Raw genomic sequence first — 115343 nt, 5'->3', positions numbered from 1 at the left:
CTGGATCATGGCCTCTTGCGCTTGTGCGACGAACTCCGGCGTCGAGCGCTGGCGGACCTCGACGCCGCGGAACTTGTACTCGTCCTCGTGATCGGGTGGATCGGCACGCTTTCCGAAGTACTTCGTCAGCGCGCCGGCGTCGCTGCTCCGCATCGGGACGAACGCGATCCACTCGAATGCGGACTCGTACTCGAGCTCGATATCGACGTCGGCGGAGATCTCGGCGGCGAGCTCGTGGAGATCCGCCTGTTCTTCGCCCTCGCGTGGCGTGACCCACAGACTGTCGACGATGCCGTGGACGAGCCGCCAGCCGCCGGCCTCGAGGCATTCCTTGGCGTCGAGGAGTATCTTGCGGGCGTAGGCGTTGATCGCCTCGTGGCACTCGATGCGACCAAACTTCGCGTTCGAGAACCCCTGGTAGCCGAAACAGGAGACGAGGATCCACTTGATCGCGGAGGATTTTCCCTCGAGGGCGGCACGTCGTTCTGGGTCGTCGCACTCGCGGATCTCCGCTTTGATGTCGGCGCGGTCGTCGATCAGCGGGTGGAGGACGTCCGCGAGATAGCCGTCCTCCTCGCAGATGGAGTAGCCGAGGCCGGGCACGTCGTCGCTGTCGTGGCAGTTACACCGGATGACGTCGGGCGAGACGTTGTACTGGCAGATGATGTTGGGGTAGAGCGACGCGAAGTCGAGCTCGTGGACAGCCTCGTGCACGCCAACGTCTGGTGCGAAGGTGTGGCCGCCGCGATCGGCCTCGTGGAGCTGGTCCATTCGCTTGCAGAACTCGTGGCGCCAGGAGTTCCAGGGCACGAGCACGTCGTGGCGCATCGCCTCCCGGATCTGCATGGCGGTGAGGACGTTGCCCATCGACGCCCAGGCGAGCTCCTGGATGGGTTTCCAGGACCGACCGACGAGATCGACACAGCCCGCCAGCCCGGCCTCGTGGTGGAAGAAGCTGTTCGACCGATCGACGATCGCCCGGCCGGGGACGGAGTAGCGCGCCGGTGAGTGGCCGACGCGGCCGTAGCTCTCGAACGTCGACTCGCCGGCGAGTTGCGTGAACCCCGGGCGCCGGCCGAGGTGGAACTCCTCGCCGGCGGCCTCGGCCGTCGCGTCGAGCTCCGGGACGAGCTCGGCCGTCGAGAGTACGAGCAGGTCCGGATCGATTCGCCGAAGCGCCGCGCGAACGCCACGGACGACGGCCGTCGCCGAGTCGTCGATCGTCTCCTCGACGTCCGCACCGTCGGGGCGATCGCCCTCGAGAGCGACGGTCGTGATCGGGCCGTCGACGAGTTCGGTCTCGGGCACGTCGATCGCGAGCCTCGACAGATCCACAGTTGGCGCCGGATCGATGCCCCGTTCCAGGCAGTACCGGAACTGCGGCGAGAGGTCGACGTTGAAACACCGGTAGGCACCGGGTGGCCCTTCGGCGCGGACGCGGTGGGCGACGTCGGTCACGGCGTCGACGCGATCGACGTCGACGGCGAGCAACTCCTCGTGATCGTGGCGGAAGCCCGGTCGCCAGGACTCGATCCGGCGATCGACGACGCGGGGGTCCGGTGCGAGGAGTTCGTCCACCTCGTCCAGTGTGACGTCGTCGCCGTGGGCCTGTACGTAGAACGTCGGCGACCAGTGGTCGATCCGCTGGACGGTCGCGCCGCCCTCGGTGGCGGTCCACTCCAAAACGTGATCGTCCCGGAAGTCGAAGGTGTAGGGCATCTAGTTTCCGTGCTCGTCGAGGCGGGCTTCGAGTTCGTCGACGCGCTCGGCCAGTGTGGCCCGCTCGCGCTCCTGGGCGAGGAGCATCGACAGCAGGATGGCCGGCATCGGGTCGGTCGGGTTCTGGTTGCCCGCGGCGTCGGCGTACCGGCGCGCGTGCTCGAAGAGCCGCTGGAAGTGTTCGCGGTCGTTCCGTCGGAGCGCCCGCTCGAAGTCGTCCCACTCACCCTCGATCGACCGGAGCGTGTCGCGATACGTGGCGTTCGTTCGTCCCACGAGTTACCCCTCCATCGAGATGGTTGGCTCGACTGGTTCGAGGGCACCCTCCGGAGCGCGGGCGTCGAGGATGCGCCGCCAGTACGCGAGCGTGGTTTGGAGCAGGCCGTCGCCGACGGGGTAGACCAGCGTCTCGAAGTCTTCGGCCTCGAACCGCGGCCCCTGCTCGGTGTGCTCACACCGGATGGTGTCCGCGGCGGCGTTCGCGATCGGGGCCGACAGCGCGTCGTCGCGACGCCGTGTGACCAGTACTGGGCACGCTGCTTCCCGAGCGATACCGGCCAGACGGGCGATCGCACGAACGAGCATCGTCGCTCCTTCGTCACCGCGGAGGCCGTCCTCGCGATACGGCGCGTCCAACGCCGGCGCGACCACCAGCGCGAGCCGGTCCTCGGTGGCGAGCTGCCGGGCGCGGTCGACCAGGCGCTCGACGATCGCGTAGTGCTGGAACGCGGTGAAGCCACGTGCCACGTCGATCCGTTCGAGGATGCGCGGGCTGGGTGCGACGTCTGCCAACCGACGAGTGCGGGCCTGGCGGCCGGCGTCCGCCCAGAGCGCACGCTTCCCGTCGGTGAGCACCTGGTCGGCGACCAGTGCCGGGAGAGCGCCGCCGGGCTCGGCGTCGAGTAGCTGGATGCCCGCCGAGAGATCGGGGAGTTCCGGGATCGAAGAGTGGGCTACCATTTGCATCCCACTGGAACAGTTCTGCGGGGGATATAGCGAGTCCTGAAGCCCGGTGGAAGTGAAGGTGGGGATCGTTTATTCGAACCTTTGCCCTAGTTTAGACGCTCGAATTCGTGCGCTTGAGCCACTAATCCCGTTTTACGCTTCTGATGGGAACTCCAGGAAATGTTTTCGAAACTACCCAATCAGGGTTCGACCGCACCCCGTCCCGAGTGGTCGTATCTTTCCCCGCACTGAGTATTGAGTCGGTTGATCGAACCGGCGGGTACTAACTACCGATTGCGAGTTCTGGGCAAACGACGTAGCTGCTGCAATTCGAAGCAGTACGTTGTGGCCGCGCTCGTAGATGAGTTCAAGGTGAACTCTTCGATAACCCTCCTCGTATCTGAGTGCTGAATCAGCTACTCAGTATGAGTGTGGAGCTAGTGCCCCGCCCAGAGGATGTAGACGTGAAACGAGATCCCGATCACTGTTACTAACAGCGACAGGAGAAAGAGCCAGCCAAGTGGTTCTGACAAGTGGTTCGGCGAAAACAGATACGCGATCGTATTTCTATTCGAGTAGGCCCAGGCCGAGTCAAAAATAGTCGCGCTCGTATACAGGACGAACCAAAGTACTCCCAGGGCTGTAGGCCATTCGAGTCGTTCTTGCCACCGCCTCACTGTAGCTCCGTCAGGCATATTCCGCTTTACGGACGTCAGAAGGTAATACCTGGGCCTCCTGGGCGGCGGGATATCGACCCTCGTCGGCGGACATCATTTCGACTTGGTCGAGATTCCGCTTGAGTCGCTGTTCGTCGATTCGCTTTTCGCGCGGTCATTTCATCGAGCAGTGTATATCTAGGTTCGAAGTTGTTTCACAATCACTGTGGAGCGTCGTTTGTGACGGATCTGAGCACGGTATTCGTCCGTTTCGCGTAGCGCTGGCGTGCTGTGATCCATCCATGTCGGTTGCATCGATCGCCTGGATCTCGCCGGCATCGTGCAGCTCTGCCAACAACTGCAGCTGTCGACACCAGATCAGCATTTTCGGCCCCGAATTCGCGAACAAATCGTGGTGAAATCGGACAGTAGGATTGGTTCTATACCGTGAATTCGAAATGATCCGTGTCATTTCCTGGAGCGCGTCTGGGAGCCGCCAGAACGAAAGATCGAAATACATTTTGAGGCCGTAAATCGCGAGAATCACCTACGCAGCGTAGCCTTTTCGCCACGCTATACCGCGGATTGAGAAAGTAGGACGACCTCCTGTTGGGCGAGGGAACGGGCGCGATTTGCGAAGCGGGCTAGCTCCGATTTCACCGACTGAATCACCCACTCCATATCCTAGTAAATTGGATATTTATCGTATACTACTAGGAAAATGATACTACATCATTAGTCGCTGAACCGCCGTTTTCGAGCGTCTGGACGAGATCCGAGATGAGTAAACTCTTTGTAATTGCACTGTTAATGGCCACCAGTGACAGCCGCTGGTCTAACAAGCCATAGCACTGAGGTGCCTGCTATCGTTTTCGGTAGCGCTAGCGGCGCGTGGGAGGCAGTCTCGATATTGACTGTGGCGGCCATATTCGGTGCACTTGCGCTTGAGACGGATGGTTCACTCGATGCGGTTCGTCGTGCCCCGGCCGAGGTTGATGCCGAACGGGATCGGTTACTCGCGGAGTATAAAGCGTTCGTGGATTTTGCGGACCGTGTCGAACAAATTTCTATCGCTCCCCGATCCGATGGCGGCCATACAAGCGAGGGATTCCTCCTCGTAAACAAGCAGCCTGAGGAGCAGCTCCAGTCGGTTCGCGATGCATACCGTGACACCGTGATGGCAGTCGATCATTTCGATACTGATTACGACGAGTCACTAGAGGAACATCTGACCGCCGAATTAAGTCCCGAGCTCGCGTCCTCCATTATCGACGGCACTCACTTTACGCCCGCGTTGCGACGTTCGATTGTCGCAAGCACACGGAATGCAGCTCGTGACAGGCAGGTGGTGATCGACACGCTTGGAGGTGAACGCACTGACCTCCAAGCGGCGGCTGACCAACTCTCTGCGATCGTCAAGCGGTTTGAAGTTACTGATGGAGAGGGGCTCACCGAGCGCACATTCCCCGACCTTCAGACACGCTGGCGGCGATTGAACGAACTCCAGGAAGAGTGTGAAACGTTGCTGGCTCGGCGTCAACAGCAGGTCAGCGAGCTGTCGTCATTGGGTCTCTCCAACGGTCGGTCACCGGTCGCGGTGAGCACCTACCTATTCGACGACCTCGACGTTGATTTTCCTGTGCTGGACACCGGCACGAAACTACTGGAACAGATCGAAGCGGAACAACGCCATACCGTCGCCGCCTTGACCCAACGTCGTCGCTGAGCTGTCAGAGTCCGGTTGCCGTGTTGGCCTGCTATTCAATTCCGGTGAAATCATCGGTCCATCCGGCCGGTTTGTACCTGCGAGGCGGGGCCTGAGTGTGGGAACTCCACGTGCGTATCGCACCATGAACACCAATCAACTGTACGCATCCCATCGATGGTTCTCCTGTCGGCCGCACCTTCTGTGATCAGGAAGCCCTCGCCTGCGACGCGAGTGCAGCCCGTCAAGTACTCCCCACGACGGTGTGTTCGTCCCTGGCTCTGCAGGGAGCAGAGATCAAGCTCGACCCCGACACCTGTGTCCTCGACGAGGCCAATCTGGAACGAACGATCGACCGACATCCTGGACTGAGGGGTATTGCGACACCATGCATCATCAGCCACTCGTTTGCAACCCCAGCGAGAACTATTCGAATCCAATGGACTGCCCAGGTGAACTGCGGGTGTCGAAGATCACGGTCAGTACGCAGCTCGGGAGTTACTTGGAAGTCGCATTGAGGGGAATCTATGGGCGTCACTGAACAGCCAGTAGCGCCGACACAAGCCCGAAACTACAAAGCCCCGAGATACACAGTGACGCTACCCAGGCAACTGATGTATTTCGGATCTTCGATACACTCACGGGGGAGTTCTCGGCTGCGTATCCGCTACCGATGATCGCGCTGACGATAATCTCGTTGAACGATACCGGCGCTCCCAGAAATACCGCTGTTTGAGCGATGAGGAACGATGGAACGAGCGCTGCGATCGAGCGTTTCGGCCCGAGCGCCGAGTAGTCCTGTGAAATCGCCTTTATCATCCGCGGAGCGCCCGTCCACGAACCAGCCAATAGGCCAAACCCCCCGATTGCGAGGACCGCGGTCATTGGGATCGACCAGTCCTCGAGGAGCGGAAGAAGCGGACCAACAGCGAGGCCAACCTGGGTTGCGCCCGCCGAGAAAGCAACGAGGGAGCCGAGTGCGAGTAGGAAATGACGCTCTGTCCTCACGGACGAACGCAGGTGTCGTCGACACAGCAGCGCTCCGGCGACTCCGGCGATGAGAAGCGTGATCGCCACGCGAGAACTTCCCACGAAGGCAGGGAGAAGTGAGTTGAACGTCACCGAGATCGAGCGGCTCTGCCCTGCTGGTCCAAGTATTGTAAGGGGCATATTGACGACGACTGCGGATATGAGCACCCCGAGGACGCCGATCGTGTACCCGGTCGGCACTCGCTCATCTGCCAGAATACGAGCCATCCCGTACGCGACGCCGCTCCCCACGAAGGGGATGACGAGCCAGAGCGCGACTGTCTGTTGATAGGTGCCCCATGCGGGGATACCGCCTAAAGCGATCCCGACGCCGGTCACGGCTCCCGTAACGGTAAACGCCGTCGCGATCGGGTAGCCGGTGAAGATCCCGACTGCAACGAGGAGCGCTGCAGTAAATAGCCCGATGATGACTGTCATCGGTGAGAGCGTCGCCCCCTGAATGAGTCCGCTCCCGACAGTCTCGGAGACGTTTGCTCCCTGCAGTATCGCTCCGGAGAGTCCTAACAGCCCCACGACAAATCCCGCACGCATGATGGAAATGGCGTTCGCACCAACTGCTGGCGCAAACGGTGTCGACCCAGACGATCCGGCGCCGATCGTCCACGCCATGAAGAGGCTCCCGACAAATGCGACCAGTAGCATTGCTACTGCCGACAACGCGACCATATGGACGTGCCAATGACGGAGTTACAAAAAGGAATTTCGCTTCACGAAACGCGGTGCCGTGGAGGTTGGGAACGCAGAACTTTCGCCCGCGTGAGCTCCCTACTCGGTGGCGGCGTCCACGACACACCGGAAGCCAATATTTCCCGTCGAGCTGTCCGGAGTGTTCTTCGATCGAGCGGCAACCCGATACCGGTTACACCAGGATCGATGACAGAGATACGATCCGCCGCGCATTACACGCTGATTGCCCCCTGACGGGCCAACCGGATTATCCGGATCGAACGCATCGGTCGTTTGATGGTCGGCACTGAACCAATCGCCGCACCATTCCCAGACGTTTCCGGAGGCGTTGTACAGTCCGTGGCCGTTCGGGCGGAAGGCGTTGACAGGTGCAGTCGAGCGATAACCGTCGTCACCGGAATTGTGTTCGGGGAACTCGCCTTGCCAGATGTTACAGCGGTGCTCACCATCGGGTTTCAGATCGTCGCCCCATGGGTAGCGTCGCTGTTCGAGGCCACCGCGAGCGGCATACTCCCATTCAGCCTCTGTGGGGAGGCGCTTGCCCGCCCATTCGGCATACGCTGCAGCGTCTCGCCACGAAACGTGGGTGACGGGATGTTTCAACAGCTCTTCCTCGAGAACGTTCGTCCCGGGACCGTACGGTCGGAACCAGGTCGCACCCTCGATAGCAAACCACCAGGGGGCAGCATCGACGTTTTGCAAGACATGGTCTTGGGCTTGGTCGGTGAGGAAATCCTGAAAAACGAACGACCATCCGTACTGCTCGGCATCGGTCGTATATCCGGTCTCGCGGATGAACTCCAAGAATTGGCCGTTCGTCACGGCGTACTTGTCGACGTAGAATGGATCGACAGTGACCTCACGGGCTGGCCCCTCACCGTCCTCCGGGAATCCAACGTCTGAATCCGTTCCCATCGTAAAGCTACCGCCGTCGACGTGAACCATTCCAGCAGTTCGATCGTCATCAGGCGTCGCAGGTGCACGAGTGGTCTGGTCGTCGACCTGGCCTGTATTCTGCGGATCGGAGGACTCCGAGCCCTGGGTCCGGGAAGCAGCACAGCAAGCTGGATCGTCTTCGGCCATATCCTGCCCCAAAGGGAGCCCGCAACAAAACATTTCGGTGGTATTCCCCATCCACGATCACGAGCTGCCGCTGCTGGTCACCCCGGACCGGAACCCCTAGACGAGGCACGGGCGTTTCGACGTCTGTTCGGCGCAACGCCAATGCATCATCGAAACGACTCACCGACGAAGGAAGGTCTGGTCCGATCAGTGTCTCTACTCACCGATGAAGAACAGGATGGGGATGGAGGGGAGAAGGGCGAGAATACCGGCGAGGGCAAACATCTGTTCGTACCCGATGGCCGCGAGTACCACCCCGAAGAGCGCAGGTGACGTTACGATCGCTCCAGTCTTCAACGTCTCCATGATGCTTGTGATTCGCCCACGATGGCCGGCTTCGGCCATTCCAGTTACCGTGTTGTTCAGGATCGGATTGTAAAGGGCATCTCCGACACCGTATACGGTTAACACCGCAAATAAGGCAACGACGTTCTCTACGACCCCAATGAGGAGGATTCCGACGCCGAGCATACCGATCGTTGCGACGAACGCAGTCCGCTGATCGACCTTGTCGTCGAACGATCCTGCGAATGGAGACACGATGAGGCGCGGAATCCCGGTTACGGAGAGCGCAACACCCGCGACGAAGTAACTTGCGTTCATCGTGGTGACGGCGTACAGCGGCACGAACGTTGTGATGGTGAACCGGGCCGAGAAGATCAGGAACACTCCGCCGAGTAACACTGCAAGCGGCGGATGCCGAAGCTCGTTGATGAGCCCCCTCACAGCAGCTCGCACACGTGACGGATATGATTCTGTTGTCGACTCGCCCGGCCCCGATTCGCGACTATTCATCGTTTCAGGGAGGTAAAAATATGCAATAACGAAGACGAGCAGTGCTACCCCATGGAGGAGAAATGGGACGAACCAGGCGATACTCACCAGGAATCCTGCCACAGCAGGAACGACGATCCTCGCGACTCCGGATGCACCGATGTTGAGTCCTTGAGCACTCGAACCCGTGGGCCCCGAATACAGGTCCCCGACGAGGGTGACTGACAACGGGATGGTTCCCGCGAACCCGATTCCCTGGAGGAATCGTAGGAGAAGAATTAGTTCGAAACTCCGTACGAAGGCGATTGCAGTTCCTGCCGCCCCGAAGAGAAAGACGAGTGAGAGAACAACCGGCCTGCGGCCGTAGTTGTCCATGAGCAGTCCGGACAACGGTAATGCAAGTACGGTGCCGAGAAAAAAGACGGACAAGATGTACCCGATCTGTCCCTCGGAGATACCGAGTGCTGACACCATTTCCGGCATCGCCGGCGAAGGAACGCCGGTCCCCAGCCCCCCGATAAATGAAAGCGAGAGGATCACCAGAAGCGGTTTGTCGGAGAGCAATCGCTTCAACGGAGATGTACGAATAGTTTCCACTACGTCTTCCGTTGACGCATCCATCGAGCAACAATCATCCTTCCACAGTAATTACGATTTGCATTTCACAGAAGCCGAGTAGTTGCTGGGGCCCAGCAACTTCGATAGCTAGACGCGCGTTGCCCACGGTCTTCAGCCCCCGCTCGTTTTGAACCGGCCATCGTATCAATCGCTGATGAACAGAGCAACCAACACAGTACGGAGTCTTCGGGGCAACCCCCGTACGTTCCACAACAAGCTATTTGTGCACCAGTAACCATCACTGCCCTATGGAGCGCCCGCTTGTAGTTACTGATCCGAGCGACCGTGCGCCTGAACTGATCCGCGAAGCTGGTGAGCTTGCAGCCGCCCAGGACGCACCGCTTCGTGTGTTAACCGTCGTGAGCGATTCGGAGTTCGAAAACGATTCCGCGGTGATGGATTCGATCGCGGCGGTCGAGGGCGAAACCTACGAGATGAGTGCAGCCGAGTACGCGAAAACCGTGGCACAGAACGCCATCAGCGACCTGCTGTCCGATATCGACGTCGAGGCGGAGCCCCTGGGGCGTGCCGTCAAGAACGACGAGAAACGGGCGTCAACGATCCTCGACGTCGCGAACGATAGTTCCTGTGACTACATCTTCCTCATCGGACAACGTCGCCGCCCGACCGGGAAGGCGGTATTCGGTGATACCGCTCAACAGGTTATCCTCAACTTCGACGACTACGTCGTCACCGCGACAGAGTAATCGGACTCCTGTGCAGGCGGGGAATCCGTTCCAGCCCGCCGACCGTACGAACCAATCGTTCGAGCAGGCACGTGGTTCGGATCTTCCCTGACGTCCAGTTCACGAGTCCCTTCAGTGCCTCTTGCGTTCTCCACCCGCCTTCGAGGTGGGAGGAGGGCCGTCTGCGGAGAGCGTCAGCGAAGATACTCCGCAGGGTCCTGTTCGACGATGCCTTCGGTCTTCTCTAGATGCTCTGCATGCTCCTCCCGACCGGTTTCTCGAAGCCGGGTTGCATACGTATCCAGGTTCCCCTCCAGGTAGACGGATCCCCCTTCTTGGATGACCTCGAACAGTGGGTCGACGAGGGCCCGTGGTCCCTCGGGGTTCCCACCGTCCTGGCCCAGCGCGGCGTTCAGGCCTCGCTGGCCGATCCATCGATTGAGCAGTGCCATGCCCTGCTCCGCGACCTCGACGTTAGATTGGGCGACGTTCTCCGTCTCGTGTGGATCCGCTGAGAGGTCGTAGAGTTCGACTGGGTCGAACTCCCTCCAGCCGTCGTGATACGTTCGAAGCAAGAACCAGTCATCCCAGCGAACACCGCGTTGACACGCCCAAGCACCCTGTCCCGTGACGAGGAACTCGCGGCCATCGGATTCGCCTTCCGAGAGGGAATCCAGGAACGATTGGCCGTCCCAGCCGTCCGGGATCTCGCCGTCGACGAACTCGGCGAGCGTGGCCGAGAAGTCGACGTGATAGTGGAGATCGTCGTCGACGCCGGGTTCGACGCCTGGGCCTTTCACGATCAGCGGAACGTTGCACGTGATGTCGTCTGCAGTCTGATGATCGCCGTACACGTTGAGCTCGCCCAGGTTTTCACCGTGGTCGGCAGAGACGACGATCATCGTTTCCTCGTAGATCCCCTCGTCCTGCAGGAGCTCGATGAGCTGGCCGATGTAGTCGTCCATGTACTTGATCCCGACGTCGTACCCGTCCACCCATCGGTCGAAGTCATCGAGATCCGCGATCTCGTCCGGGGTACGTTCGAGGTCGTCCGGACCCTCCCCCGTCAAATTGCCGTGAAACGGGTCGTGTGCGCTGTGAGGGCCATAGCTCTCGTAATGTTCTTGGAGTGTTTCCTCGGTTAGCCAGTCTGGTGCTGGGTCGTCTGCGAACGGATTGCCGTAGGACTGGGGAGTGTCATACGGTGTGTGTGGATCCCAGAAATTCACGTGTAGATACCAATCCTCCTCACTGGCATTCTCCTGCAGCCACTCCTCAGCGTGGGGGTACACGACTTCAGCACGTTCGATGCCGAAGCCGCCCGTGTCGATCCACTCCTGGAATCCGTCGATGACGTGCCAGGCACCGTGTCGCTGCGGAAACGGGCTGATGAATGCAGTGTCGTGATCGCTCTGTTGCAGGACGGTCGGGAGCGTTCGATACTCCCCGTGGTTTGCATGTCCTCGGGCGCCACCTCGCGGACGAATATCCGCATTGGTTCTTGCGTGGCCAACCGCTCCCGTGTGGATCCCGAACCGCCCCGACAAGTACGCGGTTCGTGACGGGAGACATGGAGCGTCCGAGACGTAATAGTTCGTGAAACGGCGTCCCTCCTCTGCTATTCGATCGATATTGGGAGACGTATCTCGATCGTACCCATAGCAACCCAAGTGATCCGGCCGTAACGAGTCGACGTCAATGTAAACTATTCGCATGGCGAATGAACTTCGATAACCTACCTCAAAAAATCTTCCGGGAGTCGATCCTGTGGGATATCACGATGGTTGCTACTGTCTGGCTCGGTGTGCACGATAGACCGACGTTGTCTACCGATTGCTCGAATCCACGTCCGAGGCAGATCCTATCCGTGGCCTCTACAACGCACCCCGGTCGAAGCGACCGGTACGGGGTTGGGGCCGCAGGTGACCTTCCGCTAAATCGATTCAATCACCGATAGTCGCCTCCGCTTCTGTGATCTCCTCGCTCTCCCAATACTCGTGATCATCGTACTCACGGAAGCACGCAGAGCGATATTCGCCCAGTTCCTGATCGATGGACACCTCGGGATGTTCCTCGGTACACACTTCACGTGCCTCGGGGCACCGCGTGTGGAAGCGACAGCCACTAGGCGGATTGACCGCGTCCGGAATGTCGATACTTCTGATGGGCATCTCTTCGCCAGTCTCAGCGAACGATTGGAGCTCGGGTGTGGCCCACTTTAGCGCCTTCGTGTACGGATGGCTCGGGTTTCCGATCACTTCCGACGGCGGACCGTACTCGACGATCTCCCCCAGGTACATGATGCCAATATAGCCGTCCGTCTTCTCGGCCATGTACCTGGCATTCGAGAGGTCGTGCGAGATCATCAGATACGACGTCCCGATGTTCTCCTGCAGATCGATCATCAAGTTCATCATCTCGATTCGCAGCGAGACGTCGAGCGCACTAATCGCCTCATCGGCCAAGATGAGGTCGGGGTTCATCATGAGCGCTCGAATGAGCGCAACGCGTTGTTTCTCTCCACCGCTCAGTTGGTGTGGATACCTGGCAGCATAGTCGTCCGGGGGCGACATCCCCACACGGTCGATCATGGAGAGGATTCGTGACCGTCTCTCTCCGGAGGAAAGATGCGAGTACCACTTTCGCATCGGTTCCAACAGCGTTGCCATGACCGTCCGGTTCGGGTTGAGGGAGCTGCCTGGGTCCTGATGGATGATCTGCAGTGAACGACGCATTTCCTCGTACGACATGTCGCCACCCCCCCGTTTCGCTTCCCAGAGATCATGCCCACGGTACTCGATGCTTCCCGACGTCGGCTCCTGGAGCCCAATGGCGGTCTTCCCGAGCGTAGTCTTCCCGCAACCGCTCTCACCCACGAGCACCACGACCTGGTTCTCGGGGATCTCGATTGAGACGTTATCGACGGCTTTCACTACCTCATCGTCGTCAAAGAGATTAAATATCGACGAGTTCTCCCCGAATTCGACGCTGACATTGTTGAGCGTGATGACTGGCTCATCGCTCGTTTTACTCATGCATCTCACCTCCTTCACTCGCCGTTGGAATCTCTTCTCTGGCTTGCTCCCAGTAGAAGCACGCCGAGTCGTGATCGTCATCCACCGAGTGGAATGGGGGATCTGATGATTTACACTTCTCGTCGGCGAGTGGGCATCGAGGATGGTACGAACATCCGTCGGGGGTGTTCACGGGATCGGGCGCAGACCCATTGACGGGTTTCATCTGTTCGATCGGGGCGCTAATGTCGGGAGTCGCATTCAGCAGTTCACGCGTGTATGGATGCGATGGCGTATTCAGGATCTTCTCGGTTGGCCCAGTTTCGACGAACTCGAAGGCATACAGCACGGCCAGTCGGTCCGCAAGCCGGGCCACGAGGGGAAGATCGTGCGTAATGAACACCATCGTGAGATTGTACTTGTCCCGAATTTCCCGAAGAAGCTTGATGATGGACCGCTGCATTAGGAGGTCCAACGCGGCGGTGGGTTCGTCCATCACGAGCACGTCAGGATCTAGGACGAGGCTCAGCGCGACCAGGGCCCGCTGCTTCATGCCGCCACTCAGTTCGTGGGGATACGAATCCAAGACACGCTCCGGATCTAAATATAGATCCTCTAGGAGCTGCCTTGCTCGCTCCATCCCCTCCTCCTTGTCAGCATCGTGGGCCTCCAGGGTTTCGACGAAGTGGTCGCGGATCTCGCTGGTGGGGTTGAACGCGTTCAGTGCACCCTGGAAGACCATCGCCACTTCGTTCCACCTGAACTTCCGGAGATTCTCCCCATCCAGGTCGAGAATGTTCTCCGATTCGCCGTCCTCCCTGGTGTAGGAGATCTCTCCAGACGGCACGCCCGGGTCAACGACGGCGTTCAGTAGGGCATCCGCAAACATGGACTTCCCACTGCCACTTTCTCCGACAATTCCGATGATTTCGCCATCGTAGATGTCCATGCTGACATTATCGAGCACCCGGGACTCCCCCCGAGACATATCAAATGTCACACTGACATCGCGTGCGCTGATCACCTTCCGAGCTTCCTGCGTTCTTTCGGCGGATTGTGAATTGACACTCATTGTCTTAGTTGACGTTTGCTGTGGCCGTCTCGCCGTCCGTCTCTGCCGAGGTACCTGTGTCTTTGTGCTTTGCTCTGATCTGTGGGTTCAGCAGCCGATCCGTCCCCTGAGCGAACAGCACCAAGCCGAAGTTCAGGATGACGACCGCCATCATCGGGATGAACAACCAATAGGCCAGCTCGGTCGACAGGAGCGCGCCGCCGTTGTAGGCCTGTTGCATCGTTACCCCCCAGTGGGTGAGCCTATACGGGAGCACCCCCAGGAAGTAGAGACCGACCGATGCGAAGACGACCCGTCTGGCGCTTCCGACGAACTTGATCAGGATGAACGACAGGATGTTGGGGAGGATATCCTTGAGCAAGATACGGAACGAGGAGACCCCCAGCACCTGGGACGCCTCGACGTAGTACTGACTACGGATCGAGAGCGTCTCCGAGCGGATCTGTCGGGCAGTTCCGCCCCACGCATTGATCGTCAGGATCAGCCCGATGAACCAGGGCTCTTCGGGCTGGAGCAGCAGTGCGAGCACGATAACCAGCGGAATCCCTGGGATCGCGATAGTGACGTCGGAGATGGTCATCAGGACGCGATCGATGATACCACCCGCATAGCCTGAGATGATCCCCACAACCGTGGCCGCAACAGTTGCGAAGAGCGCGCCTGCCAGGATCATCTCGAGCATTGGCCTGGTCGAATAGACCACGAGCGAAAGCAGATCCCGTCCAGCCGCGTCGGACCCAAACGGATGCTCCAGCGTCTGGAACGCACTCATCTGTCGGGGAGCCTGACCGGATGTCGGTGCCGGGAGCAGCTCGGGGCCGATTATCCCCACTGCAACGTAAAATAGAACGATAGATAACCCAACCCGCGTCCGCCAGTCCTCCCAGATGATTTTCAACGGAACCAGTACATACTGGACGGGATTGCGATCATAGCTGCTATGACTGAACTTGTCGTCGTTTCCGAACTGGAAATCGTTGAGGTCTCGTCTACTCGCCGCGAGCGGCGTGCTCTCGGAGCCGCGTGACGCGACGGAGGATATCTTTTTTCGGAGCCCGGCGAGCAGCGACTTCAGATTGTACACGGAACTCCGAACTGTGATGTTTGCAGTTTCCTCCCTCGTATCCGTCCGTGGATCGATCAGCCGATACGTGAGGTCTGCAACGTACACTCCCAGGGTAACGAGGACAGTGATGACGATGAAACAACCCATCATCAGGGGATAGTCCCTTGCCTGGATAGCCTGGAACATGTAGTATCCGAGCCCCCTGTACCGGAAGATTTCCTCGATAATGACGGTCGCGCCGATCAGTCGGCCGAAGGAGATCAACAGTCCAGTGTACAACGGCAGTACTGCGTTTTTCCCCACGTATTTGAGTGCAATACTCCTCGAAGTGAGTCCGCGGAGCCGGGCGACTCGCACGTATTCTTCCCCGAGAATGCTGATACTGTTCCCGCGCATGACGAGTGCCCGGAACCCGAATCCGGTCAGCACGAAGGATGCAACGGGCAACACCAGATGGCTCAGCACGCTGTAGATGTATGCCACGTTGAGCCCCGCACTGACGTCCGTCCCGGCCGTCCCCCCAGTGGGGAAGATACTCCATTGGAACGCCAGGAGATACAGGAATACGACTCCCGCAACGTAGGATGGCACCGAATTGCAAACGATCGAGATCATCGACATGGCGTTGTCGAAGCGAGTGCCCTCACTGTAGGCCATCAGCGCGCCCCCGACGACCCCGATCAGATACATCAGAGCGAGGGAGACTCCCACCAGGAGCAGGCTCCACGGGAGTGCCTCGGTGATGATCGAGGCAACGGGTTCGTCGTACCACATGGATTGGCCCATATCCCCCTGGAACAAATTAACCATATAATTGATATATTGTTCGTACAGGGGTTGGTTGGGGTTGATGTTCGTATACGTCTCCATTTGGGCGGCGAGCGCGCTGGACGATAGATCCTGTTCGGCAAACTGCGCTTTCAGATAGTCCATCGGTCCACCAGGGAGTAGCCGGATCAGGCCAAACGTGAACGTGATCACGAACCAGATCGTGAACAGTACCTGTGCGAACCGGAGGATATGTCGTTTGAGGGAACTTGAGGCCATTATTGTATTCCTGTAGTATGGGCTGTATCAGCTCTGAGAGTTATTGCTCCTGAATATCCCCGTTGTGCAGGAGCATTTCGAGGGGGTAGTATGTGTTCGTCACTGGGGATTCCATATTGGCTTCCCAGTTGTTCGTGTCGAGGTACATGTATCCGCGTGCCGAGAAGATCGGATACGTCGGCATTGTTTGATTGAACACCCATGCAGCTCGGGTGATGGCGCTGTTGGCGTCCTCGCCAGATGACGTCCGGATTTGGTCCAGCACCTCATTCACGTTGACTGTTTCAGTAGAGCCCTCAGCATCACCAACCGGCATGGGAACTGAGTACTCTTCCGAAGGGTTGAATCCGGGATCGTACTGCGGGAATCCGAAGAATCCAGAATTCAGATGGGGAAGTGGGTGGAAAATGCCGGCCATCCCAAGGAAGGACGGGGCAATGTCGAAATCACCATTCGGTAGCGTGTTCGACAGGTACGTGCTATTTTGCTCGGCAATGAACTCAGTCTCGATTCCAAACTCACCCAGTTGCCGCGATGCCTCGTTCGTCGCATCCCGCCACGAGGCGAACCCGCTCGTCGACACGAGGTCGATCTGGAATCGATCGCCGCTGGGCTCGTACCAGTTGCCACCGTCTCTCGAGAATCCCGCTTCCTCGAGCAGCGTCACTGCTTGCTCGGTATCGTCATAGGAATTGAACGAATCCAGCGCATCGCCCAGGTAACTCCGCTGTGTCTCTTCCGTCCCGTGGAACCCCGTGAAATGGTCGAGGGGATCCTTCCCGATCGCCGTCATATTGGCAGTCATCGGCTCGTTATCCATGACGTGGCAGAGTGCCTGTCGGACGCGTACGTCCTGGAAAACCTCCCTGCTTTGGTTGAAGTGGAACGCTCCACCGAGTCCACGCAGGAAATCCCAGCGGTGGTATCGATCCGACAGGTCCTCACTCGTCTGCTTCGTCGGAATCATCCCGCCGCCGGACACATTATTCGACAAATAGCCCTGCATCTTCTGCTGTTTACTTTCGACCGATTCGATGCTGACCGTGTCGAAGTTGATGTCGTCTGCAAACGGATGGTCACTGAACTTCGTGAATTCGACGCCGAGCTCGGTCCGTCGATCGAACTCGAAGGGCCCCCAACCGATCGGTTCGTCCCACGAGAACTGAACGAGCTCCTGCGTGTACTCGGCTTTGTCCGCATCGGAGCCGAATTCAGCACCCTCGACGTATTCCCCATAGACGCTTTCCGGTGTGTCGATCATGATGGGGAGAAGATTCTGATACATTACTTCAGAGTTGATCTCAGTGCTGAGACCGAGGGTAACCGTCGTGCTGTCTTCGACGGTGAGAGACTCAAACGGGGAAACGGACTGTGCGCCCATAACGTCCTCAACACGGAGCTTCGTGGCCACGTCTTCTGCGGTCAAATCATCGCCGTTGTGCCAGACGTACTGGTCACTGATTTCGAGCGTGACCGTGTCACCGGAGTGCTCCCAGTTCTCGGCAAGATGGGAGACCCACTCATTATTGGTCTGATCCCAGTTTGCGAGCCACCCGAACAGGAACGGAGCGGGATCTGCCCCGTAATTTGTCGGGTTGTACTGGTTGTACTGGTGGTTCATCGGCGTCGCCCACATGTAATCCGTGAACGTCCCCTCTTCCGTACCACCACCAGCTCCGGCGCACCCAGCAAGGAGAGCTGTCGAGCCCGCTCCGAGCATTCCAAGCATCTCTCTACGATCCACATTCATGCCAGTGTCATCTGATGGCATACCAAATGCGCTATACCCACTATCATAAATAACTTCTGCTACCACGAGGAGTTTGTGGCTTTTATGGGGGGATATATACAATAATAATATCGTATTATCTCGCGAAACGGCGTACCGAAGGTTGCCCTGGTGGATTACCCCGAAACCGTAAACGTAGCCGCTCGAACTTCACTTTCGATGTAGCCGTACCGGATCGCTTTGGTACGTAACGTCAGCTCCCCCTCAGGGAGCCGGATCGGCCCCGTGTACAGTTCCCAGTGGGGGTCATCAGTCGTGTCGGTGGTGTATACGATCGACGCCCCCTGGGTGTCACAGTGGATGGCCACCGTTGCGGGGCCCGTGAACTCGCCCCCTTCCGGCGTAGCCTCGATAGTCCGGTTTTCCGGAGCGTTCGGGACGAACGTCGGCGTCGACGTTGTGGGTTGCTCCCCATCGGGGTACATTTGCTCGACCATCTGGGACTCATCAACCTGACCCATGTCGTCGATCCCATCGAGCCACTCGTCCATCTCGGCACGTAGTTCGTCGAGGACATCCGAATGATCGGTGTCAGTGGCCAGATTCTCGGTTTCGTGGGGATCCTCTTTCAGGTCGTAGAGTTCCTCAGCTGGTCGACCGCCGGATAGTAGCTCGGCGGCGGGCCCCTCGAGCTCCCCCTCGGCATGCAGTCTGATGAGATCCTCCATCGCCGCTCCCTGGGCTCGAAACGGCACCCAGACGAGGGGAGGGTTGGACTGATCGTAGTTCCGGATGTACTTGTACCGGTCGTTGCGTATCGACCGGACCATATCGTAACTCTCGTCGATACGATCGCGAGCAGCCATGGTATAGTCGCGAGAATCGGTCTCCTCCGGGCCGAGGAAGGGCTCTCCCTCCATCCACTGCGGAATGTCGACATCAGCCAGAGACAGCATTGTTGGACCGAGATCGACGAGACTGACCAGCCGATCGCTCTGCTCACCACCTTCGATTTCACCCGGCCATCGGACGACCAAGGGGACGTTAACGCCCGATTCGTAGAGCGTCCGTTTCGCGCGTGGGAGGCCCTCTCCGTGGTCGCTCCAGATGACGACGATTGTATTCTCCGCAACACCGTCTTCTTCCAGTTGGTGTAGCAGCTTCCCCACTTCCTCGTCAGACCGGGCGATGTTATCGTACTGCCGTGCGATTGCCTTCCGAACTCCATCCGTGTCGGGAAGGTACGGCGGGACGTCCACGACGGAGGGATCAGTGTCCGGCTCCCCCTGAACCCCTGCCAGTCCCTCCTCCCACATCCCACTCTCGTGGGTTCGAATGGGATTGAACACGGCGAAGAACGGCTGGTCATCGTCGGGTCGGTTCCGCCAGTGAGCGTCACCGTGGCACTCGTCCCACATCGACTCCGGTGGGATGAAGTCGTGCAGACCCTCCCCGAGGTTGTCGAACTGATAGTCTGTTTTCTCGTTGTTCGTACAGTAGTACCCCGCCGTACGCAGTAACTCCGGAAATGCAGTTACAAAGTGAGGGGGCACTGCCGAATAGGGTGTTGGCAGATCAGGGGTGTCCTCGTTCGTGTGTTTCGTCCGCATGTGGTGTGTCCCAATCGAATTTTGATAGCACCCTGTGATCACCGAAGCGCGAGAAGGAGCACACACGCCCGCGGTCGCACTTGCCTCGGTGTAGACGCGACCGTCGGAGGCGAGACCGTCGATGTTGGGCGTTTCGGCGACGTCGTCGCCGTAGCAGCCAAATCGTGGGCTCGTGTCTTCCAGCGATATCCAGAGGATGTTCGGTGGCTGGTCGGAAGCCATACGCCGCTCATTGACGGACTGGCTGTTAGTACTAACGGTAGGCCACATTCCCTCGGCCGGGAGACGAATCACGGAGTATCACCCTGACCGACCCAATACATGGACTCACGGAAGCTCGCTGTTTCGTGACAGCGGTCGACTATCTCGGAATTTCCGCTACAGTATCGACCGAGAAAGCCGAACCCCGCCAGACTGTCGCTTCGAAACTCCACACATCGGCGACACGAAAAAGGGGCCCGTCGGCCCTTCGACGATACTCGGCGTGCTGAACAGGGTCAGCTCGCCGTTACAGTGACGTGGTCAGACGGATATCCTGCGCTGACCGGCCGACTTCGAGCTCGAACTGGCCGTCGACGTCGACCCAGCCCTCGGAGTCATCGTACCGCGAGAATGCGAGATCGGCCAGGTCGACGGTCGTGGTCACCGTTTCCCCAGCTGGAACCCGCACGGAGTCGAATCCGGCGAATTCTCGGACCGGGCGGTCATCGTCGGTGCCTGGCGGCCGAACGTACGCTTGTACGACTTCGCGGCCATCGCGTTGTGAGGTGTTCTCGACGGTGATTTCAACGGTGCGCTCGTCGACGACCGCTACCGACTCGTACGTGTAGTCGGCGTACGAGAGGCCGTGTCCGAACGAGTAGATCGGGTCGTCGTCAGCGACGTCGAAATGTTTGTAGCCGACGAAGAGATCCTCCTCGTAGTGTACCTCGCCGTCTTCGCCCGGGAACGTCGCTGCGGACCCCGATGTCGGATACGCCTCTTCCTGCGCGAACGAAACGGGAAGCCGCCCGCTGGCATCCACGTCCCCGAACAGCACCGCTGCGACGGCGTCTCCATCGGATTGCCCTGGGTACCATGTTTCGACGATGGCTGCCACGTCGTCCCGCCAGGGAAGCTCCACAGGGCCACTCGATTGGACGACCACGACGGTATCGTCGCTCACCGATGCAACCTCGCGTACGAGTTCGTCCTGACGGCCTGGCAGTTGGAGGGTGTCGCGGTCCGCGCCCTCGGTGGCAGCGTCTTCAACGACGACAACAGCGACCTCCGCGGTCTCGGCCGCGTCGAGCGCCTCATCGAGACTTGGCTCGGGCTGCGACTCGGTCGTCTCGGACTCACCGTCTCCGAAGAAGGAGACCTGTTCGACCTGTTCGATCCCATCTGCAACCGTAGCTTCGCCGGTCGTACGGTCACGAATCCCGTCGGCCGTCGGGATTTCGTGCGGTGGTTCCACTTCAGAGGAGCCCCCGCCACCAATCCTCGCCTCCTGGGCGGCAGGCCCGATGATCGCGACATCCGTGTCGTCCTCGAGCGGCAGGGCATCGTGGTTCTTCAACAACACGGCACCGCGCGCAGCGACCGTCTTTGCGAGCGTCTGATGGGTCGACTCCTCACTCCGGGAGTCATCGGAGGTGTCGCCAAATTCCCCACTCCGTTCCATCTGTCGGAGGATTCGACGAACCATGTCATCGAGTCGGCTCTCCGGGACCTCACCCGACCGGACAGCGTCGACCAGTGGGTCTGCGAACTGACCCGTATTCGTCGGATCCGGCATCCCGTCCCCCATCTCCTCGGATTCGGCGAGAACCTGGTCCTCGTCGTCATCACCAGTCTCCATTCCGAACATCTCCCTCATTTCCTCGAGGGAGATTCCCGGCATCTCGAGGTCGAGCCCGCCGTTGGCTGCCCCCACAGTACTGGTGGCCCCGAACCAGTCGGAGACGACGTAGCCATCGAAGCCCCACTCTTCTTTCAGAACATCGGTAACCAGCGGGCGATTGTCGCTCATAAACTCGCCATTGACGCTGTTGTAGGCGGTCATCATCGATCCCGCGCCAGCGTCGACAGCTGCCTTGAATCCAGGGAGGTAACACTCCCTGAGCGCCCGCTCGCTGACGTCGACGTTGACCGAGGCCCGCGAGGACTCCTGATTATTGGCAACGAAATGCTTCGGTGTCGCGACGACATCTTCCGACTCCAGGCCGCCCACGATCTCCCGTGCGAAGGCCGCAGTCAACACGGGATCCTCCGAGTAGTATTCGAAGTTCCGCCCGCAATGTGGAACCCGGATCAGATTGACCCCGGGGCCAAGGACTGCATCTTGGTTCCGGGCCGTGGCTTCTCGGCCCATCGCGACACCCTGCTCACGGGCCAGTTCCGGATCGAACGTCGCCGAAAGAGCGATCGATGCTGGGAAGGCAGTCGACTCCGCGTCGCCTGCTCGCACACCCATGGGGCCATCTGCAAGCCGAAACTCAGGGATATCGAGCCGTTCGATCCCAGGGAGATACCCAGTCGCGGTCCCCGTAGGATCCACTGCACCGTGGACGAGCTGTGATTTCTCTTCGAGGGTGAGCTCCTGGAGGAGCTCTGGAACCTCAGTATCTGCTGTTGACATCCGTAAACCGATTCTGAGCAATTGGATATAAATGTGGTTGTTGCGGAGCCAGTATTACTGAAGATCGCGGAAACGGTCACTTTAGGTCGTGCCGCTACCCCCTCGGTGTTGGGAGGAACCTCGCTGAAATCGGTACTCTCTCCGCTTCACCCGCACGATCGGCGCGGAGGACTCAGGGCCTGACCAGGGGGAGTGGCAGTACTGTCATTACCAACAATACTAGAACTACTATCATTACCAGTATTACTTTACTGAACTAGTACTGTAAAGGAGATTGTCCGCGGAGGTTGCCAAGTAATATAATTAACAATCGTCATATATTGTAGTGTCACTTGTGGAAATTTCAATTGAACTGCTTGCAAAGGAACCAGCTTGACCTCCGGTTCGGGCGTGTGTGGGAGATCTGGGATCGTATCTCCTCGAGAATGGTCCGAATGTAGACCGACGGGACGGTTTATCGCGTGCGGCGCTCGCACACACAATTGGACGTCTGAAGAGGGTGCCTGTAAAGTGATGGTTCGCACAACCTCTATGATTATCTACCAACGGATACAACAAATTGCTCCGGAGGCCTGGAGATCTGATTGGATATACTGGTATTACTTGATCTCGAGTCGCTGGGAACGGACACCTGCGTACAGTTCGTACTCGCCCGACTCCAGGGACGCCGATCCATCCGATCCAATCACCGTGAAATCCTCCGGCGAAAGGGAAAATTCGACGGTTCCGGACTCACCCGGCGAAAGTTGGATCTGAGTGAAGTCCATGAGCTCCCGAACCGGCGTCACCATGGAACTCTCCAAGTGCTGTCCGTACAGTTGGACCGTCTCTGTGCCAGAACTATCTCCGATGTTTGTTAGCGAAACACGAGCTGTTACTCCTGAATCACCGGTCACTGCCCCGCCAGCGACATCGATCGACTGGTACTCGAACTCGGTGTAACTCAAACCGTATCCGAACTCGAATAGCGGATCGTACGAGGATGGATGCGCTGGGTTCCCGATCGGACTCGGGTGAGGGAGCCAATCGTGTCTGACTGGGAGATCACCCATGCTACGTGGGAACGAAATCGGCAATCGGCCCACGGGGGCACATTCGCCCAGAAGGAGGTCGGCGATCGCGTTCCCTCCTTCGATCCCCGGGAAGAACGCCGCGATGATCCCGTCAACCTGATCGACGATGTCCGTCAGGATCAACGGGCGGCCAGTGACAGTCACGACGATGGTTGGCGTGCCCGTCTCGCCAATGAGCTCGACGAGTCGCTGTTGTTCGTCCGGGAGGCGAAGCTGATTCCGCTTGGGGAACTCGGACTTCGATCCGGTCTCGCTTAGCGGGCCGAACTCATGAACGTACCAGGACTCTCCGAGAACAACCACTGCCGCATCAGCACTCGAGGCTTGCTCTTGAAGCGTATCAGGAGATTGCACGGAGTTGTCCTCGATTCCAGGTTCGTACCCCACCGATGCCGATGGAGCGACGGCGTTTTCTAATCCACTTCGGACGGTTTCGCCCTCTGATTCGTCGAAACCCAACACCGTCCAGCCCCCCAGCAGGGCATCGAGCGAGTCTGCATTCGGTCCAGTGACGAACAGCTCGTCGATATCAGTCAGCGGCAGCACGTCGTCTTGGTTCTGAAGGAGTGTGAGGGACTTTCGTGCGGCTTCCAGCGCGACCTGCCGGTGGGCTCTGGTTCCGACGGTCTCATCGGACGCGTTGGATGGCACATACGGGTCTTCGAACAGTCCGAGATCGAACTTTAAGGACAGTATTCGACGGACGGTTTCGTCAATGTGGCTCTCCGGGATACGACCCGCCTCGACGAGGTTGAGAAGTGCCGTCGCGTGTTCGGGACCTCCAATCGATGCGATATCGAGTCCAGCCGTCGTCACTTGCGCAACAGCGTCGGTATGCGAGGTAGCGACGCGATGGCGTTCGGCCAACATCCAGATACCCAACCAGTCCGAGCATGACACTCCTTCGAACCCGAGTTCATCTCTGAGCATATCAGTCAGGTAGTACTCGGAGGCGTGGGCCGGCTCGTTTCCGATCGCATTGTACATCGGCATGACACCAGCAACGTCCTCGTCGATCGCCCGTTCGAAGGGCGGAAGATAGACGCGCCGAAGTGTCGCTTTGGAAATATCCACGGGCGAGGTGTCCTCGCCTCTGACAGGTGCGCTGCTCGCCGGAAAGTGTTTCACCGTTGCTGCGACGGAGGTCGAATCGCTCAGGTCGCTGCCCTGCAGGCCGCGAACTTCCGCTGCGACGAACTCTCCTACCATCGATGTGGACTCACCGTAGGTCTCGTACACTCGGCCCCATCTGGGTTCTCGTGCGACGTCGGCGGTGGGTGAGTAGTTTTGATTCGCGCCCGTCGCTGCCATCTCGGTTGCCGTGATCCGAGCGGCGTGTTCGACGAGCTCGGGATCCCACGTTGCTGCCATCCCAAGGTTTTGGGGGAAGACCGTACTCCCCTCCATGTTAGCATGTCCGTGGATAGCGTCGACTGGAACGAGGAGCGGGATGCCGAGCCTGGTCTCGGTGACCGCCTTCCGCTGGAGTCGATTCGCAATGCGACCGGCAACAGCGACGTTGTTGTATTCCGTGACCCCGGTCCCGAATGGGGTGACCGATCCGATGTAGTACTCCTCGATAGCAGATTCGATATCGTCCAGCGTCCACGTCTCCGTGCTCCCCCGGTGAGAGTCGATGAAGGATCCGACGAACATCCCGACGAGTTGGCCCACCTTCTCCTGAAGCGTCATCCGGTCGAGGAGGTCCTCCACGCGGGCCTCCGTTTCCAAGCCCGGGTCCGCATACGGTGCCTCGGAAGTCATACTAGTAACTATCGTGAGTCCCATAAGAAAGTATGCGTTGGACCAGGAGCAATGCATTTAACTCTGGAGTGATGGGTAATACACGTAATGCTCCCTGGCACACCATCGCATCGTTGCGGTTCTCAAACCCAGCACGCACAGATCGAGGTTCACCCTGGAGATCTATGAGTGAGGACCCTCACGAAAGCGACAATTCGAGCGCGCTGGAGAGCGGAGACCCCGATCCCGACTATGCGAAACACTGGACCAACAAGGCCAATCAAGACGCGGTGCTTCCGGAAGACGATATCGACGTCAAGGATGAGTGGGTCGGCGTAACGGTATATCTCCCCCAAGAGCTCCGCGACGAGCTAGAGCTCGTGTTTCGCGAGCACAATATTGCGTGCAAGCGTGCCGATGATATGGAACTGAAGAAGCTTCGCCACTTCTATCCCTTAATCGTCGCGTTCGGGTTGGAGCATCTGGAAAATACGGATCCCGAGGATATTGCACCACTGCTGTCGTATCTCTCGAGTGAATACGAATAGTCCCTCCGACCTGAACCACTGAATTCCCGGTCCGAACTCCTTCGTCTAACCCGGTGGTGTCCCACCTGATCGTCGACTACTCCTCTACCAGGCTCTCGGGGTCGGGCATCTCGAAGTCTAACTCCGGCTCGGTCGTCCACGCCTCTGTATCGCCGTCGGTCTCAGACCACCATTCCCTGAGGTCCGCCTGGAGGTCAGCGAGGATCGCTTCGTGCTCGGAACTCGGATAGAGGTTCGACATCTCGTGAGGGTCAGACTCGAGATGGTACAGTTCAGCAGTGTCGTCGCCGAGATACTCGACGTACTTCCACTCTGGCGTCCTCACGCCGCGGTACGGATGGTGGCCCCAGTACGCGAAGTTGTGCTCGAAAAAGACGCGCTGTTGCGACGGCGGTTCAGAGCGACGCATCGCGGGGAGAAGGCTGCCCCCTTCGAATTCGTCCGGGACCGAATCACACGCAATATCGACGATCGTCCCCGGAATTTGGGCGGTGGACACGAGATCGGGAATTCGATCACGGACACTGTCCATCCCCGGGTGGCGGACGATGAGCGGGACACGCAGCAGTTCCTCGTACGCAACGACGCCTTTCTTGTTCAGTCCGTGAGCGCCTTGCATGTCCCCGTGATCGGACGTGAAAATGATGGCCGTGTCGTCGTACAGCCCCTCATCTCGGAGCGTCGTGAGTATCTCGCCCACAAAGGAATCGACCAGCGAGACCATCGTTCGATACTGGTACCGGAGCTCGCGAATGTCGTCCTCGGTGAGCTGGCACTCGGGGTGCTTCGCGCGGTCTGCGTGGAACGATGGTTTGTCGGAGAGATCGTCAGCAACGCTCGCAGGGAGCGATACGTCCTCTCGATCGTAGTACTCGGCGAACGATTCGGCTTCAAAGAATGGCGGATGAGGCATGTTGAACGACGCCGTGGCGAAAAACGGCTCCTCCCCCTCGTATCCTTCGAGGTACCGACTCACCTCGGTCGCCGTCGTTCGATCGCGCGATACGCCGCTCTCCTCGTTGGTCCCCGTGATGTCGACGTTCCGTGTGAACTCCCAGCCGAGGTCAGTGATATTCTCGGCACCGAGGTCCCAGCGACCGGCCCACATGGTCTCGTACCCCGCGTTAGCGACCGACCGGCCTACGCTGTGTGACTCGGGATCAAGTTCGTGTGGGCCCCAGTTCGACAGCGTCCGAACGTTGGTCTGGTGGGGATACTGCCCCGTCACGAGCGATGATCGGGACGGAGAACACTGTGGCGTCGTACAGTACGCGTTCGAGAACAGCGTCCCGTCCTCGGCCAACTCATCAAGCGCGGGGGTGTGGAACGAGTCGTCGACGGCGCCAAGCGCCCGCGCCTGGTGCTGGTCAGTAATGATGAATAGGACGTTCTGGCTGGATTCGGGCATCGTGCAAGGAACGAGAACCAAGTGCATTAATGATTTCGTTACCGGCGCTGAGCGATCGGAGAGACGCTCATCGCTGCCCCGATCTGTGGGTCGGGGATTAGCACGCGGAGCAGTGCACCCGGCGTCTCGGTTGCACGCACCGGTAGCTATAAATCGAACTGTCAGAAGGGGTCTGTATGGCATCCAGTCACATAGGTCCGATAGGATTTGGTACAGACGGGCCCGACGGCGGGGCAGACACCGAGACGATCGCGACGGCGATCGACAGTGGCTATCGCCACATCGATACCGCACTCCAGTACGAAAGCCAGCCGAAAGTCGGAGCGGCCATCAGCCGGTCGTCCGTGGACAGAGACGAGCTGTTCGTCGTCTCGAAGGTGGCACACGCCTACGACGCGGAAATCACCCCCGAGTACGTCGAAGCCAGTGTGCACTCGTCGTTTGAGGAACTCGGGGTGGACACCATCGACCTCATGTACCATCATTGGCCCGGCGATACCGACGACGTCGAGACGGCGCTCCCGGTTATCGAGGAGTTCGTCGACGATGGTCGGATCCGACATCTCGGCGTGAGCAACTACTCGATCGAGTTCCTGCAGCACGCACAGGCAGTCGTCGACGTACCGATCTACGCGAATCAGGTCGAGTGTCACCCGTTCCTCCAACAGGGTGCGCTGCTAGACTACCAGAGAGCGAACGATATCTATCTCGTCTCGTATGCACCACTGGGCCGCGGGAAGGTGTTCGATCATCCCACAATCCGCAGTATCGCGGAGAAGTACGACGAGAACCCGGCAACGATCGCGATCGCCTGGCACGTTGCCCGCGATCTCGACGTTCCGATTCCCCGGTCGACGGACGAAGGCCACGTTCGCGCGAACCTTGACGCGGCCACTGTCGAGCTCGACAGGGAAGACGTGAAGCGAATCAACGATATCGACGAGACGTTCCGGATATTCGATCCCGACGATGCTGAATTATGAGCGAAGAGTGGTCTTACCGGAGTGGCCGTGCACATGCTGTAGGATTCAGGCCGTGGCGAGGGGGAACAGAGGGTCCACAGACGCCCCCTCGTGTGGCAACGGCCGGATTTCAGACGAGATTCCGGGGGTATCCAGCCGTGAGGTGAGTCACGTCGGGTCCTTAGGGTTCGTTCTCCGGCCAGTCATCGTACGCCTCTGCTGGATTGTCGAAGATGACGTCGGGTTTGTAGATGGAGATACCAGCATCAATGATCCGCCCGTCGGGTAGATGATACATGTTTCCATCGGTGGCGTCGTTGTGGTGAATCATTGCGAGATGCCCGGACATCGGGGACTCGTCGGGGTTCGGCGGGAACAGGAGATGGTCATTCTCGGCCCACTCCTCATCCTCGAGGCGTTGGGCTTCGACCTCCTCGAAGTCAACAGTCTCATCGACGTACGCTCGTAACCTCTCCAGTGCCGACCGATCGTCGCCATCGGGATCGAGCGCCAGATTATTTCTCTCCAGGGGGTCAGACTCGATGTCGAACAGAAGCTCCTGGTAGTCGCCACGGAATCCCACGTACTTGTATCGTCCATCTCGGACCATCCGGAACTCCGATCCCTCGCCCCATCGAGGAGCCAACACGTCGCACACGACTGGCCCTCGATCGGGCTCTTCGCCCGTCCGAATCGCCGAGGAAAGATCCTGTCCGTCAATATCCGTTGGTTCGGATACGTCGCAGAGATTGGCGAGTGTTGGGAAGAGGTCGACCAATCCGACCGGGGTATCAATCCGGTCGGCCTCCTGCTCCCCGGCCCGCTGTTCGGGTGTCTGAACCATAAGTGGAACCCGGGATGAGGCCTCGTGCCAGGTTCCTTTCCACCAGAGACCATGCTCACCGGCCAATTCGCCGTGATCCGATGCGTACACGACGATCGTATTATCGAGGTACCCGGATTCATCCATCAGAGTCAGCATATCTCCGATCAACTCGTCGATGAAGTCGATACAGGCGAAATATGCAGCCCTGGCTTTCGTGGCGTCTGCTGCATCGACTTCATCCAGCCCAAACAACTCGACGGCCGACTCGGTGAGCGGATGATCCGCGTGATCCGTATCGCGACCCACTTTGGGTGCCGGGACGTTATCCGGCCAGTAGCGCTCGAGGAACCGTTCAGGTGCTGTCAGCGGGAAGTGAGGCCGGGAGATCGACGCACACAGGAACCAAGGTTGATCCGGATTCGAATGTTCCTGTTCCCGGACCCAGGAGAGCGATTCGGTGAGGACGTTCCGCTCCTGGAGTTGACTTTCAGGGAGCTCGGTGACGCCCGCATCATCGATTCTGGATTCAAGCGCAAGGCCACGATTATCTTCGAGCGGTCTGATTGGATCCGGTTGGTGGCCAGTTTCACCGGTTAGATCTCCGTAGGGCCGATGATCGAACCCGCAAAACTGTCTATCCCCGCCGAAATGCATCTTCCCGACCAGACACGTCTCGTACCCCTCATCGCTGAACGCTTCGGGCATCGTACGCCGATCAGGCAAGAGCGGGCTCCAGTTGTGCCAGGCCCCAGCTCCCGGCACCCGCTGCCCTGTGAGCATGGATAAGCGAGACGGCGTGCACAGTGGCATTTGGCAGTACGCCTGATCGAACACAGTGCTGGATGCTGCGAGATCATCCAGGTTGGGGGTGTCTACAGGTTCCCCTCGGCCATCAGGATCGAGATGGCTGAACCCACGATGACTATGCTCGTCACTCATTATGAACAGGACGTTCGGTTGATCTGTCATGGTATGGCTATGTATACTCGTACCTAACCGCTCTGTCGGATTAGCCAATGGAGAGTCTATATATAAAAGCGACGGGTGGATCATAATTATTCACATGTCTAACGACAGCAAATATCCTATTCATCGGTAGCAGCCCGATACAATGGTTGCTCCTCGACGTCGGAAGCCTCTGCCGTATGCTTCGATATGCGCCGGGTGACAACGAAGTTGCCTTGTTCAAAAGTATCGAGAAGGCAAACATCGATGCATACGCTATTGCACGAAAAACCGTTCTCACAGGAAAGAAGACCAATTCAGAACTGGGAACAGAGAACCGGTGTGTTCGCCAATGGATTTCGGAGCGACGAAGCTTATGGCCCTACGTACACGTGTCGAGTGATGGGGGAGATCTAGTGCTGTTCGTCCATCACGGAGTAACCCCATTCGAGCGGTACGAACTGAGGCGTCCTACTTCAGCACTATTGTACAGCCGGGCATTCTGCCGCGACGTCGTGGAGATCCTGAATGTGGCCAAATCAGACTGGCTATACGAGTCTGTTTTCTGTAACTATTAGACTAGTATATATTATCGAATTTGTACTGTTCTCCAAATCTATAGGAATATTGTTATAACTGGGTCGGGAAATGTCGGTTCGATATCGAACGGTACCCGAAGCTCTCTAACGACCGTCTACACTCAGCGCGCCAGCTGGGGAGTGAACGGAAGGAGCGGCACGATTCGCGCAAGTGCAAGATCTTCATGCAACTCCGCCAATTCAGCTCGGATACTTCGGTACGGATTCTATACGGGGAGTTACCGTAGGAGAGGGGTTCCATCCTTCCAAATTAGCCACTAAGAATAATCCAAAGATTGGATATATATCCTAAATACTGATGAGTATCGGAGAATAAATCTAAAACACAATCAAACAGTCAATATTTGCACGTCTATTTCAACATCCTCGCATAGCACATAATTATAAAATATTCATGTATATTTGATTTTTGAATATATCTATATAACTTAGGACTGTTGTATTTTTCTCGAGTCAGATAACCGATGACGAGAGTAACCCGCTGGTTGCGAGATACCATGCGATCCCTAGGCACGTTCCCTACTTTCGCGAGGATATCCTCGTGGGACTCCGGAGAGGGTGCACACCAGTACCCATTTTACTGCGTCGGGCTGACGTAGCCGTCATGAGCGAGGACGAATCACGCCCGGACAACAAGGTCGCGAGGGTCATCGAAGAGTACGAGCTCGAAGGATGGGGGCAACGGCTCGAAGATCGATGGACCGGGGTCGACGGCGAACGGGAGAGCCTGCGTGACCTTGCTACGGCGCTGAATCGAACTGTCTTCAAGGCAGCAGTGGAGCGTTCGGAAATTTCGATGACTGACCTGGATATCGAGAGCACCTACGATGCCCTCACGGACGACGCGGTGTCGCGCGCCGACCGACTGCGAAAGGAACGTGAGTTGGAGCGCGCAGGGATGGACGTTGACGCGGTGCGATCGGATTTCGTCACCCACCAGACGGTCCACACCTACCTCACGTCCTACCGCGATGCCTCACTTCCCGATGAACCGCCCCGACTCGACCGGGCGGCCGAAAGCATCCAGCGTCTGATGGGTCGCTCCACAGCTGTCGTCGAGTCCACACTCGAGCGATTGATCGACCGTAATGCCGTGACCGACCACGAGTACACCGTCTTTGCCGACATTCAGATCGTCTGTGAAGATTGTGGCTCGAGCTACGACGCAGATCGGTTTCTCTCCGATGGCGGCTGTCAATGTTCCTCGTAAGCGACGAGTATCGTTCCAAAATGTAAGCAGCCATATTTATAACACAGTGGGTTGCCAATTTAGCCATGTCACTGACAGACGGCGACCAGCGGTCGTTGACGATAACCGCCGACAATATTGGTGGCATCGATCATTCTGAGGTCTCGATCGGCCCGGGGGTAACGATCCTCACCGGTCGGAACGCCACGAATCGGACGTCGTTCCTTCAGGCGCTGATGGCAGGTATGGGGAGTACGAAGCCATCGTTGAAGGGTGATGCCGAGGAGGGCGAGGTGCTCGTCGAACTCGGAGACGAGACGTATCGCCGCCGACTCGAACGGACGAGTAACGGCGTCACGTTCCAGGGGGATGCGTACCTCGAAGACGCGGATTTAGCGGATACGTTCGCATTTCTGCTCGGGGATAACGAGGCACGCCTCGCCGTCGAGCGTGGCGAGGATCTCCACGACGTGATCATGGATCCCGTCGACACTGCCTCCATCGAAGCAGAGATCGACCGACTTGAGACTGAAAAGCGGGACCTGGAGGACGAACTCGAGCACCTCTCGTCGCTCAAAGACGACCTCCCCGGACTCGAGGCCGAAAAGCGATCGCTCGAGGAAGAACTCGAGGAGAAGCGCGCCAGCCTCGAAGATCGGAGAGCCGAGGTCGATGCCCAAGACGTCGACCCGGAGGAACACAAAGAGGAGCAAGCGGAACTCGAGGAGCTGTTCGACGAACTCCGGACCAAGCGGTCTGACCTCGACTCCATCGAGTTTGACCTCGAGACCGAACGGGAGTCCCTCGAGGAACTTGAATCCGAACGGGAGGACCTGGAAACCGAGCTCGAGAATCTGGACGACGATATCGAAGATCCAGATGCGCTCCAGAGTCGCATCCAGACCCTCCGGGATCGAAAGCAGAATCTCGATAGCACGCTCAACGAGCTCCAGCGCGTGATCGGCTTCAACGAAGACGCCCTCGAAGGCGGTGGCCCCGAGCTCGGCGGTGCCGTCGAATCGACCGACGATCGCGACGTAACTGATGCACTCGTATCCGATCCCGATGACATCGTCTGCTGGACGTGCGGATCGGAAGTCACGACTGACCGAGTCGAGGAGACGATCGAGGAGCTTCGATCGATCCGCTCGGATCTCGTGACCGACCGGGACGAGCTGCAGGAGGAGATCGAAACGCTCACCGACGAACGCGACCAGCGCCGGGAGCGCAAACGATCGCATGAACGGAAGCGGAATCGCCTCGCGTCCCTCGAGGACGACCTCGATCGAACGAGGGAGCGCATCGCGTCCCTCGAGCAGGACCGGGAGGAGATGCAGGCAGCAGTCGAGCAACTCGAAACAGACGTTGAGGAGTTCGAGACGACTGATCACGACGGCCTGCTCGAGGCTCACCGGAAGGTCAACGAACTCGAGATCGAGATCGATCGCCTGGAGTCCGAACGGGAGTCGGTGACGGATCGGATCGAGGAGATCGAACAGGAACTCGGTCGCCAGGACGACATCCAATCCGAGCGCGAGGAACTCCAGGAAGAGTTGACGGACCTCCGTACTCGGGTCGATCAGATCGAAGCCGACGCCGTGGAATCGTTCAACGACCACATGGCGTCGATCCTCGGGACGCTCGAGTACGAAAACATCGAGCGGATCTGGATCGAGCAACGCCAAGAAGAGGTCCGGGAGGGACGACGGACGGTTTCACAGACGGTGTTCGATCTTCACGTCGTCCGAACAACCGAGGACGGCACTACGTATCGTGACGAAGTGCAACATCTCTCTGAAAGTGAGCGGGAAGTCACGGGGTTGGTCTTTGCGCTCGCAGGGTTCTTGGTCCACGACCTTGCCGAAGAGTTGCCTGTAATGCTGCTCGACTCACTCGAGGCGATCGACACCGATCGCATCGCTAGTCTGATCGAGTACTTCGAAACATACGTTGACTATCTCGTGGTCGTGTTGCTCCCCGAGGACGCGTCTGGCATTTCGGATCGCTATGACTACGTCCGGGAAATCTGAGGGGAACGACAAGTTCGACTATTCCCAGTTCGGCTCAGAGTCCGGAAGTCCAGCGGGAACGAGGGTACGTATTCGAACCCACCTGTTTCACGAGGCGGGCGGTTTCAGTTGCTAAAACGCCGTCGTGCGTGAACCTGGATCAACCTTCGACCCAGACGAAACCGGCTACGTAGACCTGTTAATCGCCACGTTGCAAGATCTCTGGGAGACTCTCGGCCGTTCCTATGGCTAGCTGTAGGACGTGCTCCACGAAATGCCGCGGGTAGTTTCGAAATTCGATCTAGCGGTGTCCGAACTCTGAAACGCCCTTGCGCCGTCGAGAGTGCCATCGTGCGTTCGGTTTGGTCGACTGCTCGACCACGCCGGTGTCACGCTACTCGCTACGATCCGGCAACCGATTCTACCTGATGGGTTTCGCTCCGATTGCGGAGCAACCGGTCTTCCAACTCGATCTCGCTACAGGTTTTTGTACGAGAGGGCGGCGAACCGGCCCCGCCGAAGGTGCTCGATCCAGACCAACTCCGCCGTCGACGGCCAACCGACGCCGAGTCACGCCGCCGACGAACGAGACTCGAACGCGGATCGAGCGACGGCACGCGGGCGTCTCCAGTCCGTTTCACGATCCATGCTCGACACTATCTCGACGAACGACAGCGACGCGAACAGATCCGACAACGTGGCAGCGACTGCGTCCAGCCTGCTCCGACGCGGGCTGCCGCTGCTGATGGTGCTGTTGCTCCTCACGGTTCCAGTGGGCGGGGCGTCGGCGCAGCAGGTCGGCGACACGTACTGTGATACCGGTGTGGAACAGCTCGTCCCGATCATCTACGGGATGATCGTCGCCCTCGCCTTCCCGATCTTCGGCTACTCACTGGCGAAAGCCGGCATCCAGTACATGAACGCGGGAGCGAATCCCGAACGGAAGAACAAGGCCAAGGAGAGCCTGACCTCCTCGGGGACGGGCTTCCTGATCGTCCTGGCAGCGCTGATCGCACCAACCTTGCTCCAGGACATCGCGAGCGAACTCGGGTTCACGATCTCGGGTTGCGTGATGCCGTTCTGACCCCGGTGGCTGAAATGAGATCAGTCGACCACAGCCTCCTCGCGATCGTTCTCCTCCTCGGGCTCGCACTGGCGACAGCGACTGCTGGGGCAGCTGCCGACGAGTCGTCGACTCCCGGCGGCAACGTCTCTAACGAGACCATCGAGGCACTGGACGTTCCGTCGCTCGACGGGCCGGACACCTACGCTGGAAATCACACCTGGCTCCGCCTCTGGTCGGGTGACGTCGATCAGAGCCCGTCGAAACCGTTCGGTGACGGCCGGTTCGGATTCGAGGCATCGCTCGCGGCGTCGACGGACGTTCCCTTCGACCGGCCGCTTCAGGCACCCGCAGCGTGGAACGCCAAGAACGTCGGCGAGCATCAGGACCACAGCCTGCAAACGTCGCGCTATCCTCAGGGGACGACCGTCACCGACGGTGAGTTCCTCCGCGACGCGTACGTCGAGATCTACGCGATCGATCCGTCGACGATACTGCACACCGATGGCGCACTGCGACGGTACGTCGACGAGTCCGGGACCGTCTCCGCCGTCAGCGACTTCCGGATCCCGACGAGCCTCGAGGCCCAGTCGGGGGCTGTCGAGCACACGGTCGAGGCCGTGAGTAAGACGGCGACGACGGTGTCGCTCTCCTACGACGGCCAGCAACTCGATACCGGCCAGGGAGCCCAGACGGCGCTCGCGTTCGAGGGCGTCTCCGACGCTGGCACGTTACGCGTAGCGGCCGAGATCCGAGCACGACTGGAGGTCGAGACCCGACAGTGTGACGACTGGAACGTCAGTTCCGGAACCTGCGAGGGCAGCTGGTCGGTCTCGACGTCGACGCAGGTCGATTCCGTGACCGTCGACGCCGAGCGGTCGGTCGAGCGGAACGATCTCGGCGTGTCGAACCGCAAGCGTGTCGACCTCCACCAAGGGTCGAACACGGCTACACCGGACGGTCCCGTTCCGTTCCCGGGCGAGTCACAGGCGGCGGTCGCCGGCGGTGTGGCGATCGAACCGACCGGTCACTGGTCGTCGGTCGACGTCGGGCCGAACGCTTCCGTTGGCTCCCAACTCCGCTTCTACAGTCGGAGTCCGGACGGTTGGGAACAGTTCGTCGTCGCCGGCCCGAACGGAACGTCCACGACCGAATCCACGGTCCGTCCCCTCCAGTTGCACGCGTATCCTGCCCCCGACGGACTGGACCCCTCACAGGCAGTCGACGTCGAGGCGGTGACTGGTGACGCTCACGACGGTCCTACCCTCGGTCCACAGATCGACCTCGCCGTTCCCGCACAGTACCAGCATCCCGACGAGTTGGCAGTCTCCGCGACCGTGGGAAGCCCTCAGGCGCTCTCGACGATCACGGTTCGGGGAATCGTCCCGGGACGGCAGCGAACGATCTCGCTGCCACCACCGACGCAGGAGCGTGCCGTCGCCCTCGATCTGAGCGTCGAAGCAGCGAACGCGACGCACGATCACGTAACTGCGACGGTCCGGGAGGCAGCAACCGACGATCCGATCTCGGTCGGCCACCTCGCGATCGACGGCGAGCGCTACTCCATCGAGAACGGATCGGTTTCGACGACGCTCGAATCTCCTCCGCGGACCATCGAGGCGACCTACCACCCTCCGTCCTGGCTCGACGCAAGTCGACTCTACGAGCCGGCCACCGAGTCGGCGAAACGATCGACGCCGGGTCTCGGTGTCGTCGACGTGGTCGATTTCGTGCTGTGGACGGCACTCGCCTTGCTTCCTCTCGCGCTCGCGGTACTCGGTGTCGACTACATGACCGACGGCCGGCTGCTCGGTTTCGTCTCCAACGACAGATGACCTCGACTCACATCCGACTCGACCGATCGAACGGAACAGTCCGCCTCGGCACTGCGGAGACGTCCACACCGCAGTCGAGCCGACCCACTCTCCGCGAGGTGGCTCGGTAATGGTCTGGATCAAAGACCAGGTGAAGGACGCGATCATCGCGGTCCTCGCGGATGTCAGGGACGGCATTCTCGCGTTCTCCTCGGACCTCTTCGTGACGTTGATTGGGCCGATCGTCGGCGTCCCGGCGCCCGAAGCCGGGGAGGGATACGTGGTCGCCAGCGAGCCGGTGAACCACCCATGGGGCGATCTCTACGGGGAGTTCTATCTCCCGTACGTCCTCGGGCTAACCTTCGCCCTCGCCTTCCTGGGGTTCGCGTTCGTCGGACTGCGGTCGAACGCACTCAGCCCCTACGAACGGAAACGTCTCCTCAGGCGACTCCTGCTCGTCACCGTCGGCGCCCTGGTCTGGTTTCCGTTCGTCTCCGTGCTCCTCCAGTTCGTCGACAGCATCGGCCTCGCGATCGCACCCGTCGACGAGATGACGGCGGACTTCCAGCAAATGACGAAATCGGCGATCGGGGGCGTGTTCGCCGGCCTCCTGATGGCCACCGTCAGCAACGTAATGCTACTGGTCGCGGCGCTCGGGTTCGCCCTCCGATATCTGGCCGTCGTGGTCCTCACCCTCCTCATGCCGCTCCTCGGCGTGTTCTGGGCGCTGGATACGTGGCCGCTCTCGACGACAGCAGAGATCGCTCGGAAGGCCGCGGCAGTGTACCCCGGGCTCGTCCTCGCGGGGCTGCCCGCGGCGATCCTGTTGCGCATCGGCTACCTCTGGGATCTCTTCGGCGACGAGGCCGGCCTCTGGGACCTGCTGTTGGCGTTGATGTTCATCCCGACGGCCTGTATCGCGTCGCTCATGACCGTCTACTGGTCGACGCCGGCGATCAAGACGATCTCCCAGGGCGGAGCCCGGGCCGGCGTTCGCGCGCCGAGCTCGGTGCGGGACTCGGCGAGCAGTGCCCGGGAGTCCACGCGGTCGGCCATCCAGGGCGGCCGCAACGTCCACCGTGGGTTCAGCGACGGCTCGGTTGGCGCGGTCCGGCAGGACGGCCAGACGACGCTCGGCAGTGGCGACTCCACGGCGTACCGACTCGGCGACACGGCATCGACGGCGACCGATCGAACCCGGTCCGGTCTCGGACGGGTCACTCCGTCCGGGCCGGCGATCGACACTTCGCTGCGCGACCGTGCGACGACCGACGCGCAGCGACTCGGATCCGGCGTGAAGCGCGTCTCCAAACACCGGCTGCAGCGAGCGAGACGACAGCTCTCGTGGAAGTGATCTCCATGCACTCGAATCAGGACCGACACGACTCCGAGGCGCGTCGCATCCATCAGACACTCGGCGGGACGACTGCGTTCCTCCGTGGCTACTCCGTTGGCGAGCTACTCCTGTTCATCGGCACCGGCGTCGTATCACTCCTCGCCGCGGCGATTGCACCCCCGGTCGCGACGGTACCGATCATGGCCGGCGGCGTCATGCTCCTCGCCTTTCTCCTCGTTCTCCACCGGGTCAAACCGTCCTATCTCTGGCTGACGGAGTGGCTCCTCGCCCGACTCGCGTGGGCGTTCAAAGACGAGACGTACGCCGACGGCGGGGAGGTGTCCGACGTTCGGCACCTCTCCCGCGTCGAGCGAATCTACCCCCACGCGATCGAACGGACCGACGGCGCACTCGTGGGGGCGCTCGCGGTCGAGCCCGCGAACCTCGCCCTCGAAGACCAGGAGGCCTGGTCGAACGCCGTCTCGTCGCTCGCAGAGTTCGTCAACGCCGGGATCGAGTTTCCCGTCCAGATCTACATCACGAACCGGGAGCTAGAGCAAGACGAGTTCGTCCGTGCCCACCGCCGGCGGCTCCGCGATGCCGACGTCCGCTCGCGACCGATTCTCAAACGTCTCGTCGAGCACTTCGTCGCCGAGAACGTCAACGACGCCGGTGACATCGACGCGGCGCCGATCGACGTACGAGAGTACTATCTCGTCACGGCAGTCACCGATGCCGACGTCGAGGGGCACGGACAGGCCTCCGACTCGGTGCTCGCGTACCTCGCCGAACTTCCCGTGGTGGGTCGTGCCTTCGACCGGTTCCAGGGATCGGACATCTCGTCCGCAGAGCGACGCCGGCTGAAGGAGGACGAACTCGAGTCGCGACTCCAACAGCTCCGACGCGAGGGCTCCTCCCTCTACAGGTGTTCGATCGACCCCGTCGAATCCGTCGAGCTCGCCGAGCTTACCAGGGAGTACTGGACCGGTCGCCAGCAGTCATTCGAGGATCCCGACGACGCGTTGTGTGATTTCCCCCTCGTGCACCGGAACGCGACGGCCTCGACCAGTCCGATGGGCGGTGACCACTCGACGGTTCGAGAAGACAGTACGCCGGCCGACGAGTCGCCGCGGTCGGAATCTACTCCGGAACCGTCCGAAGATCGAACCGAGGCCGACGAGCCCTCTCCCACTCTCGACGACGTCTCGGCCCAGCAGCAGTCCTGGCTGGTGCCCTCGACCGTGGACTGGGAGTCTTCCTACGCCGTTCTCGACGACGAGACGTACGTCCGAACGTTCTGGATCCAGCAGTTTCCACAGCAGCCGGCCGACGGGATGTTCGAACGACTCCTCCTGGAGACCGAACTGTCCGTCGACGTCAGCATCCACCTCGATCCCTTCGACAACGATTCGGCGGAGGACATGATCGGCGATTGGATCTCGGACATGCAGGTCGCCCAGCACGACGCGAACAGTCTGCGTGCGGAGGATCTCCAGGCCGACATCGACCAGGGGAAACGCATCCGATCGCTCGTCCGGTCGAACGAGGCATCGTTCCTCCGGACTGGAGTGTTCCTCCGACTGTCGGCTGACTCGAAGGAGGCCCTGGATACGCAGACGACCAGATTGCGGTCGATCGTCAAGGACGCACCGGCCAATTCGACGCTGAAGGTCGCGAGTCGGTGGCAGGAACGTGGCCTCGTCACCGTCTCGCCGGTCGGCGGGAACGAACTCGGCACGGACAGAATGTCGACGGCGACGAACCACGCCGCCGGAGCGATGTTCCCCTTCTCGTCGAACTATCTGCTGATGGACGGTGGCGTCGAGTACGGTCTCCACGGCCACAACGGGTCGCCAGTTCGGATCGATCCGTGGCGCCTCGAGACCGGCTACAGCGAACTCGTGGTGGGCATGCCCGGTGCCGGGAAGACGTTCGGCGCGATCCTCCGGCACCTCCGCACGATGAAACGGCGCGGCGATACGATGCTGGTGATGATCGACCCCGTCGGTGGCTACCGCGGGCTGGCCGAAGCGTTGGACGCCCGCACGATCACCGTCGGCGGCGAGACGCGGCTGAACCCACTCGAGTTGCGACGCAGTTCGGAGTCGTTCCTCGAGTCGGCGACGGACGCGTCGCCACTGTCGGCCAAGAAGGAGGAGGTCTACGGCCACGTCCAGCAGTTCCTCGAACTCCGGGGGATCGACGTCGGTGCCGAGACCGGCGTGCTCTCCTACGCGATCGACGAGACGTACCGCCGGAGCGACGTCGTCGAGGGCGAGATCGAGACCCACACGCCGACCAACTCGCCGACGATGACCGACCTCCTCGAGGTCTTCTCCGCGATCTCTGAGTCACCGGACGACCACCTCCAGCACGACTCCGCGTCGGCCCGGGAGCTCGCCGCGGAGTACGCCGATCAGATCGCGATCGCACTCCAACCGTTCCGGCCGGGCGGCGCCTACGAGAACCTGAGCCAGCCCTCCGAGGTGGAGATCCTCGAGGGCGACTCCGACGTCGTCTACGTCGACCTCGGCGAGGTCGAGGGGTCGGTGTCGGGGATCGACCAGCAGACGTTCCTAATGCAGCTGCTGTTGAGTACGATCTACCAGCAGACGAAGGCCGCCGACCGCAACGTCGAGCTCGCGATCGACGAGGCCCACTACCTCTTCGAAGACGGTGCGAATCTGGACTTCCTCGAGACGGCGTTCCGCCACCAGCGCCACGCCGGGCTCCGGTTCGTCCTGCTCTCACAGACCGCCAAGGAGTTCTACGACTCCGAGCAGGCCGAGCGGATTCTGGGTATGTGCCCGATCAAGGTGTTGCATCGTCTCCCCGACCTCGACGAGGCAACTGCCGAGAAGATGGGGCTCACGAGGGAGCAGCGGCGGTACGTCCGGCGGGCCGACGCCGGCAAACAGGATCTCGGTTACTCGCAGGCGCTCGTCGACGTCGAGGAACACGGGAGCTACCCGATCCAGATCGTCGGCGGCGTGTTCGAGCGACGCGTCGCCGACTACGACCCGGCGGAGGGAGAACCGAGCGATCGGCAGACCGACACAGCCGCCTCCGCCTCCCGTGCGTTCGGACGGTTCGTCGAGAACCAGGCGGGACGTCGCGACGCCGCCACTGGAATTCCACCGGATCGAGCCGACAGCATCCTGGCGGACCACCGCGGCGGCGAGCTCCTCGAGAGCGCCGGAGATTTGCCGGACGATCTGTCGACCGACGGCGGTCCGACGGACGACGAGACCACTGCCGGTGATGGCCGATGATCCGGCATCTCTGGGGCCGTCTGGGAAAGACAGTTCGGGGATCGACGGATCGAGCGATCCGACTTCCGATCGACGACCCCATCCACACCCGGCCGGCCGACGTCCCGGGGCAGTTGCTCAGAGTCTATCCTTACGCCGACAACGACGGACTCTCCGCGGGGGCGGCCTTCCTCCGATCGATCTCCGCCCCGACGACGAGCAGACTGGGACGCAACGTCAGCGACCACCACGCGTTCGAGCTCTGGTTCCACGAGGGGACGCTCTCGTTCTACCTCCACGCGGCAGACGAGACGGCTGGTTCGGACTTCCGCCGGCGACTCGCGAACGCCTATCCCGAATCGGAGGTACACGCTGTCACGGGCGGAGACGCCTTCCCGACGGTCCGGCCCTCCTCCTACGTCGCCGGCGCCAGGATCGACACGCGTCGGCATTACTTCTTCCCGATCCGGAACCTCGACGCCGACGAGTTCGACTCGGATCCTTTCGAGCAGCTGACGAACGAGATGCGGTCGACGGACGACACGAGCGTCGTCTTTCAGGTGGTGTTTCGCCCGGCGAAGCGATCGTGGGCGACCGGCAGTCGGTTCCGTCGAAACGGGGTACGGGACATCGCTCGCAGCAAGCGCAGGGCGCAGTCAGTCGGCTTCCTCGACCCCCACACCGAGGAACCGACCGAGGAGGACGAGCGGCTCGCTGCTCGGCTCGAGCGCCAGGCCGATCGCGTCGCCTTCCACGCCAACCTCCGGGTGCTCGTGATATCGGCGGACCAGACGGAGGCCAACCGGCGACTCGTGGGGATCGAGGAGGCATTCGAGACCCAGTACGAGTCTACGGCTCGCCAGGGACTCACCGCCTCGCCGATCACTCACTGGCGCCAGCGCACCCAGGCGAAGCGGCTCCGGTCGTTCCTCGAGCGGAGCATCGACCGTCGGTGGGTGAACCGGGAGTGTTGTCTGACCGTCCACGAGCTCGCCGGACTCGCACACTTCCCCAACGAAGAGATCGGGACACCGGACGTCGACTGGCGTCACACGGCTCGTGGCGAGTGGATTCCGAACGATCTAGAGCAGCACGAACGATCTCGTGGGACGTCCGACGATCCGGCTCCGCAGACGGCTGCCCCTTCGGGTGGTGAGTGACGTGTTCGAGAAGCTCCCCTGGGTGGGCGGAGCGGACGACTCGTCCGACGATCACCCGGTGACCGATTGCAGTGAGGTCCAGTCCCGAACCGATGGCGACCCGGGCGACACTTGCACCGACGTTCCGGGCGCAACGCCGTCCTACGACATCACGGAGCGATCGGTCCAGCACGTCGGTGACACTGCTGTCCTCGCCGAGACGGCCGAGGAAGGCCCCGTCGCTGGGCAGTACGTCCGCACCATGTTCGAAGACGCGTCGGACAGCGACGACGCTCCACTGTGGGTCGGCTATACGGACGATCCGTACCGAGGATTCCGAGAGGCCCCGCTACGGTTCGACGCACAGTTTCGCCACTGCTGGGTCGCGGGCACCACCGGCTACGGGAAGACGACCACGCTTCTCAACATGATGGTCCAGTGGGCCTACGGTGGCCACGGTTTCTGCTACGTCGATCCGAAGGGCGAGGACTCCCGGCGGCTCCTGCGGATGCTTCCAGAGGATCGACTGGAGGACGTCGTTTGGATCGAACCGGGCGGCGAGGGGACCGACCGGACCGTCGGTATCAACTTCCTCGAGTTGCCCGCCTACGAGTCCCCGGCCCGCCGCGAGAACGAGATCGAGAGTCGAGTCGAGACGCTGACGGCGGTGTTCGACACCGAGGAGTACTGGGGGATCAACATGTCCTCGATCACCGAGTCGATGGGGCGGGCGATGCTCCAGTCCGACACCGACTTCTCGGTGATCGACATGTACTTCGTCCTCGCCAACGCCGACCGCCGGGCGTCCTTCGCCGACGAGGTCGAGGACCCCTACGTCCGCGAGTTCTGTCGCGAGATCGCCCGGATGGACGACGAGACCGTCCGGCCGTTGCTCAAGCGGATGAAGGCCTGGGTCGAGAACGCGGTGGTCCGGCGGATCATCGCCCACCGCGAGAGTACGATCGACTTCGGCGACGTCGTCGAGAACGACCGCATCGTCGTCGTCCGGACGCCCGTCGAGAATCCGGACATCAAGCAGATGATCGCCCTCGGCGTGCTGCGGAACCTCTGGAGTGCGATCCAGCGGCGAGCCCACCGAACGGTCGGAACACCGGACCCCTACTTCGTCCTCTGTGACGAGTTCGACGAGATCGCGAGCAAGAACCTCGACGTCGCGGGGATGCTCGCCCGGGCCCGGTCGATGCGACTCGGCGTGACCATCGCGACGCAGTACCCCTCCCAGCTCGAAGACGAGACACTACAGGCGGTCCAGAACAACTGCGACAATCTCCTCGCATTCTCCGTCAACAAGTTCGAGGACGCCCGCATCCTGATGGATCGCTTCGAGGGGTACGACCCGACGGATCTGACCTCGGCGGATATGTACCGCGCGTGGACGAAACTGCCCCTCGACGACGGGCGCTACTCGCGGCCCGTGCTCCTCGACACGTTTCCACCCTATCCGCCGTTGCGGCCCGAGGCGGCAGTCGACGACGTCGTCGAGGCGAGTCTCCAACGATACGGGACGACGAAACCGACCGACGAAGCGATCGTCGACGATCTCGTCTACGGGAGCGACATCGACATTGGCGACACGAGATCACCAGTGGCCGAGGCGATGGCGAGTGCCGTCCGGTCGGTCCAGTTCCGGAACGAGGTGCGGGCGGACAACGGCTGGGTCCCCGTGGAGGCTGTCGATCCGGTCTGTGCCCAGCGCCTCGACGCCTTCCACCCCGGTATCGAGTACAGCAGGGAGGAGTTCCCCGAGACGCGGAAGCGGTCGGAGCTGATCGATGCACAGATAGAACCCGGCGGCGACGGGGTCGTCGTTCGACTGACTGGCAGCGGCGAGAGCGCGACGGACACGGAGTTCGGTGCCGTGAAGTCCGCCGGCGGACCGACCCACAAGGCGTTGCTCCTCGACGCCGAGCGAGCACTCAGTCGGCACGGTTTCCTCGTCGAGATCACCGAACAGGACAACCGAGAGCTACCCGACGGGCTGGCCGTCCACCCCGAGACCGACCTCGAGTACGCCATCGAGGCCGAGACGACGACGCCTCGACGGCCGGTCAAGGTACTGCAGAATCTCAAGCGCGCCCAGAAGAAAGACCGCGTCCCCATCTTCCTGGTCCGGGAGAGTGACCCGACCGACAAGTGGGCCAAACGAATGGAGACGATCCTCGCCGCGCCACACCAGGAACCCGCCGAGGACGGTGGGGTTCGGCTCTACAATCGCGGAAGTGTGCTCTCCTTCGGCGGCGGTGCGGACGTACGGGGTGGCGTCACGGCGGTCCGGCCACGAACCTCCGACACGAATCGGACGGTGTGGACGAAGGCTGACGGAGAACTCGTACTCTCGGATGGCTCCGAGGAGATCACGCGGCTATCGGCGACGGGTGAGATTTCGAAGGACGCACTGCCGGCGACCTACAGCTACGACGGTGGCGAGGATCGCTACACGGTGTACGGCCGGGGAGAGACGAGTGTCTACCCGTCGACGGAGGCGTTCGAAGCCGAGTGGGTCCCGATCAAGCGGCCCTTCCGTCCACGGAGAGCACTTCCCGACCCGGAGATCCCGGAGGATAGCTATCTACTCCTGTTGTTCACGGCCGAAGGCGAGCTGCGGTGCTATCGTGACGGCGAGTCGTATCCCCCGAACGAGTACCCCTACCCGGAAGAACCGTGGCCAGTGGAGCCCGACACGGCCGAAGTCCACGAGGAGAAGGAGGAAGCCGAGTCGACGGACCAAACGACGACCTCGGACGACTCCGGCACGAACGACTCGGCGACCGACGATGGGGGATCCGAGAACGCTGAAGCGCCCGAAGGCGATTCGGCGGAAGCGAAGGAGACTGGCCCAGAGATCACCTTCGAGCAGGGGAGCTACGAGGACGGTGGGGTCGCGGCGTTCGTGGACGAGTTCGTTCGAGAGGCACCGGACGAGCAGGTCCGCAAGGACGACCTGTTCGAGCGGTACCAGGTGTGGGCCGACGACAACGACGTCGACGCGACGAACGATGTCTGGTTCGGACGGCGGCTGCTGGACGCCGTCGACTGTGAGAGCACGCGAGTCCGCGGAGAAGAGAGCCAGATCGTTCACGTCTACGATGGAATCGAACTGTGTGCGGAATCGGACTCACGGGAGGACGACAATCCGGATACCGACGGTGATCACACGTGACGGGCGAGATCGAGGTATCCTCGCTGCCGGATCGACTGGTCACGCACGATCAGTGGGTGTGTTGGCGGACGAAGGACCGCGATGGGAAGGCGACGAAAGTGCCGATCGATCCAGAAGCGGGCGGCTTCGCATCGTCGACGGATCCCGACACGTGGACGGACGTGGAGGCGGCACTCGATCACCTGGTGTCCGGCGGTGGGAACGGCCTCGGATTCGTGTTCACCGAGGACGACCCACTCGTCGGTGTGGACCTGGACGACTGCAGGAACCCCGAAACCGGAGCTATCGACGCGGAGGCCCGAGACGTGATTCGCCGGCTGGACTCCTACACGGAAGTGTCGCCGTCGGGGACTGGATTTCACGTATTGCTCGAAGGCGAACTCCCCGACGGCCGCAATCGGCGAGGGTCGATCGAGTGTTACGACCGAGCGCGATACTTCACGGTGACCGGCGACGTGGTGGCCGACTGTCCAGAGCGGATCGGGTACCGCCAGGATGCACTGGAGGCTCTCCACCGTGAGTACCTGGCCGAGGACTCCCCAGACGCGCCCGGCGACGACGGGTCGTCCGCGAGAGAGGAACCCAAGAACCGTGCCTCGGCGGTCGGGATCGCGACCGGCCTCGGCGACGACGAACTGCTGGAGCGGGCGCGTTCGGCCGCGAACGGTGCGAGTTCGAGCGACTGTGGAACGGGCGGACCACCGGCTACGACAGCCACTCGGAGGCGGACATGGCGCTGTGTTGCCTGCTGGCGTTCTGGACCGGTGGCGATCGTATGCAGATGGACCGCCTGTTTCGTCGTTCCGGACTGTTGCGTGACAAGTGGGACGAGGTGCACTACGCCGACGGCGCGACGTACGGCGAGCGGACGATCGAGCGGGCAGTAGCCACGACGTCGGAGTTCTACGATCCGGAGACGGAGGCCGAGTCCGAGAGTGACGACGGGACGCGAGGGATCGACGTATCGGTACGTTCGAGCGCCCCACTGGAGGAGCGCGTTCGGCTCTTGGTCGACCGCGTCGAGACACTGGAGACCGCGTTGGCTCGTCGGGAGGACACGATCGACTCGCTGGAGACGGCGCTCGCCGAGCGAGGTGGGGCCGACACACCGAGTGCGTCGGTGGCGGACGGCGTCGAGTCGCCGAACGAATCCGAAGAGGGGATGGACGACGCTGGGACTCCCTCGTTACGGGCCAGGATGCAGTCCTGGATCGAGAGCACGTAGTGACGGTCGACTAGGAATGATTGACGAGTTCGAATGATGCTTCCAACGTCGTTGGGACGGAGAGTACCTCGAGAGGATCCCGCTTCAGTTTCGAGCCCGGTGCCCCCGATTGAATCGTGGCACGCTGGGGCCAGGTCGTCGATCTCTCGATGTGGTAGATCTCACGACAACACCTTTTTCCGACAAAGCGAGGCCAATCCTGCCCATGCCCCGGACCCCATCGGAGTGGACGGCTCAGGACTGGGCACTCGTCGCCCACGCACTCCTGCGAACGCGCTGGCAGAACGATCTCGACGACGATCACGCGTTTCAGTTGTGTGTCGAACTCGCGGAGACCGAGGATGTGCCCCTTGGGGATCTCCTCGAGGCGCTTCCCGAGCCGACCCAGGATCCGTTGGACGTACGTGGGTAAGGGAACACAATCCCTTGGCGAGCATGTCCCTTAGACACCGCGCTCACGGGGGTAATCGAGCATCCGATTGCACTGACAGGTTGCGTGATGGCAAAGCGTGTTCGGCGGATGGGAGGTGATCGTATCGAATTATTGGCCTCTATGTCGTCGATCTATCTGATCCTCGAATGGTTCGTAAGGAAAGCGCCGCAAACCGACCGGATCGACGGGCTCCTCCAGCAAGGAAGGATATATGAAGTGGGTGAGAGCGAACTTCGTCGGACTGAGTGACCGTCATTCAGCCTCAATATCGGTTGGGCCCCAACCCATTCGAGGTCCGAACGGTGAGTAACCGATCGGTATCTTGCTTCTTAGTCCCTCTAGGCTGTGAAATCCCGGATTCGGTGTCTTCGGATTACCGACCGGATCCGGTGTAACCCATTCACCCTGTAAGCGCGGGCCGACGCCGTCTGGGACTCGCCATATTCGAAATCCCGGATTGGCATAAAGGCACCGTCGGTTGATTGGATGAATGGAATCTACGTCATTCGATGTAGTGAGGATGATTTTGGACGCTAGAAGTCCATATTACCAAACGAACATCATTTCGAATTCCGAGGGAGCTGCTCCTCAGCGCGCATCGGCTCGTTCCGCGAGATCCGATCGAGAATATCGACGAGATAGGGGCTGCCAGCAGGTACGCTTTTCAATCCTGCGGGAAAATACGTCAGTCATCACTATCCATGGAAGATGACTATTCACTTGAGGATGTCAAGGACAAGCTCGACATCCTTCATGCAGTCCCGGAGCAGGTCGTCAAGGCCGTCGAGAATGCTGCCGACAGAGAGGTGCTCGAGTTTCTCGTTCGAGATCAGAAGCTGGACATCCATCACGAAGGGGAGCGAGGGGTCGGTCCGATCCGGCGGGCAGTGCTCGAGTCCGAGAAAGCAACTCCCTCGCTGAAACGCGACGTGATCACCCGCGGAGACGATACTCCCCCAGAAGTACTGGTCCCGGACGACGTCCTGCGCAACGCAAAGACTGCCCTTCGAACCGGGAAGCCTGTCGTTCTCTACGGTCCGACGGGGACTGGGAAGACTACGTTCGCCAAGCAGCTTGCCCTCAATCACTGCACCGGCTACTCCCTCCACACTGCGACCCCGTCATGGACTGCAAAGGACATCATCGGTGGAATCGGTCCGCAACTCACGGGCTCTTCAGGCCGACGTTCACTGAACTATCACACTGAACTCGGCGCAGTTTCGGACGGTGTCAAGCGCGCTCGAGATTTCGATATCTCTTATGCCGTCATCCTCGACGAGATCACCCGAGCCGACATCTCCCAGATCTTCGGTCCGCTCTATACTGCCATCGAAAATCGGAATCAGACGTTGATCGAGACTGATGACGGCGAACCGATCGAACTCGACGAGGACGTCTCCATCATCTGCACGATGAACATGTCGGACCGGACCGTCAACGAACTCGACAACGCAATCACTCGTCGGTTCGCGATGGTCGAACTCGACGAGTATGAGGACGACGACCGAGAGTCACTCTTCACGGGATGGATCGAGGAAGAGCTCGGAGACATCCCACTTGTCGATTCGGGGGATTTGCTCGATCTGTTCGAGGCCGATTACCAAGGTATCAATCACGGGAGCGAACAAGCGTCTCGGGGCAGAATCATGCGATTCGGGCCGATGCATTACCGAGACGTGACGGTGTTCCTTCGCGAGGCGCTCCAAGACGAGGAGCTCTACATGGACGAACCTGAGGAAGCAGTCGGCCAGGCCTTCCAGACGTTTATCGTTCCACGCCTGCTCAACTCCGCCGCATTCCCTCAGATCGAGCAGATCGAGCAACACTACCGATACCTCGACAAGGAGTTCGATGACTTCGACCTCTCACCGGCCGTTGAGTTGGCGGGTCGAGAGCTCGAAGCCGAGCAGCGCCAGATGGGCTCGTACGAGTGATGAGCGCCTCCGATCCGGACGTAACGTATCAATACGAACCGGGGACGTTTAGCGTGCCTGAGCGCGGGTCCGCACGCATCGAGGGCTGTCCCCCGTCTATTGGCGAGCAACTTCGGCGGGCTTCCTTCGAAAAGGAAGCTGCGAACGTCTTCGTCAAGTCCCAGGCTTCTCTCGACGATAGCGACGAGGAGTATCGCGTGGTGCGCGTACGGATCGACGGCCCCACTGCCCGAGTTGATGTCCGGGACAACGTCGGGATCATCAGCTTTACACCCCGATCGAAGCTTCGCATCGAACCCAAGATCGATTGGGACCATATCTTCGACATGCTTCTCGCGGTTCACGGCCGCAAACGCTCCGTCGAATATCACGGGATTCCGCTTTCGGACGTTCAATCGGAGGACGTCGACCTCGAAGACGTGTTCCTGATCCTGGCGATCAACTACCTCGACGCGCTCGAGGCAGTCCACCGAAACGGGTTCGTTCGAGAGTTAGTGACTCGGCGGGCCGATCTCGATCAACCGAGGGGTGTTATCGACATCAAACAGTCACTCGTCAATCAAGCGGAGGGGCGAGCTCAGCAGAACTGTCTGCTGAAAGAGGTCGAGTACGATAATGCGGTCAACTCGCTTCTTCTGTACGCTGGCAAGCACCTCCTTCGCCTGTTCAGAGAGTACGAGGAGAAGTACTCGCAGGGCATGTACTACACCATCTTCTCGAAGGTACATCAGGAGGTCAGGAACCTCGAGAGCCTTGACGTAACGTGTGACCGTCGCCGCATTCCGGAGTACAGGAACTTCTCACTTCACGACCTCCCGAAACAGCGCCACTACTACGAGCAAGCAGTGGACGTGTCGAAAGCCATCACTGCATCCTCTCTTGGGACTCCTTCGATGGAAGGTGGCTGGGAGCTGACCGTCGATTACGTGCTCAACATGGAGTCGCTCTTCGAGCAGTACTCTCAAGTCGCGATTGAGGAGGAGCTGGAAGCAGTTAGAGAGTCCGATCGGTTGGGCCACACCAAGAACGTAAGTGCGGTACGGTCTCCGACGCTCAAACCTTTCGAGGACGAAGGGCAGATCTACCACCAGCCGGATCACGCCGTCGAGGAAGGAGAGGACACACTCGCGGTTCTCGACTCGAAATACTACAGCGAGGACAAGGACCCAGTGAAGAGCGGCGGATCGAGGTCGCGATTATTCAGCTACGCATATCTCCTCGAAACCCGGCATATGGGATTTCTGACGCCACTCAACGAGTCGATGGTACGAACGGTCAAACAAACGGGGGCTGAGCTGCAGGTGATTTCACCCAGCGGATCCGGATTTTCGCTCGAAGCGTATCACAAGAGCGTACGAGAGTACCTTCAGCACGTCCTCGAAGGGACCTATCCGGCGCTAACCGTCTTTCGCGCTGTTGAAGACCACGCCCTGTGCCTCGAGCAGCACGACGCTGAGGATCTCGATCGCGTCGTCGAAGCCGGTGGACCGTTTGACTTCAGCAATGTCCCCGAATTCTCTCTTCGAGTCGTGAACGCAGCCGCAGATACGCTCTCTAATCGACACAGATCGCGTTCGGATCTCGAACAGCAAGGCAAATGGACCCGACGGCGGATAGAAACGCAATGCAACGCCAGGGAAGCCGAATCGACCACCTGTGTCCCGGTGTTCCGTCGCGAAGATGGGGAGGAGCACATCTACCTCTACTTCATCGAACGTGACGAAAACGACGTGCCAACAGCGGTGACGGTCGAAGGCGGATTCCGGCTCCTCTAGAAGGGCGCAGTCAACCAATCGCTGCTCTCCCGATCGATCTGGGGTCCGAAAATCCGACTCAGACGATACAGTTCATCGCCGACTTGCAGCTCGTAGTCTCTCTGCCTGCGTTGGAATGACCCCTCAACGGCGAACTGGATTGTCGGGAGGTTCGATCGGTTTTCAAGACTGTTCGCTCGCCGATCCATACTCGAACGGAGGTCGCTTACGGCCTCATCGTCCCCGAATACGTCGCTCAGACCGACCACGCAGAGTTCATCGGGGATATCATTCTCCTCAAGGCGTTCCTCGAACTCTTCGACGGGGACACGATGATCGAACAGATCGATAGCATCCTCGAGGACGATGTTGTACTTGCCGGGGAGTTTTCCTTTCTCGACCATGGTCATTCGAAGTTGATCTCCACCGAGATATTCGACGCATCGGACGGCATCTCCTCGAAGAGTTCCCGGACCTTCGTAAAGTCCTCACCCGACGAAATCGTCAATTTAGTCATCGTCTCTTGGATCCTCGCGGTCCCCTGGAGTGGGCCTGGAATTCCTCGTTTGTCCGTCAGCGTGAATCTGACTTCGCCGAAGGTCACTTCACCCGAATCTTCCTCTTGTCGCCACTTGCGTCGGAGTTCCGCTGGATCGTCCCCATCGAACTGGAAACGCCATCCTCCACTCGGAATGCGGAACTGATAGCCCTTCGACCACCGGGTCGGATCACCTGAGCCGTCGGTTCCGATCACGTACTCCGGATCCTTGCCTCGACCAAGGTTCCGGAGGAGGAACGTCTGGACAGCGTCATCCGACACAGTCGAATCGAACCGGTCGGCCACGCTTCCGACAGTGAATTCTTCCCCGCCATCAAGGTCGTCGAGGTAGTCCAGAATCTCGTCGCCTACGTCGTCGGATACGTCCGGAACGAGGACGAGGTCAGTCGGATCCCGATCGCCCAGCGAATCGTAGTACCGCCTCTCGACGTCGATGACGTAATCGTCGACGAGGAAATCAGTCACGGCCTCGCGGAACGCTTGCTCCGTCTGACTACCAGGGAGGTAGATGGTCCCGTCGGATCGGATTTCTTCGAGAATGCGGTAGGTGTTCGCTCTACCCTGGTCTTCAAGCTGGGCTCGAATCCGATCTCGCACCTCGGCGACTCCGATCCGCTCTGTTTCAGAGATATCCCGGATCGTCGCGTCGGACTGGGCTTTGCTCACGATATCCGTTCCGCTGTAGAGGACATACTGATCATCCTTGCCGACGCGGCCGACCGCCGTCATGACGGTGTCGTGGCCATCTCCCTCCAGCCAGATCTCAGTATCCTCGAGCAGCTCGAGTTCGAAGTTCCCTACGTCGATGGAGTCGGAACCGCTGCCGAATCGCCTCCGGAGTTCCTGCTCGACGTCTTCGACAGTCCACTGCTCGACGTCGCGTTCGTGGAGAATCGTCGTATCCAACGAACTGCCTTTGAGAGACTCCGAAAAGCCATTGGACCCATGAGTGACGACCGGCTTGTCATCGAGAGCCTCTACGGTCGCCTCCAGGACGTCACTCGGACCGCCCGGAATTGGATAGGTCGGCTGGCGGAGGAACTGCTCGTAGATGTCCTCGATGCTGGCCTCGCCGCGACGATCCAACAGGTCATCGACGATTTCCCAAACGTGCTGCTGGAGATCGATCCCTTCCGCTGCGACGTTCTCCGTGAGATCTGCGGCGTTGAGTGGGTCTCCTTCGGAGACGAACACGTCGAGATCCATTTCGGCCGCCAGATCGAACTCATTCAGCAGGTCGTCCCCGTCAATGATCTCACCGTACGCGAGCTCGACGCGATCCTGTAGTTCCCGTCGCTCGTCCTCGCGCTGGCGCCTGACTGACGACCGGATCTCGTCGTCGAGCGATTCGTCCTTGAGAACGCGTTCGGCGCCCTCGATGTAGCGCGCCTTCTCGATAAACCCGGTCCCGGATTCGATCTCCTTGTCCCCACTCGGCTGGACGAAAACGAGGGTATTGCGCCACTCGCGGCCGGGGCTCCCGTCGGCGTTCTTGATTACAGTCTCGACGTCATCCCGAGTCCAGTCACTGGTGCTGACGACGACCTTGACGTCCCGGTTATCGGGGACGTCTTTGAGATCGCTTCCAGTGAATCCGACTGGATACGCGTTGTCACCGAAGACCGTCTGGACAGTCTGAGCGATCTGTTCGAGTGCAAGCTGCTCGTCGACGTCACTGGCCTTGTTCTGGATGAGCGCGTTGGGGTTCTGTCGATCACGGATCGCGTACTTTCCGTTCAACTTGTGGAGATACCACGCCACGCCGTAGAGCTGCTCCAAATTGAGGACGATGTCGGAGACGAGGTCGTTCGTTTCGTAAGTCCCCATCACGATCTCGGCCTTGCTCGCCCCCTCTCCCTCGTCGGGCTTCAGGCTGTAGAGGAGAATCGTGTTGAGGATCCGGCGGCCGTAGGGAATCTCGTCGGGATCAACCCGGTTCCTGATGTCGTCAACGCAGACGCCTGGGCGGTCGATGTTGATCCGCGTCAGTTCGTCGTCGAACAGAACCGCGTCGATGTCGCCGTGGGTGACGAGATCCGTCTCTTCGATGAGCTTCGCTGCATCGGGGTCGTCCGGGTCAGCCTCGGGATCGGCTGCGGTGGTCAGAATTTTTGAGAAGAGGTAGATCATCCCGCGAGTGTTCTGGTTCCCCTCGTCCGCGTAGTATCGCGTCTCCAAGGCCTGGAGGAGGACGGGGTGGAACGGATAGGAGTCCCGCATATGGTCCGCAAGGTCGGTCGGGAGCTCCGAGTCCGGGACGTGATCATTGCCCGCATAGGCATCGACGTACCCGTCGACGATGTCGGCGACGGCGTTTTCGTCGACCTCGTCGATGAGTCGGTGGCGAATGACCTCCTGCTTGCTCACCTTGCTGCTCATGTTGACCTCGGAGGCGTTCTCGCGGTCGAGGATCCGGTGAACGTCCGAGCCTTTGCGGAGAACCGAGACGATCGCGAACACGCCGCTATCGTCGAGATCAGCGGTCTCCAGGAGGGCCTGCAGGAATCCACGGTTTTGCTTCTTCCGGTCACCGCTCAGCGGCTCGAACCAGTCCTCGAGCTCGTCCATCAGGTACGCGACCGTCCGGCCATCGACGGCCTCCTGGATGACGTCCATCTCGGGGTACGGTTCGAGATCGCTCTCGCTCGGTTCGTAATCGAGAACGTCGAAGAAGGGCTCCCAGAGAAACTCGGGTTGGCTCTGTTGAAGGGAGACGGTGATGGCTTCGGACTCCTCGGAATCGGGCAGCGCATCGCTGAATCCATCGATGTGCCGGTCGCCGAATGCTCCGGCTCCTTCGGGATCGGCAAAGCAGTGGTACATCGCGACCATCTGGTGGGACTTCCCACTCCCGTACGGCCCGTAGAGAATGTGCGTTCCGTAGTTCGCGTCTCCGCGAAGAGTGTCTCGAAGATCAACGAAGCCCTCCCGGAGTCCCTGCGTCATCAGCGTCCGGTCGAAGAACGTCGTCGCGTCAGATTCGAACTCCTCGTCGTCCTCGACGTTGTAGAGTTTGACCTGCCCGTCGATCTCCCCCTCCTCGCGGAGTTCACGGCTGATGGTCACCGTGTCCGCGATCGTTCGTGACAGCGGTTCCGTGCTGGCCATTGCGTATGCCGATGACGGTGGGTAACTCGCTTAAGTACTGTGGTGGTTTTCTGTGCTCCGTTAGGATTCTACAATCCAACACCGGGGCATCTGTCGTCAGATACTCACAGCTGACGTCGCATCGTCCGTTGCGTGCCACGTCCGAATATTCCTGCCTCAAGACCGACCCTTGCCGGGATTGGTCCGATCTCACCTGTTGTTTGCCCTAGTGAACTTCCGAGCTGCATCTCATAGACATAAAATCGATTGATTTCATATGTAAAGAAGATGTTACTACACTGCGAATCTCTGCTGACTCCCATCGCCTGATTCAGATCGACCCTTAGTTTCAATTTCCTCTTCGAGGATTTAAATCCTCGGCAAATTAGGAAAATATTAGACTATAAATTGCTTGGGGTACAGGTATATTAGACATCCAATTTAGCAGTTCTAGGGCTCCCTAGACAGAAATCAATAACTCACACTAGTCATTTTTATACCATCGGCACCATGATCCAACCGTTCCCGCCCTTAAGCACACCTGGGAACCTGTGATCCAATGAGTACGCCCACTTCCACTCCAAGTCGGAGGAGCGGCCAACAGACGTTACACTCTGTTATCGCGTCGTGCCTGATACGTCAATTCCCGAGAGGTATTATTCTCAGGACGGAGGAGGACAACGAGGCGCTGCGGACGTTCATCCGTGGAAACCCTCTGATTCGGTACGTGATGATCAACTTCAACCACGCCTACGAAGAACTGACGGAGCGTGGCTCGCTGGATCGGCTCTTGGCCGATCACCGTGCCGATCATCTCTGCAGCCGAGTACGACTCCTATCTCCACGATCGCCAGCGACGAGACATTCAATTTCTCCTCAAGCGCGTACAGCCTGCCATCTATGTCCCCGACGCGGGGAAAGTTTATCTCGACAAGTCAGAGGCCAGACAGCGAGCTGGACTCAAGGAGTACGAGACCCGAGTCGACTGGTTGGCCGAAGAGATCGGCCAGACTGGATTGGCCATTCGGCTCCTTCCTCTCACAAAAGGAATGCTGCCCTGGCACCTAGAGGAGCTTCGCCCGTGTTTTGAGCGACACGGATTCTCTGAGTTCGCCGTGTACACGCGCCAGTACTGTGGCGGCGACCGTGGCAACCGGATTAGAGAACTACTCGATCACATCGAGACGTTCCTCGACACTTTCGAGCCGAACAACCTTTTCGCCATCGCCAGACACGGCAGGACGCACCTTCGCCGGTTTCCACCGCAGGTCACCGGTGCGAGCGGATTGAAACAGTTCCTCAAAGACTGCGACTACAACTTGGCTGCCTTTGAGACATGGCGGGCGGATCTCGAGCGGACAGCACTCAACAACCAGACGCAACTCACGGAGTTCTAACAATGGGTAATTCACCGACGTCCGGCGGATCAAGCGGATCGGATAGCGACCGAGAGGATGACGAGAACAACCCCGAGCAGTCCACGCTTGACGAGCACGACTCGGATGACGAGAGCCGTACCGTACCAGTCGCACCACCTAGCGGACCTGGTGCGGTCGGAGGGGCAGCCGGAGTCACAGGTGTGACGCCGATTTCTGACGACCCCTCTCAAGAGCCTCCTGAAGAGGAGGATTCTGACGATGGAGCCGACGGGGATGTTCAGAGCGAGGACGAAGTCGATCCGGAAGAGACCCACGAACAACCGGATTGTAGCGAGGAAGATGGTGAGTCAAGTGACGAAAGCGAGAGTGACGACGAGGATGATCCAGACGAGCCAGAACTGAACGAGGCCGATCTGATAATTCGAACTGATCCGTGGGATACGACTGGCTGGGGCAATGAGCCGGAAATAAAGCGTCTCAAACGGACGTTCGGAGACAATTTGACGGTCGAGTACGACGTACTTCCCCCTCGTACCGTCGAGACGTGGGACGAATCGCATGAGATGCCGCAGCGTACCAATCCAGAACTTCCGGCGGACACACGTGCATCTCATAGAGCACTCGTCGCAGCGAGGGAACAGGGAGATCTTCGGGACTTCATGCGCCAGCTCCGCATGGCTGCTCTCGTGGAGGGCAGAGACGTCGAGCGGAACGCCGTTCTCGTAGACGTAGCCGACGCGGTCGGACTCGACGTGGACCAACTCGAGGAGGATATCGCAGCGATCGACCAAGACGAACCGATCGTCGTCGAGTCTGCACCTCGGATGCAGGCCATGATCGGGAATGTTCCACACGACTGGTCTGGGAGATTGGAGTTCGAGAGAGTACATGCACGAATGCACGGCGAGTTGGTCCCGGAGGATCCGGTCCGGGATTCACCCCGTGTATTTGTCGCGGAGCACGAGCCCGTGACAACAGCTGAGGTCGCGGAGGCGTTCGATCAAGACACCGCATCCGTAACGTCCGACCTGGCGTCTACATCAGAGGTCAAACGCCAGAACGTCGCAGGTGCTGCGTTCTGGGTCAGCGGATAAGCCTCGCTAGGCGCAGGCTGAAGGTTTATCTCTCGCTGGTTCGCCAGACATCGTATGGCCCCACCGGATGAAGTTCTCGAAGAATTCGCCGAGAGCGAAGAGGCCCAGCGGTACTACGCGGACCACAACCGGAAGCGCGACAAGGTCCTAGGCGAGGACCTTCAACCGTTGATTTCGGAGTTTCACACCGGAGAAGTGGACGTCGCCGAGTTCAAGAGCCGCGTCGACGGCCTGAACAAGCGGAATCAGCTGTGGGGGTTCAAGGGATTCATCGGGCAGATGCACTTCAACAAGCTCCTCAACGCAGCCCCAGAGGAGTCCGAATTCGGGGATCGTCTACGAGCGGCGATCGAACCACCGCAGGATGTGGAACATGCCCGAGAGCAAATCCACTCGTACGCAGAGTATACCCAGCGGCTCAAGGACAACGACATTGACTCCGATCCGTTCCCGAAGTCCACTATCTTCTTCTTGAGCTACTTCTGGCACATCCAGCAGCCGACGGAATGGCCGATCTTCTATCCGACGTCTGAGCAGTACCTGGATGAAGTCGGTTTGCTGGATACCGACCTGCCATACGGCCAGCGATACGCGGAGTTCGTCGAGACCATGGACGAGTTACGAACTGTTGGCTCAAACCATCTCGAGGCGCCCGTTCACTATCGCGACGTGGCGAACGCGATCTACTGGCACGAAGAGAAGGTTGATAGTGAGAATGAGGAAGATCCGATCGACGAACCGACGGAACAGCCTGCGTACGTAGACGGCAATCGGCCGTATCTCCCTGCGGTCGTTGCCGATCTGGACCACGTGGCAGCCGGGACCGACGTGGCAGTCGAGCGTTACGCCCACGTGGATTCCGACCTCGCGGTAGTTTTCGAGCAGAAGTGCGCCCAGATGTTCGAGATGCTGGGCTTCGACACGGAGGCGCTGGGACAGGGTTCGGGCCGGAATCCCGACGGCATTGCAAAAGCTGTTCGGAACGATTATGCAATTATCTACGACGCCAAGAAGCGAGAGTCCGGGTATCGGATCGGACGTGACGATCGGACAATTCGGGAGTACATCGATAGGCACACGCGACGACTCCGGGATCAAGGCAAGCGACACATCTACTTTGCTATCATTTCGAGCTCCTTCCGTGATGTCGATCAATCCACACTTCGGGACATGCGGACGAGTACTGACATAAACAACGTCGTCCTCTTACAAGCCGATGTCCTTCAGGAGCTGCTGAAGCTCCGGCTGCGGGAGCCGTACCTGAATCTCGACGACGTGGAGTGGGTGTTCGGGAACCGGCCGGGTGAGATTCAATCCGAGGAGCTGGAGAACATCGTCCCCGAGTGGCGTCAGAGCGATAGCGAGTTCTCCATCTCTTAATCGGAGCCGCGGCAGCAGAAAGCTATACAACGCTCCCGCCGACAGGGGTGAGCATACGTCTATGTCTCGGGAAATCGGCGAGTCGGAAGCGGATGAGCGCCCGACACTTCCAATCGAGAAGGGGTTCCCCATTGAACGGGTCAACGAGATAGCCGCGAAAGAGGGTCGCGCCAAGCAGTGGTATCGGCCGATATACACGATGCACAAGTGGTGGGCTAGGCGCCTCGGATGTGTTTTCCGTGCCGTTTCACTCTATACACTCATTGATAACCCGGATGACGTAGATATTACCGAGCCGGGCGAGAACGGAAATCTATCCGATTTTACTTCTTCCAATGAAGATATTGGAGATCTCATTGATCAAGTCAATTTAGAGGATCCAGAAGCATTGTGGAAACTGTACTCAAAAGATGTTCGAGTTGCAGATAAGAGGGTTCTTGATCCCTTTGCGGGGGGAGGGACATCGCTAGTTGAAACATCGAGGTTTGGTGCGAAATCTACGGGATATGATTTGAATCCTGTTGCGTGGTTTGTAACAAAGAAAGAATTGGATGCCCATAAAACAGAAGTAGATGATCTAAAGGAGGCTTTTGAACGGGTGAAACAAGAAGTATCAGAATCTATACTTGAATATTACCGCACCTCATGTCCTAACGGGGATCATGAGGCAGATGTAATGTACGCCTTTTGGGTGAAAGAAATTGATTGCGTTTCTTGTGGACATACTGTTCCCCTGTTCAACGACTACCGAGTCGGGAAAGGTCGATATGAAAACGACGATAAATACCACGTATTCTGCCCAAAATGTGAATCTGTGGTCCTAGTAGACGACTGGCAAAGTGAATGTAAATGTGAGGAATGTCGCTATCGGTTCGTCCCGAAGAACGGTAACGCCCCAGGTAGCAAATATACCTGTGGAGAGTGTGGTCAGAAATATGGTATTATAGATGCCGTTCAAGAGCAGGGCGGCTTCAATCTGCGTTTGTTTGCCTTAGAATATTATTGCCCCACATGTGAGGACAGGGGTGAAGCCAAGAAGGATATCAAGAATTATAAGCCGGCTGAAGAGGAGGATGTGGCCCTTTTTGAGAAGGCAAAGAGGGAATTTGAGATTCGAGACGATTTAGAAAAATATGTTCCAAAAGAGGAAATTCCCCTTGGGATTAAAACAGATAGCACAAAATTCGAGGGGAGCATTACTGGAGGACATAATGTACTTCGACATGGATTCGATAAGTGGACAGACATGTATAACGGCCGGCAGCTCCTGTGTCTTTCTCTACTCTTACAGTCTATTGATGGTATTGAGGACCAAAATGTGAAGGAGTACTTATTGCTTGGAGTAAGTGAAATGCTGCGGTTCAATACGATGATGGTTGGGTACCAAGCTTCTAATAACCATATAAATGATATTTTTCAATCAAATTCGTTTGACCCGCCAAAATCCCCTGCGGAAAACAACCTATGGGGCACTAAATACGGGATGGGTACATTCGAGTCTGTTTGGGAGATGATCATTCGAGGTGTAGAGTATGCACATGCACCAACCGAAAGATACGTGGATGATGGTGAAACTGTAGAGTCTAAAGAGTTTGCCACGCCGATTGGAGAGGAATCTAGTATTCATTGTAACGATATGCGGACGATTGATCAAAGCATGGAGTTCGATGCTGTAATTACTGATCCTCCATACTACGATAATGTAATATATTCTGAACTATCTGATTATTTTTATGTCTGGCAACGAGTTTTACTGAAAGACGAGTACGAGTGCTTCAACAGTGCCAAAACACCGCGAGATGAGAGCATCGTTGCTAATCCGGCTGTACAAAAAGGTTCCACTGAGTTCGAGGACGAACTTAGGCAATCATTCGATACTATCGCGGGATCACTCGCAGAGGATGGTGTATTAGCATTCACATATCACCATAGCGACGTCGAATCATGGGGGGAACTCCTTTCGGCACTTTGTGATGTTGGATTTGAAGTTACAGCAACCTATCCCATTTCAGCAGATACATACAAATTCTTCGAAGGTGAGGCTGTAGAATTTGATATAATAATAATCGCCCGGCCCGCGAATGATCGGCAGCCAATTTCATGGAATAGTCTCCGACGCAGTATTTACCGAACTGCGAAAAAGACTCGTAAACGTCTGGAGGAGAACCGTGATCTTTCTCGCGGCGACATAGGTGTCGTAGAGATGGGCCGTTGTTTCCATGAATATTCGAAACATCACGGTAAGGTTGAACGTGCGGGGGAGACGATGACCGCCAAGGAGGTCGTTGACGAGATATACGGCGTCATCCAACAGGGAAGCAATATTGGTGAGATCGAAGTCTTCCTAGATCTGTTGGAGACCCCAAACGCGTCTTATGACGATCTCAACAAACTCACACGGGGGACTGACGCCACGCCCGAGCAGATGAATGATATGCGTCTCTACCGAATGGCCGACGGCTTCACTCTCGGCACCTGGGACGACGAGAAGCGCATCGCCTACATCCAATCACGCGTCGACAGCGGCGACGAGCTCACCGATCTTGACAGAGCGCAGTTCCTCCGCTGGCGGTGGGAGCAGGGCAAGTCCGTTACCGAATACCTCGAGCAGTGGGAGATCACCGACGATCTCAGAGAACTGTGTGAAGGACTGGCCGACGCGACCGGGGACGACACCTACCGGAATATCCTGGAATCACGGCTTAGCGACTACTGAACCGTTTATTCAACGGTGACTGACGGAAGGATCTCGTCCCATCCAAAGTCCAGATCTCCTTCGAGCGGCTCTGTGTCAGCAGATGTAATCTGGACAGTTTTCTGAGTCCACTCGATGTCCCGGAAGTCATCGGCCGTAATCCGTGGATCCGTATCGACTAGCGGATGGGTGAAATCCCCTTGCTTAGAGGTTTCGATCCGGATCGGTTTGGTTTCCCAAATATCCTCTCCGTCTTCTATTTTCTCGGTCTCTTTCTGCTCACCAAATCGGATTGTAGTGTGGGTCCCTTCTGGAGGGGAGGCTTCGGAGTGTATATAAAATAGCTCAAACTGTGCCGACTCATCTCGGTTGAGATCGATCCTTGTAGGGGACTCAGTTTCGTCCCAGTCGGGCACGATCTCAATGACATATTTCTTATGTATATCAATATCATAAAATTTGAAACCACCCTCAGGGGCGACACCCGGTCGTTCCTCAGTTGTTTCTCTGAATCCAATGAGCTGGATTCTCGGTTTGCAGTTAGAGGCCACAGATCTGCCATTGTTAGATACTTCAACCCAGTACTTACCCCAAGCCATCGGCTCTTCATGATGCGATTCACCCTCTTTGATAACACCCGAATCAAAGGTGAGTTTCGGCCGTTTATAATAGCTCCAGAGCCATTTTGACCCAAATGCTGCAAAAAGGCCACCCACTGCCCCAGAGAGTAACGCTGTAACAAGGCTCATCATCCATCAATCGAAGCTACTCTTGTGTCATAAACATATGCAAGTGTTTTGCAGCTGTGGGTCAATTACAGATCAAACGAATGGAGTCGTCTGGAGAAATTGAAGTATTCGAGAGCGTGCTGAAGCAACTCCACAGCGATTTCCAGCAGTTCCCGTTCCACTACGGGAATGAAAACCCCGTCATGCCAGAGCTGTACCGGCGTCTTCGCGGGCAGTTGACCCCAGGAACGGTCCCTCTCACCTACCGTAGCGATCACAGCGACATGGAACAATGGCGCAACCGTGAGATGTTCAACCGGATCGAGCGAGACCCGCTCGAGATTCCTCGCGTACGGCCCGAAGTGACGTTCTATCATGAAGGGATCTGGAGTGGAGCGAAAAGCGATTTCGACCTCGTCGTATTCCCACCTGACGAACACGTCGTAATGCAAGGAAAGAAGCAGGGAGTTGGGAATTTCGTAGACGCTGATACGCGGCTCTCGATTCTCTGTGAGATCAAACACTCGATGAATATGAGCGGACAATTTCGGAACGGCGGTGAAAAAGATATCCAGGCTCTCGATGAGTATCCTGGGGAAGTCGACAGGTGCTACTTCCTGTTTTTAGATTGGTGGCCTCGCGATGGGTACGGCAATCGCACCTTCGAAAAGGACCTTCGGCAGTTGGAGAATCGGCTTGGTACAGTGGAGACCCGGGTTGATATCGCGTATCTGCCGAGAGAGGGAGAACTCCAATTCGTTCGCGGAGTCGCGTAAGTGCCCATCAACTCGGCCCCTTCCCCGATAGCAGAATCAGACCGCTACCAATCGCGATAGTGAGAGAAAGGAAGATGACGAAGTCCGCCAACGATCGCGTGGCAACCGCTGTGATCGAGGCAGCAGATCCCACCGTCGCAGATAGGACCGTTGCCAGCTCGAGAGGTGACCAACGTTGGATAGTGTGGCCACTATCGTCCGAGGGGTTACCTGACATCGTGGATGTTCGCTCATTCCCCTAATATGGGGCGGTGAGCGCCTCCTACGTAGGAAATTGTGTGAAGGGATAATAAATGAAACCCCATGCAAGAACTATATCGCCCGAGAAATTACGCAGCTGGATCGTCCACAGTTTCGTCTTCCGCACTGAGAACTGAATGGATGTAGTGCCCCATTCTGATCTGCTTCCAGAAGCGATGATGGCCTTCACCGGTATCTGCTCGCCGACAGAATTCACAGTGATCGCCGTCCCAATCCGGATCGGTCGTTAGTGCGGCTTGGGCAGCATCGTAGTCCTCTCCCTCGTATTCCTGGACCTCCCTGTAGGTCGGGAAGAAGTGGCGAATGCGACTGGGGCCATCGTTCCCGATCGGGATATCTCGTTGTACACGTCGATTGATCACGTAATCACCGAATCCGGCCGCATCAATCTCCGCTGCAACGTCAGGCCCGTGGTTGACGGGTTGCTCCTGATACGGTTCGAACGCGTTCAGAACGAACGTGAGGTTCGACTCGAAGATTCTCTGAAGCGTCTCGAGTTGGTCCGTTACACCGCCTTCCGATTCGAACCCTCCTTCGTCGACGAGATCGAAGAGGACGAGCGTCCGATCGGGAACCATCTCCGAGAGGTTCCCCAAAGCAGTCCGCTGGTCGTCGGTGAGCTCCCGGTTCGTGACGAAGAGTCTGAGTGCGGCTTGGTCGTACTCCTCTGAGAGCTGGCTGTAGAGGGAGAGGTAGTTTCCGTAGTTGACCGGCCTCGTGTCTCTGTCGGAGAGAACAGGAACGCCGACTCCATCGACGTCGTTGAAGAATTCCGCTACGTTATCGTATCCTTCGAGAATCTGTTCCACGGGCTCGGCGTACTCGTTGTCGTACTCCGTCAGGTAATACGGAACTTCGACGAGGACGTCCCGGTTGAGTTCCCTGAAGGTGTGGAGAAAATCGAGCGGGTCGTCTTCCTCGTCATCGAATCGCTCGTCATCGACTAACTCAACGAGCGGCACTGGTTGGCGCGGTCGTTCCTCAAATCTACCGAGGCCGCCGAACTCCTGAATTACGTTCTGTTCGACGGGACCGTGCCGGAAAATCGGGACGTAGTATGGGACAGTGGCGGAGTCAGAAGTCCGTGGTTCGATCATTGTTCACCTGGAGCCGATGGAGACCGGCTCGTTTCGGTCTGGAAATTCTTCTCATCCTAAATATTAGGATCGTTAGTTATGAATGTGCCGGTGGAATACCCGATACTGCACAAGTTATTACCACCATAGCAGAAGGAGGTGCTATGGGTGCAGCCGGTGGAGGGGTAATCGTACCGTGGCGCACTCGATCCGGGCAGATGTATATCTCTGATCAGGAGCTGCTCGAGTCCCTCTCAACTATCTCGCCACAGACGCCGAAACAGATGGCAGAGGGCCGTCGACGCGAGAACGTGATTCGGCTTCAATGCAGGTATCTTCAGGACATCGGCCTCGTTCAGGCGGTTGCCCGAGACCTGTTTGAGATCACAGAGGACGGACGCCAGTTCGTGGCCGAATCCTCGGAGCTTCCGACCGGCTCCGGCTACGTATTATTCGAAGAGTCCCTCGAACTTCCAGCTGGACGGATTACTGATTTCGAAAGTCTCGATCCGACCGTTGTCAAGATCATCAACAGAGAGTTCTTGGAAGATTCATCGAACGACTACGGTTGGGTCCGTGAAGACCGAGACCTGACCGAGTCGCGTATCATGAACGTCAAGGGCTATCAACTGAATCGAGTGATGAGAGAGTTCCCGCGCTTCGTGTCGCTCCCTCGTCAGTGTGCCCATTGGATGCGTGCCATCGTCGGATTGCACTTTTTCCCCGATGCCAATCATCGGACAGGGATGGCTACGCTCTATGCACTTCTAGACGCAAACGGAGTCGCTCCCGATAATGGATCGTGGCCGGGAAGCGAGATCGACAAAGCAGTCCTCTATTCGAAGATCCTTCGTGGACTCGTAACTCCGGTGCGTTTCGATACGTTGTGGCTTTGCGACGAACTGTACCAACACTGGGAACAGTACTTTCGGCGGCTATTCTACGACACCGATAGTTATCGTCCGGAATTGTCGACTGACTATCTACGCGAGGTATTGGACTATGCCCGAGAAAAACAGAACCGACTATAATCTATTCGTCGTCTGAATGAGGCGAATCGACGGATCCCATCGAAGCGTATTGCTCCTTGTTAGAGCGGATATGTTCGCGGATTACTTCGAGGGTTTTCTCGTTCATGGATCCAACTATAGGTGCAACCGCTATTTAGACCTTTGGCAAACGGTTGGACAGTGATATATCGGGTCTATTTTCGACATGATTTGAAGGTCGGTTTGCACGAAAATCACGTCGTAATTGGAAGTGCTAATTGAACCAATATCCTTTACCACAATGATTGCATTGGTATCGGAAGACCGCGACAGAGAATGAGGGACGAAAAAGAGGTCAATGTGGACATCGTCCATGAGGACAATTCTGCATTAGTCCACAACCGAGGGAGACTGGCCAATTCGAAGGATCATTCCCTGGCGATTCGAGCCAATCGTCTAAGGGCCGGCAAGCCCGACACAGAACTTCGCTCCCTCTCCCATCTCGACGAAGAGGCCGTCAAACTCCTCGAGCATCAGGTCGACGCGGCCCACCGCGCCCTCTTCGAGATGGATGGCAAGGCGCTCCTCGCCGACGAAGTGGGCCTCGGTAAGACCATCGAAGTCGGGATGATTCTCGCGGAGATGCACCACCGCGGGACCGACGATGCGGTGCTCATCCTCACGCCAGCCCAGCTCGCCCAGCAGTGGCAGGCAGAACTCCTCGAGAAGTTCGAATTGGAGTTCGTGTGCAACTACGATGACGAGTTCGAGGGCTTCGGCGCACACGACCGGATCATCGCCAGCATCGACACCGCCAAGAGCGATCGCCACCGATCGACGGTCCTCGCCCGGGACTGGGATGTCCTCGTCCTCGACGAGGCCCACTACGTCAAGAACGAGGAGACTGATCGCTACGATCTCATCGACAGGCTCTCTTACGACTACGCGTTCTTCCTCACGGCGACGCCGATCCAGAACGACGTCACGGATCTCTACAACGTCGTCTCGCTCCTCCGGCCCGGGCTTTTCGGAACCCGGGAGGCCTTTCATAACTACTTCGTCGAGAACGGTCAGGACACGCTGGTCAATCGAGACGATCTCCAGCAGCGACTCCGCAACGTGATGATCCGTAACCGTCGCGAGGAGACGGACATCGACTTCACGGAGCGAAGCGTCACCACAACGACCTTCGAGCCCTCTTCCACCGAGCGTGATCTCTACGAAGCTGTAACGAACTACGTCCGAAGTGCGTATCGCGAAAGTCAGGGACAGAAGCTCGTCCTGATGACGCTCCAGAAGGAAGTCGTCAGCAGTCCGGCCGCGCTCAGGGGAACGATTGAGAAGCGTCTCGACGACGATGAAGACGAACTACCGGCCCACTCCGACGAGCTCGAATACATTCTCGCGTGTGCCGACGCCGTCGACACGCCGACCAAGCTGGAGCATCTCCGAGAGATCACCGACGAAGCCGCAGAACGAGTCGAGAAAGGGCGAGTGGTCGTCTTCACCCAGTTCCGGGCCACCCAGTCCCTGATCCTGGAAACGCTCCGAGAGGAGGGCTACACCGTCCACGCATTCCACGGTGGACACTCCAGCGACGAGAAGGAAGCTATCGTCGAGCGATTCGAGGACGAGGGCGGCGTGCTCGTCTCGACGGACGCCATGAACGAGGGCCGCAACCTCCAGTTCTGTAACGTGATGGTGAACTACGATCTCCCCTGGAACCCGATGAAAGTCGAACAACGGATCGGCCGCATCCATCGCATCGGCCAGGACCGCGAGGTTTACGTCTTCAACGTCGCTCTGGAGGATACAATCGAGGAGTACGTTCTGGAAAAGCTCTATCACAAGATCGACCTTTTCCAACAGTCCGTCGGCGAGTTGAGTGAGATCCTCACCCGGCTTGAGGAGACCGGCCGAAACTTCGAGGACGAAGTCTTCGAGCGCCTCGTCGATGCCGACTCCGACATCGAGCTCGAGAACGACTTCGACGCAATGGCCGTCGACCTCCAGGAACAACGCGAACTCGCCGACAAGGTGAGCGACTTCAACACCGGCGTCTTCGAGGGCTTCGATCTGGGGGCAGACGATGACTGACGCGGCTCTGCCGGTAACCGAACGCGCGGTCGAGCAGTTCGTCGAGGAGTATCTCACATCGATCGGCGGGGAGATCCAGAAGCGGGACCGAACGTGGTCAGTTACGTTGCCCGATGATGCGCCGACGGAGCTCGACGTCGATGGGGCCGACCTGGTCGTGGCGAGTGATCCCGAAGAGGTTCCGGAAGGCGCCCTCGCTATCGCCCCCGATAGCGATTTCGTGAACCGCCTGCTCGAAGAAGCCGGGGAGCTGGCACCCGTCGGTTCGTTCTCGCTGACTGCCCGCATCTTCGACCTGCAGAATCGACTTCCTTCATGGATCACCGGTGGCCCCGCACAGGTACTCGAGACCTCGTTTTCTCCGTACTACGATCGGCGCGCCCTCTGTGTACTGTTCGATGTCGGGATCGAGACCGTGAGCCAGTTCCAATCCGAAGAGCTCAGAGCGGTTGCTGTCGACGCGAACAACGCCGAGCCGTTGCCGCGTCTGGCAGAGACGTATCTGGAGGTCACCGGTCCTGATTCCCCGCCGCTCGAAGAAGGGAAAGAGCTGGACGCTCAAGCCCTTGAGACCACGCTGGATGCTGCGGAGGAGCAGGTCGAGCAAGAAATCGCTCCCACTGTCGAAGAGATCCGAGAACGGGCAACTCGAGCAGCGGACGTGGAACTAGAAGAGTACCGAGAAGTTGTTCGACAGCGCCGGCAGGAACTCGACGACGAGATTGACCGACTAGACGAACGGATCGCCGAGATTAGCGAAGAAATCGATTCCGCGGACGAGCAACACGACCGGGTCGAGGCATTGAGAACGCGAAAACAGCTTCGTGCAGATCGAGAGGAACTAGCTGCCGAACGCGACGAGCTCGTTGAGGAGATCGAAGCTGGGTTCCCAGAGCAGCGACGGGAAATCCGCAATCGGCACGCGCTAACGGTCCGCGTTCAACCTTCTATCCTGACGACGGTGACCTATGAACGAGGCGATATCGAATACCAACTGGAAATCGACGGCGCGAGAACGACCGTTACCTGTCCATATGCCGTCGGAAATGGGGTCATGGAGGCGCCCACTTGCTCCCGCTGCGGACGGACGTTAGACGGGGAGAACCCATTGACAATCGAGGACGGTGAAGTCGTCGGGAACTCCTGTTGTGAGAGGTGATGCTATCGCCCGATCCGGTACACGAGCATCGCCGGATCGGAAGATAGTATTCCGGATGCCAGTGCATCCACGACTGCATCCGCCCCAGATACAGCGAACGCACAGACCGGTGCCGGGTTCTGATATCCGACGTCCGAAAGCGTCGCTTCAGTATCGGAATCGAGCGAACTAGACCCAACGTCGATCGTCGGCGTCCCGGTGTCTCTGATGGCCTCGACGAAAGTCGGCGTTCGAGCGAGGACGATACCACCCTCCTGGAGGAAGGACATCTCTTCGGAAAGGATCTGCCTCGTTCGACCCGCGAGATTCTCCTCCAGGAGCGGCGACTCGAAATCGCTTGAAGCGAATGGCGAAATGAGTGAATTTTCCACTATGTCGGCGATTTGCTCTTCAGTTGCTTGTGCGGCCTTTCCTCGAAAGAACTCTAGTGAGGTAGATTCGCTGAATGGTACCTCAGCATCCCCGTTCACGAGTCCGCAAATGAAGCTGGAATATGAAGATCGCCTAATCGGGGCTCTGATGGGGATGCACCCAGCGTAGCCTGCGTTTGTGCCTCGAAGAGTTGCGACCCTTCTACCTTCTCGGCCGATGCTTTGGCGACGAGTAAGGAAGGATCGAGAAGCACGTCGATCGGAGGCTGAAGAATGCCCTCCAGTTCGGACCGAAGTTGACCGGTTCCGTCGCTCATATCATTCGATTCCAGTATCGGCGCCGGTAAACACCTAGGGTACGTCGGTATGACACTGTTCAGAGACGGATTGAATGGCAAAACTGACAGATTCCCTTGCTGCTATACGCCAGAAATCAGCCGTTCTACCCCGGCTAGTGGTGCTCTCAAATGAACCATCCTGTACGAAGATTGCTAATCGGAGAACCATCTGATTGATGCGGCCCGATGAATCCCACTCTTCCTCTCGTTCTCTCACCGGGATTCGTCTACGGCGACATATTCGAGCTCCGTGGGATCGTAGGAATACCGCTTTATCCCCTTGTCCTCACAGTGCTCCACCAGGTCGACAGGCCAACCGTTCAACAGATCCGAATCCCCGACGTAGGCCACCGTAACCGCATCCGCAGCACCGTCTCCGCCCTCCACCACGACAGCAGTGTCTGGATCGTCGTGACTGTGCTTGATCACCCGATCTCCCGGGACATACGGGTTCGATGCGAACGCCAGGTTCTCGTGTTTGAACGTCCAGAGCTTGATATCCTGGTCGTCACAGTACGACGCGAGGATCGCGGGATGGTACCCTCGCCAGTCGCCAGGGCCGTCATCGAGTGAACTCGGGTATGCGACTTTCACCGCCTCGCCGTCCATCTCCTGGCCGAACGCCCCGACGTTCTTCTCCGGTGGCATCACTTCGATCACGACCCCGATTGACGGTTCGTCGTCGCCGGCTTTCACGACCCGATCGCCGGGCTCGAAAGGGTTCTCCGGCTTCTGGTTCATGTGCGCGGTGTTGGGGCCGAGATCGAGCAGCTCGTTCATCGGCCGGGCGGCGAGGTGATCGAGTTTCTCGGGTGCCTCGCCGGAGAACGCCGCTTCCGACTCTACTTTCGAGGCGAGGGTCTCGAGGCGCTCCCAGCCGAGCAACATGAGACTGTCTTCGTTGTCCCGATGCCAGACCATCACCACGATGTCGTCGTCCGGATCCTGATCCAGCAGCTCGCCCGGCAAGAATGCAGAGACATCGCGTGACGTCTTCACGTCGATTTCGTAGCCGAAGACCTCGAAGTCGTAGGCGGAGAAGCTCTCGGCGTTACAGCGCCGGATCGCCGCTTCGTTCTTCCACTCCCAAAGATCGACGGGGAGATACTCGCGACAGAACTGCTCGAAGGCGAGTTCGCCGAGGTTCCCGATCCGCTTCACGTCAAGCTCGTCCGCACCCTGAATCACGGCCTGGTGATTGGCGCGTTCGTGATCGATAGCGTCCGGCGTGTACCGATACATCTGCCAGAGAGCAGACGCGGGGAACTTACTATTGTATCGGCTGGCGATGGCCGGCCGCTTCACGAGCAAGGGGCAGCTTCCCAGTCAATAGACTGAGGAGGATTGTGGCCCTCGGAAACAGAGTCTTCTCGAGACGGCGTGCGACAACGAAGTCGGGGGCTCCTCAAAGGGCAAATGGGCATGTCTCAAAACGCCCTCGAACCGATCGAACCGGAGCGAGCGATTGAACTGTACCTCGAGGATCGAAGCGACGAACTCAGGACCGCAACGCAACGCGCGTATCGGTCGGCGCTCGGCATCTTCGAAGAGTGGACAGAGGAATACGGAGTCACGAACCTCAACGATCTCAGTGGTCGTGACCTCGTCGCCTTCAAGAACTGGCGAAAGAAGGAGGCGGACATCTCGACTATCACGCTCAACGCCGCCCTCGCGATTCTCAAGCGGTTCTTCCGCTTCTGTGAGATCATCGAAGCCGTCGAGCCGGACTTTCACGAGCGCGTTCCGTTGCCGAACGTCCCGCCAGACGCGGAGGTCAAAAACGACGTTCCTGAGGACGAGGCCGTCGAAGCGATTCGGTCGCATTACCAGCAATTCGAGTACGCCTCCCGCCGCCACACCTATTTCGAACTGATCGCCGAGGTAGGCGTCAGACTCGGTGCGGTCATTGCGATCGATCTCGGGGACATCCAGTGGGATCGGGAAGCCATACAGCTGCGACACCGGCCCATGGTCGACAACGGAGAGACGCCACTGAAGAATGGGGCCGGTGGAGAGCGAATCGTCAACCTCTCACCATCGTTCACCGGATTACTGGAAGACTACGTCCAGCACAGTCGCCACGACGTCGTCGACGATGCCGGTCGGGAGCCACTATTCACGACAGCAGAAGGCCGGATTTCGACGACTACCGTCCGGAGGGACTTCTACAAACTCACGCGCCCCTGTGAGTACACGGGCGAGTGTCCGCACGATCGCGAAATAAGCGACTGTGAGGCGACAGCTCGTTCCGAAGCGGTGAGTTGCCCGTCGTCCTTCACCACGCATCCGCTTCGAAAGTGGTCGATCATGCAGCAACTGAACGACGGCGTTCCCAAGGAGATCCTGAGCGATCGCGTCGACGTCTCCGTGCCCGTGCTCGACAAACACTATGACCAGCGGAGCCAGGAGCGGAAATCACTGCGGCGGCGGGAAGTCCTCGAGTCGAATCACCGGGAATATCACATGACGGACGGTGGTGAGGTGGACGAGTAGTTCCGTAATAGGCCGCGCGTTTCGGGGACCGGTGAAGGCGGCGCCCCACCGATTCGATTATCGGCCAGGGTGAGGTTCGTCGATAGCCACTTCGATCTCCGCGTTCAGCTCTCCGGCCCAACTTTTGAGTTTCCCAGGAGTCCAGTGGAACCGTTCCGGGTGATCCGAGGCCGTGAAGAGTAACGTCGCCTCTACCTCTCGCTCGGGATCGGCCTGGTGAAGCGCGACCGCGTACGCTCGCATCTGCCAGGCATGGTGCTCCGCCTTCTCCTGAATTCGAGCCCGGTCCTCTACAGCGCTCGTCTTGTAGTCGACGACGTGGAACGCATCGTCCGTGACCACAAGTCGGTCGATGTCTCCGTAGACCTCGCCTGAGTCGAGCGTTGCCCGAACGGGCTTCTCGTCCACCGCGGTCCCCTGGATCCCCTCGACGAACTCGACGGCCGTCCGAAGGTGGTCCTGCAGCTCGGTTATGTCCGCATCCTCGATTCTCACGGTCTCACCGTCGTCCTGGGTCGCGAACTGCTCGGCCATCCGCTGAATCGTCACCTCGTCCTCTGGGGCCACACCGAGCTCGACCGCCTTGTGGACGACGTCGCCAAAGACGTTCCGAGGCATCGACTCTGCCCCATCGCTGCCCTCCGATCGCTCATAATCCGGCGGCGTGTAGCTGACGTAGCGCCCCGTGTGATCCATTGTGATGTCGCCGGGGGCGCCATCCTCGATCAACGAGCCGAGGTACGAAGCCGGAATCGAGTACTCCGGATCCGCCTCCGACGTTTCGACGTCCAGAGTTAGCTCCGGTGACTCCTCCGATCCAGATTGCTGTAGTTCGGTTCCCTCCCGGGGGAGCCGGACCGTCGCTTGCTCCGTCGCGTTCCAAAGCGTCGTCGCCTCCCCGTCCGCCGCAAGCTCTGCGACAGTCTCGTCATCGAGCAGCACCGGCCCGATAAGATCGTGCCAGTTCGAGGGGTCCGCTTCATCACCAGTGTCGAGTGACTCGATCCCATCGCCGTCACACTCAACCGTCCCGACCAGACCCAGGTGATCCCGAGCCCGCGTCATCGCGACGTAGAGGATCCGCTTCTCCTCGGCGACCGCCTCGCGCTTGCGCTGGAACTCCAGGCGCCGCTTGAGAGTCGTATTCGCTTCCTCGAACGCGTCACCAACCGAGAGCCCCTTGATCCCCAGCAGCGGCGTCCGCTCGCCCGTTACAGGATCCTCGACCGTCTCGAACTCCGCGATGCCCTCGCCATAGCCAGTTTTGAGATTGAAATCCTTTGAGATCCCAGGTACGAACACCGCCGGGAACTCTCGGCCCTTCGCATCGTGGATCGTCATGATCCGGACGCCGTCGGCGTCCTCCGGCACCGTCGCCTCCCCCTCCCGCGTCGAGAGCTCCACCTCCCGCTCGATCCGATCGACGAGTGCCGGCAGCGTCTGCAAGCCGTCTTCGCTCCAGCCACGAAGCCGCGAGCGGAACTTTTCAACGTTCGCGACGGCCTGCTGACCACGCTCGCCGACGGCCAAGCTTGCGAGGAAGCCGGTGTCCTCGATGATCCGGCCGAGCAGGGAGTCCCACGTCTCGACGACGGTCGTCGGGCCGTCGGCTCCAGCCAGCCCCCGCCAGCGCTCGATGCACTCGCGAGCCGCGGAAAGCCCCTCGTGATCGGTCCGCTCCAGCGCAGCCCAGAGCTCCCCGCTGCCGACCTCATTCCGGTCTACGTCCTCCCAGAGCCCGACGACTGTCGGATCGTCGAAGCCGAACAAAGGCGACCGCAGCACACCGAACAGCGCGAGATCGTCGTCCGGGTCCTGGAGGACGCTGAAGAGATTCCGGAGCGCTACGATCTCGGGGCTGTCGTAGAAGCCAATGCCCGAGGCGACGGTGTAGGGCACGTTCAGCGACGCGAGGGCTCGCTCGTACGTCTCGAGGTGCGTCCGCTTGCGGAGCAAGATCGCGACGTCCGAGGGCTCGAGATTCGTCGGGCGCTCCTTCGGCCCGTCGTCCGCCTCGTTCCCTTCAACTTGCTCGTAACGCTGGGTATCCCCGTCGAGGAGCGACGCGATCTCCCCAGCCAGCGCCCGTGCGTCGAGTTCGATGGAATCGTTTGGAAGATCCTGGAGTGGATGCTCCGCATCGAGCACCGCTTCTCTCACTTCTTCCTCCTCGGGTACCGCCACGAACGTCGTCTCGGTGCCGACACCCTCGAGATCCGTTCGGTCGGGCTGCAACGCCTGGGGGTCGGGCTCGAACTCTGTCGCACCTCCGTCGATCCCCGGCGGTGCGTCCTGGTGGACCTCGGGGACGCTCCCAAACACCTCATCGAAGAGCCCGTTGATCGGCTCGATGACCGACGGAAGCGACCGGAAGTTCACCGACAGATCCTGCTCGCCAGCGTTCTCATACACCGAGTCCAGCGGGGGCGTTCCGGCCCGCTCGTTCGCCCCGGCGAGCCGCCCCCGCTCGGCTCGATACTGCGTGACGTCGGCACCCCTGAAACGGAAGATGCTCTGCTTCTCGTCACCGACGACGAAGACGTTCAGCCGATCGTACTCGTCGTCGAGCGAGGTCAGCAGCTCGACGAGCTCCCACTGCCGGGGGTCGGTGTCCTGAACCTCGTCGAGCATGAGGTGGTCGAACGTCTCGCGGAGGTTCTCTCGAACGTCCGGAGACGTCCGTAACAGCTCGATAGCACCGTCGATGAGGTCGGCGAAGTCCAGGACGTTCTCCCGGCGCTTGCGCTCCTCGTAGGCGTCGTGCAGGTCCTGAAAGAGCGAGGCCAGCGTGACGTAGTACTCGCCAGCGTTCCGGTCGACGCCGAGCCGATCCGGGATCGCCCACTCCTCGACTGGTAGTGCGTCGACGAGCTCCGTCGTGGCCGATTCGTAGCGGTTCCCGTTCGCGTCGGCCCAATCGCCGTGTCGATCGTAGGCCCAGCTGTCCCAGTCGCCGATGTACGGCGTGCCGTCCGCTGTGAGCGCCTCACAGATCGCTGCAGCGGCGTCGTGAATCTCCACGTCGTCCAAGGCATCCACAGGGAGCCCGGGGCGCTCGCCACCTCCATACGTCTCGACGGCCTCCGCGACGTTCCTCGCGATGCCGATGCGGTTTTGTCCGGCATCCTCCTCGGCGGCCACCTGCTGCAGGTCGCCGAGCGCGTTCTGGACCGACGTTCGGCCCAACCGATCCCGCGCATCGTCGGGATCGATTGGCGAGTATCGCTCCTGGACGAACTCGAGATACGCCTCGGCATCGCGGTCCGCCCACTCGTCGGCCCACTGGCGGGCGTCGTGGTGCTCGGCCAGCAGATCGCCGAGCAGCTTCTCGAGTCGGTCCCGGTAGTAAAGCTCCGTGAGGCGCTCGATGCGGGGATCCTCGAGGTTCTCCTCGACGAACCGCTCGACGGTCTCGAGCTGATGGCCCCTGGCGGCCGTCTCCTCGATCACGTCGAAGCCAACGGGCACGTCGGCCTCCAGGGCGTACTCCCGGAGCAGCCGCGAGCAGAAGCCGTGGATCGTGTGGACGTAGGCCTCCGGGAGGGCGTCGTGGTACTCCCGCCACCGATCGTAGTCGTCGCCGTCGAGGCCAGAGAGCCGGTCGCTCACCGACGACCGCACTCGCTCCTCGAGTTCCGTTGCGCCGCTTTCGGTGAAGGTGATCGCGGCGATAGAGTGGGGGTCGGCGTCGGTCTGCTCTAGATGCTTCAGATACCGCATGGCGAACGTCGTCGTCTTGCCGCTGCCGGCGCCCGCCGTAACGGCGTAGTTCCGATCGTGGGCGAGCGCCGCGAGCTGCTGGGGATCCTCCAAGTCCTCGAAGTCCACCATCAGTCACCACCTCCGGCTCGGTAGGCGTCCAGATCGAGTTCCGCGTCACGTGCTCGCTCGGAGACGTAGTGCTCGCCGTCGTCGATTTCGTCGAGTCGATCCTGTCGAAGGTGATGGCGCACGTCGCAGGAATTCCGGAAGGTGCAGTCCTCGCAATCGGCGTGATCCTCACTCAGCAGCGAGGTGTGGAAAGCGCCGTCGTCGATGGCCGACGCGATCCGACCGAGCCGCGCTGAGGTTACATTCCGGACGAACCGTCGGTGCTGCTCGACGTCGTCGAAGGGGAGCCGCCAGGTCTGCCCTGTCGGTGTAACGAGCGGAAGCCCGTCGTCGGACCCGACGGCAGCGCGCGACGTTACCTGTCCGGCGGTCGGATCGACGTCGGTCGGTGATTTGAGGCCGTAGTAGGATCCGCCGATGGCCTCGTGGGGGACTCCCGTCGCCTCTTCGAGAATCTCCTCGAGGGCGAGGCCGTAAAGGGGCAGCTGGAGCTTCGTCCCGTCGGTGACGTCGGCCCTGGCCGGCGTGTTTCCGGTCTTGTAGTCGCGAACGTAGATTCCACGGACACCGTCGGGGAGATGGGGCGACGCTCCGTCGGGAACGACGTCGATCCGGTCGGCGATCCCCGACACGTCGACGGGCCCATCGGGCGTGTCGACGGTCACCGGCTCCTCGGCGAGTAGCTCGACGTCGTCGAGGTAGTCGATGCCGATCGCCCCCTCGAAATAGGTCGGTCGAGCATGGGCACCGTCGGCCGCCTCGAGTTCGGCATCGAGGAAGCGGACGAAGAGCCCATCCGCGCCGTCGTGAGATGGGCCGTAATAGGGGTTCTCCGACGGAGAGCCCAGACCGGCAAGGATCCGGGTCACGGTCCGCCGGGCGAAGGGCGTCTCGATCGAGCCCAATTCGTCGACGCGGGCCAGCGATTTCGAGAGTAGCTCCGACTCGAGGTGCTCTCGATCAAACTCGGAGAGGGCGACCGGAGAATGGGTTTCTTCGCGGAGATCGCGATAGAAGTCCGCGAGCACCTCGTGGATGAAGATTCCTCGGTCGGCCCGACTGACGTCGTTCTCCTCGCCGTAGTCCTCGTCGAATCCCAGGACGTTGTTGGCGAGATACAGGAACGGACAGCGGGCGTAGTTCTCCAACGCACTCGGGCTGTAGGGCTCCCGTCGCCAACTCGGGTAGATCTCCCCGAGCAGATCCCCGATGTGACCGTCGTGAGCCGTGTGATGGGGCTGGGCCCGTCGCCAGGCCGTCGTGAGGCCCATCTCTGCGAATGTCCGCCCGTCGTCTCTGAGCCCGTCGGCATCGTTGAGGGCCGCGACGGGCTCGTCCACGGAGTCAAACTGCTGGGGGCCGGCCCAGTCCGCGTATCGCCGCTGAATGTCTTCGCTCGTCACCGTCGGTGTGACCGACGGGGTTCCGTCGGGCGCCCCGTCGGGATCGCCGTCGGTTGGCCCGTCGACGTACCGTCGGAGTTCGGTGACGACGGGCGCCGGGACGTGCTCGACCCCATCGACGGAGTGCCGTGGGGTGGATAGCACCACATCTCCGGAGCCGGTGAGTAGCGTGCCAAGGATGTACCGGGCCCGGCGGCCGGTATGGGCCCGGCTGAACTCCTCGTCGGCGTCGTTGACGGCGCCGAAGAAGGCCATCGTGTCCTGCTCCGTCGGGAAATATCCCGACGTCAGCCCGAGCACGAAGGTGTGCTCGAAGGATGCCATCTCTGCCTCTGCCATCGGGAGCACCCGAACGTAGCCGTCGCGCTGGCTCGGCCCCCCGACCAACTCGGCGCGTAACGCCCGTCGGACCCGACCGACAGGCTCCTCGTCGGTGACGTGAGGAGCAACGTCCTCCAGAGAGTCGAGCACCCCTTCGACCGACTCCCAGGCCGAGCGCTCGTACGCTGGCCGATGGGAGCCCGTCGCCCTCGACGGCATGCCGTGCTCCTCGACGGCCTCGCCGACGGTGAGGTCTTCCAAGAGGTCCCCGAGCTCCTTCACGTAGCCCGCCAGGGAAGCGCCATCGGGATCCACCCGGTCGAGGAGGTCTTCGATCCCGACGGCCGTCGTCGTGGCCCCGTCGTCCTTGAGCGCGTCGAGCAGGGCCTCGATCGAGTCCCCGTCAGCCGACTCCCTCGCCCGACGGACCGCGGCCGGGTCGACGCCGAACGCCTCCAGCGAGACGAGTGCGTTCGAACAGAGCGATCTGAGTGGAGTTACGCCGGATTCCCCGTCGGCGAGATCCAGGAGCCCCTCGACAGCGTCACCGACGAGGGTCTGCTCGATCCCGATGTCGTTCGTGAACGTGAACGGGACGTCGTAGCCCCCGAGCGTCTCGGCGAGGATCCCCCGGTACGTCGTCCGGTCAGTGACGACGACGCCGACGTCGGACGGGTCGACGTCGTTCCGGGCGAGCAACCCGCGAATCCGACGGGCGACCGTCCGTACTTCCTCGCGCTCCGTCGGCGGTTCGAGCCACTCGATGCCGACCTCCGACGGGGCGTACGACCGCGGATCGCGGGAGGCGACGTGTAGGCTCCGCACGGCGTCCAGCCGACGGTCGTCAACCGACTCGGGAGCCTCGTAATCGAGCTGAAAGCCGATGGCTTGGTAGACCGTGAGCTCCTGCTGGACGCCGAAGTCGAGTCCATTTCCACCCATCGAGTCGTGGACCAGCGACAGGACCGCGACCGTCGGGATGTTCCGACCAATTCGGGCGATGGTCTCCCGTTCGGCTGGGGCGAGTCGGGTCAGTCCATCGAGGACGACGGCGTCGACGGAAGCCGGGACGGCGTCGAGCAATTGATCGCCGTCGAGTAACGCCAGATACTGCTCGGAATTGACCGTCTTCCAGTCGGGATGAAGCTCCTCGCGGAGCGATTGATATTCGGCATACAGCTCGGGGATAATAACGGCCTGGGATTCGAGCGATCCGTCGCTGTCAGTGATCTCCGTCGAGCGAAAGGAGGCGAAAAGGTCGGGATCCAGGGCATCGTCCCCGGTGGCGCCGGCCGACCGGAGCGCATGTTCCATTTCGTCCGGGGTGGCGTACCCGGCGTACTCGAGGAGCGAAAAGAGCCCCTGGACCTGGTCGACGAGGTCGTTGGAGGGCTGCTCGATGGCGCCAAAGGGCCCATCGTCGCTATCGAATCGCTCGATTGCGGCTTCAACAAGGCGAAGTCGCTCGGGCTTGCTGAGCGTCGTGTCTGCCAGCGACCCCGTTGCTCGCTCGTAGCAATCGCTGACGAATCGGTCGAGCGTCGTCGCGGTAAAGCGGAGCGGATTGCGGTCCTCGGCCCACCGTCGTTCGAGCTCCTTGGCCCGGTCGGTACTCTGGGTGAGGCAGAGGACAGCGTCGGGCGCGTCGTCGGCCTCCGCGTCGGCCCAGTGGAAGGCCCGCCGGGTGGCGGTGTCGGGGTCCGGGCCCGCGAGGAGGGAGGCGGCCTCGGTCACGATATGGTTACGTCGAGCCACCCATATGAATCTGCTTGGCACTGAGTGTTCCTCAGATACTCAAGTTCGAGTTGGCAAAGAATGGGATCTACCTCCTAACATCGATTCTTCATAAAACGGAGACGACTGCCGCGTCCCGCTCAAGCCGCTCCCGAACCTGTGGACCCCGGTACTCGGCCCCGGGTGGCCTCGTCCTGCGATTGGCGACCGGTCTTCCCGGCCCAGACTCCATTGAGCGTGACCTTTGGAAGCCCGACGACGCCGAACGTGACCGCGTAACGGTACAGGGGCGTTCGAAGTCGACGCCAGGAAACGGCAACCGTCGGTCGACCCCGTCGGGAAATTCGGCCGTTGCGGTAGTAGATTCGGACATAACAGCTTGTAACTGTCAGATTTAGTCGTTTAGAGGGGTTTTCGCGTCGCCATCTTTATCGGCCGTAACAGACCGTAACGTCGAGTTTCCAGACAAATCTTGGTCTGGGGGCTCGAGAATCCTATTCTGTGGGCGTATTGCCCGACGACATCGTCCATCCGAGATCACTCGAAGAGCAGCGTAGGCAGATGTCTATTTAAACTCTCTAAGCCCAACCGGGACTATGCCCAATTAGCGTAGCCGCACTGACTCGGGTGAACGACCGTTTCTTTCGGGTCACCGGTGGTCTATTTGGCTAGAAATACAACTCGGCTCGTGAAGTGGGAGATGGTTGGTTGTACACTTCACATTTCCCGCTTCATCTCCTAGTATGTACGGTATTTAGCCGCTCTTGCTAGCGTCTAAACACGCACGAATACTTTCTCCAAGAAGGTCTCTACGTCTGTTTTCTCTCTATCAGGGAGGTCTGTAAAGTGTTCTCTCAGATCTTCAGTGTTGTAATCTTTAACTGAAAACTCCAATGCGGCTTCAGTTTTGTTGCTCACATCTACGTCGGGGTAGTAGTCCTCGATCTCTCCGTCGAGGACAAGAACATCATCTTCGAGTATACGAGTCCGCAGATCTAGTCTTTCAGCATTTATTCGCTCATGATCACTCGTTATAGCCTCTCTCCATGCGTCATTTGATTTCTTATTGATAAGTTTCTTCAGGCTATCAATATGTTTTTGCTCGACATCCTCGCCTTCTTCGAGCCTTCGTTTCAACTCTTTGTAGCTCTCAAATGTCTTCTCCCATGTCGCGTTCAAGATTTTACTGTCGATATCACTACTATTCCAACTATGTTCTACTTCGCCATCATTTACAAGAGAGTCAGCTGTGTCTTTCAATTCTTCAATGTCATCATGAGGGAACCCCTCCTCTACCAAACTGTGGGCAGTGCTCCTCAGAGATCCAATATCAGCCATTACAAACACATCAAGACCCAAATCATCTAAGAAATCCTTGAATAGCGGGAGGTCACCTTTCCCTCCAACAGCAAGAACCGGAATACCTTGACTCTCAAACTCCCAGCTATCATCAAGAGATGAGGATAACTTCCTCAGTATAATTTCGTCAGACTTGCCCTCCACCAATACAACCCTCTCAGAGAAGATATACGAAGACACCTTCTGTAAATCCATCAAGCGCGACTGCTCACCTGGATCCCGGTCCTCTAATACCGTATGAAACTGCGTGACTTCCGTCCCCGAGTGGTCGCGAACGATATTAATTGTATCAATCACTTCATTCTGAACCATTACCGGCGAATGAGTGTTGAATATTATCTGAGCCTCACCATCGGCGAGGCTTCTGAAAACTCTGAGCAAATTCTTTTGCAAATTTGGATGGAGAAATAGTTCCGCCTCTTCGTAAAGGATCAAGAGAGGCTGGCTCTGTTCATCTTCCTCATCCCCATTGCTGACAGTGAGCGACCCATCCCTAAGATCCGCAATAGTACGAAGCATACTGAATACAAGAACTCGACGCACACCTTCACCAACATTCTCATGAGAAAGAGTATCTCCAAGCTGGTCATCCTCAATACGGATACCAACGTCCCGGAACAATCTCCGACTCTTAACCTGCGGAAAATCTAATTCTACAGAATAATCTCTGAACGCCTCCTTCAGATAACCACTTATCCGAGTCTCAAACGATTCCGAGCTAGTATCTAACTGGTCATAAACGCCGCCCAGTTGCTCCTCAATCTTCTCCTCAATATCCTCCTCAAGTTCGCTGTATAACGCATCGGTCATTTCTCCCAGCTCACCAGAGGCCTGGGTGGCGTCTTCTACTTCCTTGATGGCAGGAATCTTGACCACATCTGGGAGGATGTTGTCTCGGACCACAGTCTTCGCACCGGAAGGAAAATTTGTAGGCCTCGGTTCTAGCTCCAAACCTTCTGGCCGGGAGTCAATGTAACGCTCGTATCCGTCCTTCCATGCCCCCTTCTGCTTTAGACTGTCATCATCGACCTGCTCTGCGACCTCAGGGTATTCATCCTGCATTGCATCCCGGTAATCTGTATTAGTAAACTCGTCTTCTTCATTTGTTCTTTCCCACTGATTGTCCCGGGTTTCTAGAAAAGTATCCTCGCTAAACTGATCGTCAACAGGTCTAAGCTGGATTACTTGGGATAGGGAGTTCCCGTCTCCCTCATCGTTATTTGGCTCGGTGATGCGGCAGATTCCGAGGTGGTTCTCCAAGCCTTTCTCGTTTAGAAGCAGTTCCCTGACTTGCCCTCGTTTTTGCTCATCTTCTATCCTTTTTAGATCTTCTTCGGAAATTTTGAAATAACCGCGTACTTCAACGGTGAGAGAGGTATCCTTGTTCCAGTAGAGTTCTTCGTCCTTCTCTTTATCCTCTTCTCCAAGCAGGTATTTGATCGCGGAGATGATGTTGGTCTTCCCGACGTTGTTCTTACCTACGAGACAGTCAAGGCCCTCAAATGTGATTTCATCTTCTCCCCACTGATCCTTGATAGAACGATGGTTTTGGACTTCTAGCTTCTCAAGGTTCATCTATGAATTCTCATCTGAATTTGTTTTACCTGATTTGGTCGTAGCGGAAGTTGTCCTTGACTTGACTATGGAAGTACGAACCGTGGGAAGAGGCGTTCATTAGCCCCTCATAAATTCTAGGCGGGACATCAAAGTACTGGTAGACTCCGCCGCTGTTGAACTCGACCTCCAGAATTTGATTGTCTTGGTCGTATCCTACGCTGTCCAGGTCGCTTGAAGACACAGGGGTTCGGTTCATGTTCCCAAATTCAGAAGGAAATGCCATAATTCTACCCCTTATAATAACCAAGTATTAACCCTATAGTTGCAAAGAGGGCGTGCTTCACCGGCAAAATTCTATGGCCATAGAGCGGGTATCAGCACCCGCGGTAGTCCCACCCTTGATAACGTCTAAATCCGACTAGTCTGAAAATCTATCAGCTCTTATTGCTCGGCAGTCGAATACTAGTCCGTTTTTTGAGCGGTCGGTGGACGCGATTGTAGCTCAATCACAACAGCCAACTATATCGTAAGGGGTCTAGCTGTCTCAGCAGATTCATAGGGGCCGAACGGCCGAATTCCCCATTTAATTAGCCATCTAAAGGCGAATTCGGTGGAATTGGGGATTTGCTGAAAATTTTCACCTAGCAATATGCGCCCGAGATCACCCAGCGTAATTTTCGACAGCTATGCCTGAGAACGCATCATTATTCCATTCAATACAAGGCCGCTCCAAAGGCCGAATTCCCCATTATCGCCTTTACTCCATTCTGCACATCTGGGTGCTCAAAATGGACCGAAGCTGATCGGATGACTTGCGATCGCCATTGTGCATATTCCAAATGAAGGCGCTGAAGGCGACAGAATACTACAATTGAATTCCAAAATGCGCACTACCCCATTATCCATCCAGGCCAAACCCCAATTCCCGCCTTTTTATTTAAGGCTGAAACTTCTGGCAGTGACTGACGATGGGCGAGGAATCAACGGCCTACGCAACGCGGGTTTCCCGCGAGCGAGCCAGGGCGATCGAAGCAGCACGCGAACAGATAGGAGCTACGCAATCGGAGTTCGTCGAAGGGGCACTCCGCTTCTACATGGAAAAGAACCCGGATGGCATCCCCGCGTTGCGCGCAGAGTCCGAGAACAACCGTTCGATCAAAGGGACCGACCCCTATGATCCAACGCAGGAGAACTTCCGCGACTGAGAGGATGACGATGAACACACTCGATCCGATTTCACCGCAAGAAGCCCTCGATTGGTACCTCGAGCACCGGGAAGACGACCTTCGGACCGCGACGCTCAGAAAGTACGAGTCGGCGCTGAGCATCTTCGTCGACTGGACCGACGAAGCCGGCACCGACGACATGAACGACGTGAAGGGCCGGCAGCTCATGCAGTTCAAGACCTGGCGGAAGCAGGAGGCCGGTCTGGCGACGGTGTCTCTCAACGGGAACCTCGCGATCCTGCAGCGCTTTCTCCGCTTCTGTGAGAACATCGACGCGGTGCCCGAGGGGCTCGCCGAGCGCGTGCCCATGCCCAACGTGCCCGAGGCGGAAGAGGTCAACTACGAGGTGCCCTCCGACGAGGAGGTCGAAGGGATCAAATCCTACTCCCGACAGTTCGATCGAGCCTCCAGGAGGCACCTCGAGTTCGAGCTCATCGCGGAGGTCGGGATGCGGCTGGGCGCCGTTCGGGGCATGGACTTAGAGGACTTCGATCCAGAGGAGAAGACGATCTACATTCGCGATCGGCCGGAGGGGCCCGACGAGTATGGAACGCCGCTCAAGAACGACGCCAAGGGCGAGCGGATCGTCAACATCTCGCCGGAACTGCGTAATCTCATCGTCGACTACATCGACCATCGTCGGAACGACGTGACGGATCGGTACGGCCGAGAGCCCCTCATGGCGACCTCCAAGAGACGGCCGACGACTGCGGCCATCCGACGCGACTTCTACAAGATGAGCCGGCCATGTGTCTCCGAGAACGACTGTCCCCGACCGGACGATCGAAGGCTGCGATGCGGCGAACAACGCAGAGGATGCCGATTGCCCCTCACGATTCAGCACGCATCCACTCCGGAAATGGGCCATCATGAACCAATTCAATGAGGGCATCCGAAAGGAACGGCTGAGCGATCGCGTGGACGTATCGGTGCCCGTGCTCGAGAAACCTACGACCCGCGAATCGAGGAACGAAAGTCCGAGCAGCGACGGGAGGCGCTCGCCGAACACTTGCCGCGGTTCGACACCAACAGTTGACGCTCACGGGCCACCGCAACTAGAACCAGTTCGACAGAAGCGGTGGTGGGCAACCGGACTGCTGGCCGGTGGATCATTCCGCTCTGTTTTCTCGCCCGCTCAGTCCTCGAGATACCCCAGATCCTGCAGCTGCTCGGCGATCTCGGCGAACTCGGCCTCGGTCAGCTCGCCGCGTTGCTCGTGCTGGATGACGATCGAGCGCAGCAGGAAGCGGACGAGGTCGCTCGTCGAGGAGAAGCTCGTCCCCTCGATCGTCTCCTCCACCCGGTCGGCGAGGTCCTGCGGGATCGAGACGGTGGTGTAGTCGGTCATACCCACGTCTCCGACGGTCGGCCTCAAGTGAGTTGTGCGTCGTGCCGGCGAAGCACCCCGCCCGCGGAGTGACCGCTCGTCCCTGGTGTGCCCGTCGCCGACGTTTCGTTCGAGCACAGGACGCCCGGCGCGCTGCTGATCAGTCCTCGTCGTCGATGCGGCGTTCGAGCCGCTCGATCCGCCGGCGCTGGTCGCGATGGAGCGCGACGATCATGTCCGAGAGGAACCCGATCATGAACAGTTGGACGCCGACGAGGATGCCCGCGGCGGCGACGATCGCGAGGATCTCGTGGGGAATGTCGTTGACGAACCAGTCGTAGCCCACGTACCCCGCGATGGCGAGTCCGGCGAGCAGCGACAGCGCGCCGAGGCTGCCGAAGTAGAAGAGGGGGTTGTTCGTCTTGGCGAGCCGGTAGAGCGTGACGATGATCGTGCCGCCGTCCTTGATCGGGTGGAGGTTCGTCTCCGAGCCAGCGGGCCGGGTTTCGTAGGTGATCGGCACCTCCATCGAGTCGATGCCGTGACGGACGCACTCGACGCACATCTCGGTCTCGATGCCAAAGCCCTCCGCGGTGAGGTTCATCCGGTCCAGCGAGTCCATCGACATCGCACGGTATCCCGAGAGGATGTCGTGGTGGTCTCGGCGGTGGATCGCCCGGTAGGCCCAGTTGATGATGCGGTTGCCGACGCGATTCAGTCGCGGCATCGCGCCCGAGCGGATGTCGGCGAAGCGGTTGCCGACGACGTGATCGGCTTCGCCGGAGCGCAGCGGCTCGAGCAGTGCGTCGGCGTCGTCGGGCAGGTAGGTGCCGTCGCCGTCGAGGACGAGGACGTACTCGGTCTCGACGGCCTCGAACCCCTGCATCATCGCCTGGCCCTTCCCGGTGCCCGTCTGCTGGATCACCTCGGCGCCGGCGTCCTCGGCGATCTCCTGCGTGCCGTCCGTCGAGCCGCCGTCGATCACGAGGACGGTCTCGTAGCCCCGATCGACGAACCCCGAGACCACGTCGCCGATCGTGGCGGCCTCGTCGAGCGTCGGGATCAGCACCGTCACGTCCTCGTTCATTGGCCGGGAATGCACGGCGGTCCCGTAAATGGGTTACTACTGTGTAGCTCGCGTGGCGGAAGGAAACGGGTTTGTGCGCCCCCGGCCAATCCGCTGGCATGAACGTACGGGCCATCGCCGACCTGTCGCCCGACGAGCGGACGGCGCTCTTCGAGCGCGACGCCGGGATCGACGACGCCCGGAGCGACGCCCGGGAGATCGTCGAGCGCGTGCGAACGGAGGGCGACGTCGCACTGCGCGAGTACGCCGAGGAGTTCGATGGCGTCGCCGTCGGCAACGTCGACCTCGCCGACGAGGCCGAGCGCGCCTGGGACCGCCTCGATGAGGACGTCAGGACGGCGATCGAGGACGCCATCGAGAACGTCTGGGCCTTCCACGAGCGCCAGCTCCCCGAGGACTGGACGGAGACGTTCGAGGGCCGGGAGCTCGGCCGCCGGTTTCGGCCGATCGAGCGCGCCGGCGTCTACGTCCCCGGCGGCACCGCGGCCTACCCCTCCAGCGCGATCATGGGGATCGTCCCGGCCGACGTCGCCGGCGTCGAGCAAATCGCCGTCGCGACGCCGCCAGCCGAGGAGCCGTCGGACGCGACGCTCGGTGCGATCCACGCCGCCGGCGCGGATCGCGTCTACGCCGCTGGCGGTGCGCAGGCGATCGGCGCGCTCGCCTACGGCACCGAAACCGTCGACCGCGTCCAGAAGATCGTCGGCCCGGGGAACCGCTGGGTCAGCGCCGCAAAGGCCGAGGTCCAGGGCGACGTCGAGATCGACTTCGTCGCCGGCCCGAGCGAGGTGCTCGTGCTCGCCGACGGCTCGGCCGATCCGGGGTTCGTCGCCGCGGAGCTGGTCGCCCAGGCCGAGCACGACCCCAATGCCGCCGTCGTTGCGGTCACCGCCGACGAGGACCTCGCGGAGGCAGTCGCCGAGGCCGTCGAGGAGCAGGTCGCCGCCGGCGCTGGGCCGGCGGCTGCTGGCGCCGAGGGGGACGACCGCGATCGTACCGAAACGATCGAGGCCGCCCTCGAGAACGACGCCAGCGGCGTCCTGCTCGCGCGCTCGGAGCCCGAAGCGGTCGCCGTCGCGGAGGAGTTCGCCCCCGAGCACCTGGCGATCTACGCCGACGATCCCGAGGCGATCGCCGACCGGATCCCATCCGCGGGCAGCGTCTTCCTCGGCGAGTACACCCCCGTCGCCGCCGGCGACTACGCCTCCGGGACGAACCACGTCCTCCCGACGAACGGGCTGGCTCGCGTGACCGGTGGGCTCTCCGTCGACACGTTCCTCCGGGCCTCGACCGTCCAGCGTCTCGATCGGGAGTCCCTCGAAGCCCTCCGGGACACGATCGAGACGCTCGCCGAAGCCGAGGGGCTCGATGCCCACGCCGAGAGCGTCCGGAAGCGCTTCGAGGAGTAGCGCGGCGGCACGTGGCAAGATCGGGAGACTGAAACCGTCCGGCGGTGACCTCCCGTCCGTGTCGGCGAGTCGGATCGATCCCCACGTGAAGGTGCTCGACGAGTCGATCGTCGAGCGAGCGGCGCGCCGAGATCTCGACGCCGTCGTCTACGCGCCACATTTCACCCGGCTCCCCGAGATCGAGCGCCGCGCGCGAGCGCTTACGACGGAGGACGTGCTCGTGGTCCCCGCTCGCGAGGTGTTCACCGGTCCGTACCGGAACCGCAAACACGTGCTCGCGATGGGGCTCGAGTCGCCCGTCCCCGACTTCATCTCGTTGGAGGCCGCGATGGCGGAGTTCGAGCGCCAGGACGCGACCGTGCTCGCACCCCATCCGGAGTATCTCACCGTCGGCCTCAGCGAGGCGGACCTCCGGGAGTACGCCGACCTGATCGACGCGATCGAGATCTACAACCCGAAGTACTTCCCCGGGCACGGCCCGCGCTCGCGCTCGCTCGCCACCGAACTCGACCTGCCGGCCTTCGGCTCCTCCTACGCGCACCTCGGCTGGACCGTCGGCGACGTCTGGACGGAGACAACGGCCTCGATTCCTCGTGCGGCCGGCGACGACCCGGCCTGTACAGCGTACGCCGCGACGATCGCCGACGCGCTGACGACGGCCGAGACCCGCGTGTCGCGACACTCTGGCGTGGGCCAGCGACTCCGGTCGGCCAGCGAGATCGCTCACCTCGCCTGGGAGAACACCTGGAAGAAGATTGACCGGATCGGCTTCCCGGGCATGGAGGACACCCATCCTCACGACGAGACCTACGAGGGCCGGTTCGACGACGCGTACGTCTACTGATCGCGGGCGCAGTGCGGGCTGCTCGTGGCGAACACTCAGTTGGGAGCCCCGTCCGTCGAAACCGACTACGCGAGCAAGTCGCTTCCGCGAGCGATCGACCGCTACTCCGCCGCTTCTTCGGCCAGTTCGCCCTCCTCCTCGAGGATGCGCTCCTCGGCGTCGTCCCGGTCCTCGGGGTAGCCGATGTCCTTCCGCCAGCCGTCGAGCTCGACGGCGTCGATCGTGCGGCCGGACTGGAGCAGCAGGTCGATCGCTTCGGAAATCTCGTACTCGCCGCGGCCGGAGGGCTGGGTGAGGTGTGCAGCGTGGAAGATCGCCGGCGTGAACGTGTAGAAGCCGGTCATCACGAGGTTGCTCGGCGGCTCCTCGGGCTTCTCGACGACCTCGACGATCTCGCCGTACTTGTTCGTGTCACAGACGCCGTAGCGGGAGGCGTCCTCCCAGGGGACCTCCTCGACGAGGAAGGCCGCGTCCGCGCGATCTTCCATCTGCCGGCGGACGACGTCGGCGAGGTTCGCGCGGAAGATGTTGTCCCCGAGCATCATCATGAAGTCGTCGTCGACGTGCTCCTCGACGGTGAGCAGCGCGTGGGCGATGCCCAGGGGCTCGCGCTGGTGGGAGTAGGTGATCGGGACGCCCTGGAACTCGTCGCCGTAGTGCTCGATGATGTCCTGCTTGCGGTAGCCGACGACGACGAGCAGCTCGGAGGCGCCGAGATCGACGAGCTTCTCGAAGCAGTGCGTGAGGATCGGCTTGCCAGCCACCTCGACCATCCCCTTGGGCTTGTCCTCCGTCAGGGGGCGGAGACGCGTGCCCTCGCCCGCGGCGATGACGACCGCCTGCATGTCGCTGTCCATACTCAATTCTGTGTGCAGTGCGCTACAAGTACCTTGTTCCTGGCGGAGACCACGTGGTTCGTTTCGGGGATCGGGTCGAACCTCGGCAGGCTGGGGATTCGAAATGCGGTTCTGCAGACGACCGTACCAGCACGACGCCGGAAGGTCGTCGGGGCGGTCTGCGCTCGCGTACTCGGCGTCGATCTCGACGCCGAGAACGACTCCTGAACGACCGAAACACCGATCGTTCTACCGTGTATACATCGATGTGATCATGTCTGGGAAGACGATCCGCGTCTCTGAGGAGACGTGGCGGAAGCTTCGGGCTCGGAAGCGGGGCGACGAGAGCTTCGAGGAGGTCATTGCCCGCGAGATCGAGGACGACGATCCGCTCGCTGGGTTCGGTGCGTGGAGTGACACCGATATCGACGACGCCGTGAACGAGGTCAAGCGGGAGATGGACGAGGACTTCGAAGGCGATTCATGAATGTCCTCGACAGTAGTCACTGCGCCGACTTCCTGCGCGGATACGAGCACGCGAAGTAGTACCGACTCGACTACGCTCCCAGCCACGGTCTTGCCGGGGCTCACATTCGTGACGAGCTAGAAGCCGACGGGCAATGGATCCAGCACCCAGATATGATGGTTGCTGGCGCTGCGCGGTCGCTCGACGTCCCTATCGGAACGACCGACACCGGCTTCGATCGCGTCGACGGTCTCGAGGTCGAGAATCCTCGAGAGATGTACGGGTGATCAACCCGTCCGACCCCGACGTCGGCGAGGTTCGTTCGAGACCGGTACGAACTAGTCGCCCGTCCGAGGGAACCGGCTGAGGGGAAATCTCGTCTGTGACTCTGTGAGTAGTACGGCTGGAACTGGCCAGCGTCCTCAGTATTCTGGCGAATATATTCGGTAGCACGACTCCGTCGCCCGATTCCGATGGGACAACGCTCATCAGTTCTGCACGCCAAGCCACGTCCGTGCCCTCCCCGCACGACGTCCTGGGGGTCGATCGCGGCGCGGACGAGGAGGCGATCCGCTCCGCGTACCGCGATCGGGTCCTCGAGAGCCACCCCGACCACGGTGGTACTCCGGCGGAGTTCCGCCGGGTCCGCTCCGCCTACGAGGAGCTCCTCGGCGAGGGGCGCTCCCCCGCGCCCAAGCCGGCGTCCGAGGCTGGGTCCGGCGCCACCGGCCCGCGATCGCCCTGGGACCCCTCCATCGACTGGACGACCGACGAGTCGCAGTCCTCGCCCGAGCCAAAGCGCGACCCCCACACCGTCGAGTACGTCGACTACGAGGTGCTCTCCGACCACGGCTGGCAGATTACCGACGACGACCTCTTCGAGAAGGCCAGCGAGGCCGGTCTCGACCCCGGCGACTACGGCCGGTTCCAGATCGATCCCGGCGACTCGCTGCTGGAAGGCGCCGAGGACGTTGGCTTCACCTGGCCCTTCTCCTGTCGCGGCGGCGCCTGCGCGAACTGCGCCGTCGCGGTGATCGACGGCTCGCTCTCCCAGCCCGTCAGCCACATCCTCCCCGAGGAGCTGACCGAGGAGGGGATCCGCCTCTCCTGTGTCGGCGAGCCGGTGACCGACGACCTCCAGGTCGTCTACAACGTGAAACACCTGCCCGGCGTCGAGGACCTCCTCCTGCCGCCGGGGCCGTACAAGCGAGCGAGTTCCGACGACTGAGCCTCTGTTCTACTGGCGGTTCGTCGGCTACGGTGCCGCGGTGCCGACCGACCCGTTCGAATCGGCGAACGGGATATCGATCTCGAGGCCGTCGTAGGCGAGGATCGGTTTCTTCGCACGCCCGGCACCACCGCCTTCGAACTCGAGGACGCCGATGGCTTCGAGCTCCGAACAGTTCCTGTGGACTTGCTTGTAATCTCGCCCCACGGCGTCGGCAACGGCGCGGATGCTATCCGGTTCCGTCTCGGCGATCGCCTCGAGTAATTCGAGATTTTTCGGACTGAGCAGCCGGCTGAGCTCGGCGAACGAGTCGAAGTTCAGCGTCGGCTGCACGTCGTCGAGGTCTTCGTTTGCCTGTGCTGCCTCGATTCTTGTTCGCGTTCGCTCGTCGAGCGTCTGATGATCGCCGACGGTGATTTTGAGCGTTTGCATCGTTTCTCTTGACCGTCGGTACGAAGGCAACGCAGAAATGGCTATGGACCTTGCCACATAGGGCGCGCACTCGTACTGATCGAACTGGTCGAAATGCCGTCTGAGCGGTCCCGCTGACCACTGCTGACCACTTCGCTACGCCCCCACCCGTACGTCCACCACCACGTGCCAGACGCCCTCGCCGTAGCTCTTCACCCGTCGGGTGTCCTCGATCGACAGCGACCGCCCCGCCGCGTCCGCTGCGGCCTCGAGTCGACCGAGTGGGCGGTCCCACAGTTCGGGCTCCGGGACGATCTCGTGGTAGTGGATCACGCCGCCGTCCCGGACCGCCGCGAACGCGGCGTCGAGGTACTCGTGGGCGTCCCAGTGGCCCATGATCACGCGATCGGCGGTGACGACCTCGGCGACGTCGCGGCAATCGGAGAGGTACGCGGAGACGCGGTTCCCCACGTCGTTGAGCTGTGCGTTCTCGATCAGGTACTGGAACGTGTCGGGGTCGATCTCGGCGGCGGTGACCTCGGCGCCGGCGATCGCGGCGGGCAGCGTGAAGTAGCCAGCGCCGGCGAACATGTCGAAGACGTGCTCGGTGCCGTCGCTCTCGTCGAAAGCTTCTCCGCCACCGGCCGAACTGTCCTCACCCGGATCGAGGTCGGGAACGTGGTCCGGCAGCGGCTCCGTCGCGTTCGGTTCCCGCTTCGCCTCCTCCGCGTCGGCCGCGAACGTCGCGACCGGCTCCGCGGCCTCTCGCCCCGCGTCAACGAGCGCGGCCATCCGCACCCGTTCGGCCTCGTTGCCCGGCGAGAACATCACCTCGGCGAGGTCGAGCGCGTAGCGGACCCCGTGCTCGGTGTGGATCGTCTCGGTGTCGCCGATGCCGGCGAGCACGCGCCGGGCTGGCTTCCGGGTCTGGCCGTCGATCCCCTCGCGGGCGAGGACGGTGTCGGCCTCCCGGTGGAGTTCGAGCAGCGCCTCGCCGACGGCCGTCTCGTCGTGGCAGTCTGCCGGCAGGTCGACGAGGACGACGCTGCCGACGACTGCCCAGGAGCCCGGCGCTGACGCGAGCTGTTCGTCGGTCCAGCCCCGCTCCACGAGGAGGTCGTCGAGGCCGTTCGCTCGCGGCTCTGGGTCTTCCTGACGGACGACCTCGCGGATGCCCAGGGCGGCCTGTCGAGCCGTTGTGATCGGTCCCGTCACCGGGATCGCGATCGTCCCGTCGTCGTGTTCGCTGATCCGGCGACTGTCGTCGTACAATTCGTCCTCGCGGAGGGCTTCGAGTGGGGCCTCGCCGCGGGATTTCGGGACGACGGCGGCGAGCTGGAGTTCCTCGGCGGCTGGATCGTCGTCGTTCGGGTACTCCACGTTCGGATCCCCGTCCGAATCGTCGTCGTTCGTCGCTTCGTTCGTCGGATCGTCACCGCTCATTCGTCGTCGGGGACGGCGTGGAGCCCCTCACGGTGTTTGAACACCTGGATCGTCTCGGCGTCGGGATCGACGAAGTCGGGCCGGGAGATCGTCGTCGCCTCGTAGGTCTCGGGATCGAGCACCTGGATGGCGTGCTCGTCCTCGACGGCGACGAGGGTCGTCTCCTCGGCGTCGCGGCGGTCGCCCAGCACCGCGCGCTCGGGGAGGTCCTCGAAGTCGGCCTCGAAGTCCTCGCCGGAGGCCAATCTGGTCCCCGAGAGCGTCTGGTGGGCAGCGGTGACGATCACCGGTCCGTCGCCGTCCCCGGGGTCGATGATGTCGCCGGCGGCGACGGGCGGCAGCCGGACGACGTGTGCCGTCCGATAGACCCGGTTGCCGTCGCCGTCCTCGGTGATCAGGCGCTCGGAGGAGTCGACGGAGCCGCCGTGGGCTTCGACGATCCGGTTCGAGATCTCGCGGGCGAGCTGCGTGGTGGAGACCTTGACGTCGAGGCCGCCCTCGACCTCCGCGATGGAGGAGACGAAGGCGTCGCGGTCGCCGCCGGCCTCCTTCTCGGCGACGTACTCGTTGGCGATCTCGCGAGCGTCGGCGATCTCGGTGTCGGTGGGGTCGCGGGTCGCCGCGCGGACCTGGACCGTCGCGGCGTAGAAGTCCCCGGCGATGAGGCCACAGCGATCGCAGGTGCCGGCGGCGAGCTTCGCCGGCACGACGACCGTCGCCTCGATGGGCGTGTCCCGGACGACGCCGGAGAAGTGGCAGGTGAGCCGGACCGTCGTCTGGTCGACCTGCTCGGGCTCGACGGCCCAGGAGATCGACTCGGCGTCGACGTGGACGGTCAGCGCCTCGGTGACTGCGTCGATCGCGATGTCGGTGTAGTCCTTCGCGCCGACGTCCTCCCAGTGGTTGCCGCGCTTGACCGCACCGCAGTCGCTGCAGTACAGCACCTGGATCCGCTCGGGCGCGTCGACGAGTTCGAAGTCCTCGAAGTAGCAGGCGTCACAGAGCGACGGCTCGCCGCGCTCGATCCGGCGGTCTCGCGGGAGCTCGATGGAATCGCCACAGCGTGGACAGAACGCTCCCGAGTTGCTCATTGACGGAGGAAGGGCCGTTCGGGCCAAAAGGCGTGCGATCGCGGATTCGACGCACGCAGCGGTGGCCGACGGGGCGAGGGCCGGCGGTTGCCCCCGCCTCGATCTCTCTGGAGCCCGACGCGTGCGCCCGCGGCAGTTTTTTGCACCCACGTCATTAATTGACACGGTACCATGCAGGCTGCGCGTCTCCACGAGTACACCGACGACGTGAGCAAGGGGCTCTCGATCGAGGAGATCGATCGGCCGGAGCTCGCCGGCTCGAACGACGTCCTCGTCGACGTGACCGGCGCCGGCTGGTGCCAGACTGACAACCACATCATCGAGGGAATGTGGGAGGAGTACGTCCCACAGCCGCTGCCGATGACGCTCGGTCACGAGAACGCGGGCATCGTCGCCGAGACCGGCGAGGAGGTTGAGCTCGTCGAGGAGGGGGACCCCGTCATCTGTCACCCCGTCCAGACCTGCGGGACCTGCCGTCCCTGCCGGCTCGGCGAGACGATGTACTGTGAGAACCAGGCGTTCAACGGGCTAACCACCGATGGCGGCTTCGCCGACTACCTCCTAACGGGCGAGCGCTCGGTGATCCCGCTGCCGTCGGGCGTCGATCCGATCGACATCGCACCGCACGCGGACGCGGGGATCACCGCCTACCACGCCGCGAAGAAGGCCGTCGACGAACTGAACCCCGGCGACCACGCGCTGATCGTTGGGATCGGCGGGCTGGGTCACATCGGCGTCCAGTGTCTCGACGCGATGAGCGCCGCCCGGATCACCGCGGTCGACGTCAAGGACGAGGCGCTGGAACTCGCGGCCGAGCTCGGCGCCGACCACACCGTGAACCCCCGGAGCGACGACGTCGAGGCGTTCGTCGACGACGTGACCGACGGCGTCGGCGTCGCGCAGGTGCTCGACTTCGTTGGCGCGGACGAGACGACGGCGTACGCTCCCGAGGTCACGGCTGCGGGCGGCGACCACCACGTCATCGGCTACGGCGGGCACGTCCACGAGCCCGCCCAGTCGCTCGTCAACGGCGAGTTCTCCTTCGTCGGCAACATCGTCGGCCGGTACGCGGAGCTCCAGGAGCTGGTCGCTCTCGTCGAACAGGGCGACGTCGAGCTCCGGACGAGCCGGTACGACCTCGAGGACGTGAACGAGGTCGCGGAGCGCCTGGAGCACGGCGAGATCGAGGGGCGGGCGGTCATCACGCCCTGACGGTTCGCGGTGGGCCACTGCTCCGTCGTTTCCGTTTCACCGTCTCGGTCTCCGCCTCCTCCACGTCCGATTGGTCTCCTCGCCGCATCGATCCGGCCGGGTCTCGTCGCCGTAACCATGACGTGAGCGGCGGGCAAAGCCCACCTATGTCCGGAACTCCCGACGTACTCGTGCTCAGCAAGGGGACACACGGCGAGCCGATCGAGGCGTACGGCGCGGCGATCCGCGAACGACTCCCGAACCACGACGTCGCCGTGGCGAGCACGCCGACGGAGGAGCGGGAGCTGATCGAGGGCGTTCGCTACGTCACCGGTCGATCGATCGACGAGGCGCTCCTCGAGCGCGCGGACGCGATGGAACTCTTCGCCTGTGGCTACGCGGGCACCGACCACCTGCCGATGGACGCGCTCCGCGACGCCGGTGTGACCGTCACCAACGCTTCGGGCGTCCACGGGCCGAACATGGCCGAGCAGGTCGTCGGCGCGATCCTCGCCGCGACCCGGCGCTTCGAGGTCGGGCAGCGCCGCCAGGAACGTCACGAGTGGCGCCATTACCAGACCCACGAGCTCATGGGCGACACCGTGACGATCGTCGGGCTCGGGGCGATCGGCACGGCGATCGCCGACCGGCTCGAGGGGTTCGGCGTCGACACGATCGGCGTCCGCTACTCCCCGGAGAAGGGCGGGCCTACCGACGAAGTGCTGGGGTTCGACGACGAGGCGGCCTTCGAGGACGCGCTCGCCCGCACCGACCAGCTGATCCTCGCCTGTCCGCTGACGGAGCTGACGGAGGGGCTGATCGGTCGCGACGAGCTGGGCACGATGCCGCCCTCGGCCTACGTGGTGAACGTCGCTCGTGGGCCCGTGCTGGACACCGACGCCTTGCTCTGGGCACTGCGCTCGAACCGCCTCCGCGGCGCCCACCTCGACGTCACCGATCCGGAGCCGCTGCCCAACGATCATCCCCTCTGGGATCTCGGGAACGTCCGGATCACGCCCCACAACGCGGGCTACACGCCGAAGTACTACGACCGGCTCGCCGACATCATGGCTGGTAACGTCCGCCGCGCCGAGGCCGGCGAGGAGCTCGAGAACGTCGTCGGGTGAGCGGCGGGGCCGCTGGGCAGGGATCGTCGTGACCGTCGAGCGACCGACGGACTGGCCCCGACTGCGTTCGATCTCTACCCCAATGCTTTCCGCGTGAGGCCGAGAGGGAACCACTCACGATGACGGCTGCAGAGGACGTCGACGTGTCTCCTGCCGTTGCAGCGATCGCGAAGCGTCACAATCGGGCCGACCGAGTGGCAACGGGGCTCTTGGCCCTCTCCGCGGTGTCAGCGTTTCTCCTCACCTGGGTCACCCTGTCGCCGTTGCCGGGCGTCGCCGTGGCAGTCGTCCTCGCGGGATTGCTGCGGCTCCCGAGCCTCCGTGCCGAGGGCACCGCGGAACTACGGACTGACGACGCGCCCGAGGCGGTCCGGTCCGCCTTCGAGAGCGCCAGGCCGCCGGTCCTTGCGCTAACCTGGGGGAGGGCGCCGGAGGTCGAGCGGACCGCCACCGGTGCCATCTACACGCTCCCGTTTCTCTTCGGGCTTCGCTCGGTGACCATGCGGACCGAGGTCCGGGACAGGCCCGACGCGGACGGGTTCGAGTTTCTCGTGATCGTCGACGACGAGCCACACGTTCGCTACACGGTGACTGCCGAGGGTGAGGGCAATGAGACTCGCGTCGATCTGAGCTGGACGAGCTGCCGCGGGTTCGGGTTCCGACGCGTTCCCCAGTGGTTCGTCGTTTCGCGGTATCGCGACGCTGCACTCGCTGCCGTCGGCTACGAAGTCGTCGAGTGGAACGGCTCCCGTCGCCTTCGATCGGTATCTCGTGAATCGACGGCCAACGGTGGGCAGCGCCCGGGAGATTAGCCGAAGTACGTCACCAGCAGCCCGACAGCGAACAGCCCGACGAGCACCGCGAAGAAGGCCGCGCCGAGCCCGAGCATCGCGGGGTTCGAGAGCCCCTCCGTGTCCGCACGGTCGTACACCATCTTGCCGGCGAACGCCGGAACGCCGACCGCTGCGGCGACCGCGACGACCGCCACCAGGAGGTAGAAGAGGACGAACAGCGCGGCCCAGAGCAGGTCGGCGAGCGCGAGTGCCATGCCTGTCCGCTCGGCCGCACCTGTAAAAAACGGTTCGTCACGGGCGGGGTCGGTGCCGAAGGCCCCGTCTTCGGTTCGGCGTCCGGCGTCGTCGGCTCGCCGCTTCAGCGCCAGGACGCCATCGCCGTCACGATCCCGGCGAGCCGCCGACCGAATCGCCTGCCTCAGATGTAGCCGCGCTCTGCGAGCAGCTCGCCGTTCAGCACGCTGGCGCCCGCGGCGCCGCGGATGGTGTTGTGCGCGAGGCTATCGAACTGGATCCCGCGGGCGGTCTCCTGTACCGGGCCCACCGAGATGGCCTGGCCGCCGTCGGCGTTGCGGTCGAGGCGGGGCTGTGGCCGGTTCGGGTCCTCGTGGACGTGGATGAGCTGGTCGGGCGCGCTCGGGAGGTCGACGGTCGGCATCTCCGCGAACGCCTCCTCGGCGGCAGCGGGGCCGGCGTCGTCGCTCGTCTCCGCCCAGACGTTCTCGAGGTGGCCGTCAAGCGTGGGGACGCGGTTACACGAGGCCGAGACGTCGACGCCGTGCCAGGACAGCTCCGCGCCGTCGAACGATCCCAGCAGCTTGCAGGTCTCCGTCTCCATCTTCTCCTCCTCGCCGCCGATGTGGGGCAGGACGTTGTCGATGATCTCCATCGAGGTGACGCCGTCGTAGCCGGCGCCGGAAACCGCCTGGAGCGTCGAGACGGTGACGGCGTCGAGCCCGAACGCGCGATCGAGCGCCGCCAGCGGCGGCACCATCGTGATCGTCGAGCAGTTGGGATTCTTGAGCAGCGCGCCGTCCCAGCCCCGCTCGTCGCGCTGGACCTCGATCAGGTCGACGTGGTCGGCGTTGACCTCCGGAATGACCAGCGGGACGTCGTCGTCGAGCCGGCCGTTCGAGGAGTTCGAGGAAATCACGTAGCCCGCTTCCGCGAACTCGGGCTCGACCTGCTCGCCGACGCTGGAGGGCAGCGAGGAGAAGAGCAGATCGACGTCGTCGGGAACGGCGGCGGGGTCGGTCTCGGAGACGGTGAGATCGGCGACGTCGCCGGGGATCGGGCCCGACGCCCGCCACTTGGCCGCCTCGCTGTAGGACTTGCCGGCGCTCGACTCGCTGGCCGTGAGTGCGGCGATCTCGAAGTTCTCGTGCGGTGCGAGCAGCTGGATGAGACGCTGTCCGACGGCGCCGGTGGCGCCGATGACGCCAACGCGTACTGACATTGACCGGTGTGGGTGGTGCGCAGTCAAAACGGTTTGGAACTGATTTGCATGGTCGTCGATGACCGTCGGCGCTACGGTTGGGTTGATTCACCCGGAGCGTTCCCTGATCGACTGGACGACTAGGGAACTCAGAGCGGAGCGTGGGAACTGGCTGGACCGCGACCGCCTTCGGAAGTCACCTCCCTGTGAATGAGCTGGGAGAGCGAAGCGCGACGGTGGATCGGGCATGCTCAGCTCTGGGGATCGCCCGCCTGCTTCCGCTCGCTGGGGCGATCCACCGGGCATCGCCGACTCAACATCCGCCGGGTGGGACTGGAAGGGGCCGACCGCTCGGCGAAGGACGCCGAAGTAAGCACCGCAGCCGACCGAAGGGAGGCGAGGAGCACAGCGAGGCGCCCGAGTCGAGCGGGAGGGGGCTTCCAAGCGGTTTGCTGTCCAGCTCACTCCGCGGTTCGCTTCTGCAATATTCTGTAGTCGAATCACTCGCATCGCTCCCCGAGAAAACTACTCCACAGATTGCTCCACGCACCGCTAGTCGCAGGATAGCACTGCCGAGAACTGACTCCGGTTCAGGCGGGCTGGGCGGCCTGCTTCCGCGCGATGTAGCCGGCGATGCGGTTGCGAACGCCCTTGGACTCGATGTTGGTCAGCTCCGTCACTGCCTCCTTGTTGTGCTCGAAATCCGTCGAGAGCGCCTCGGGGTAGCGCTCCATGAGGATCTCGCCCGTCTTCTTGACGTAGGCGGGTTTGATGGCCATACCGGCGGATACCGGCGTGGGCGCCTAAAAGGGTTCGATTCGTGCGTTCGGCGGGATCGCGGTTTTCGGGGCTCGCGGGCGCGGACATGCGCAAGACGCTTGAGTAATGTTCCCGCGTAGTGTTCCCGCCGCCGACATCCGGTGGTTGCCCCTCCGATTCGGCGTCGAATCCCCACCGGTGTCAACGATACAGCGAGACCCAGAGCATGCCGAAACCGACGATGAAGGGGATCGTCTCTGCGATCGAGAAGAGCAGTCGGAGCTGGTCGATCTGGCCGCCGAGCGACGTCATCGCGACGCCCATACTGATGAAGGCGAAGCCGATGAACGCGGACTCGAGGCGCTTGCCGCCGTTCTCCTGGTAGGCCTGGAAGCTGATGATCGTCAGGCCCATCGCCAGCGCGAACAACGCGAGGCGCAGCAACAACAGGAGGGCCTCGCCGACCTCGGTGTAGACGGACATGTCCGCCCCGACGAAGGGGAGGGGCAAAAACGCTCGGCTGCGCGCCGACGGCGTGACGCGCGGCGTCCCCTCGAGCAGCTGCTGCCGACGGCGGCGGTGCGGACGAGCGCGAGGATCAGCTCCGCCGGGGAACGATCGACCGCGCCCGCGAGTACCGCGCGGCGCGGCGGGTCACCGCGACAGCTCGTCCCAGAGACTCGAGAACCGATCGGGAATGTTCTCCTTCCGGTAGATCCGGACGTCGTACTCGTCGTCGCGCAGTCGGATCACCGTGCCGTCGAAGTTCGACTTGAACACGTCGTAGTGGTTTCCGTCGTCCGCGACGGCGGTCTCGGCGACGACGAGGTTGTGGTCTTTGAGCATCTCGATGCGCCGATAGACCGTGGGCAGCGAGAGGTCGCAGGCTTCGGCGACGTCGCTGGCGGAGCGGGGCTCCTCGCTGATAGCTGCGAGCACGTCCCGCGCGTGGTCGTCCCCGATCGTATCGAGTACGTCCTCGATCGGCCGTTCGTCAGCCACGTCAAGGGGTTGGTTTCCCTTGGAGCATAACGTTTTCCACGGACGGCCCGCCGCGAGCACGGCTCCCTTCGCACCGAGTGAAGCAACGACTTGATGATTTGCTTCAGTTTCTTCACCCGTTTCTCCAGGCGGTCCACGATGGCCCGATACGACTCGACGTTTCGCTTTCGATGGTTCGGTTCTCCGGCGGTTCGACTCCGACGCACCACGCTTCAGTCGGGGTGTTTTCCCGCCATGAAAACGCTCGTGTCGTGTTATAGTGGTAGCCTACGATGGTGTGTGTATGGCGACGACTGACGACACGGTAAACGGCATGACCGAGCCCTGTAACACCTGTGAGACCGACACGCTGCACGAAGTTTCCGTGCAGATCATGACCGAAGCGGAGGACTCCGACAACGCACACTACTCGCGAGAGCCCTACCGGGTTCGGGAGTGCACGCGCTGTGGAGAGCGCTCCAGCCAGCGGATGAACAACGCGTAAGACCTCCCTACCAGCCCGTCGCCAACGGCGACTCCATCCTCGGGGAGAGGGGTGGGCTTCCGCCGGCGACGATCGTTTTGGAGTCGCTTCGCGTGCGATCGCGATCCGCCCAGTACCACTTCGAGCGACAGCGACGGTCGGCAGCGTTTCCAGGGCGATTGATGTCGCCGCCGGGCCCCGGCGACGACGTTTCGACGGCTACTCTGCCGCGTCGGCGGCTACTCCTCTGCCTCGACCTGTTCCTTGATCGCGTCGACGATCTCGGGGTTCCGTAGCGTCGAGGTGTCGCCGAGCTCCTCGCCGTCGGCGATCTCCTCGAGGAGGCGCCGCATGATCTTGCCGGAGCGGGTCTTGGGCAGTTCCGGTGTGAAGACGATCCGCTCCGGCCTTGCGATCGGGCCGATCGCCTCCTCGACGCGCTCGGTGATGCGCTCGCGGAGGGCGTCGTCCTCGTCCTGCTCGTCCTCCGTGATCACGAACGCGTAGACGGCCTCGCCCTTCACGTCGTGGCTCCCGCCGACGACCGCAGCCTCGGCGACGCCAGCGACGTCGACGATCGCCGACTCGATCTCCATCGTGCCGAGCCGGTGGCCCGAGACGTTGAGCACGTCGTCGACGCGACCGAGCACGGTGATGTAGCCGTCGTCGTCGATCGAGGCGCCGTCTTCGGGGAAGTAGACCCAGCGGTCCTCGTCCTCGTCGGAGTACTCCTGCCAGTACTCCTCGATGAACCGCTCGTCGTTCTTGTAGAGTGTCCGGAGCATCCCCGGCCATGGGTTGTTGACCGTCAGGTAGCCGGCGTCGCCGGGATCGACCTCTTCGCCCTCGACGTCGACGACGCGGGCGTCGATGCCGGGCAGTGGCGGCCCCGCGGAGCCGGGTTTCATCTCGCCGATGCCGGGGAGGGTCGTCACCATCATCCCGCCGGTCTCGGTCTGCCACCAGGTGTCGACGACGGCGCAGTCCTCGTCGCCGATGTGGGTGTAGTACCACTTCCAGGCGCGGGGGTTGATCGGCTCGCCGACGGTGCCCAGCAGCCGGAGCGTCGAGAGGTCGTGGGAATCGGGGTAGTCCGAGCCCCACTTCATGAACGAGCGGATCGCCGTCGGCGCCGTGTAGAACACGTCGACGCCGTACTTCTCGACGAGCTCCCACATGCGGTCCTTCTCGGGGTAGTCCGGCGTCCCCTCGTACATCACCGTCGTCGTCCCGAGCGCGAGCGGCCCGTAGACGATGTAGGAGTGGCCCGTGATCCAGCCGATGTCGGCGGCACACCAGTAGGTGTCCTCGGGTTTGACGTCCAGCACGGAGTGGGTCGTCCAGGCCGCGTAGGAGAGGTAGCCGCCGGTCGTGTGTTTGACGCCCTTCGGGGTCCCGGTCGTCCCCGAGGTGTACATGAGGAAGAGCATGTCCTCGGCGTCGCGGGAGACGGGCTCGACGGTCGCGCCCTCGTGCTCGTCGACGAGCTCCTGGTAGTCGTCGGCGTTGTCGCCGAGGAAGTGCGTCAGCTCGTCGCCGAGCCGATCGACGACGATCTTGTTCTCGATCTCGTGGTCGACCTGCTGGAGCCCCTTGTCGGCCTTCTCCTTGTGGTTGAGTGCCTCGCCGCGACGGTAGTAGCCGTCGCAGGTGACGAGATGCTTCGAGTCCGCGCTGTTCATCCGCTCGGCGAGCGCCTCCGCGGAGAACCCCGCGAAGACGACGGAGTGGGGCGCACCGATGCGGGCACAGGCCAGCATCGCGATCGGGAGCTGTGGCAGCATCGGCAGGTAGAGCGTGACCACGTCGTCCTCCTCGACGCCCTGGTCGCGGAGCGCCGCCGCGAACGCCTCGACCTCCCGCTGGAGCTCCTGGTAGGTGATCGTCCGCTCCTCGCCGAGCTCGCCCTCCCACTGGATCGCCGCGCGATTCTTCGCGCCGGACTCGACGTGGCGGTCGATGCAGTTGTAGGAGGCGTTGAGTTCGCCGCCGGTGAACCACTCGTAGAACGGCTCGTCGGAGTCGTCGAGCACCTGGTCGTAGTCGCTGTCCCAGTCGACCAGATCCGCGGCGCGCTCCCAGCTCTCGGGCCAGTTCTCCTCGAACTCGTCGTAGATCGCCGGATCCGAGACGTTGGCCTGCTCGACGAACCACTCGGGGGGTTCGAAGGACTCCTGTTCCTCGAGTCGTGCCTCGAGCTCGGCCTCGTCAGCGTCTGACATACACCGAAATTAATCGGACATCACCGGGTTAAGTGTTCTCATGCCGGTGATGGTCGCCCCCGTGCCGGCTAGTGAATTCGGCCGCGAGTGAATCTTCGTGGTTTGTGGCCAGGATGGAATCCGGTCTAGAATAGCGATAGTTCCAGGTAGTAGCAGGTTTGTACTGAAGTAGCACCGTTCGAGCAAGCCTCTCGCGATACATCGGTACGCGATCACTCGGCGAGGTTCGTAACCGGAATCGCCTCTTCGATCACAGTAGTTTGGAAATCCGCATCGTTGACGACGAGATGATCCCCCGTCGTACGAGCAGTGGCTGCGATCATCAGATCGCGTGGAGCCATCGGTTCACCATCCGCTAGCAACGCGTCCTGAAGTCTAGCCGCTTCAATAGCGATATCTTCGTTGAATTCGATTGCCCGAACGCCACCGAACTGCTGACGTGCTGCCATCACGTTTGTGGTCCCGCTCCCGAGAGTCCCCTCCAGCACTTCGAAGATGCAAATCGACGACGTGAGATACGGTGTCCCGTGCGCCTCTATGCATTCGACGGTGTCACTGACTCCGTCGAGCATATCGATGATAGCAGAGGAGTCCAGAAACGTCATCGGCCGAAGCTCTCCCGCGAGCGCTCGACTGCCTCCCGCGCTCGATCCGCAGTTTCACTGTCCCATGCACCGATCTCGATGGGCTCCGTTTCGCCAGCGAGTCGGCGAAGCAGCTCGTCGAACGTTTCGTCGTCGCGCTTGAGATGGTCGAGCTTCGCCTTGGTTTCCTCGGAAACCCGGATGCTCGTGCTCACATGTATGCAGAGTGCATACGCTCTGAAAACCGTTTCGGCGTTCCAAGCTGGCTGGATCGATCGGCTTGTAAATCGCGGTCAAGCTGTCCACTATGACGGCCCGACCTCGCCCCGATACTCCCCGTAGACGTCCTCGAAGACCTGCATAATCTCGCCCATCGTCGCGTACGCTTTCACCGCGTCGACGATCGCCGGGATCGCGTTCTCGCCGTTCTCAGCGGCGTCTCGAATCGCCGCGAGCGCGTCGTCGACTGCCTCGTCGTCCCGGTCGTCCCTGACGGACTCGATGCGGTCGAGCTGGGTCTCGCGTGCCCGCTCCTCGTCGACGTGGAGGGTGTCCGCGGCGGTCTCCTCCTCGACGACGTACTTGTTGACGCCCACGACGATCTCCTCGCCGTCCTCGACGCGCTCCTGGTACTCGAAGGCCGAATCCTGGATCTCCCGCTGGATGTAGCCGTCGTCGATGCCTGAGAGCACGCCCTCGCGCATCGAGCCGTCGCCCATCTCGCGGATCTCCTCGATGTACTCCATGGCTTCGGCTTCGACCTGATCGGTGAGCGCCTCGACGGCGTAGCTGCCGCCGAGGGGATCGACGGTGTCCGCGACGCCGGACTCCTCCGCGATGATCTGCTGAGTTCGCAGCGCGACCCGCACCGCCTTCTCGCTGGGCAGCGCCAGCGCCTCGTCGAAGCTGTTGGTGTGGAGGCTCTGGGTACCGCCCAACACGCCCGCGAGCGCCTGGATCGTCACCCGGACGACGTTGTTCAGCGGCTGCTGGGCGGTCAGCGACTGGCCGGCAGTCTGGGTGTGGAACTTGAGCCGACGAGAGTCGGGAGCCTCGGCGTCGTACCACTCGTCCATCTTCCTTGCCCAGATTCGCCGGGCTGCACGGAACTTCGCCACCTCCTCGAGCAGGCTGTTGTGGCAGTTGAAGAAGAAGGAGAGGCGGGGCGCGAACTCGTCCACGTCGAGCCCCCGCTCCATCGCGTCCTCGACGTAGGCGAACCCGTCGGCGAGGGTGAACGCCAGCTCCTCGACCGCCGTCGAGCCGGCCTCCCGGATGTGGTAGCCCGAGATCGAGACCGGGTGGAACTTCGGCGTCTCTTCGGTCGCGAACTCGACGACGTCGGTAACGAGTTTGAGGGAGGACTCGGGGGGAACGACCCACTCCTTCTGCGCGATGAACTCCTTGAACATGTCGTTCTGGAGCGTTCCGCGGACCTCGCTCCGCGGCACGCCCTGCTGGTCGGCGAGCGCGACGTACATCGCGTAGATCACCGGCGCGGAGGGGTTGATCGTGAACGACGTCGAGACCTCACCGAGGTCGATGCCGTCGAACAGCACCTCCATGTCCCGCAGGGAGTCGACGGCGACGCCCTCCTTCCCGACCTCGCCCAGCGCCATCGGGTCGTCGGAGTCGATCCCCATCAGCGAGGGCATGTCGAACGCCGTCGAGAGCCCGGTCTGCCCCTCGTCGATCAGGTAGTGGAAGCGCTCGTTGGTCTCCTCGGCCGTACCGAACCCCGCGAACTGGCGCATCGTCCACGTACGTCCGCGGTGCATCGTCGGGTACGGCCCACGGGTGTAGGGCGGCTCGCCGGGGAAGCCTAGATCCGCCTCGTAGTCCAGCTCCGCGAGGTCCGTGGGGTCGTACAGCCGGTCGACCTCGAGGTTCGACACCGTGGCGAAGCGGTCCTTGCGCTCGCCGTGGCGCTCCAGCGCGGGATCGAGCGTGGATTCCTCCCACTCCGTCCGGGACTCGCGAAGAGACTGCAGTTCCTCATCATCGAACATGCTCGAAACGTTCGTCGGCGTCGTCCTAAGGGTTCGGGTGGGGTCGATCGGAGTGGACGAACGCGCAGCTGTCGGTGTCTCGTGCCCTTCTCACCTGCCGTCGAAGCACCGCTACAGTACCGTCGAACCGCGGTGTGCGCAATCGCTCGAACGCCGGGATCGCAGCTACTGGCTCGTCAGTTGTTCCGGGGCGAACGCGCCTCGCGGACGTCGCTGCCGTCGCGGATCTTGTCCTCGCACTCCGGACAGACGCGAGGTTCGTCGATGCCGCGGGGGGTGAACACTCGCGCGTAGGCCTCGGTGACGAACGATCCGCAATTCTGACATTCCGGCATTCGTATCTCCCATTCTTTGCAATGAAATAACGTACTATAACGCTTCCGGAACAGTTATTCAATTTGATATTATATGCCGGTGCGCTGCGGCGCAGTCCCGACAATTGCCAACGGCATCGGGAAGAAAATGCCGGGTCAGTACGCTGACCAGTCGACGACGTCGATCCCCTCGATCCGATCGAAGTGATCGACGTTCGCCGTCAGGACGGGAAGCCGTTCGACGAGTGCCGCTGCTGCCACGTACACGTCGTGGAGATCGTGGAGTGGCACCCCACGGTCCTGTAAATCGGCGACGATGTCTGCAGTAGCGACCGCGACGGGGCGGTTGATGTCGACGACGTCGAAGCGAGCGACGAGCCGTTCGAGTTCCTGCATCGCTTCGGCTCGCGCCGACTCGTCCTCGTATCCTTTGTTGACGCCGAGACGCAGTTCGGTCACCGTCACTGTGCTGATCGCGTGGCGACCCTCCTCGTCGAGGCGCTCGACGCGGTCCGCGATCTCGTCGCCGCCGCGGTCGACGTCGACGAGGACGGACGTGTCACAGAGTTTCATCGTCCACCCGCGACAGCGTCCCGTCGCTCATTCGTCCGACGTCCTCCCGGACGGATTCCTGGACGTCGGGGTCCAGAACGCCGGCGCCAGTCACGTCCGCAAGCGTCGCTCCGTCTTCGAGCAGGTCTCTGATGACCTCGCTGAAGCTCCGGTCACCCTTCTCCCGCTTCAACGCCCGATACACGTCGTCGGAGATGGCGATGTTCTTGCTCATGTCTTACGTATGGGTACACATACGAAAAAGCGTTACGAGCATCCGGGAAAGCGGCCGCTCCTAGCACAAGCGAACTACGAACGCCACGTCGCCACGCGAACGATCAGGCGCCGGGCTGCCAGCCACACACCGAGCAGTCGGCGGCGTCGGTGTCGTGGATCCCGCCACACTCCGGACAGCGCTTCTTGTTGTACTCGGACTCCCACGTCGAGTGATCGTGGCCGCGAGCGGTGAGGAACTCGTCGAACATGTCGTCGCCCGCACTGTCGGGTGCTGACGCCATACGTGGTATGGTAAGGCGTGGCAGGGTAATAAAGGCTCGCGTTCGAGCAACCGAACGGCGGATCGTGGTCGATCCCGGCCGGCGTCGTGCGACGGCTACGCGTCGCTCCCGGGCGGGTCGATCGCGAAAACAGACGCAAAACGTAGACGGCGTCGGTACGCGGCGGCGTTACTCGTCGGCGGCGAGATACCCCTTCCGACACTCCGGACAGATGTCGCCTTCGCGCAACGAGCCGTCCCGCCTGGGGTCCCGGTAGCCACACGCCGGGCAGTAGAGCTCCGTGCCGCCGGTCGACGGCGCACTGGGCGAGCCCGACTCTCGCGCGCGCTCGAACTCCGCGCCCTCGTCGGCCGGCTGGGCCTCCGTGCCATCGTCTACGCCCTGGGACGCTGGCTCGTCACCCGCGTCGAGTAGCTCCGCGTCGCCCGTCGGCTCCGTCACATCCGCGGGCTCCTCACCAGCGGACCCCTCGGCTCCATCTGCGGATCCCTCGGCACCAGCCGGCGCACTGGCTTCCGTCGGCTCGGCGTCGGCAGCACCGGGATACTCCACGTCCGCCGGATCGCCGTCCGGCGTCGTTGCGTCGTAGCCCTCGTCGGCGTCCTCGTCGCTGTCGGGCCACGGCTCGGGCGTCTCGTCGGCCGCGGCCGGGTCGGCCTCGGCGCTGGCGTGGTCCTCGTCGGCGTCGGGCCATTCGCCGTACTCCCGCTCCTCGGGTTCGGGCTCGTCCGAGTCGTCGTCGAGGATCACGCCGTCGTCCGTCTCGGGGTCGTGTTCGGGCCCCTCCGCAGCGTCGTCCGCGGCGGCGTCCCCAGCGGCAGCCGCCGACTCCTCGGCCGCGTCGCTTCCCTCCGGGCCAGCGTCGAGGTTCGCGCCGTCGATGCTCCCGGTGCCGACGCTCTCCTCGGCGACGGGGTCGTCGCTGTCGGGGTCTGTCGGCCGGGGCTCGCTGCTCGGCGCCGCGTCCGCGTCGTCGGGGGTCGCGACCTCCGCGTTGGCGCTTCCCGCCGCCGTCACCTCCTTGTTCTCGCTGACGATCGAGCGGTCACCGCACCGCGAGCAGGTCTTGACCTCCCGGATCGTCACGACCGCTTCTTCGCCGCGCTCCTCGCGCTCGCGCTCGATCTCCGCCTCGCCGTATCTGTGCCCGAGCAGCGTGCACCTGACGCCCATAGCCGCGGGGTACCCGAGGCTCGTGCATAAGGATACTGCTTGTGCTGGTCGGGATCGGCCGGCGGCGCGGTCGCCGTCGGCGATCGAGACACCGCAATCGACGCCGTGACGGCCGCCGCTCACCGGCCACACCTTTATGACCGATTCCGCGGCGACCCATCCGCGTGTTCAGACGAGACGTACTCGCGACGCTGCTGTCGATGTTCTCCGTGTCCAGCGTGGGCGCCCTTCTCGACGAGCTCGAGGCCGCGACGGACGGTCTCCACGCCGACGGCGGGGAGCCCGTAGATCCGGACGGGGCCGACAGTGGGTCCGACCAGAGCGAGGCCGAACAGGACGACGCCGACCAGAGCGAGACCGAACCCGGCGACGCCGATCAGGACCACGGCGGCGATTCTCCCGCCGACGATACCGCCACCGACGACGGCGATCCCGGTACGCGGACCGCCGTCGTGGATCGGATCGAGAACGAAACCGCCGTCGTCCTCTTCGAGGACGGCAGCGGCACGGAGACGGTCCCCGCCGCCGTCCTCCCCGAGGCCGCCCGCGAGGAAGGGATGGTGCTCGACGTCCCCGACGGCACCTCGCTCGCGCTGGCGACCGTCGACCACGCCGAGACGGCCGAGCGGCGAGAGGAGGCACAGGACCAGTTCGACGAGCTGGCCGAACAGCCGCCTGATTCCGACGCCGCGAACGGGACGGCGAATCCGTAGCCGGGTCTCCCTGGGAATCGGTTCCGGATCGGGCGGTCTTCCGCCGGTCGCTCACTCGCCGAAGGCCGCCAGCGTCGCGTCGCGGTCGTTCGCGAGGTGCGATCGGATCCGACCCTCCGTCCACCCCAGCGGCGCGACCAGGCTCTCGCAGGCGCGGACGAGCCGACCGGCGTAGAACGCGGCGTCGTACGTCGGGTTGGTCGCGGCGTTCGACCCGCCTGCACTCGATGCCGCCGCGGTCTCGAACGCCAGACGCACCCGCTCTGGTCCCGAGCGATCGTCGTCGACCACGACGTACTCGACGGACTGGCCGGGCGATCGCGGGACGCCGACGGCGGCCGCCCGTTCGAGTGCGGCCTTCGCCCGCGTGGCCTGCTCGTACGCCTCGGCGGGTTTCGTCGCGCGCTGGGTGATCGCCAGCTCCGCGGGATCGACCTCGCCCGAGCGGAGCGTCCGGAGGTGGCGTTCGAGGCGATCACAGACCGCCCCCGGCTCGCGCTCGCGGTGGAACGTGGCCAGGAGGTCCCGCTGGGCCGCGGCGACGAACGCACACGTCGAGCGCTGGCGGGCCTCGATCCCCCGGAGTTTGTAGCGGTCGTCGAAGTCGACTGCGTCGGCACCAGCCCCGATCCCCCCGCTCTCGTCGGCCGCCTGCCCGCCAGCCGCCGACTCGTCCGCGACAGTCTCGTCGGCCCACCGGCCGAAGTAGCGCATGAGCGCCGCGCCGCTGGCGCGCTTGCGCGGGCAGAAGGCGACCCAGTCGAACCGGCCCTCGTACTCGAGCCGGATGTCGACCTCGTCGGTGATCGTCGCGGCGACCTCCTGGATCGGCGCCTGTTCGCGATCGGGCGCGGCGGTCACCCAGACGCTGTCGACGATCCCGTGGACGATCCGCCAGCCGGCGTCCTCGAGGTGCTCCTTCGCGGTGAGCATGATCTCGCGGGCGTAGGCGTTGATCGCCTCGTGGGTCTCGATCCGGCCGAACTTCGCGTGGCGGTAGCCCTGGTAGCCGAAACAGGAGACGAGCACCCACTTGATCGCCTCGACGACGGCCGCCTGCTCGTCCCTGGCGTCGTTCCCGGGGCCGAGGGCGGCCACTGCGCGCTTAGCCCGGCGGCGATCCGTTATCAGCGGTGCGAGCACCGCGCCGAGAAAGCCATCCCGATGCTCGCAGATGCTGTAGTCGAGTTCGGGCACGTCGTCGCCGTCACAGCAGTCACAGCAGACGGTGTCGGGCGAGACGTCGTACTCGCAGATGACGTTGGGGTACAGCGAGGCGAAGTCGAGCTCGTGAACGTCCTCGTAGACCCCTGGCTCGGGCTGGAACGTGAAGCCGCCGCGATCGGACGCGTGCAGCGTTTCGAGAGATTTCCAGTCCTCCGTCTGTCGTTTCTGCCACGGCGCGGGGACGCCATCGTCCTGTTGCTGCTCGGTGACGTGGTTGCCGTCCCACCGCCGCGCCGCCCGGATCTCGATCGCAGTGAGCACACCGCCGATGGAGTCCTTCGCGAGCTCCTGGAGCGGTTTGCCGGCTCGGTTCACGAAGTACTGCAGCCCGTCGAGGTCGGAGTGGCCGAGCAGGAAGCTGTTCGAGCGGTCGATCAGCGCCCGCCCGGGCACGTCGTAGCGCGCGGGCGAGTGGCCGACCTGACCGTAGCTGACGTAGGTGCTCTCGCCGGCGATGCGGCTGAACCCCGGGCGGCGGCCGAGATCGACGCCCGCCTCGGCGAGTAGCGGGACGATCTCGCCGGTCGAGAGCAACAGGATGTCCGGATCGCGGGCTGCGAGTTCGCTCTCGACGGCGTCGGCGACGGTCGCCACGCTGTCGGCATCGGCGGCAGTGGCAGTGACGTCGGCGGTCCCGTCGGCGGCAGACGGCGTGCTGCCGTTGCCGGCCACTGGCTCTCCGTTGATCCGCAACGGCCCGACGTCGCCGTCGGCGACCGCCGGCTCGGGCAGCGCGAGCTCCATCGTCACGAGATCGCGGTCCGGATCGGGATCGAACCCGGAATCGAGCACGTACCGGAACCCCGGGTCGAGGTCCACGTCGTAGAGGGTGAAGGTCCCGGGCAGGAACGTCTCGTGCTCGCGCTGGCGGATCTCGCGGGCGACCTGGCGGACCTCGTCGAGGCGCTCGAGACGGATCTCCAGCATCGGCGAGGGCTCGGTGGCCCGGAGCGAGCGGCGTTTGCGGACTCGCTCGACGATGGCGACCTTCGGATCGTCCGCGAGCGCGTCGGCGAGCCAGTCGAGCGCCCCCTCGCGGTCGTCGCGAGCCGCTGCGTAGATCGTCGGCTCGTAGTCGGGATCGGCGGTGGGCGTCGCGCCGCCGTCGGGGTCGAGCTCCCAGCGGACCGGCGTGCCGTCCTCGCGGACCTCGATGGTGAACGCCACGGCTTAGGGCTCCTGGTCGTCGGTCGGCGCCTGCTCGAGGGCGGCGACCCGCTCCCGGAGTGCCTCGAGTTCCTCTCGCTGCCGATCGACCGTCGCCTGCTGCTGGTCGATGGTCTCCTGTTGCCGATCGATGGCCTCCGCCTGCTCCGCGAGCGTGCGCTCCTGGGCGAGCAGCACGCAGAACGCGAAGGCCTGCCAGCGATCGGGCGCGTTCTGCTGGCCGGCGGCGTCGGCGTGGCTCCGCGCGCGATCGAACAGCCGGTCGAACGCGGGCTGGTGTGACCGTCGCAGCGACCGGCGGAACTGGCTCCACTCCTGCTCGATCGCGTCGAACTGGTCGCGGAGGGTGCGGCGCGTCCGGCCCATCTCAGACACCCAGTCGCGCCGGCGCCGCGGCACCCAGCGGCGCCGAGCGTGCCGCGGCCGCCTCGCCGAGCAGATCGACCCAGTAGGGGATCGTCGTCTGGTAGCCCCAGTCGTCCCAGTACAGTTCGGTGTGGTAATTGGCTCCTTCGACGCGGAGCCCGGCCTGGGTGCCCTCGGCGGTGAGCGTCCGGTCCGCGGCGCTTCGAATCTGCTCGCGGTAGGTCGGCTCCGGCGCGGTGAGGAGCACGGGCACGTCGACGGCGTCCGCGACCGCGCCCAGCAGCGAGCAGGTCACGCCGACCATCGCGTCGGCCTCGTACTCGGGCACGTCGTCCTCGGCGTAGAGCGCGCCGACGTTCGGCGCGACGACCAGCGACGCGTCGGAAGCGACCCGCCCCGGCAGCGCGCGGACGAACTCGTAGTGCTGGTAGCCCGTGAACGCCCGGGCGACCTGGATCCCCCGGGCCGCGCTGGCCGGCGCGTGTTCGCGGATCGTCGCCGGCGACGCGGTGTTGCGCGCGTCGAGCCAGTAGGCTGGTGCGCCGGCGGGCGCGTCGGCGAGCTGCCGGCCGACGAGTCGGTAGAGCGCCGTCGGCGCGTCGTCCGTTTCGAGAAGGGTCACGCCGGGATCGAGCGTGGGGAGCTGTCGGTCCATGCCCCGACTGTGGGGAGCGCTGGGGGTAATGGGATCCCTGAAGCTCGGTGGAAGTGAAGGTGTGCGGTGGAGGGTGGATGAGTGGGTTGGGTACGAAGCGGGGACCACTGATTCCGCATTGGAAGCCCCCTCCGCTCAACGGTTTACGCTCGCTGTGCTCCTCACTCGCTTCGCTCGTTGCGGTGCTTGTTTCGCGAGCGGAAGGGGGCTGTCCCGGCGCAAGCCGGGACGTCGGGAGATCTTCGATCTCCCGGAATCCAAGCGGTTTGCTGTTGCAGGGCAGCCAGTTTCGGAAAGCGTCGTCGGACTCAGAACACGACGTACAACAGGAGATAGACCACGACGCCCAGCGAGAAGGAGACGAGCCAGAGCGCGGCGGCGACCCGGCCCACCCTCGCGTGGGGGCTCTCCCGAATTTCGGGGATCGACCGCGTTGCGGCGAGCAGCCCGACGTAGTAGAGCAGCGGCACGCAGACCATGGCGAGCAGGATGTGGATCGCCAGCAGCGGGAGGTAGAAATACAGATAGACAGCGTCTGGGCCCGGGAAACCGTGGGGGCCGAGCAGGGCGACGCGATAGCAGTAGAGCACGAGGAAGGCGGCGAACAGGCCGGCGGCGGTCACCATCAGTTTGCGGTGGCGATCGACGTCCCCACGGCGGATCGCCCGCCAGCCCAGCGCGATCGCAGCGATCGCGAGCAGGCTGATCCCGGCGTTGAGGTGGGGAATCAGGTCCAGGAACGCGTCCGGCGCGCTGGGGAGCAACGCGGTCGGGATTCGCTGGCCCGCGGCGGCGAAGACGAGCGCGAGCGAGACCGTACCGAGCACGGCCGTCGCCGCACGAACGCGACCGCGGAGGAATGCGCGCAGCATTGCCCGGGGATTTAGCGGGGAGGAAGTTGTGCGTGCCGGTCGCGGGCGATCGATCAGCCGGGCAGTCGGGCAGAGAGGCGGCCGACGATTTCGCGTTCGAGGTCCTCAGAGATAGGCGGCGTCCCACCGCGTCGGCTTCCGGGTGTTGCCACACTCGCCGCACTCGACGCGGCCCATCGAGTCCATTGCGGTCGCGAGCGCCTCGCAGTGGCCACACTGGAACCCGTAGCGCTGCGTGCGGTCGGCGTCGCCGAACACGGTGAAGAAGGGGTCTAGCGACCCCCGGCTCGCGTCCTCGAGGTCGACGTAGACCTCCCGCCCGTCGTCTTCGAGGACGGTCACGCGCTCGCGGCTCTCGTCGTGGTAGACGTGCTCGGTGTGGGGCGTGCCGTCGATCTCGACCTCCCGCTCGCCGACGCGCTCGAAGCCGAGCTCGCGGTAGAAGGCGTTGCCGTCCGCGTTGTTCGAGAGGACGAGCCCGCGAACGAGGTCGGCGTCGGCGTCGTCGAGCCAGTCTGTGGCCGCCTCGAAGAGCCGCCTGCCGATGCCGTCGTCCCGGTAGTCCGGATCGACGTGCAGCCAGAGGACGTCGCCGGTGCCGGTCTCGGGGACGAACGCCGCGTCAGCGACGCCGACGACCGCGTCGTCGCGCTCGGCGACGAGTAGTTCGCGATCGCCGTCGGCGAGCTTGGTCGAGAGCGCGTCGTCGCCGAACCACTCCTCGACTGCGGCCTCGATGGTGCCCGGCCCCAGCGAGTAGGAGGATAGCATGGATCGCTCGACGACGTCGCGGATCGCGTCACCCTCCGCCGCGGTGGCCTGGCGTACCTGCATGTTGCGTGCGTACGGCGAGCCACGGCAAAAAGGCGGGTGTCGGTTCGAAATATTGCACGATCGTCCACTCCGGGAAGGCGGTGGCTACCGGCCAATTCCCAGCCGATCTCGGCGTGGGTCGGTCGCGACAGCGGACGCCGGTCGATCGGAGCGAAACGCCTTCGGCCGCCCGCTCCCTTCGTCCGGTCGATGTCCCCCCTCGACCGACTGCGCCGTCCGGAGTACACCGGCGAGAACCGGTGCATGGCGTGTACGTACGTCAACGCCCTCCTGACGGTCCTGTTCACCGCGGGGCTGGTGGCGATCGGGGCCCAGCTACTGGGGCTCGCCACCGCGCTCGCAATCGGCACCGCGTTCGCGCTGCTCGCCGCCGCGAGCATCTGGCTCCGCGGGTATCTGGTGCCGAAGACCCCGACGCTGACGAAACGCTACATGCCTGAGCCACTGCTGCGCACGTTCGGGAAGGCGCCCGAGATCGGCCCGCCGGGGTCGCCGGCCGCCGGCGACGACCTCGCAGACGAGCACGCGGAGACGAACCAGGAGCGGCTCCTGCTCGCGGCCGGCGCCGTCGAGCCCTGCGAGGCGGGGACCGATCTCTGTCTCACCGAGTCGTTCGGCCGCGCGTGGTCGACCGCGCTGGAGGGCGTCCCCGACGAGCCCGATCCGGTCGACGTCGCGGTCGAACTCGGGTTCGACGAGGGGGTGCTCGAACGGCGGGAGTACGGCGAGGGAACGGTGGTCACTGCGAACTCCCGCCGGATCTTCGAGTGGCCCTCGACCACGGCGCGGCGACTCGACGTCGCGGGGGCGCGGACGCTCGCCGACGAGCTCGACGCGTGGCCGGAGCTGTCGCCCCCCGAGCGCGCCGCCCTCGTCAACGGACTCCGGGTGTTCGCCGAGGAGTGTCCGGACGGGGGTCCGGCGGAGCTCTCCGAGGAGGTCGTCGAGTCTTGCTGTACCAGCCACACCGTCGTCGTGCTGGAGTGCGTGGAGTCCGGTGATCGGCTGTTCGAGTGGCAGACGAACTGAGTGGACTTGCGAGCGGCGAACCAGGCTACGATACGGCGGCGCTCCGGTAGCGCGCCTCCCAGCGCGCCCCGGCGCTTGGCGGCGATCACGCCGCCGATCGAGAGCGGGGAACCTGCTGTATGACCTTCGGGTGTCTCTTCGACTGTGGATGACTAATCTAACAAACCATCCCGCCATACTGTGTGATGGTCTCAATGAAACACAGCAAACGTCCTGAACGCTTGCTGGGCGCGGCCGTCCTGGTAGCCGTACTCGCGCTGGACGCCATAGTGTTCAATGAGGTCAAACTCTCCGTCTTACTTCTTGGAGGAGTACTGGTCGTCGTCCTTGTCGTCGGGGCGTTCGATCCGGTGGCCGAAAGCGTCTCTTTCCAGGTCTCGATACTGATCGTCTGTGTACTCCTCACTGGGTACGCCCTCTTTCGTGGACTCCTGGCGGTCGGGGGAATCGCCGCTCTTGCTGCGGTCAATGCCGGGTGGATAGCGTACAGCGATCATTGGGCAGCAGGGCGGCACGAGAGCAGGTAAGTGGGCATTCGACCACGGCTCGAGAGCGTCCACGTTGCGTACCAGGCGCCGAAACACGAACCCGGTGACGTCCTCTGATTTAGTTCACCGCGCCGCTACGATACCGCGCCTCCCAGCGCGGCCCCGCACGCCGACCAAGCACCGTCCCGATCGCCCCGAGCGCGATCGCCGTCACCGCGACCCCGGCGAGCAGCGCGGCCCCCGGCGACGGAACGACGAGCCCGACGACCAGCAGCGGCGCGACCGGCACGAGCACCGCGGCACCGAACGCCGTGAACAACAGGGTGTCGAAGAGAAACTCGTTGGGCTGGAGCCCGGCGAGGACGGCCGTCAGCCCGCCGACGTACTGGTGGACGCCGACGAAGAGCAGGACGCCCAGCGCCGCGTCGGTCGGCGTCGTGCCGAGCCAGACCAGCGCGACGAGCAACGCGGCGACGCCGACGGGGAGGCCGACGAGTGCGAGCGCCCGGCGCTTGGCGGCGATCACGTCACCAATCGAGAGCGGGAACCGTCGGTAGGACGGCGCGTCGGCGGCAGTCGTCAGCCAGTTGTAGCTCGTGAACGCCGAGAGCCCGAGCAGCGGGCCGAAGGTGAGCCCGGCCTGGGGATCGACGCCGCCGATCCGGCTGACGAGCGCGACGACGCCACCAGCGACCGCGAGCAGGACCGTCGCCGAGAACGCGACCGTGCCGAGTCCGCCTGCCGACCGGGAGAGTTCGAGCAGCGACCGTGCGACGAGGCCGCGGTCGTCGCCGATGCGATCTGCCAGCGCGCCCAGCGCCGGCTCGCGCGTTCGAGCGGGGCGCGGGTCGCTCCGACCGAGTCCGGTGAAGCCGACCGTCGCCGTGACCGCGATCCCGATCGTCGTCCCGGCGACTGCAAGCAGGGACGGATCGGCGTAGAGGCCGTACGGCGACGCGGCGGCGATCGGGAGCCCCGACCAGATCCCGGCGCCGACGGCCGCGAGCACGCCGACCGCGAGGAGCTTCCCCGAGACGCCCCGCTGGACGAGCGCGATGATCGCGGTCGTCGTCGCGAGCCCCAGCGCGAACGTCGCCGGCAGCGAGACGGCCAGCTTCGGCGCCGCTGCCAGCAGCGCGTCGTCGTAGAGCATCCCCGCGGGGACGAACGCCACCGCGAGCGGCAGGAAGATCAGGCCGGTGTAGTAGACGAGGTCCCGGAGCAGGAACGCGGCGATCATCT

90 protein-coding genes and 1 pseudogene (2 of these 91 running past the window's edge) are annotated in these 115343 nt (G+C 61.6%); 38 read left to right on the top strand and 53 right to left on the bottom strand.

Going from position 1 to position 115343, the window contains the following annotated elements; translation table 11 throughout:
• The 3 genes in view from ACZ5KP_RS06020 to ACZ5KP_RS06010 are tightly spaced (at most 3 nt apart) and all read right to left on the bottom strand, a layout consistent with a single transcriptional unit that may run on beyond the window.
• On the bottom strand, positions 1-1719 hold the 5' portion of the coding sequence (locus ACZ5KP_RS06020; protein WP_460920938.1) for a type B DNA-directed DNA polymerase. 420 nt of this gene lie to the left of the window's left edge; only the first 1719 of its 2139 coding nucleotides appear in the window; it begins with the start codon at positions 1717-1719; its stop codon lies off the left edge, out of view.
• On the bottom strand, positions 1720-1995 hold the full coding sequence (locus ACZ5KP_RS06015) for a DUF8156 family protein (RefSeq protein WP_460920936.1): 276 nt from the start codon (positions 1993-1995) through the stop codon (positions 1720-1722).
• Between the two features lie 3 nt (positions 1996-1998).
• Complete coding sequence (locus tag ACZ5KP_RS06010; RefSeq protein WP_460920934.1) at positions 1999-2679, bottom strand: P-loop NTPase family protein; 681 nt, start codon at positions 2677-2679, stop codon at positions 1999-2001.
• Between the two features lie 1461 nt (positions 2680-4140).
• Here ACZ5KP_RS06010 and ACZ5KP_RS06005 point away from each other — a divergent pair.
• A complete protein-coding gene (locus ACZ5KP_RS06005) occupies positions 4141-5046 on the top strand; it encodes a DUF7260 family protein (protein ID WP_460920932.1) in 906 nt (301 codons plus the stop codon).
• 513 nt (positions 5047-5559) lie between these two features.
• On the opposite strand, the gene ACZ5KP_RS06000 is transcribed toward ACZ5KP_RS06005, so the two are convergent.
• The 3 genes from ACZ5KP_RS06000 to ACZ5KP_RS05990 form a co-directional block, all read right to left on the bottom strand.
• A complete protein-coding gene (locus ACZ5KP_RS06000) occupies positions 5560-6741 on the bottom strand; it encodes an inorganic phosphate transporter (protein WP_460920930.1) in 1182 nt (393 codons plus the stop codon).
• A 99-nt stretch (positions 6742-6840) separates the two neighbouring features.
• Positions 6841-7845: a formylglycine-generating enzyme family protein gene (locus tag ACZ5KP_RS05995; protein ID WP_460920928.1), complete on the bottom strand. Its 1005-nt coding sequence runs from the start codon at positions 7843-7845 to the stop codon at positions 6841-6843.
• 195 nt (positions 7846-8040) lie between these two features.
• Positions 8041-9279 carry an MFS transporter gene (locus ACZ5KP_RS05990; protein WP_460920926.1) on the bottom strand — a complete coding sequence of 413 codons (1239 nt, stop codon included), beginning with the start codon at positions 9277-9279 and terminating at the stop codon, positions 8041-8043.
• 245 nt (positions 9280-9524) lie between these two features.
• On the opposite strand from ACZ5KP_RS05990, the gene ACZ5KP_RS05985 reads away from it, so the two are divergent.
• Positions 9525-9983, top strand: a complete 459-nt coding sequence (locus ACZ5KP_RS05985; protein ID WP_460920924.1) for a universal stress protein — start codon at positions 9525-9527, stop codon at positions 9981-9983.
• 173 nt (positions 9984-10156) lie between these two features.
• Here the strand turns inward: ACZ5KP_RS05985 and ACZ5KP_RS05980 are convergent, their stop codons facing one another.
• The 8 genes from ACZ5KP_RS05980 to ACZ5KP_RS05945 form a co-directional block, all read right to left on the bottom strand.
• Positions 10157-11677, bottom strand: coding sequence for a sulfatase family protein (locus ACZ5KP_RS05980; RefSeq protein WP_460920922.1), 1521 nt, complete (start codon positions 11675-11677; stop codon positions 10157-10159).
• A gap of 228 nt (positions 11678-11905) precedes the next feature.
• Complete coding sequence (locus tag ACZ5KP_RS05975; protein WP_460920920.1) at positions 11906-12997, bottom strand: ABC transporter ATP-binding protein; 1092 nt, start codon at positions 12995-12997, stop codon at positions 11906-11908.
• Positions 12990-13925 carry an ABC transporter ATP-binding protein gene (locus tag ACZ5KP_RS05970; RefSeq protein ID WP_460920918.1) on the bottom strand — a complete coding sequence of 312 codons (936 nt, stop codon included), beginning with the start codon at positions 13923-13925 and terminating at the stop codon, positions 12990-12992. Before ACZ5KP_RS05970 ends, ACZ5KP_RS05975 begins: the two co-directional genes overlap by 8 nt.
• 127 nt (positions 13926-14052) lie before the next feature.
• Positions 14053-16161, bottom strand: a complete 2109-nt coding sequence (locus ACZ5KP_RS05965; RefSeq protein WP_460920916.1) for an ABC transporter permease subunit — start codon at positions 16159-16161, stop codon at positions 14053-14055.
• 40 nt (positions 16162-16201) lie between these two features.
• Positions 16202-17932, bottom strand: coding sequence for an ABC transporter substrate-binding protein (locus ACZ5KP_RS05960; RefSeq protein ID WP_460920914.1), 1731 nt, complete (start codon positions 17930-17932; stop codon positions 16202-16204).
• A 134-nt stretch (positions 17933-18066) separates the two neighbouring features.
• A complete protein-coding gene (locus tag ACZ5KP_RS05955) occupies positions 18067-19722 on the bottom strand; it encodes a sulfatase-like hydrolase/transferase (RefSeq protein ID WP_460920912.1) in 1656 nt (551 codons plus the stop codon).
• Positions 19723-20008: 286 nt separating this feature from the next.
• A complete protein-coding gene (locus ACZ5KP_RS05950) occupies positions 20009-22120 on the bottom strand; it encodes a beta-glucosidase family protein (RefSeq protein ID WP_460921134.1) in 2112 nt (703 codons plus the stop codon).
• A 599-nt stretch (positions 22121-22719) separates the two neighbouring features.
• A complete protein-coding gene (locus ACZ5KP_RS05945; protein WP_460920910.1) occupies positions 22720-24957 on the bottom strand; it encodes a glycoside hydrolase family 3 N-terminal domain-containing protein in 2238 nt (745 codons plus the stop codon).
• A 164-nt stretch (positions 24958-25121) separates the two neighbouring features.
• Between ACZ5KP_RS05945 and ACZ5KP_RS05940 the strand changes: the two genes are divergently transcribed.
• Entirely contained in the window at positions 25122-25484 is a 363-nt protein-coding gene (locus ACZ5KP_RS05940; RefSeq protein ID WP_460920908.1) for a hypothetical protein, read from the top strand.
• Positions 25485-25560: 76 nt separating this feature from the next.
• Here the strand turns inward: ACZ5KP_RS05940 and ACZ5KP_RS05935 are convergent, their stop codons facing one another.
• Positions 25561-27075 (bottom strand): sulfatase-like hydrolase/transferase, encoded by a 1515-nt coding sequence (locus ACZ5KP_RS05935; RefSeq protein ID WP_460920906.1) that lies wholly within the window; start codon positions 27073-27075, stop codon positions 25561-25563.
• Between ACZ5KP_RS05935 and ACZ5KP_RS05930 the strand changes: the two genes are divergently transcribed.
• On the top strand, positions 27069-27875 hold the full coding sequence (locus tag ACZ5KP_RS05930) for an aldo/keto reductase (protein ID WP_460920904.1): 807 nt from the start codon (positions 27069-27071) through the stop codon (positions 27873-27875). The two genes, ACZ5KP_RS05935 and ACZ5KP_RS05930, sit on opposite strands and share 7 nt — an antisense overlap.
• 160 nt (positions 27876-28035) lie before the next feature.
• Here the strand turns inward: ACZ5KP_RS05930 and ACZ5KP_RS05925 are convergent, their stop codons facing one another.
• Positions 28036-29619, bottom strand: a complete 1584-nt coding sequence (locus ACZ5KP_RS05925; protein ID WP_464761895.1) for a sulfatase-like hydrolase/transferase — start codon at positions 29617-29619, stop codon at positions 28036-28038.
• 1209 nt (positions 29620-30828) lie between these two features.
• Here ACZ5KP_RS05925 and rdfA point away from each other — a divergent pair.
• From rdfA to ACZ5KP_RS05865, 12 genes and pseudogenes are all read left to right on the top strand, one after another.
• Positions 30829-31434: a rod-determining factor RdfA gene (gene rdfA, locus ACZ5KP_RS05920; protein ID WP_460920900.1), complete on the top strand. Its 606-nt coding sequence runs from the start codon at positions 30829-30831 to the stop codon at positions 31432-31434.
• Positions 31435-31499: 65 nt separating this feature from the next.
• Positions 31500-33443 (top strand): archaea-specific SMC-related protein, encoded by a 1944-nt coding sequence (locus ACZ5KP_RS05915; RefSeq protein ID WP_460920898.1) that lies wholly within the window; start codon positions 31500-31502, stop codon positions 33441-33443.
• A 625-nt stretch (positions 33444-34068) separates the two neighbouring features.
• Complete coding sequence (locus tag ACZ5KP_RS05910) at positions 34069-34506, top strand: pilin (protein WP_460920896.1); 438 nt, start codon at positions 34069-34071, stop codon at positions 34504-34506.
• A 14-nt stretch (positions 34507-34520) separates the two neighbouring features.
• Complete coding sequence (locus tag ACZ5KP_RS05905) at positions 34521-36320, top strand: DUF8186 domain-containing protein (protein ID WP_460920894.1); 1800 nt, start codon at positions 34521-34523, stop codon at positions 36318-36320.
• 109 nt (positions 36321-36429) lie between these two features.
• A complete protein-coding gene (locus ACZ5KP_RS05900) occupies positions 36430-37653 on the top strand; it encodes a hypothetical protein (RefSeq protein ID WP_460920892.1) in 1224 nt (407 codons plus the stop codon).
• A 5-nt stretch (positions 37654-37658) separates the two neighbouring features.
• The gene (locus tag ACZ5KP_RS05895) at positions 37659-40907 is read left to right on the top strand and encodes a VirB4 family type IV secretion system protein (RefSeq protein ID WP_460920890.1); all 3249 of its coding nucleotides are present in this window, start codon (positions 37659-37661) and stop codon (positions 40905-40907) included.
• Entirely contained in the window at positions 40904-42046 is a 1143-nt protein-coding gene (locus tag ACZ5KP_RS05890; RefSeq protein ID WP_460920888.1) for a DUF8128 domain-containing protein, read from the top strand. Before ACZ5KP_RS05895 ends, ACZ5KP_RS05890 begins: the two co-directional genes overlap by 4 nt.
• A 58-nt stretch (positions 42047-42104) precedes the next feature.
• Positions 42105-45206 (top strand): type IV secretory system conjugative DNA transfer family protein, encoded by a 3102-nt coding sequence (locus ACZ5KP_RS05885; protein ID WP_464761887.1) that lies wholly within the window; start codon positions 42105-42107, stop codon positions 45204-45206.
• Positions 45203-46431 (top strand): annotated as a pseudogene (locus ACZ5KP_RS05880) (phage NrS-1 polymerase family protein). The gene ACZ5KP_RS05885 and the pseudogene ACZ5KP_RS05880 overlap by 4 nt, the downstream one beginning before the upstream one ends.
• Positions 46432-46636: 205 nt before the next feature.
• Complete coding sequence (locus tag ACZ5KP_RS05875; protein ID WP_460920884.1) at positions 46637-46843, top strand: hypothetical protein; 207 nt, start codon at positions 46637-46639, stop codon at positions 46841-46843.
• Between the two features lie 722 nt (positions 46844-47565).
• Positions 47566-48798: an AAA family ATPase gene (locus tag ACZ5KP_RS05870; protein WP_460920882.1), complete on the top strand. Its 1233-nt coding sequence runs from the start codon at positions 47566-47568 to the stop codon at positions 48796-48798.
• The gene (locus ACZ5KP_RS05865; protein WP_460920880.1) at positions 48798-50573 is read left to right on the top strand and encodes an McrC family protein; all 1776 of its coding nucleotides are present in this window, start codon (positions 48798-48800) and stop codon (positions 50571-50573) included. Before ACZ5KP_RS05870 ends, ACZ5KP_RS05865 begins: the two co-directional genes overlap by 1 nt.
• On the opposite strand, the gene ACZ5KP_RS05860 is transcribed toward ACZ5KP_RS05865, so the two are convergent.
• Together ACZ5KP_RS05860 and ACZ5KP_RS05855 are read right to left on the bottom strand one after the other, a co-directional pair.
• Positions 50570-50962, bottom strand: coding sequence for a hypothetical protein (locus ACZ5KP_RS05860; RefSeq protein ID WP_460920878.1), 393 nt, complete (start codon positions 50960-50962; stop codon positions 50570-50572). The two genes, ACZ5KP_RS05865 and ACZ5KP_RS05860, sit on opposite strands and share 4 nt — an antisense overlap.
• Positions 50959-54219, bottom strand: a complete 3261-nt coding sequence (locus ACZ5KP_RS05855; protein ID WP_460920876.1) for a DUF499 domain-containing protein — start codon at positions 54217-54219, stop codon at positions 50959-50961. Before ACZ5KP_RS05855 ends, ACZ5KP_RS05860 begins: the two co-directional genes overlap by 4 nt.
• Positions 54220-54968: 749 nt before the next feature.
• Here ACZ5KP_RS05855 and ACZ5KP_RS05850 point away from each other — a divergent pair.
• The 4 genes from ACZ5KP_RS05850 to ACZ5KP_RS05835 all read left to right on the top strand — a co-directional run bounded on the left by ACZ5KP_RS05850 (position 54969) and on the right by ACZ5KP_RS05835 (position 60767).
• The gene (locus ACZ5KP_RS05850; RefSeq protein WP_460920874.1) at positions 54969-55595 is read left to right on the top strand and encodes a hypothetical protein; all 627 of its coding nucleotides are present in this window, start codon (positions 54969-54971) and stop codon (positions 55593-55595) included.
• Between the two features lie 182 nt (positions 55596-55777).
• Positions 55778-56671, top strand: a complete 894-nt coding sequence (locus ACZ5KP_RS05845; protein WP_460920872.1) for a DsbA family oxidoreductase — start codon at positions 55778-55780, stop codon at positions 56669-56671.
• Positions 56672-56725: 54 nt separating this feature from the next.
• Positions 56726-58051: a PDDEXK family nuclease gene (locus ACZ5KP_RS05840; RefSeq protein WP_460920870.1), complete on the top strand. Its 1326-nt coding sequence runs from the start codon at positions 56726-56728 to the stop codon at positions 58049-58051.
• A 61-nt stretch (positions 58052-58112) separates the two neighbouring features.
• Entirely contained in the window at positions 58113-60767 is a 2655-nt protein-coding gene (locus ACZ5KP_RS05835) for a DUF1156 domain-containing protein (RefSeq protein ID WP_460920868.1), read from the top strand.
• Positions 60768-60772: 5 nt separating this feature from the next.
• On the opposite strand, the gene ACZ5KP_RS05830 is transcribed toward ACZ5KP_RS05835, so the two are convergent.
• Complete coding sequence (locus ACZ5KP_RS05830) at positions 60773-61498, bottom strand: hypothetical protein (protein ID WP_460920866.1); 726 nt, start codon at positions 61496-61498, stop codon at positions 60773-60775.
• 77 nt (positions 61499-61575) lie between these two features.
• Between ACZ5KP_RS05830 and ACZ5KP_RS05825 the strand changes: the two genes are divergently transcribed.
• Positions 61576-62250 carry a hypothetical protein gene (locus ACZ5KP_RS05825; RefSeq protein ID WP_460920864.1) on the top strand — a complete coding sequence of 225 codons (675 nt, stop codon included), beginning with the start codon at positions 61576-61578 and terminating at the stop codon, positions 62248-62250.
• 329 nt (positions 62251-62579) lie between these two features.
• On the opposite strand, the gene ACZ5KP_RS05820 is transcribed toward ACZ5KP_RS05825, so the two are convergent.
• The gene (locus tag ACZ5KP_RS05820) at positions 62580-63608 is read right to left on the bottom strand and encodes a hypothetical protein (protein WP_460920862.1); all 1029 of its coding nucleotides are present in this window, start codon (positions 63606-63608) and stop codon (positions 62580-62582) included.
• A gap of 143 nt (positions 63609-63751) precedes the next feature.
• Here ACZ5KP_RS05820 and ACZ5KP_RS05815 point away from each other — a divergent pair, with 143 nt between their 5' ends.
• From ACZ5KP_RS05815 to ACZ5KP_RS05805, 3 genes are all read left to right on the top strand, one after another.
• Positions 63752-64618 (top strand): hypothetical protein, encoded by an 867-nt coding sequence (locus tag ACZ5KP_RS05815; RefSeq protein ID WP_460920860.1) that lies wholly within the window; start codon positions 63752-63754, stop codon positions 64616-64618.
• A gap of 294 nt (positions 64619-64912) precedes the next feature.
• Positions 64913-66673: a DEAD/DEAH box helicase gene (locus ACZ5KP_RS05810; protein WP_460920858.1), complete on the top strand. Its 1761-nt coding sequence runs from the start codon at positions 64913-64915 to the stop codon at positions 66671-66673.
• Positions 66666-67832: a hypothetical protein gene (locus tag ACZ5KP_RS05805; protein WP_460920856.1), complete on the top strand. Its 1167-nt coding sequence runs from the start codon at positions 66666-66668 to the stop codon at positions 67830-67832. The genes ACZ5KP_RS05810 and ACZ5KP_RS05805 overlap by 8 nt, the downstream gene beginning before the upstream one ends.
• A 2-nt stretch (positions 67833-67834) precedes the next feature.
• On the opposite strand, the gene ACZ5KP_RS05800 is transcribed toward ACZ5KP_RS05805, so the two are convergent.
• The 3 genes from ACZ5KP_RS05800 to ACZ5KP_RS05790 form a co-directional block, all read right to left on the bottom strand.
• Complete coding sequence (locus ACZ5KP_RS05800; RefSeq protein WP_460920854.1) at positions 67835-68302, bottom strand: hypothetical protein; 468 nt, start codon at positions 68300-68302, stop codon at positions 67835-67837.
• Positions 68299-68520: a hypothetical protein gene (locus ACZ5KP_RS05795; protein ID WP_464761886.1), complete on the bottom strand. Its 222-nt coding sequence runs from the start codon at positions 68518-68520 to the stop codon at positions 68299-68301. The genes ACZ5KP_RS05800 and ACZ5KP_RS05795 overlap by 4 nt, the downstream gene beginning before the upstream one ends.
• A gap of 234 nt (positions 68521-68754) precedes the next feature.
• Entirely contained in the window at positions 68755-69783 is a 1029-nt protein-coding gene (locus tag ACZ5KP_RS05790; RefSeq protein WP_460920852.1) for a DUF7961 domain-containing protein, read from the bottom strand.
• Positions 69784-69963: 180 nt separating this feature from the next.
• Here ACZ5KP_RS05790 and ACZ5KP_RS05785 point away from each other — a divergent pair, with 180 nt between their 5' ends.
• The gene (locus tag ACZ5KP_RS05785) at positions 69964-71034 is read left to right on the top strand and encodes a tyrosine-type recombinase/integrase (protein WP_460920850.1); all 1071 of its coding nucleotides are present in this window, start codon (positions 69964-69966) and stop codon (positions 71032-71034) included.
• A 57-nt stretch (positions 71035-71091) separates the two neighbouring features.
• Here ACZ5KP_RS05785 and ACZ5KP_RS05780 read toward each other — a convergent pair whose 3' ends face one another.
• The 4 genes from ACZ5KP_RS05780 to ACZ5KP_RS05765 form a co-directional block, all read right to left on the bottom strand.
• Positions 71092-74865: a UvrD-helicase domain-containing protein gene (locus ACZ5KP_RS05780; RefSeq protein ID WP_460920848.1), complete on the bottom strand. Its 3774-nt coding sequence runs from the start codon at positions 74863-74865 to the stop codon at positions 71092-71094.
• Entirely contained in the window at positions 74865-78323 is a 3459-nt protein-coding gene (locus ACZ5KP_RS05775; protein ID WP_460920846.1) for a PD-(D/E)XK nuclease family protein, read from the bottom strand. The genes ACZ5KP_RS05780 and ACZ5KP_RS05775 overlap by 1 nt, the downstream gene beginning before the upstream one ends.
• A gap of 774 nt (positions 78324-79097) precedes the next feature.
• Positions 79098-81257 carry an AAA family ATPase gene (locus tag ACZ5KP_RS05770; protein ID WP_460920844.1) on the bottom strand — a complete coding sequence of 720 codons (2160 nt, stop codon included), beginning with the start codon at positions 81255-81257 and terminating at the stop codon, positions 79098-79100.
• Between the two features lie 25 nt (positions 81258-81282).
• Positions 81283-81495, bottom strand: a complete 213-nt coding sequence (locus tag ACZ5KP_RS05765) for a KTSC domain-containing protein (protein ID WP_460920842.1) — start codon at positions 81493-81495, stop codon at positions 81283-81285.
• Positions 81496-82207: 712 nt separating this feature from the next.
• Here ACZ5KP_RS05765 and ACZ5KP_RS05760 point away from each other — a divergent pair.
• Together ACZ5KP_RS05760 and ACZ5KP_RS05755 are read left to right on the top strand one after the other, a co-directional pair.
• Positions 82208-82444, top strand: coding sequence for a hypothetical protein (locus ACZ5KP_RS05760; protein ID WP_460920840.1), 237 nt, complete (start codon positions 82208-82210; stop codon positions 82442-82444).
• Between the two features lie 10 nt (positions 82445-82454).
• Positions 82455-83351 (top strand): tyrosine-type recombinase/integrase, encoded by an 897-nt coding sequence (locus ACZ5KP_RS05755; RefSeq protein WP_460920838.1) that lies wholly within the window; start codon positions 82455-82457, stop codon positions 83349-83351.
• 249 nt (positions 83352-83600) lie between these two features.
• Here ACZ5KP_RS05755 and ACZ5KP_RS05750 read toward each other — a convergent pair whose 3' ends face one another.
• A complete protein-coding gene (locus ACZ5KP_RS05750) occupies positions 83601-83813 on the bottom strand; it encodes a ribbon-helix-helix domain-containing protein (protein WP_460920836.1) in 213 nt (70 codons plus the stop codon).
• A 139-nt stretch (positions 83814-83952) separates the two neighbouring features.
• Positions 83953-84879 (bottom strand): S-layer glycoprotein N-glycosyltransferase AglJ, encoded by a 927-nt coding sequence (gene aglJ / locus ACZ5KP_RS05745; RefSeq protein WP_460920834.1) that lies wholly within the window; start codon positions 84877-84879, stop codon positions 83953-83955.
• A gap of 98 nt (positions 84880-84977) precedes the next feature.
• On the opposite strand from aglJ, the gene hisD reads away from it, so the two are divergent.
• Together hisD and ACZ5KP_RS05735 are read left to right on the top strand one after the other, a co-directional pair.
• Positions 84978-86288, top strand: a complete 1311-nt coding sequence (gene hisD / locus ACZ5KP_RS05740) for a histidinol dehydrogenase (protein WP_460920832.1) — start codon at positions 84978-84980, stop codon at positions 86286-86288.
• A 58-nt stretch (positions 86289-86346) separates the two neighbouring features.
• Complete coding sequence (locus ACZ5KP_RS05735; protein ID WP_460920830.1) at positions 86347-87132, top strand: PHP domain-containing protein; 786 nt, start codon at positions 86347-86349, stop codon at positions 87130-87132.
• Between the two features lie 101 nt (positions 87133-87233).
• Here the strand turns inward: ACZ5KP_RS05735 and aglF are convergent, their stop codons facing one another.
• Positions 87234-87977, bottom strand: coding sequence for a UTP--glucose-1-phosphate uridylyltransferase AglF (aglF, locus tag ACZ5KP_RS05730; RefSeq protein WP_460921132.1), 744 nt, complete (start codon positions 87975-87977; stop codon positions 87234-87236).
• A gap of 265 nt (positions 87978-88242) precedes the next feature.
• On the opposite strand from aglF, the gene ACZ5KP_RS05725 reads away from it, so the two are divergent.
• Together ACZ5KP_RS05725 and fer are read left to right on the top strand one after the other, a co-directional pair.
• Positions 88243-88455 (top strand): antitoxin VapB family protein, encoded by a 213-nt coding sequence (locus tag ACZ5KP_RS05725; RefSeq protein WP_460920828.1) that lies wholly within the window; start codon positions 88243-88245, stop codon positions 88453-88455.
• 493 nt (positions 88456-88948) lie between these two features.
• Positions 88949-89662 carry a ferredoxin Fer gene (gene fer / locus ACZ5KP_RS05720; RefSeq protein ID WP_460920826.1) on the top strand — a complete coding sequence of 238 codons (714 nt, stop codon included), beginning with the start codon at positions 88949-88951 and terminating at the stop codon, positions 89660-89662.
• 27 nt (positions 89663-89689) lie between these two features.
• On the opposite strand, the gene ACZ5KP_RS05715 is transcribed toward fer, so the two are convergent.
• From ACZ5KP_RS05715 to ACZ5KP_RS05705, 3 genes are all read right to left on the bottom strand, one after another.
• Positions 89690-90094: an HVO_A0114 family putative DNA-binding protein gene (locus ACZ5KP_RS05715; RefSeq protein ID WP_460920824.1), complete on the bottom strand. Its 405-nt coding sequence runs from the start codon at positions 90092-90094 to the stop codon at positions 89690-89692.
• Between the two features lie 135 nt (positions 90095-90229).
• Positions 90230-91516 carry a class I SAM-dependent methyltransferase gene (locus ACZ5KP_RS05710; protein ID WP_460920822.1) on the bottom strand — a complete coding sequence of 429 codons (1287 nt, stop codon included), beginning with the start codon at positions 91514-91516 and terminating at the stop codon, positions 90230-90232.
• Complete coding sequence (locus ACZ5KP_RS05705; RefSeq protein ID WP_460920820.1) at positions 91513-92607, bottom strand: 60S ribosomal export protein NMD3; 1095 nt, start codon at positions 92605-92607, stop codon at positions 91513-91515. The genes ACZ5KP_RS05710 and ACZ5KP_RS05705 overlap by 4 nt, the downstream gene beginning before the upstream one ends.
• A gap of 171 nt (positions 92608-92778) precedes the next feature.
• Between ACZ5KP_RS05705 and ACZ5KP_RS05700 the strand changes: the two genes are divergently transcribed.
• From ACZ5KP_RS05700 to ACZ5KP_RS05690, 3 genes are all read left to right on the top strand, one after another.
• A complete protein-coding gene (locus ACZ5KP_RS05700) occupies positions 92779-93819 on the top strand; it encodes an NAD(P)-dependent alcohol dehydrogenase (RefSeq protein WP_460920818.1) in 1041 nt (346 codons plus the stop codon).
• A gap of 146 nt (positions 93820-93965) precedes the next feature.
• Positions 93966-94925 carry an NAD(P)-dependent oxidoreductase gene (locus tag ACZ5KP_RS05695; RefSeq protein ID WP_460920816.1) on the top strand — a complete coding sequence of 320 codons (960 nt, stop codon included), beginning with the start codon at positions 93966-93968 and terminating at the stop codon, positions 94923-94925.
• A 119-nt stretch (positions 94926-95044) separates the two neighbouring features.
• Positions 95045-95737 (top strand): hypothetical protein, encoded by a 693-nt coding sequence (locus ACZ5KP_RS05690; protein WP_460920814.1) that lies wholly within the window; start codon positions 95045-95047, stop codon positions 95735-95737.
• Here ACZ5KP_RS05690 and ACZ5KP_RS05685 read toward each other — a convergent pair.
• From ACZ5KP_RS05685 to ACZ5KP_RS05665, 5 genes are all read right to left on the bottom strand, one after another.
• A complete protein-coding gene (locus ACZ5KP_RS05685; RefSeq protein ID WP_460920812.1) occupies positions 95734-95973 on the bottom strand; it encodes a hypothetical protein in 240 nt (79 codons plus the stop codon). The two genes, ACZ5KP_RS05690 and ACZ5KP_RS05685, sit on opposite strands and share 4 nt — an antisense overlap.
• Positions 95974-96137: 164 nt before the next feature.
• Positions 96138-97175: an aspartate-semialdehyde dehydrogenase gene (gene asd / locus ACZ5KP_RS05680; RefSeq protein WP_460920810.1), complete on the bottom strand. Its 1038-nt coding sequence runs from the start codon at positions 97173-97175 to the stop codon at positions 96138-96140.
• A gap of 569 nt (positions 97176-97744) precedes the next feature.
• Complete coding sequence (locus tag ACZ5KP_RS05675; RefSeq protein WP_020446918.1) at positions 97745-97933, bottom strand: 30S ribosomal protein S17e; 189 nt, start codon at positions 97931-97933, stop codon at positions 97745-97747.
• Between the two features lie 181 nt (positions 97934-98114).
• Positions 98115-98396, bottom strand: coding sequence for a DUF7521 family protein (locus ACZ5KP_RS05670; RefSeq protein ID WP_460920808.1), 282 nt, complete (start codon positions 98394-98396; stop codon positions 98115-98117).
• 171 nt (positions 98397-98567) lie between these two features.
• Entirely contained in the window at positions 98568-98915 is a 348-nt protein-coding gene (locus ACZ5KP_RS05665) for a helix-turn-helix domain-containing protein (protein ID WP_460920806.1), read from the bottom strand.
• A gap of 283 nt (positions 98916-99198) precedes the next feature.
• On the opposite strand from ACZ5KP_RS05665, the gene ACZ5KP_RS05660 reads away from it, so the two are divergent.
• On the top strand, positions 99199-99399 hold the full coding sequence (locus ACZ5KP_RS05660) for a DUF7835 family putative zinc beta-ribbon protein (RefSeq protein WP_460920804.1): 201 nt from the start codon (positions 99199-99201) through the stop codon (positions 99397-99399).
• A gap of 218 nt (positions 99400-99617) precedes the next feature.
• Here the strand turns inward: ACZ5KP_RS05660 and acs are convergent, their stop codons facing one another.
• From acs to ACZ5KP_RS05615, 9 genes are all read right to left on the bottom strand, one after another.
• Entirely contained in the window at positions 99618-101600 is a 1983-nt protein-coding gene (gene acs, locus ACZ5KP_RS05655; RefSeq protein WP_460920802.1) for an acetate--CoA ligase, read from the bottom strand.
• 212 nt (positions 101601-101812) lie between these two features.
• Positions 101813-102205, bottom strand: coding sequence for a PIN domain-containing protein (locus tag ACZ5KP_RS05650; protein WP_460920800.1), 393 nt, complete (start codon positions 102203-102205; stop codon positions 101813-101815).
• A complete protein-coding gene (locus ACZ5KP_RS05645; protein ID WP_460920798.1) occupies positions 102202-102399 on the bottom strand; it encodes a DUF7557 family protein in 198 nt (65 codons plus the stop codon). The genes ACZ5KP_RS05650 and ACZ5KP_RS05645 overlap by 4 nt, the downstream gene beginning before the upstream one ends.
• Positions 102400-102489: 90 nt before the next feature.
• Entirely contained in the window at positions 102490-104193 is a 1704-nt protein-coding gene (locus ACZ5KP_RS05640; RefSeq protein ID WP_460920796.1) for an acyl-CoA mutase large subunit family protein, read from the bottom strand.
• A 176-nt stretch (positions 104194-104369) separates the two neighbouring features.
• Entirely contained in the window at positions 104370-104528 is a 159-nt protein-coding gene (locus ACZ5KP_RS05635) for a DUF7563 family protein (RefSeq protein WP_460920794.1), read from the bottom strand.
• A gap of 135 nt (positions 104529-104663) precedes the next feature.
• Entirely contained in the window at positions 104664-105080 is a 417-nt protein-coding gene (locus ACZ5KP_RS05630) for a type II toxin-antitoxin system VapC family toxin (protein WP_460920792.1), read from the bottom strand.
• Positions 105067-105294 carry an antitoxin VapB family protein gene (locus ACZ5KP_RS05625; RefSeq protein ID WP_460920790.1) on the bottom strand — a complete coding sequence of 76 codons (228 nt, stop codon included), beginning with the start codon at positions 105292-105294 and terminating at the stop codon, positions 105067-105069. The genes ACZ5KP_RS05630 and ACZ5KP_RS05625 overlap by 14 nt, the downstream gene beginning before the upstream one ends.
• Positions 105295-105397: 103 nt before the next feature.
• A complete protein-coding gene (locus ACZ5KP_RS05620; protein WP_460920788.1) occupies positions 105398-105577 on the bottom strand; it encodes an HVO_0416 family zinc finger protein in 180 nt (59 codons plus the stop codon).
• Positions 105578-105745: 168 nt separating this feature from the next.
• Entirely contained in the window at positions 105746-106750 is a 1005-nt protein-coding gene (locus ACZ5KP_RS05615; protein ID WP_460920786.1) for a DUF7093 family protein, read from the bottom strand.
• Positions 106751-106914: 164 nt separating this feature from the next.
• Between ACZ5KP_RS05615 and ACZ5KP_RS05610 the strand changes: the two genes are divergently transcribed.
• The gene (locus ACZ5KP_RS05610) at positions 106915-107463 is read left to right on the top strand and encodes a DUF3006 domain-containing protein (protein ID WP_460920784.1); all 549 of its coding nucleotides are present in this window, start codon (positions 106915-106917) and stop codon (positions 107461-107463) included.
• 51 nt (positions 107464-107514) lie between these two features.
• On the opposite strand, the gene ACZ5KP_RS05605 is transcribed toward ACZ5KP_RS05610, so the two are convergent.
• The 5 genes from ACZ5KP_RS05605 to ACZ5KP_RS05585 form a co-directional block, all read right to left on the bottom strand.
• Positions 107515-109857: a type B DNA-directed DNA polymerase gene (locus tag ACZ5KP_RS05605; RefSeq protein WP_460920782.1), complete on the bottom strand. Its 2343-nt coding sequence runs from the start codon at positions 109855-109857 to the stop codon at positions 107515-107517.
• Positions 109858-109860: 3 nt separating this feature from the next.
• On the bottom strand, positions 109861-110223 hold the full coding sequence (locus ACZ5KP_RS05600) for a DUF8156 family protein (RefSeq protein WP_460920780.1): 363 nt from the start codon (positions 110221-110223) through the stop codon (positions 109861-109863).
• 1 nt (position 110224) lies between these two features.
• Complete coding sequence (locus ACZ5KP_RS05595) at positions 110225-110878, bottom strand: hypothetical protein (protein ID WP_460920778.1); 654 nt, start codon at positions 110876-110878, stop codon at positions 110225-110227.
• 308 nt (positions 110879-111186) lie between these two features.
• On the bottom strand, positions 111187-111750 hold the full coding sequence (locus ACZ5KP_RS05590) for a DUF420 domain-containing protein (RefSeq protein WP_460920776.1): 564 nt from the start codon (positions 111748-111750) through the stop codon (positions 111187-111189).
• 105 nt (positions 111751-111855) lie between these two features.
• Complete coding sequence (locus ACZ5KP_RS05585) at positions 111856-112584, bottom strand: GNAT family N-acetyltransferase (RefSeq protein ID WP_460920774.1); 729 nt, start codon at positions 112582-112584, stop codon at positions 111856-111858.
• Between the two features lie 189 nt (positions 112585-112773).
• Here ACZ5KP_RS05585 and ACZ5KP_RS05580 point away from each other — a divergent pair, with 189 nt between their 5' ends.
• Together ACZ5KP_RS05580 and ACZ5KP_RS05575 are read left to right on the top strand one after the other, a co-directional pair.
• Positions 112774-113613: a DUF8054 domain-containing protein gene (locus ACZ5KP_RS05580; RefSeq protein ID WP_460920772.1), complete on the top strand. Its 840-nt coding sequence runs from the start codon at positions 112774-112776 to the stop codon at positions 113611-113613.
• Positions 113614-113795: 182 nt separating this feature from the next.
• The gene (locus tag ACZ5KP_RS05575; protein ID WP_460920770.1) at positions 113796-114140 is read left to right on the top strand and encodes a hypothetical protein; all 345 of its coding nucleotides are present in this window, start codon (positions 113796-113798) and stop codon (positions 114138-114140) included.
• 79 nt (positions 114141-114219) lie between these two features.
• Here the strand turns inward: ACZ5KP_RS05575 and ACZ5KP_RS05570 are convergent, their stop codons facing one another.
• Positions 114220-115343, bottom strand: partial view of a hypothetical protein gene (locus ACZ5KP_RS05570; RefSeq protein WP_460920768.1) — the 3' portion only. It continues 313 nt past the right edge of the window; only the last 1124 of its 1437 coding nucleotides appear in the window; the start codon falls outside the window, past its right edge; it ends in the stop codon at positions 114220-114222.

It is taken from the genome of Salinarchaeum chitinilyticum, from assembly GCF_055390775.1.
Note: the sequence above shows the minus strand (reverse complement) of the source record. Positions and strands in the feature narration are given on the sequence as shown.

Excerpts from the sequence above, each read along its gene's own strand:
- ACZ5KP_RS05970 (WP_460920918.1), bottom strand. The coding sequence starts at position 13,925 with ATGGACATCTACGATGGCGAAATCATCGGAATTGTCGGAGAAAGTGGC.
- ACZ5KP_RS05840 (WP_460920870.1), top strand. The coding sequence starts at position 56,726 with ATGGCCCCACCGGATGAAGTTCTCGAAGAATTCGCCGAGAGCGAAGAG.
- ACZ5KP_RS05710 (WP_460920822.1), bottom strand. The coding sequence starts at position 91,516 with ATGAGCGGTGACGATCCGACGAACGAAGCGACGAACGACGACGATTCG.
- ACZ5KP_RS05910 (WP_460920896.1), top strand. The coding sequence starts at position 34,069 with ATGCTCGACACTATCTCGACGAACGACAGCGACGCGAACAGATCCGAC.
- ACZ5KP_RS05685 (WP_460920812.1), bottom strand. The coding sequence starts at position 95,973 with ATGGCACTCGCGCTCGCCGACCTGCTCTGGGCCGCGCTGTTCGTCCTC.
- ACZ5KP_RS05750 (WP_460920836.1), bottom strand. The coding sequence starts at position 83,813 with ATGACCGACTACACCACCGTCTCGATCCCGCAGGACCTCGCCGACCGG.
- aglF (WP_460921132.1), bottom strand. The coding sequence starts at position 87,977 with ATGCAGGCGGTCGTCATCGCCGCGGGCGAGGGCACGCGTCTCCGCCCC.
- ACZ5KP_RS05950 (WP_460921134.1), bottom strand. The coding sequence starts at position 22,120 with ATGTCAACAGCAGATACTGAGGTTCCAGAGCTCCTCCAGGAGCTCACC.
- ACZ5KP_RS05940 (WP_460920908.1), top strand. The coding sequence starts at position 25,122 with ATGAGTGAGGACCCTCACGAAAGCGACAATTCGAGCGCGCTGGAGAGC.
- ACZ5KP_RS05660 (WP_460920804.1), top strand. The coding sequence starts at position 99,199 with ATGGCGACGACTGACGACACGGTAAACGGCATGACCGAGCCCTGTAAC.
- ACZ5KP_RS06010 (WP_460920934.1), bottom strand. The coding sequence starts at position 2,679 with ATGGTAGCCCACTCTTCGATCCCGGAACTCCCCGATCTCTCGGCGGGC.
- ACZ5KP_RS05975 (WP_460920920.1), bottom strand. The coding sequence starts at position 12,997 with ATGAGTAAAACGAGCGATGAGCCAGTCATCACGCTCAACAATGTCAGC.
- ACZ5KP_RS05900 (WP_460920892.1), top strand. The coding sequence starts at position 36,430 with ATGGTCTGGATCAAAGACCAGGTGAAGGACGCGATCATCGCGGTCCTC.
- ACZ5KP_RS05810 (WP_460920858.1), top strand. The coding sequence starts at position 64,913 with ATGAGGGACGAAAAAGAGGTCAATGTGGACATCGTCCATGAGGACAAT.
- ACZ5KP_RS05935 (WP_460920906.1), bottom strand. The coding sequence starts at position 27,075 with ATGCCATACAGACCCCTTCTGACAGTTCGATTTATAGCTACCGGTGCG.
- ACZ5KP_RS05580 (WP_460920772.1), top strand. The coding sequence starts at position 112,774 with ATGTCCCCCCTCGACCGACTGCGCCGTCCGGAGTACACCGGCGAGAAC.
- ACZ5KP_RS05765 (WP_460920842.1), bottom strand. The coding sequence starts at position 81,495 with ATGAACCGAACCCCTGTGTCTTCAAGCGACCTGGACAGCGTAGGATAC.
- ACZ5KP_RS05590 (WP_460920776.1), bottom strand. The coding sequence starts at position 111,750 with ATGCTGCGCGCATTCCTCCGCGGTCGCGTTCGTGCGGCGACGGCCGTG.
- ACZ5KP_RS05860 (WP_460920878.1), bottom strand. The coding sequence starts at position 50,962 with ATGACCATGGTCGAGAAAGGAAAACTCCCCGGCAAGTACAACATCGTC.
- ACZ5KP_RS05785 (WP_460920850.1), top strand. The coding sequence starts at position 69,964 with ATGTCTCAAAACGCCCTCGAACCGATCGAACCGGAGCGAGCGATTGAA.
- ACZ5KP_RS05635 (WP_460920794.1), bottom strand. The coding sequence starts at position 104,528 with ATGCCGGAATGTCAGAATTGCGGATCGTTCGTCACCGAGGCCTACGCG.
- ACZ5KP_RS05875 (WP_460920884.1), top strand. The coding sequence starts at position 46,637 with ATGCCCCGGACCCCATCGGAGTGGACGGCTCAGGACTGGGCACTCGTC.
- ACZ5KP_RS05855 (WP_460920876.1), bottom strand. The coding sequence starts at position 54,219 with ATGGCCAGCACGGAACCGCTGTCACGAACGATCGCGGACACGGTGACC.
- ACZ5KP_RS05995 (WP_460920928.1), bottom strand. The coding sequence starts at position 7,845 with ATGGCCGAAGACGATCCAGCTTGCTGTGCTGCTTCCCGGACCCAGGGC.
- ACZ5KP_RS05780 (WP_460920848.1), bottom strand. The coding sequence starts at position 74,865 with ATGGTGGACTTCGAGGACTTGGAGGATCCCCAGCAGCTCGCGGCGCTC.
- ACZ5KP_RS05870 (WP_460920882.1), top strand. The coding sequence starts at position 47,566 with ATGGAAGATGACTATTCACTTGAGGATGTCAAGGACAAGCTCGACATC.
- ACZ5KP_RS05630 (WP_460920792.1), bottom strand. The coding sequence starts at position 105,080 with ATGAAACTCTGTGACACGTCCGTCCTCGTCGACGTCGACCGCGGCGGC.
- ACZ5KP_RS05670 (WP_460920808.1), bottom strand. The coding sequence starts at position 98,396 with ATGTCCGTCTACACCGAGGTCGGCGAGGCCCTCCTGTTGTTGCTGCGC.
- ACZ5KP_RS05945 (WP_460920910.1), bottom strand. The coding sequence starts at position 24,957 with ATGACTTCCGAGGCACCGTATGCGGACCCGGGCTTGGAAACGGAGGCC.
- ACZ5KP_RS05700 (WP_460920818.1), top strand. The coding sequence starts at position 92,779 with ATGCAGGCTGCGCGTCTCCACGAGTACACCGACGACGTGAGCAAGGGG.
- ACZ5KP_RS05960 (WP_460920914.1), bottom strand. The coding sequence starts at position 17,932 with ATGCCATCAGATGACACTGGCATGAATGTGGATCGTAGAGAGATGCTT.
- ACZ5KP_RS05615 (WP_460920786.1), bottom strand. The coding sequence starts at position 106,750 with ATGGGCGTCAGGTGCACGCTGCTCGGGCACAGATACGGCGAGGCGGAG.
- ACZ5KP_RS05985 (WP_460920924.1), top strand. The coding sequence starts at position 9,525 with ATGGAGCGCCCGCTTGTAGTTACTGATCCGAGCGACCGTGCGCCTGAA.
- ACZ5KP_RS05770 (WP_460920844.1), bottom strand. The coding sequence starts at position 81,257 with ATGAACCTTGAGAAGCTAGAAGTCCAAAACCATCGTTCTATCAAGGAT.
- ACZ5KP_RS05895 (WP_460920890.1), top strand. The coding sequence starts at position 37,659 with ATGCACTCGAATCAGGACCGACACGACTCCGAGGCGCGTCGCATCCAT.
- ACZ5KP_RS05930 (WP_460920904.1), top strand. The coding sequence starts at position 27,069 with ATGGCATCCAGTCACATAGGTCCGATAGGATTTGGTACAGACGGGCCC.
- ACZ5KP_RS05830 (WP_460920866.1), bottom strand. The coding sequence starts at position 61,498 with ATGATGAGCCTTGTTACAGCGTTACTCTCTGGGGCAGTGGGTGGCCTT.
- hisD (WP_460920832.1), top strand. The coding sequence starts at position 84,978 with ATGAACGTACGGGCCATCGCCGACCTGTCGCCCGACGAGCGGACGGCG.
- acs (WP_460920802.1), bottom strand. The coding sequence starts at position 101,600 with ATGTCAGACGCTGACGAGGCCGAGCTCGAGGCACGACTCGAGGAACAG.
- ACZ5KP_RS05795 (WP_464761886.1), bottom strand. The coding sequence starts at position 68,520 with ATGAGCGACGGAACCGGTCAACTTCGGTCCGAACTGGAGGGCATTCTT.
- ACZ5KP_RS05690 (WP_460920814.1), top strand. The coding sequence starts at position 95,045 with ATGACGGCTGCAGAGGACGTCGACGTGTCTCCTGCCGTTGCAGCGATC.
- ACZ5KP_RS05705 (WP_460920820.1), bottom strand. The coding sequence starts at position 92,607 with ATGAGCAACTCGGGAGCGTTCTGTCCACGCTGTGGCGATTCCATCGAG.
- ACZ5KP_RS05620 (WP_460920788.1), bottom strand. The coding sequence starts at position 105,577 with ATGGCGTCAGCACCCGACAGTGCGGGCGACGACATGTTCGACGAGTTC.
- ACZ5KP_RS05955 (WP_460920912.1), bottom strand. The coding sequence starts at position 19,722 with ATGGCTTCCGACCAGCCACCGAACATCCTCTGGATATCGCTGGAAGAC.
- asd (WP_460920810.1), bottom strand. The coding sequence starts at position 97,175 with ATGTCAGTACGCGTTGGCGTCATCGGCGCCACCGGCGCCGTCGGACAG.
- ACZ5KP_RS05640 (WP_460920796.1), bottom strand. The coding sequence starts at position 104,193 with ATGTTCGATGATGAGGAACTGCAGTCTCTTCGCGAGTCCCGGACGGAG.
- ACZ5KP_RS05980 (WP_460920922.1), bottom strand. The coding sequence starts at position 11,677 with ATGCGAATAGTTTACATTGACGTCGACTCGTTACGGCCGGATCACTTG.
- ACZ5KP_RS05825 (WP_460920864.1), top strand. The coding sequence starts at position 61,576 with ATGGAGTCGTCTGGAGAAATTGAAGTATTCGAGAGCGTGCTGAAGCAA.
- ACZ5KP_RS05915 (WP_460920898.1), top strand. The coding sequence starts at position 31,500 with ATGTCACTGACAGACGGCGACCAGCGGTCGTTGACGATAACCGCCGAC.
- ACZ5KP_RS05600 (WP_460920780.1), bottom strand. The coding sequence starts at position 110,223 with ATGGGCCGGACGCGCCGCACCCTCCGCGACCAGTTCGACGCGATCGAG.
- ACZ5KP_RS05625 (WP_460920790.1), bottom strand. The coding sequence starts at position 105,294 with ATGAGCAAGAACATCGCCATCTCCGACGACGTGTATCGGGCGTTGAAG.
- ACZ5KP_RS05905 (WP_460920894.1), top strand. The coding sequence starts at position 34,521 with ATGAGATCAGTCGACCACAGCCTCCTCGCGATCGTTCTCCTCCTCGGG.
- ACZ5KP_RS05815 (WP_460920860.1), top strand. The coding sequence starts at position 63,752 with ATGGGTGCAGCCGGTGGAGGGGTAATCGTACCGTGGCGCACTCGATCC.
- ACZ5KP_RS05790 (WP_460920852.1), bottom strand. The coding sequence starts at position 69,783 with ATGTATCGGTACACGCCGGACGCTATCGATCACGAACGCGCCAATCAC.
- ACZ5KP_RS05925 (WP_464761895.1), bottom strand. The coding sequence starts at position 29,619 with ATGAGTGACGAGCATAGTCATCGTGGGTTCAGCCATCTCGATCCTGAT.
- ACZ5KP_RS05865 (WP_460920880.1), top strand. The coding sequence starts at position 48,798 with ATGAGCGCCTCCGATCCGGACGTAACGTATCAATACGAACCGGGGACG.
- ACZ5KP_RS05835 (WP_460920868.1), top strand. The coding sequence starts at position 58,113 with ATGTCTCGGGAAATCGGCGAGTCGGAAGCGGATGAGCGCCCGACACTT.
- ACZ5KP_RS05990 (WP_460920926.1), bottom strand. The coding sequence starts at position 9,279 with ATGGATGCGTCAACGGAAGACGTAGTGGAAACTATTCGTACATCTCCG.
- aglJ (WP_460920834.1), bottom strand. The coding sequence starts at position 84,879 with ATGAACGAGGACGTGACGGTGCTGATCCCGACGCTCGACGAGGCCGCC.
- ACZ5KP_RS06000 (WP_460920930.1), bottom strand. The coding sequence starts at position 6,741 with ATGGTCGCGTTGTCGGCAGTAGCAATGCTACTGGTCGCATTTGTCGGG.
- ACZ5KP_RS05650 (WP_460920800.1), bottom strand. The coding sequence starts at position 102,205 with ATGACGTTTCTGGACTCCTCTGCTATCATCGATATGCTCGACGGAGTC.
- ACZ5KP_RS05675 (WP_020446918.1), bottom strand. The coding sequence starts at position 97,933 with ATGGCCATCAAACCCGCCTACGTCAAGAAGACGGGCGAGATCCTCATG.
- ACZ5KP_RS05585 (WP_460920774.1), bottom strand. The coding sequence starts at position 112,584 with ATGCAGGTACGCCAGGCCACCGCGGCGGAGGGTGACGCGATCCGCGAC.
- ACZ5KP_RS05715 (WP_460920824.1), bottom strand. The coding sequence starts at position 90,094 with ATGCAAACGCTCAAAATCACCGTCGGCGATCATCAGACGCTCGACGAG.
- ACZ5KP_RS05890 (WP_460920888.1), top strand. The coding sequence starts at position 40,904 with ATGATCCGGCATCTCTGGGGCCGTCTGGGAAAGACAGTTCGGGGATCG.
- ACZ5KP_RS05760 (WP_460920840.1), top strand. The coding sequence starts at position 82,208 with ATGGGCGAGGAATCAACGGCCTACGCAACGCGGGTTTCCCGCGAGCGA.
- ACZ5KP_RS05805 (WP_460920856.1), top strand. The coding sequence starts at position 66,666 with ATGACTGACGCGGCTCTGCCGGTAACCGAACGCGCGGTCGAGCAGTTC.
- ACZ5KP_RS05725 (WP_460920828.1), top strand. The coding sequence starts at position 88,243 with ATGTCTGGGAAGACGATCCGCGTCTCTGAGGAGACGTGGCGGAAGCTT.
- rdfA (WP_460920900.1), top strand. The coding sequence starts at position 30,829 with ATGAGCGAGGACGAATCACGCCCGGACAACAAGGTCGCGAGGGTCATC.
- ACZ5KP_RS05755 (WP_460920838.1), top strand. The coding sequence starts at position 82,455 with ATGAACACACTCGATCCGATTTCACCGCAAGAAGCCCTCGATTGGTAC.
- ACZ5KP_RS05595 (WP_460920778.1), bottom strand. The coding sequence starts at position 110,878 with ATGGACCGACAGCTCCCCACGCTCGATCCCGGCGTGACCCTTCTCGAA.
- ACZ5KP_RS05695 (WP_460920816.1), top strand. The coding sequence starts at position 93,966 with ATGTCCGGAACTCCCGACGTACTCGTGCTCAGCAAGGGGACACACGGC.
- ACZ5KP_RS05965 (WP_460920916.1), bottom strand. The coding sequence starts at position 16,161 with ATGGCCTCAAGTTCCCTCAAACGACATATCCTCCGGTTCGCACAGGTA.
- ACZ5KP_RS05820 (WP_460920862.1), bottom strand. The coding sequence starts at position 63,608 with ATGATCGAACCACGGACTTCTGACTCCGCCACTGTCCCATACTACGTC.